The organism is Halomonas sp. CH40, from assembly GCA_041875495.1.
GTDB lineage: Bacteria > Pseudomonadota > Gammaproteobacteria > Pseudomonadales > Halomonadaceae > Vreelandella.
In genome coordinates, this window is the sequence record CP112982.1 from 3,512,592 (window position 1) to 3,627,934 (window position 115,343).

General features: G+C 55.6%; 106 protein-coding genes (2 of these 106 cut by a window edge). 34 read left to right on the plus strand and 72 right to left on the minus strand.

The window, feature by feature from the left end; all coding sequences use genetic code 11:
* On the plus strand, nt 1-222 hold the final stretch of the coding sequence (locus OR573_15990) for a PIN domain-containing protein (protein ID XGA79953.1). 258 nt of this gene lie to the left of the window's left edge; only the last 222 of its 480 coding nucleotides appear in the window; its start codon lies beyond the left edge, outside the window; the stop codon is at nt 220-222.
* Nucleotides 223-454: 232 nt separating this feature from the next.
* Here OR573_15990 and OR573_15995 read toward each other — a convergent pair whose 3' ends face one another.
* Nucleotides 455-1,381, minus strand: coding sequence for an AEC family transporter (locus OR573_15995; GenBank protein ID XGA79954.1), 927 nt, complete (start codon nt 1,379-1,381; stop codon nt 455-457).
* Between the two features lie 157 nt (nt 1,382-1,538).
* On the opposite strand from OR573_15995, the gene OR573_16000 reads away from it, so the two are divergent.
* Both OR573_16000 and OR573_16005 read left to right on the plus strand, forming a co-directional pair.
* The gene (locus OR573_16000) at nt 1,539-2,039 is read left to right on the plus strand and encodes a hypothetical protein (protein ID XGA79955.1); all 501 of its coding nucleotides are present in this window, start codon (nt 1,539-1,541) and stop codon (nt 2,037-2,039) included.
* 4 nt (nt 2,040-2,043) lie between these two features.
* Nucleotides 2,044-2,664, plus strand: a complete 621-nt coding sequence (locus OR573_16005; GenBank protein ID XGA79956.1) for an SCO family protein — start codon at nt 2,044-2,046, stop codon at nt 2,662-2,664.
* Between the two features lies 1 nt (nt 2,665).
* Here OR573_16005 and OR573_16010 read toward each other — a convergent pair whose 3' ends face one another.
* From OR573_16010 to OR573_16040, 7 genes are all read right to left on the minus strand, one after another.
* Entirely contained in the window at nt 2,666-3,754 is a 1,089-nt protein-coding gene (locus OR573_16010) for an alpha/beta hydrolase-fold protein (protein XGA79957.1), read from the minus strand.
* 6 nt (nt 3,755-3,760) lie between these two features.
* Complete coding sequence (locus OR573_16015) at nt 3,761-4,438, minus strand: FKBP-type peptidyl-prolyl cis-trans isomerase (GenBank protein XGA79958.1); 678 nt, start codon at nt 4,436-4,438, stop codon at nt 3,761-3,763.
* A gap of 222 nt (nt 4,439-4,660) precedes the next feature.
* Complete coding sequence (locus tag OR573_16020) at nt 4,661-5,104, minus strand: universal stress protein (protein XGA79959.1); 444 nt, start codon at nt 5,102-5,104, stop codon at nt 4,661-4,663.
* Between the two features lie 30 nt (nt 5,105-5,134).
* Nucleotides 5,135-6,418 (minus strand): TRAP transporter large permease, encoded by a 1,284-nt coding sequence (locus OR573_16025; GenBank protein ID XGA79960.1) that lies wholly within the window; start codon nt 6,416-6,418, stop codon nt 5,135-5,137.
* A 29-nt stretch (nt 6,419-6,447) separates the two neighbouring features.
* Entirely contained in the window at nt 6,448-7,026 is a 579-nt protein-coding gene (locus OR573_16030; GenBank protein XGA79961.1) for a TRAP transporter small permease, read from the minus strand.
* A gap of 171 nt (nt 7,027-7,197) precedes the next feature.
* A complete protein-coding gene (gene dctP, locus OR573_16035; protein XGA79962.1) occupies nt 7,198-8,265 on the minus strand; it encodes a TRAP transporter substrate-binding protein DctP in 1,068 nt (355 codons plus the stop codon).
* 209 nt (nt 8,266-8,474) lie between these two features.
* Nucleotides 8,475-9,056 (minus strand): TIGR02444 family protein, encoded by a 582-nt coding sequence (locus tag OR573_16040; protein XGA79963.1) that lies wholly within the window; start codon nt 9,054-9,056, stop codon nt 8,475-8,477.
* A gap of 29 nt (nt 9,057-9,085) precedes the next feature.
* On the opposite strand from OR573_16040, the gene OR573_16045 reads away from it, so the two are divergent.
* Nucleotides 9,086-11,044, plus strand: a complete 1,959-nt coding sequence (locus OR573_16045; GenBank protein XGA79964.1) for an ATP-binding cassette domain-containing protein — start codon at nt 9,086-9,088, stop codon at nt 11,042-11,044.
* Between the two features lie 8 nt (nt 11,045-11,052).
* On the opposite strand, the gene dtd is transcribed toward OR573_16045, so the two are convergent.
* From dtd to OR573_16095, 10 genes are all read right to left on the minus strand, one after another.
* Nucleotides 11,053-11,490 carry a D-aminoacyl-tRNA deacylase gene (dtd, locus tag OR573_16050; GenBank protein ID XGA79965.1) on the minus strand — a complete coding sequence of 146 codons (438 nt, stop codon included), beginning with the start codon at nt 11,488-11,490 and terminating at the stop codon, nt 11,053-11,055.
* A 32-nt stretch (nt 11,491-11,522) separates the two neighbouring features.
* A complete protein-coding gene (locus OR573_16055) occupies nt 11,523-12,095 on the minus strand; it encodes a chalcone isomerase family protein (protein XGA79966.1) in 573 nt (190 codons plus the stop codon).
* Between the two features lie 195 nt (nt 12,096-12,290).
* Complete coding sequence (locus OR573_16060; protein ID XGA79967.1) at nt 12,291-13,547, minus strand: ISL3 family transposase; 1,257 nt, start codon at nt 13,545-13,547, stop codon at nt 12,291-12,293.
* Between the two features lie 344 nt (nt 13,548-13,891).
* A complete protein-coding gene (gene thiD, locus OR573_16065) occupies nt 13,892-14,731 on the minus strand; it encodes a bifunctional hydroxymethylpyrimidine kinase/phosphomethylpyrimidine kinase (protein ID XGA79968.1) in 840 nt (279 codons plus the stop codon).
* Nucleotides 14,732-14,878: 147 nt separating this feature from the next.
* Entirely contained in the window at nt 14,879-15,988 is a 1,110-nt protein-coding gene (locus tag OR573_16070; protein XGA79969.1) for a TRAP transporter substrate-binding protein, read from the minus strand.
* A gap of 239 nt (nt 15,989-16,227) precedes the next feature.
* Nucleotides 16,228-17,634, minus strand: coding sequence for a TRAP transporter large permease subunit (locus tag OR573_16075; GenBank protein ID XGA79970.1), 1,407 nt, complete (start codon nt 17,632-17,634; stop codon nt 16,228-16,230).
* Nucleotides 17,634-18,194, minus strand: a complete 561-nt coding sequence (locus tag OR573_16080) for a TRAP transporter small permease subunit (protein XGA79971.1) — start codon at nt 18,192-18,194, stop codon at nt 17,634-17,636. The genes OR573_16075 and OR573_16080 overlap by 1 nt, the downstream gene beginning before the upstream one ends.
* Nucleotides 18,195-18,315: 121 nt before the next feature.
* Nucleotides 18,316-19,134, minus strand: coding sequence for an endonuclease/exonuclease/phosphatase family protein (locus OR573_16085; protein ID XGA79972.1), 819 nt, complete (start codon nt 19,132-19,134; stop codon nt 18,316-18,318).
* Between the two features lie 53 nt (nt 19,135-19,187).
* Nucleotides 19,188-19,820, minus strand: a complete 633-nt coding sequence (locus tag OR573_16090; protein XGA81774.1) for a thiol:disulfide interchange protein DsbA/DsbL — start codon at nt 19,818-19,820, stop codon at nt 19,188-19,190.
* A gap of 143 nt (nt 19,821-19,963) precedes the next feature.
* Nucleotides 19,964-20,593, minus strand: coding sequence for a c-type cytochrome (locus OR573_16095; protein XGA79973.1), 630 nt, complete (start codon nt 20,591-20,593; stop codon nt 19,964-19,966).
* A 298-nt stretch (nt 20,594-20,891) separates the two neighbouring features.
* Between OR573_16095 and yihA the strand changes: the two genes are divergently transcribed.
* Nucleotides 20,892-21,539, plus strand: coding sequence for a ribosome biogenesis GTP-binding protein YihA/YsxC (gene yihA, locus OR573_16100; GenBank protein ID XGA79974.1), 648 nt, complete (start codon nt 20,892-20,894; stop codon nt 21,537-21,539).
* A gap of 8 nt (nt 21,540-21,547) precedes the next feature.
* Here the strand turns inward: yihA and OR573_16105 are convergent, their stop codons facing one another.
* From OR573_16105 to argH, 7 genes are read right to left on the minus strand one after another with little or no spacing between them, the layout of a single operon-like run.
* Entirely contained in the window at nt 21,548-22,285 is a 738-nt protein-coding gene (locus OR573_16105; GenBank protein ID XGA81775.1) for an HAD family hydrolase, read from the minus strand.
* Complete coding sequence (locus tag OR573_16110) at nt 22,282-23,190, minus strand: tyrosine recombinase XerC (GenBank protein ID XGA81776.1); 909 nt, start codon at nt 23,188-23,190, stop codon at nt 22,282-22,284. Before OR573_16110 ends, OR573_16105 begins: the two co-directional genes overlap by 4 nt.
* A 32-nt stretch (nt 23,191-23,222) precedes the next feature.
* Complete coding sequence (locus OR573_16115) at nt 23,223-23,936, minus strand: DUF484 family protein (GenBank protein XGA79975.1); 714 nt, start codon at nt 23,934-23,936, stop codon at nt 23,223-23,225.
* A 50-nt stretch (nt 23,937-23,986) separates the two neighbouring features.
* Nucleotides 23,987-24,820, minus strand: coding sequence for a diaminopimelate epimerase (gene dapF / locus OR573_16120; protein XGA79976.1), 834 nt, complete (start codon nt 24,818-24,820; stop codon nt 23,987-23,989).
* Entirely contained in the window at nt 24,820-26,097 is a 1,278-nt protein-coding gene (gene lysA / locus OR573_16125; GenBank protein XGA79977.1) for a diaminopimelate decarboxylase, read from the minus strand. The genes dapF and lysA overlap by 1 nt, the downstream gene beginning before the upstream one ends.
* Complete coding sequence (locus tag OR573_16130; GenBank protein ID XGA79978.1) at nt 26,097-26,249, minus strand: lipoprotein; 153 nt, start codon at nt 26,247-26,249, stop codon at nt 26,097-26,099. The genes lysA and OR573_16130 overlap by 1 nt, the downstream gene beginning before the upstream one ends.
* Nucleotides 26,246-27,649, minus strand: a complete 1,404-nt coding sequence (gene argH, locus OR573_16135; protein XGA79979.1) for an argininosuccinate lyase — start codon at nt 27,647-27,649, stop codon at nt 26,246-26,248. Before argH ends, OR573_16130 begins: the two co-directional genes overlap by 4 nt.
* Before the next feature lie 169 nt (nt 27,650-27,818).
* Here argH and hemC point away from each other — a divergent pair, with 169 nt between their 5' ends.
* Genes hemC through OR573_16155 form a run of 4 tightly spaced genes read left to right on the plus strand, consistent with a single transcriptional unit; the run spans nt 27,819 to nt 32,287 of the window.
* Nucleotides 27,819-28,760 (plus strand): hydroxymethylbilane synthase, encoded by a 942-nt coding sequence (gene hemC, locus OR573_16140; protein ID XGA79980.1) that lies wholly within the window; start codon nt 27,819-27,821, stop codon nt 28,758-28,760.
* Nucleotides 28,757-29,536, plus strand: a complete 780-nt coding sequence (locus OR573_16145) for a uroporphyrinogen-III synthase (protein XGA79981.1) — start codon at nt 28,757-28,759, stop codon at nt 29,534-29,536. Before hemC ends, OR573_16145 begins: the two co-directional genes overlap by 4 nt.
* 16 nt (nt 29,537-29,552) lie before the next feature.
* Entirely contained in the window at nt 29,553-31,013 is a 1,461-nt protein-coding gene (locus tag OR573_16150; GenBank protein XGA79982.1) for a uroporphyrinogen-III C-methyltransferase, read from the plus strand.
* On the plus strand, nt 31,010-32,287 hold the full coding sequence (locus tag OR573_16155; protein ID XGA79983.1) for a tetratricopeptide repeat protein: 1,278 nt from the start codon (nt 31,010-31,012) through the stop codon (nt 32,285-32,287). The genes OR573_16150 and OR573_16155 overlap by 4 nt, the downstream gene beginning before the upstream one ends.
* Before the next feature lie 48 nt (nt 32,288-32,335).
* Here the strand turns inward: OR573_16155 and OR573_16160 are convergent, their stop codons facing one another.
* Together OR573_16160 and OR573_16165 are read right to left on the minus strand one after the other, a co-directional pair.
* Entirely contained in the window at nt 32,336-32,707 is a 372-nt protein-coding gene (locus OR573_16160) for a CrcB family protein (protein XGA79984.1), read from the minus strand.
* Nucleotides 32,704-33,084 (minus strand): CrcB family protein, encoded by a 381-nt coding sequence (locus tag OR573_16165; GenBank protein XGA81777.1) that lies wholly within the window; start codon nt 33,082-33,084, stop codon nt 32,704-32,706. Before OR573_16165 ends, OR573_16160 begins: the two co-directional genes overlap by 4 nt.
* 53 nt (nt 33,085-33,137) lie before the next feature.
* Here OR573_16165 and OR573_16170 point away from each other — a divergent pair, with 53 nt between their 5' ends.
* Both OR573_16170 and OR573_16175 read left to right on the plus strand, forming a co-directional pair.
* On the plus strand, nt 33,138-33,992 hold the full coding sequence (locus tag OR573_16170; GenBank protein XGA79985.1) for a DUF72 domain-containing protein: 855 nt from the start codon (nt 33,138-33,140) through the stop codon (nt 33,990-33,992).
* Nucleotides 33,993-34,208: 216 nt separating this feature from the next.
* The gene (locus tag OR573_16175; protein ID XGA79986.1) at nt 34,209-35,552 is read left to right on the plus strand and encodes a sodium-dependent transporter; all 1,344 of its coding nucleotides are present in this window, start codon (nt 34,209-34,211) and stop codon (nt 35,550-35,552) included.
* A gap of 119 nt (nt 35,553-35,671) precedes the next feature.
* On the opposite strand, the gene OR573_16180 is transcribed toward OR573_16175, so the two are convergent.
* Nucleotides 35,672-35,872: a hypothetical protein gene (locus OR573_16180; GenBank protein XGA79987.1), complete on the minus strand. Its 201-nt coding sequence runs from the start codon at nt 35,870-35,872 to the stop codon at nt 35,672-35,674.
* Nucleotides 35,873-36,195: 323 nt separating this feature from the next.
* Here OR573_16180 and hexR point away from each other — a divergent pair, with 323 nt between their 5' ends.
* Both hexR and uvrD read left to right on the plus strand, forming a co-directional pair.
* Nucleotides 36,196-37,050, plus strand: a complete 855-nt coding sequence (hexR, locus tag OR573_16185) for a transcriptional regulator HexR (protein XGA79988.1) — start codon at nt 36,196-36,198, stop codon at nt 37,048-37,050.
* A gap of 48 nt (nt 37,051-37,098) precedes the next feature.
* Nucleotides 37,099-39,297, plus strand: coding sequence for a DNA helicase II (uvrD, locus tag OR573_16190; protein ID XGA79989.1), 2,199 nt, complete (start codon nt 37,099-37,101; stop codon nt 39,295-39,297).
* A gap of 82 nt (nt 39,298-39,379) precedes the next feature.
* Here uvrD and OR573_16195 read toward each other — a convergent pair whose 3' ends face one another.
* The 10 genes from OR573_16195 to OR573_16240 form a co-directional block, all read right to left on the minus strand.
* Nucleotides 39,380-39,955 carry a TerD family protein gene (locus OR573_16195; protein ID XGA79990.1) on the minus strand — a complete coding sequence of 192 codons (576 nt, stop codon included), beginning with the start codon at nt 39,953-39,955 and terminating at the stop codon, nt 39,380-39,382.
* A 77-nt stretch (nt 39,956-40,032) separates the two neighbouring features.
* On the minus strand, nt 40,033-40,614 hold the full coding sequence (locus tag OR573_16200; protein ID XGA79991.1) for a TerD family protein: 582 nt from the start codon (nt 40,612-40,614) through the stop codon (nt 40,033-40,035).
* A gap of 91 nt (nt 40,615-40,705) precedes the next feature.
* Nucleotides 40,706-41,683: a calcium/sodium antiporter gene (locus tag OR573_16205; GenBank protein ID XGA79992.1), complete on the minus strand. Its 978-nt coding sequence runs from the start codon at nt 41,681-41,683 to the stop codon at nt 40,706-40,708.
* A gap of 58 nt (nt 41,684-41,741) precedes the next feature.
* The gene (locus OR573_16210; GenBank protein ID XGA79993.1) at nt 41,742-42,194 is read right to left on the minus strand and encodes a TerB family tellurite resistance protein; all 453 of its coding nucleotides are present in this window, start codon (nt 42,192-42,194) and stop codon (nt 41,742-41,744) included.
* A 48-nt stretch (nt 42,195-42,242) separates the two neighbouring features.
* Complete coding sequence (locus tag OR573_16215) at nt 42,243-42,839, minus strand: tellurium resistance TerZ family protein (protein XGA79994.1); 597 nt, start codon at nt 42,837-42,839, stop codon at nt 42,243-42,245.
* A 182-nt stretch (nt 42,840-43,021) separates the two neighbouring features.
* A complete protein-coding gene (locus OR573_16220; GenBank protein XGA79995.1) occupies nt 43,022-44,005 on the minus strand; it encodes an HpcH/HpaI aldolase/citrate lyase family protein in 984 nt (327 codons plus the stop codon).
* A 1-nt stretch (nt 44,006) separates the two neighbouring features.
* Entirely contained in the window at nt 44,007-45,107 is a 1,101-nt protein-coding gene (locus OR573_16225; GenBank protein XGA79996.1) for a tellurite-like stress resistance cysteine protease StiP, read from the minus strand.
* Nucleotides 45,108-45,109: 2 nt separating this feature from the next.
* Complete coding sequence (locus tag OR573_16230; protein ID XGA79997.1) at nt 45,110-45,880, minus strand: hypothetical protein; 771 nt, start codon at nt 45,878-45,880, stop codon at nt 45,110-45,112.
* Nucleotides 45,877-47,079 (minus strand): phosphoribosyltransferase domain-containing protein, encoded by a 1,203-nt coding sequence (locus OR573_16235; GenBank protein XGA79998.1) that lies wholly within the window; start codon nt 47,077-47,079, stop codon nt 45,877-45,879. Before OR573_16235 ends, OR573_16230 begins: the two co-directional genes overlap by 4 nt.
* Nucleotides 47,076-47,705, minus strand: a complete 630-nt coding sequence (locus OR573_16240; protein ID XGA79999.1) for a DUF1523 family protein — start codon at nt 47,703-47,705, stop codon at nt 47,076-47,078. Before OR573_16240 ends, OR573_16235 begins: the two co-directional genes overlap by 4 nt.
* Nucleotides 47,706-47,837: 132 nt before the next feature.
* On the opposite strand from OR573_16240, the gene OR573_16245 reads away from it, so the two are divergent.
* The 3 genes from OR573_16245 to OR573_16255 all read left to right on the plus strand — a co-directional run bounded on the left by OR573_16245 (nt 47,838) and on the right by OR573_16255 (nt 51,988).
* Nucleotides 47,838-49,025, plus strand: a complete 1,188-nt coding sequence (locus tag OR573_16245) for a TerD family protein (GenBank protein XGA80000.1) — start codon at nt 47,838-47,840, stop codon at nt 49,023-49,025.
* 187 nt (nt 49,026-49,212) lie between these two features.
* Nucleotides 49,213-50,781, plus strand: a complete 1,569-nt coding sequence (locus tag OR573_16250) for an ATP-binding protein (GenBank protein ID XGA80001.1) — start codon at nt 49,213-49,215, stop codon at nt 50,779-50,781.
* A 118-nt stretch (nt 50,782-50,899) separates the two neighbouring features.
* Nucleotides 50,900-51,988 carry a TRAP transporter substrate-binding protein gene (locus tag OR573_16255; GenBank protein ID XGA80002.1) on the plus strand — a complete coding sequence of 363 codons (1,089 nt, stop codon included), beginning with the start codon at nt 50,900-50,902 and terminating at the stop codon, nt 51,986-51,988.
* A gap of 72 nt (nt 51,989-52,060) precedes the next feature.
* On the opposite strand, the gene OR573_16260 is transcribed toward OR573_16255, so the two are convergent.
* Nucleotides 52,061-52,492, minus strand: coding sequence for an acyl-CoA thioesterase (locus OR573_16260; protein ID XGA80003.1), 432 nt, complete (start codon nt 52,490-52,492; stop codon nt 52,061-52,063).
* Between the two features lie 180 nt (nt 52,493-52,672).
* On the opposite strand from OR573_16260, the gene OR573_16265 reads away from it, so the two are divergent.
* From OR573_16265 to cysZ, 6 genes are all read left to right on the plus strand, one after another.
* Complete coding sequence (locus OR573_16265; GenBank protein ID XGA80004.1) at nt 52,673-53,605, plus strand: PstS family phosphate ABC transporter substrate-binding protein; 933 nt, start codon at nt 52,673-52,675, stop codon at nt 53,603-53,605.
* A 129-nt stretch (nt 53,606-53,734) separates the two neighbouring features.
* The gene (locus OR573_16270; GenBank protein ID XGA81778.1) at nt 53,735-54,889 is read left to right on the plus strand and encodes an ABC transporter permease subunit; all 1,155 of its coding nucleotides are present in this window, start codon (nt 53,735-53,737) and stop codon (nt 54,887-54,889) included.
* Nucleotides 54,886-56,259 carry a phosphate ABC transporter permease PstA gene (pstA, locus tag OR573_16275; protein ID XGA80005.1) on the plus strand — a complete coding sequence of 458 codons (1,374 nt, stop codon included), beginning with the start codon at nt 54,886-54,888 and terminating at the stop codon, nt 56,257-56,259. Before OR573_16270 ends, pstA begins: the two co-directional genes overlap by 4 nt.
* Nucleotides 56,253-57,050, plus strand: a complete 798-nt coding sequence (gene pstB / locus OR573_16280; GenBank protein ID XGA80006.1) for a phosphate ABC transporter ATP-binding protein PstB — start codon at nt 56,253-56,255, stop codon at nt 57,048-57,050. Before pstA ends, pstB begins: the two co-directional genes overlap by 7 nt.
* 77 nt (nt 57,051-57,127) lie before the next feature.
* The gene (gene phoU, locus OR573_16285; GenBank protein ID XGA80007.1) at nt 57,128-57,856 is read left to right on the plus strand and encodes a phosphate signaling complex protein PhoU; all 729 of its coding nucleotides are present in this window, start codon (nt 57,128-57,130) and stop codon (nt 57,854-57,856) included.
* Nucleotides 57,857-58,002: 146 nt separating this feature from the next.
* Entirely contained in the window at nt 58,003-58,728 is a 726-nt protein-coding gene (cysZ, locus tag OR573_16290) for a sulfate transporter CysZ (protein XGA80008.1), read from the plus strand.
* Nucleotides 58,729-58,747: 19 nt separating this feature from the next.
* On the opposite strand, the gene phoR is transcribed toward cysZ, so the two are convergent.
* The 4 genes from phoR to OR573_16310 form a co-directional block, all read right to left on the minus strand.
* Nucleotides 58,748-60,043 (minus strand): phosphate regulon sensor histidine kinase PhoR, encoded by a 1,296-nt coding sequence (phoR, locus tag OR573_16295; protein ID XGA80009.1) that lies wholly within the window; start codon nt 60,041-60,043, stop codon nt 58,748-58,750.
* Nucleotides 60,044-60,045: 2 nt separating this feature from the next.
* The gene (gene phoB / locus OR573_16300; GenBank protein XGA80010.1) at nt 60,046-60,732 is read right to left on the minus strand and encodes a phosphate regulon transcriptional regulator PhoB; all 687 of its coding nucleotides are present in this window, start codon (nt 60,730-60,732) and stop codon (nt 60,046-60,048) included.
* Nucleotides 60,733-60,825: 93 nt separating this feature from the next.
* Nucleotides 60,826-61,716, minus strand: a complete 891-nt coding sequence (gene ubiA / locus OR573_16305) for a 4-hydroxybenzoate octaprenyltransferase (protein XGA80011.1) — start codon at nt 61,714-61,716, stop codon at nt 60,826-60,828.
* Nucleotides 61,717-61,796: 80 nt separating this feature from the next.
* Nucleotides 61,797-62,342: a chorismate lyase gene (locus tag OR573_16310; protein ID XGA80012.1), complete on the minus strand. Its 546-nt coding sequence runs from the start codon at nt 62,340-62,342 to the stop codon at nt 61,797-61,799.
* Nucleotides 62,343-62,527: 185 nt separating this feature from the next.
* On the opposite strand from OR573_16310, the gene OR573_16315 reads away from it, so the two are divergent.
* The 4 genes from OR573_16315 (at nt 62,528) to yccS (ending at nt 66,867) form a co-directional block, all read left to right on the plus strand.
* Entirely contained in the window at nt 62,528-63,748 is a 1,221-nt protein-coding gene (locus OR573_16315) for an FAD-dependent oxidoreductase (GenBank protein ID XGA80013.1), read from the plus strand.
* A gap of 118 nt (nt 63,749-63,866) precedes the next feature.
* Nucleotides 63,867-64,139, plus strand: a complete 273-nt coding sequence (locus tag OR573_16320; protein XGA80014.1) for an HU family DNA-binding protein — start codon at nt 63,867-63,869, stop codon at nt 64,137-64,139.
* Nucleotides 64,139-64,495, plus strand: coding sequence for a hypothetical protein (locus OR573_16325; GenBank protein ID XGA80015.1), 357 nt, complete (start codon nt 64,139-64,141; stop codon nt 64,493-64,495). The genes OR573_16320 and OR573_16325 overlap by 1 nt, the downstream gene beginning before the upstream one ends.
* A gap of 182 nt (nt 64,496-64,677) precedes the next feature.
* Nucleotides 64,678-66,867: a YccS family putative transporter gene (gene yccS, locus OR573_16330; protein XGA80016.1), complete on the plus strand. Its 2,190-nt coding sequence runs from the start codon at nt 64,678-64,680 to the stop codon at nt 66,865-66,867.
* Nucleotides 66,868-66,873: 6 nt separating this feature from the next.
* On the opposite strand, the gene recG is transcribed toward yccS, so the two are convergent.
* Together recG and OR573_16340 are read right to left on the minus strand one after the other, a co-directional pair.
* Nucleotides 66,874-68,952 (minus strand): ATP-dependent DNA helicase RecG, encoded by a 2,079-nt coding sequence (gene recG, locus OR573_16335; protein ID XGA80017.1) that lies wholly within the window; start codon nt 68,950-68,952, stop codon nt 66,874-66,876.
* A complete protein-coding gene (locus OR573_16340; protein ID XGA80018.1) occupies nt 68,949-69,878 on the minus strand; it encodes a hydrogen peroxide-inducible genes activator in 930 nt (309 codons plus the stop codon). The genes recG and OR573_16340 overlap by 4 nt, the downstream gene beginning before the upstream one ends.
* Before the next feature lie 161 nt (nt 69,879-70,039).
* Here OR573_16340 and OR573_16345 point away from each other — a divergent pair, with 161 nt between their 5' ends.
* Entirely contained in the window at nt 70,040-70,927 is an 888-nt protein-coding gene (locus tag OR573_16345; GenBank protein ID XGA80019.1) for an SDR family oxidoreductase, read from the plus strand.
* 9 nt (nt 70,928-70,936) lie between these two features.
* Here OR573_16345 and OR573_16350 read toward each other — a convergent pair whose 3' ends face one another.
* The 4 genes from OR573_16350 to gmk form a co-directional block, all read right to left on the minus strand.
* Nucleotides 70,937-71,326 carry a RidA family protein gene (locus OR573_16350; protein ID XGA80020.1) on the minus strand — a complete coding sequence of 130 codons (390 nt, stop codon included), beginning with the start codon at nt 71,324-71,326 and terminating at the stop codon, nt 70,937-70,939.
* Nucleotides 71,327-71,367: 41 nt separating this feature from the next.
* The gene (locus OR573_16355) at nt 71,368-73,494 is read right to left on the minus strand and encodes a bifunctional (p)ppGpp synthetase/guanosine-3',5'-bis(diphosphate) 3'-pyrophosphohydrolase (GenBank protein XGA80021.1); all 2,127 of its coding nucleotides are present in this window, start codon (nt 73,492-73,494) and stop codon (nt 71,368-71,370) included.
* 21 nt (nt 73,495-73,515) lie between these two features.
* Complete coding sequence (gene rpoZ, locus OR573_16360) at nt 73,516-73,773, minus strand: DNA-directed RNA polymerase subunit omega (GenBank protein XGA80022.1); 258 nt, start codon at nt 73,771-73,773, stop codon at nt 73,516-73,518.
* A 110-nt stretch (nt 73,774-73,883) separates the two neighbouring features.
* A complete protein-coding gene (gmk, locus tag OR573_16365; protein ID XGA80023.1) occupies nt 73,884-74,516 on the minus strand; it encodes a guanylate kinase in 633 nt (210 codons plus the stop codon).
* 163 nt (nt 74,517-74,679) lie between these two features.
* Here gmk and OR573_16370 point away from each other — a divergent pair, with 163 nt between their 5' ends.
* On the plus strand, nt 74,680-75,279 hold the full coding sequence (locus OR573_16370) for a DNA-3-methyladenine glycosylase 2 family protein (GenBank protein XGA81779.1): 600 nt from the start codon (nt 74,680-74,682) through the stop codon (nt 75,277-75,279).
* A 3-nt stretch (nt 75,280-75,282) separates the two neighbouring features.
* Here OR573_16370 and OR573_16375 read toward each other — a convergent pair whose 3' ends face one another.
* The 13 genes from OR573_16375 to OR573_16435 form a co-directional block, all read right to left on the minus strand.
* Entirely contained in the window at nt 75,283-75,861 is a 579-nt protein-coding gene (locus OR573_16375; protein XGA80024.1) for a histidine phosphatase family protein, read from the minus strand.
* Between the two features lie 237 nt (nt 75,862-76,098).
* Nucleotides 76,099-78,018 carry a DUF4214 domain-containing protein gene (locus tag OR573_16380; protein ID XGA80025.1) on the minus strand — a complete coding sequence of 640 codons (1,920 nt, stop codon included), beginning with the start codon at nt 78,016-78,018 and terminating at the stop codon, nt 76,099-76,101.
* 106 nt (nt 78,019-78,124) lie between these two features.
* Complete coding sequence (locus OR573_16385) at nt 78,125-80,029, minus strand: DUF4214 domain-containing protein (protein ID XGA80026.1); 1,905 nt, start codon at nt 80,027-80,029, stop codon at nt 78,125-78,127.
* Between the two features lie 155 nt (nt 80,030-80,184).
* On the minus strand, nt 80,185-80,997 hold the full coding sequence (locus OR573_16390; GenBank protein ID XGA80027.1) for a SapC family protein: 813 nt from the start codon (nt 80,995-80,997) through the stop codon (nt 80,185-80,187).
* Nucleotides 80,998-81,171: 174 nt separating this feature from the next.
* The gene (locus OR573_16395) at nt 81,172-83,805 is read right to left on the minus strand and encodes a DUF4214 domain-containing protein (protein XGA80028.1); all 2,634 of its coding nucleotides are present in this window, start codon (nt 83,803-83,805) and stop codon (nt 81,172-81,174) included.
* A gap of 688 nt (nt 83,806-84,493) precedes the next feature.
* Entirely contained in the window at nt 84,494-85,516 is a 1,023-nt protein-coding gene (locus OR573_16400; protein ID XGA80029.1) for a glycosyltransferase family 4 protein, read from the minus strand.
* Nucleotides 85,513-86,253, minus strand: coding sequence for a DUF4214 domain-containing protein (locus OR573_16405; protein ID XGA80030.1), 741 nt, complete (start codon nt 86,251-86,253; stop codon nt 85,513-85,515). Before OR573_16405 ends, OR573_16400 begins: the two co-directional genes overlap by 4 nt.
* Nucleotides 86,254-86,270: 17 nt before the next feature.
* Nucleotides 86,271-87,464, minus strand: coding sequence for an ABC transporter ATP-binding protein (locus OR573_16410; GenBank protein XGA80031.1), 1,194 nt, complete (start codon nt 87,462-87,464; stop codon nt 86,271-86,273).
* 102 nt (nt 87,465-87,566) lie between these two features.
* The gene (locus tag OR573_16415; protein ID XGA80032.1) at nt 87,567-88,415 is read right to left on the minus strand and encodes an ABC transporter permease; all 849 of its coding nucleotides are present in this window, start codon (nt 88,413-88,415) and stop codon (nt 87,567-87,569) included.
* Nucleotides 88,416-88,445: 30 nt separating this feature from the next.
* Nucleotides 88,446-91,346, minus strand: a complete 2,901-nt coding sequence (locus tag OR573_16420; GenBank protein XGA80033.1) for a glycosyltransferase — start codon at nt 91,344-91,346, stop codon at nt 88,446-88,448.
* 1 nt (nt 91,347) lies between these two features.
* A complete protein-coding gene (locus OR573_16425; protein XGA80034.1) occupies nt 91,348-91,590 on the minus strand; it encodes a hypothetical protein in 243 nt (80 codons plus the stop codon).
* Between the two features lie 39 nt (nt 91,591-91,629).
* Nucleotides 91,630-92,829: a glycosyltransferase gene (locus OR573_16430; GenBank protein XGA80035.1), complete on the minus strand. Its 1,200-nt coding sequence runs from the start codon at nt 92,827-92,829 to the stop codon at nt 91,630-91,632.
* A 159-nt stretch (nt 92,830-92,988) separates the two neighbouring features.
* Complete coding sequence (locus OR573_16435) at nt 92,989-95,328, minus strand: 5'-nucleotidase C-terminal domain-containing protein (GenBank protein ID XGA80036.1); 2,340 nt, start codon at nt 95,326-95,328, stop codon at nt 92,989-92,991.
* Between the two features lie 212 nt (nt 95,329-95,540).
* Between OR573_16435 and OR573_16440 the strand changes: the two genes are divergently transcribed.
* Nucleotides 95,541-96,974, plus strand: a complete 1,434-nt coding sequence (locus OR573_16440) for a mannose-1-phosphate guanylyltransferase/mannose-6-phosphate isomerase (protein XGA80037.1) — start codon at nt 95,541-95,543, stop codon at nt 96,972-96,974.
* Nucleotides 96,975-96,982: 8 nt separating this feature from the next.
* Here the strand turns inward: OR573_16440 and OR573_16445 are convergent, their stop codons facing one another.
* From OR573_16445 to OR573_16465, 5 genes are all read right to left on the minus strand, one after another.
* Nucleotides 96,983-98,362, minus strand: coding sequence for an undecaprenyl-phosphate glucose phosphotransferase (locus OR573_16445; protein ID XGA80038.1), 1,380 nt, complete (start codon nt 98,360-98,362; stop codon nt 96,983-96,985).
* 6 nt (nt 98,363-98,368) lie between these two features.
* On the minus strand, nt 98,369-99,844 hold the full coding sequence (locus tag OR573_16450; GenBank protein XGA80039.1) for a TolC family outer membrane protein: 1,476 nt from the start codon (nt 99,842-99,844) through the stop codon (nt 98,369-98,371).
* Nucleotides 99,844-101,220: an HlyD family type I secretion periplasmic adaptor subunit gene (locus OR573_16455; protein ID XGA80040.1), complete on the minus strand. Its 1,377-nt coding sequence runs from the start codon at nt 101,218-101,220 to the stop codon at nt 99,844-99,846. The genes OR573_16450 and OR573_16455 overlap by 1 nt, the downstream gene beginning before the upstream one ends.
* The gene (locus OR573_16460; GenBank protein ID XGA80041.1) at nt 101,221-102,969 is read right to left on the minus strand and encodes a type I secretion system permease/ATPase; all 1,749 of its coding nucleotides are present in this window, start codon (nt 102,967-102,969) and stop codon (nt 101,221-101,223) included.
* 228 nt (nt 102,970-103,197) lie between these two features.
* Nucleotides 103,198-103,944 (minus strand): Crp/Fnr family transcriptional regulator, encoded by a 747-nt coding sequence (locus OR573_16465; protein XGA80042.1) that lies wholly within the window; start codon nt 103,942-103,944, stop codon nt 103,198-103,200.
* Between the two features lie 275 nt (nt 103,945-104,219).
* Between OR573_16465 and thpD the strand changes: the two genes are divergently transcribed.
* Nucleotides 104,220-105,197: an ectoine hydroxylase gene (gene thpD, locus OR573_16470; protein XGA80043.1), complete on the plus strand. Its 978-nt coding sequence runs from the start codon at nt 104,220-104,222 to the stop codon at nt 105,195-105,197.
* 123 nt (nt 105,198-105,320) lie between these two features.
* Here thpD and OR573_16475 read toward each other — a convergent pair whose 3' ends face one another.
* A complete protein-coding gene (locus OR573_16475) occupies nt 105,321-106,196 on the minus strand; it encodes a YicC family protein (GenBank protein ID XGA80044.1) in 876 nt (291 codons plus the stop codon).
* A 126-nt stretch (nt 106,197-106,322) separates the two neighbouring features.
* Between OR573_16475 and rph the strand changes: the two genes are divergently transcribed.
* Entirely contained in the window at nt 106,323-107,060 is a 738-nt protein-coding gene (rph, locus tag OR573_16480) for a ribonuclease PH (protein XGA80045.1), read from the plus strand.
* A gap of 143 nt (nt 107,061-107,203) precedes the next feature.
* On the opposite strand, the gene OR573_16485 is transcribed toward rph, so the two are convergent.
* The gene (locus OR573_16485; protein XGA80046.1) at nt 107,204-107,971 is read right to left on the minus strand and encodes an exodeoxyribonuclease III; all 768 of its coding nucleotides are present in this window, start codon (nt 107,969-107,971) and stop codon (nt 107,204-107,206) included.
* Between the two features lie 86 nt (nt 107,972-108,057).
* Here OR573_16485 and pyrE point away from each other — a divergent pair, with 86 nt between their 5' ends.
* A complete protein-coding gene (pyrE, locus tag OR573_16490; protein ID XGA80047.1) occupies nt 108,058-108,720 on the plus strand; it encodes an orotate phosphoribosyltransferase in 663 nt (220 codons plus the stop codon).
* A gap of 4 nt (nt 108,721-108,724) precedes the next feature.
* On the opposite strand, the gene OR573_16495 is transcribed toward pyrE, so the two are convergent.
* Nucleotides 108,725-109,198: a tRNA (cytidine(34)-2'-O)-methyltransferase gene (locus OR573_16495; protein ID XGA81780.1), complete on the minus strand. Its 474-nt coding sequence runs from the start codon at nt 109,196-109,198 to the stop codon at nt 108,725-108,727.
* 52 nt (nt 109,199-109,250) lie between these two features.
* Between OR573_16495 and rep the strand changes: the two genes are divergently transcribed.
* Entirely contained in the window at nt 109,251-111,308 is a 2,058-nt protein-coding gene (rep, locus tag OR573_16500; protein ID XGA80048.1) for a DNA helicase Rep, read from the plus strand.
* 82 nt (nt 111,309-111,390) lie between these two features.
* Here the strand turns inward: rep and OR573_16505 are convergent, their stop codons facing one another.
* Nucleotides 111,391-112,260 carry a c-type cytochrome gene (locus OR573_16505; protein XGA80049.1) on the minus strand — a complete coding sequence of 290 codons (870 nt, stop codon included), beginning with the start codon at nt 112,258-112,260 and terminating at the stop codon, nt 111,391-111,393.
* Nucleotides 112,261-112,546: 286 nt separating this feature from the next.
* The gene (locus tag OR573_16510; GenBank protein ID XGA80050.1) at nt 112,547-113,650 is read right to left on the minus strand and encodes a helix-turn-helix domain-containing protein; all 1,104 of its coding nucleotides are present in this window, start codon (nt 113,648-113,650) and stop codon (nt 112,547-112,549) included.
* Between the two features lie 287 nt (nt 113,651-113,937).
* Between OR573_16510 and OR573_16515 the strand changes: the two genes are divergently transcribed.
* A protein-coding gene (locus OR573_16515; protein XGA80051.1) for a DUF1302 family protein crosses the window boundary here: on the plus strand, nt 113,938-115,343 show its 5' portion. 454 nt of this gene lie beyond the right edge of the window; the window shows 1,406 of its 1,860 coding nt (coding positions 1-1,406); its start codon is at nt 113,938-113,940; its stop codon lies beyond the right edge, outside the window.

The following is a 115,343-nucleotide window of genomic DNA, read 5'->3' on the forward strand; positions in this document are numbered from 1 at the left end:
GCCAAGCAGGAAGGATGCCCACTACTTACCGGTGATGGAGATCTGCGCAAGGCAGCCAGGAAAGAGGCAGTTATTGTTAAAGGTACAATATGGCTTGTAGAACAGATGGTAGAACAAGACCTGATCCGTAAGGATATTGCCAAAAAGGCTTATCAAGCCATGCGGGATGCAGGTAGCCGCCTGCCTTGGAAAGATGCTTTCATGCGCTTGGAGAGTTTATAAAACATGCTCGCGACGAGGATGTAAGACGCCAGCACAATGCTAAGGATGTATAAAATCTTTAAAATTCATTATTGATTCAACCGAATGAGATAATTTTTGCTGTGTGCTGTTATCCCCTTTGCCGGGCGTTCATTGCCGATCTTTGAGTCGCTGCAGGCGAGCCTGAGAGAAGAAACCCATGATCAGGCATTATGCGACGCATAGCGCTAAACTCGTGGAGATTCGTCAGCCCTTAGCCCATTAACAGCTGGAGCCATAGTGGCAACGTCAGCATTGCCAGTAGCGTCTGCCCGGTAATGATGGCTGCCATCAGTTCACCATCTCCTCCCAGCTGGCGCGCCAGAATATAGGCAGATGTGGCCGTGGGCAGTGCCGCGAAAAGTAAGGCAACATCACGAGTAACGTGATCCAGCCCAAGCAGCCAGGCCATGGCAAGCACCAGTGCCGGTAACAGCAACAGCTTGACACTATTGCTGACCACTACGCCTCTATCCAGGCGCAACAATGCTGCTGGGCGCAGCGCCACACCGACGGCCACCAGGCCCAGGGGCAGAGCTGCTCGCCCCAAGAGCGTCACCGTGTCCTGGCTCCAGCCAGGCAGGCCGATGCCGCTGAGATTCAACCCGATTCCCACCAGGCAAGCCAGGATCAAAGGGTTTTGTGCCAGGGCAGCAATACTCTTGCGCATGCTGGCCTTGCCCAGCGTGCCTGCCGCTACAAAGCTGGCCACGCACATGACGTTGATCACCGGCACCATCAAGGCGACTGCCACCGCTGCCGTGGTCGCACCGGCACTGCCGTGCAGGGCCGCAGCCCCCGCCACCCCCACATAGGTGTTGAAGCGCAGGGCACCTTGAAATACCGAGGTAAATGCCGCTGCATCCAGGTGTAACCAACCGCGCATGGCCCACAGCAGTAGCGCCAACACGCTCAAGGTGCCTAGCAGGGTGAGTGCCAAGCGGCCAATCGGTACTGAGGCCACATCAGCAGTAGCCAGGGTGCTAACCAGCATGGCAGGAAACAGGACGAAGTAGATCACCTTTTCCAACTGTGGCCAGAAGTCAACGCCTGGCCAGCGCCGGTAGCCAAACAAGGCACCCAGCAAGATGAGAAGAAACAGGGGCCCCAGTGCCCCGACAATACTTCCACCCTCTTCCATGACTCTCTCCTAACCTGCGACATCCCAGCACAGTGATATCGTGCCGATTGCTGTTACTATCTTTATTCAAGACAACCCTTTTCGTGATGGCTGTGCATTGTGTGCCATTTATGCAGGCCAACCACTTGTTTCCGGCTTACATCACCATGGTTCTGTCATGAACACTTCCACCCAAGCTCGTGCTGGACGCTTTCCAGTGCTCCAGGTGCTTATCCTGGTCACCGGTATCGCCTTGGCGGCCCTCAGCTGGTACGGTTTTTCTTACTGGTTACGCAGCGATGGCGACGTTACCTGGTATCCGCCCTCCGACACCTGCGATCTGCACACCGAGACCTGCTCAGCCAAACTGGGAGACAAGGGCTCGCTCACGCTGACGGTAGATGCCGACGGACGCATCGAGTCACTGGAAATTCTGCCTTTGACCGTTACTACTCAGGGGATAGACGTTAGCGCTGCTGAAGTCGATTTTATCGGCCGTAACATGGACATGGGTATTAACCGCTTTCCATTATCTGCCACCCAGAATGGCGACTTTCACGGCCAGGGGCAATTGAGTGTGTGTACATTATCTGTCATGCCGTGGCGTGCCCGCGTGATTGTCGATACCCCTGATGGCCGACTCGGCACCTGGTTCGATTTTGATGTTATCCGGAGCTGATCCTATGCCATCCCTTGTTTCTCGCCGCTTCACACTTCTAGTCACTCTTGGCCTGCTCGCACTTCTTGTCACTGCTGCCGGTGCCTTCGCACTCAACCACTACTTTTCCAGCCAGAATCAGCAGCCGACCAGCGGGCTACCCGGCGGCCCCATTGAACTGGCGTCTACCCGTGGCGATTTTTCCCTGACCCAGCTGGACGACAATCAGGTTGCCATTGTTAGCTTTGGCTACACCTATTGTCCGGATGTGTGCCCGATGAACCAGGCCGTCAAAAAACAGGCTCTGGCTGAGCTGACCCCACAGCAGCGCGATCGTATTGTACCGCTGATGATCTCTGTCGACCCGGAGCGCGACAGCCTGGAGCGGCTGGCGGAGTACACTGGCTTTTTCGGTGAACGCTTTATCGGCGCCACCGGCACACAGCAACAGCTTGAAGAACTGGCCAGCCGCTATGGTGTGATCTGGCGGCGGGTTGAAGCCGAAAACTCGGCGATGGGCTACACCATCGACCACAGCTCATCGCTTTATGTGGTCGACCGTGAAGGCAACATCCTTGAGCGCGTACTGTATTCATCCAGCCCGGAAGGGCTGGTAACCGCGTTAAGAACCGCGCTTGATAGTTAAGTCATTCATTGTCATCAGCACCACTGGATGACTGCAGACGGGTCAGCATTGCCATCAAAGCGCTGACCTGAGTCCCCTGGCGGGTATCATGCAGAGGGTTAAGCTGCCAACTGCTTTCCGCAAAGCCCCACCAGTCCCAGCAGCCCTGCGGATTCGCCAGGGTGCTTTCGGCCTGTGGGTAGAGAACAATCCGGCGGTGCTGGTCAGCCCATTCATTCAGGCCGGTTCCCTGCACAAAGGTTTCGCCGATCTGCTCGGCATTCATCTGGCAGCCATGCAGGGCAATGGTGACTTCACAGCTCCCATCGTCACAGCCTTCCGGCTGGTAGACATAGCCGTTATCTGCCAGCCCTTTGGCATCGAAATCGCTCTGGTCAAAGCGGATCAACTCACCCTCAGCAGAAGACGTTGCAGCGGGCGCTGAGTCGGGATGCAGCCAGTCGAGCATATCGGCGGCAATATCTTCATCACAGGCCAGCAAATGGCTGCCACCACCTGACTGACAATTACCCAGCGGCTGAGAGAGCTGCGTGTTGCCCGCCAAGGATACCGGCCAGCCGTGCCCGGTCTGGGCGCTGCGCGCCACCTTCAGCTGATCATCGCTGGCCAGCCACTGTTGCAGCTGCTCGGCCAGCAGATCACCTAATACCGGTTCCACTACCGCATCATTTTCACCATGCCAGACATAAGCCCGTAGAGCACTGCGGGCGCTTTCGCTACCGACCTGATCCTGCTCGCGGTAATTGGCCCAACGGGTGTTCAGCGCCTCAATTGATGGCGCCCCTCGGCGCGTCATCATGCACTGGTTAAGCGCCAGGCTGAGCGAACCCTGGGAACAGCTCCAGGGCCCCGCGGCCAATACGCCCACCCCGGCAAACCGCTCGGGCCAGGCCACCGCCAGCTGCAGTGCCATATAACCACCAGACGACACGCCAACCACGCTAGCACCCGTTTCAGCAGCACCCAGCGACGGCAATGTGCCCGGCGGAGCATCCTCTTCTTGAGCAATGGCAGGCAAGGCGTATACGAGTACAGCGCCCAACAGCAGCCGTGCTCCTGCGGAGTGACGATGACCGGTGGTCTTCAACATGCAGGGTTACTCGACATCAAGAAGTTCGACACGGAAAGTCAGAACGGCATTCGGGCCAATCGGGCCCTGACCACGCTCACCATAGGCAAGATCAGCAGGAATGTAGAGCATCCAGGTATCGCCCACACTCATCAGCTGCAGCGCTTCCTGCCAGCCTTCAATCACCTGATTGGCAGCAAAACTGACCGGCTCGCCACGCTCGAAGGAGCTGTCAAACACAGTGCCATCCAGCAGCATGCCTTCGTAATGCACCTCAACCGTGTCCTCTGCACCCGGTGAAGCGCCATCGCCTGATTCAAGCACTTCATACTGCAGGCCGGAATCCGTCACCGTCACTTCCTCGCGTTCGGCATTCTCGGCCAGAAAGGCTTCACCTTCCTCCAGGTTTTCTGCTGCCATGGCGCCAGCCTGCGCTTCGCGTTCGGCCATTGCCTGTTCCTGGAAACTGGCCAGCGCCTGAGCCATTTCCTCTTCGCTTAACGCCAGCTCATTGCCTTCAAACACATCACGAATGCCGTCTGTCAGGCTATCCACATCCAATTCGGCAATATCGGCCTGCATGCTTTCACCCAAAGTAACACCCAGGCTATAGGCCAGGCGCTCTTCATCGGTTTCCGGTGCGGCAGCGGCAAAAGGTGCCACCAGCAAGGTGCTCAGCAGGGCAGTCGAAAAAAACGTTTTCATGATATTCCTTACATCAGTGGTAAAAGGTCGTTGATCAAACATCTTTACAGAAAATCTTTAAAGCACGTCTTTGCAGATGGCCTTTGAGATAGTCTTTAAGATGGTCTTTAAGACAAATTTTAAAAACAGTTATTAAAGCGTAACACCCGCCGCCTCAGGGTGCATCTTCCTGAAACGACGGGTGTTCACTACGACAACAATCAATGCTGAAAGTTGGGGCCTCTAGACGACCAGGGTCGGGCAATGTGCCGCACCGGCAACCCGCTGGGAAACGCTCCCCAACAGCAGATTCTTCTCACCATTGGTGCCTTGGGCGCCAATCACGATCAGATCACACTCCCGTTTGCGGGCAAAGCGTACAATCGTCCGCGAAGGGCGACCGCCCTTGACAAAAGCACGCACCAGACTGCTATCCACACCCAGCTCTATGGCATGGGATTTGGCATGCACGGCAATTTCTGTGGCGTATTCCTTCAAGGCATCATCCGGAATATCCAGCTTGTTGGGGCGTACCATGGAAAGTGACGCTTCCAACAGGCTGTGATGCTTGAAAACACACAGAAAATACAGTTCGGCACCGGTCAGCCTGTGTAGACCCACCGCTTTTTCCAAGGCCTTTAAGGCACCTTTTGAGCCGTCTACCGGGATGAGTATACGGTTGAACATCAAGCTGTCTCCTTGTGGCGGTTTAACAACCTAGCGGAAGGCAATATCACGCAGGAACAGCGCAATCTGCGGGAACATGATCAGCAGCGCCGCTGCCAGGATCAGCATGAAAATAAACGGAGGTGTGCCCTTTATGACTTCAAGGTATGGCCGTTTGAAAATCGCAATCGCAGTAAAGATGTCACACCCGAAGGGCGGTGTCGCCGAGCCTATCGCCACCTGCAGCGTGATCAGAATCCCCACCAGTACCGGATCAAGGCCAGTAGCCGCGATGGCTGGCGTAAATACAGGTGTCAGTACCAAAATCACCACGATAGGGTCAACAAACATGCAGGCCACAAAGAAGGCAATACAGATAGCAATTAATACGCCGGTAGGCCCTGCTTCATTGATACCCACAGCCTCAAGAATGGCTTGAGGGATCTGGGCAAACGAAATAATCCAGGAGAAGCCGTTGCCGACCGCCACCAGAATAAACACCACTGCCGTAATCAAACCGGTTGATTTGGCAATCGCATAGATGTCGTTCATCTTCAACGAACGGAACACCACAAACTCCAGCAATACCGCATAGAGCACACAGGCTGCGGCCGCCTCAGTTGGGCTGAAGATACCGCCATAGATACCACCGATGATGATCACCGGGAAACCCAGAGGCCATAAGGCCAGACGTACCGCCGAGAAACGCTCTCCCCAACTGGTCTTGGGTTCAGTGGGCACACCGCGGACACTGGCATAGACAACAGCGTAAACCGTAAACATGGCCAAAATCATTAGGCCAGGGCCAATGCCGGCAATAAACAATTCACCGATAGAAGTACCAGACACAATCCCATAAATAATCATGCCGATACTTGGCGGAATCAAAAAGGCGATATCACTGGAGTTAATGATTAGTGCCAGAGTAAAAGAATCTGAATAGCCAGCTTTGAGCATCCGAGGACGCAATGGAGAACCTACCGCAACCACAGTGGCCTGGGTAGAGCCAGAAACAGCACCGAACAAGGTACAGGACACTGCCGTGCTTACCGCCAGCCCCCCTTTGATATGACCGATAAAGGCCATCACCATGTTGATCAGCCGATTAGCTGACTGTCCTCGGGTCATGATATCCGCCGCCAGAATAAACATCGGCACGGCAATCAGCGAGGCGGGCCGAATTCCGGCCATCAACTGCTGAATCAATGTTTCCATCTGACCCAGCCCACCAAACATCATGTAAAAGCCGATGATTGACGCAGCAGCCAGCGGAATCATCATGGGAAAGCCCAGCAAGAGTAGGGCAATCATGGTGGTAATCATTATTGTCGTCATTTTTTATTCCCCCGGGCAATTTGGTTGCATCAGACTTCCGTTTCTGTGTCCTTGTAACCGTCGACGACCGAGGTCGACAAATAGACATCATGCGATCTGAGGTTTTTGATGGCTGTAAACAAGTACTGTAGGCCAGTGACAAAAAAGCCTAGGGGCACCCAGATATAGATAATATAAATTGGAAAGCCAAGTGCGGGTAAGATGCGTCCTCTGTCATATAGGGTGAGAATATAATGAACAGAGTAATAAGCCAGGAAAAACATCACCAGAGAGGTGAAAAGCGCGATTATCACCATCAAGACACGGCGTCCTCCCACTGGAAGAGAATCATAGATGGCAGACATACGTATGTGGCGCCCATGACGCGCTGCATACCCAATACCCGCAAAGGTAATCATGATGATCAGGATACGATTGACCTCACCGGTGAAAAACAAGCTTTCCCCGAGCAGAAAGCGTCCGATGACATTGGCGACGGTATTGGTGGCCATTAATAATACGCCGACAGCGAGAATTATCGCTTCAAACTTACTTATCAGCGTGTCAATGCTACCCAGAATACCGGGCAGGCCAGAGGAATAATGCTTTTCAGCTTCTTCGTCGGTCATGGCCGCGCTCCCTTCAGCAGACATGGTTAAAATCAAATAGCCTTCTCAATATCGTATTCGCTGCTACGTCTTGATAACTAATGCTGGATAGGTACCAGCACTAACCAAGAAGGCTGGAAACAAAACGGGGGCAGCCTAGCTGCCCCCAGATGGTGCGGGTGAAACGTCCAATCAATTTCCCTGGTTTGTCTCGACTTCCTCAGAAGCCTCATCTTGCTGAACCGCCTTGAGATCAGCCTTGAACTGATTCAGCAGCTCCTCACCTTGCTCGCCGGTCATTTCAATGAATTCTTCTTCAACCTGGGGGGCGCGCTGCTTGAAAGCTTCAATCTGTTCGTCATTCAGGCGGGTGACAGTAACTTCATCTGAAGCTGCCTGGATTTTTTCAAGCGACTCTTCGGAAAGACCTTGAATGTGCTCAATGGTGTGCTCATAGGCCGCATCAGAAGCCGCTTGCACCAGTTGCTGATCTTCTTCGGACAAGCCTTCGTAAAAATCCTGATTGGCCATCATGGCAGTTGTGAACCAACCATGGCTGGTAAACGTCAGGTGAGGAGACACTTCATACAGACCACCGGATTCAATCCAGAAAATCGGATTTTCCTGACCATCGATAATGCCCGTCTGCAGGCCACCATAGACTTCACCCCAGGGCAACGGTGTCGGCGTAGCACCAAAAGCACTGTAAGTTTCGGCCAACAACGGGTTGGTCATGGTGCGAATTTTCTTGTTATCAAAGTCTTCGGGCGACGTGATTGGCTCATCAGCCGTGACGACCATTTCACCTTCAGGATACATCTGAAGCAGCTCTAGCCCATGTTCGGCGTAGAGCTCGGGGAACATTTCATTGATTGCCTTACTCTCGTCAAAGAATTCAAGCACCGTGTCCATATCCGTAGGCATCAGATAAGGAATAAAAAAGATCTGTGCTTCCGGGATCAAGGCACCGGTAAAACCGGGCGACTGATTAACAAATTGCAGAATACCACTTTGTGTCTGTGACATGATGTCATCAGACTCGCCCAGCTCGCCAAAACGATAGACTTGAACGCTATGCTCGGAATTTTCTTCAATATATTCTTTGAACGCATAGGCAAATACATCCTGTACGTCGCCTTCATATTCTTCATGGGCGTAACGCCAGTTTTCCGCAGAGGCAGCAGATGAAAGACCCAGCAATAAAGCGCTTACGCTTGCCGTAGTAAGTAGCTTGGTAGTAACAGACTTATTCGACTTCATGCGTTATTCCCCGTTCCAATGGTGTGCAGTGATTACTTGCAATAACGGTTCGCAATGACTCACTTCACATTAATCTGTTTTGATCCTGAAGCAAACAGCAACAGTGTTAAATGTTATAAAGCAATCCTACTAATATTTAATATTCAACAATATACGTTGGACTGCGCCAGTTCATTCTCAGCATCAAACAAAACTAACTAATTTTCAGGCTAGCGCGCCCTTATCAAGGGGTCAAGCCGCGACGCGATGATTGACCAGGCATTATCGGCAACAGATGAAGAATTAATTGATGAATTACTAATATTATCTAAATGTGACGAAAAAGCATGCAATTTCAACCATTCTGCAAGCTCTTGCGTTGATCGTGATTCGCTAGACAGGCTCTTCATTGCCTGTTCATGGCATTGCCCCCACTCCTGCCAGCGTTGAAGGTTTTCACGCTCGGCCAACAACTCTGCCTTTTTAATGGTGTTGCGCAGTTCCGCCACGCTGGAATCCGCTCCAGCCCTTACGGCATCATGCTTTAACGCTTGACGAAGCTGACGCAACACGGCGGTGATATCCGTTTGCCAGCGGCTTCTTTCACGCCGCTCAATGGCTAGCGCTTGAGGATTCGCTTCAAAGCCATAAATAAATAGCCAGCTATGAAATAATACTTCACACACATCCACACCCTCTTCATCCTGCAGGCACAGAAAAGCGGCCTCGACATCCGGCAAGGCATAAAAACGCAGAGCAAAGGCCCACAGGGAATCCTGCTGAAGCGCTGTCAATCGGGTAGAATTGTCCATCAATCGCTAACCTCTTTTCGGGAGAACGCATGATCGCACTGCGCCAGGTCGCGCTACAACGCGGCACACAACGGCTACTCGATAACGCTGACCTTACTCTCAACGATGGCGTTAAAGCCGGCATTATCGGCGCCAATGGCGCGGGCAAATCCAGCCTGTTCAAGCTCTTGCTGGGCGAACTGGGCGTGGATCAGGGCGAGATTGAAATGAGCGGCAATCAGCGCATTGCCCACATGGCCCAGGAAGTGGATGCCCTTGACCGCGCCATTATCGATTATGTGTTGGACGGTGACATCGCCTTGCGCCGGGCACAAGCCGACCTGGCGGAGGCCCAGGTCTCAGGGGCCGCCCACCGCGAAGCGGAGCTGCATGGCCTGATTGAAACCCTGGACGGCTACCGCGCAGAATCACGCGCCGCTCAGCTACTGGTCGGCCTGGGGTTTGTACAGGCGGATCTGCAGCGTCCGCTGTCCGATTTTTCCGGCGGTTGGCGCATGCGCGTCAACCTGGCCCGCACCCTGTTCATGCCATCTGACCTTCTGCTACTCGATGAGCCTACCAACCACCTGGATCTTGATGCCCTGCTGTGGCTGGAACAGTGGCTGACCCGCTACCCGGGCACCTTGCTGCTGATTTCCCATGATCGTGATTTTCTCGACGCCGTCTGTGACCATATTGTGCATATGCACCAGCAAAGCGTAGAGCTCTACCGGGGCAACTACTCGCGCTTTGAACGCACCCGGGCTGAAAAACTCGCCTTGCAGCGCGCAGAAGCGGCCAAGCAGCAGGCTCGGCGCGAAGAGATCGAGCGATTTATCAACCGCTTCAAGGCCCAGGCCACCAAGGCCCGCCAGGCCCAAAGCCGGGTCAAGATGCTTGAGCGCATGGGCGATATTGCCATTGCCCATGTGGATTCGCCTTTCCACTTTCGCCTGCCTGCCGCCGATAAAACCTCGCACCCCTTATTAGTGCTGGATCAGGCCCAGCTGGGTTACCAAAGTAGAGAGGGTGATATCGTCCAGCTGGATAAGGTCAACGTCACGCTATTACCCGGCAGCCGGATCGGCCTGCTGGGCCCAAATGGGGCGGGTAAATCCACCCTGATCAAGAGCCTGATTGGCCAACTGCCCCTGCTGGCAGGCAAGCGCGTCCCCGGCGAGCACCTGAAGATTGGGTACTTTGCCCAACATCAGTTGGAAAGCCTGGATATCAACGCGACCCCTTTCATGCACGTTCAGCGCCTGTCGCCTACCGCCAGCGACCAGGACATCCGCAACTTTCTCGGCGGTTTTGGCTTTGCCGGAGACGATGCCTTTGGCGAGGTAGCCACTTTCTCCGGCGGCGAAAAAGCCCGCCTGGCACTGGCGCTGGTGGCCTGGCAGAAACCTAACCTGCTGCTGCTTGACGAGCCTACCAACCACCTTGACCTGGAAATGCGCGAAGCGCTGACCGAGGCGCTGGCCAGCTTCGAGGGCACCGTTATTCTGGTCTCCCACGACCGCCATCTGCTGCGCGCCAGCGTGGATGAATTCTGGCGCGTGGCCGACCACAGGGTTGAGCCCTTTGATGGCGACCTGGACGACTACCGCCAATGGCTGAAAGAGCGCCTTGAATCACAACGCCGCGATGCCCGCAGTGACAAGAGTGAGCGCCAGGATCAACAAGCCAGTGGAGACAGCCGCGAAGCGCGCAAGGCGGCGCGTAAAGCCGCTGCAGAGATGCGCGAAAAGCTCAGGCCGATCAAAAAGGTGCGTGATCAGGCCGAAAAAGCCATGGAAAAGGAACAAAATGCCCTGACGACACTGGAAGAACAGCTGGCTGACCCGGCGCTATACACCGATGCCAGCCGCAAAGCGGAGCTGACTAACGCACTGGCCAAACAGGCAGATATCAAAGCCCGCCTGGATGACGCCGAACAGCGCTGGCTAGCCGCCGAGGAAGAACTTGAAGCCGCTGAGGCGGACTTACTGGAAGCTGAAAAGGGTTAAGGCAGTCGTCAGCTTTCAAGCATAAAGGTAACGGGGCCATCGTTAACCAGCGCGACCTGCATATTGGCGCCGAACTCTCCGGTGGCCACCGGCACATCCCCTGATTGCGCCTGGGCCACCAGATAATTGAACAGCCGCTCGCCTTCCTCCGGCGGGGCGGCGCTGGAAAAACTCGGCCGCAGGCCTTTGCGGGTGCTGGCGGCCAGGGTGAACTGGGAAACCAGTAGCAAGCTACCGCCTGCCTGCTGAACATTGAGGTTCATCTTACCTTGTGCATCGCTGAACACGCGGTAGTTCAAAAGCTTATGCAGCAGGTTATCGGCACGGGCTTGGTCATCGCCTTTTTCCACTCCCACCAGCACCAGCAGCCCTTGGTCAATCTGGCCTACAGTCCTGCCCTCAACCTCAACGCTGGCCCGCGTCACTCGCTGTATCAATGCCTTCATATTGCCCCAAAGAGTTCATCTAAATAGCCGGACTATTGGCGTGCCAGCAGTTCATCACGAAAATCTTCGCCAAGTGGCGTTTCACCCAACCAGATGCCAAACATGGCGCTGGCCGCATCCGCATCGCCGCCTTCAAACAACACCTCACCGTTCAGGGCCAGCCGCAGCTGCTCGCCATCCCAGCTGAGTACATAGCGGTCACCCTCTTCCACACTGCGATAGCGGGCGTTCAGGGCTTCGATATCGTCTTTGACCTGATTGAATTCATACAACGTCAGGTTTTTCTGGATAGTTTCCAGCGTGGCTTCGGCGAAATCTTCGGCGTCAATATCATGAAAATACGCCAGCTCCAGGCGCCTTGGTACCTCGCTCAGCGGCTGAGGGTCTGTAACACCTTCACCCTGATAGTAGGCCCCGGCATAGGCCGTCCAGATCATATACTTGAACACACCGCTGCCTAACAGCTCATAGCGCTGGCCATTTTCTTCTACCGTGCGGCTGAAAGACTCGCCGTTCTCGGTGACGCTTTCCGCCTGTGCCATTGCGGTTGTGGCCAGAAGCAGCCCAGCTATCAGCCAAGCTGTAAGACGTTTATGAATCCACATAAAACCTCCACCGACGGTAATTAAAGACTCTTATACTTACCATTATTCAGCGTATAAGTTCCGCATAAGCACGATTCTCGATACTCCCCCACACCGTCATTCCCAAATTCCCACAAAACTGACATTCCCGACTTCCCCGCAAACTGTCATTCCCGACTTCCCCGCAGTACTGTCATTCCCGGGCTCTTCGTCATTTCATGTGGATTTGGCCTGATCAAGCAGGCGGCCCACCGGGCTACCAATCAGGTAAATCATAGCAATGAAATTAGCTTCATTTCGGTAGCCCCGTGCACGTGAACGAGCCGCCTGAAACAGGCCGTTCATTCCTTCTAGTCGCGCGTTTGTCAGCCCCGAGTGCCAGCGCCTGACTACCGCTTTAGCGTGTCGCTCAAGTGTCTCCAGCGCTTTCCCCATCGGCTTCAGTAGAGGCTTCTCAGAAACTGCTGCTTTCATGATTTTTAGGTAGTTCGTGATCCGCCAACGCGCTGCCCTGGGCGTTGACGCTTTCTGGATCCAGCTTAACTTTTCCTTGATCACCCAAGCATCGGCCGTGGCGCTCTGATCGGCAACCAGCTCCTGAAGTGCCGATATCTGTTTAGGTGTGTGGTTCTCATTTTCCAGGCTCTTCAACAGTGCCCAGCGCAGCGACTTGGGGTGTTTCTGCTCGCGGCGTTCTTTCTTGCGCACCTCGTCCAGTCGCTTGGTGAAGGTCTGCACGATATGGAACCAGTCGACCGTTACCTCCGCCTTGGGAAGAGACTCGGTGACGCCACTAAGGAAAGCAGGTGACATGTCACAGACAACCTCGACCACATTGTCCACATCGCCACCATGAGCCGCCAGGAAGGCACTGAACGCCTTGATGGTGTCCTTGCCGCAGCCTGGAACAGCGAAAATCACCGGTTCCTGCTTGCGCTGCATATCGAGGAACACGGTGACGTAACGATGCCCGCGTCGGGACGCGGTTTCGTCCACGCCAACCATGGTCACATTGGACAGATCCAGCTCTCCCAGCATGCGGTTCACGTAGTGGTGCACGATGCGCCATAGTCGTTTGTCGGAAATCTCCAACTGCCGGGAGACAGCCAGCACTGGCATCTCCTTGACGAGCGACATGGCCGCCTGCTCGAACAACAGGGTAAAGTCACTGCCGGGCCGCGCCCAGGGCACCTTTATGCGTTTGACGCCATGTTCAGGACACTTTGTACGAGGGACGCGAGCATGCAAGTAACAATGGTGCTGAAAGAAGTTCAGATGTCGCCAGGTTTTGTCAGCAAAGTCGTGGGCTTGGCAGGCCTTACCGCACTCTGGACAGGGATAGAGGCTGCCACGCTCCGCCTCGACATACAGCTCCAGGCGGTGAGGCGACGCAGCGGTATCCAGGTGCTGATCCTTGAGAATCCAGGGCGCTTCCAGGCCAAGGCCGAGTGTTAAAATCTGGGTGCCGTCCATGTCGTACCTCCTGCTAATATGGAGGCAATATTCTGGCTCAGCTCAGGGGGCGAATTCCACACCCAACGACGAAGAGCCCATTCCCGAGGGGGTAATCGGGAATCCACCTTGACCTTTGTCAATGCAGCCCCAAAACCAAGGTCAAGATGGATTCCCGCTAAAAGCATGCGGGAATGACGGGGTGGTGGCGGCGCGCCGGAATGACGGGGTGGCGGCGGCACGCCGGAATGACGGAATTGGGGCGGCTCACTATTCACGACGCGGCTGGGGTGGCCCACTATTCACTATTCACGCCTCACGCCTCACGCCTCACGCCTCACTATTCACAACTCCATTCCTACCAACTACCACCATTCATGAAAATGATGCACGGGGCCGCGGCCCTTGCCAACGTTAAGCCGTGTGCTGGCTTCCAACGCAGCATGCAGCCACTGTTTGGCAACGCGAATGGCGTCTTCCACCGGCGCCTCGCTGGGCTGTCTGGCCAGGCAGGCGGTGATGGCGGACGACAGCGAGCACCCTGTCCCGTGAAGATTATCGGTTGCCAGTCGAGGCGCCGGTAGCCAGGTAGTACCCTGCGGGGTCGCTAACAGGTCTGAGCAGTCAGCGCCCTGCAAATGGCCACCTTTGAGCATCACATAAGGCGCGCCCAGACGACGCAGCGCGGGCATGACAGCCTCCATTTCAGCGGTTGATCCCGGCGTGTCACCGCCCAGCAATACTGCGGCTTCTGGCAGGTTGGGGGTAATTACATCAGCCAGCGGTATCAGGATGTCGCGTACCGCCCGGATGCCCGCATCATCCACCAGCACATCGCCGCTTTTCGCTACCATGACCGGGTCCAACACCACCCAGCGCGGGCGCTGACGCCCTATACAGTCGGCAATCACTTCCGCCACCTCACGGCTGGCGACCATACCGATTTTCACCGCATCCAGTGCCACGTCATCCAGCAGGGTTTCAAGCTGTTCAGCGATAAACGATGCAGGCACAGGAAAGACACCGCGCACACCCTGGGTATTTTGCGCCGTCAGCGCGGTAATCACACTGGTACCGTAGGTGCCCAAAGCCGAAAAGGTTTTCAGATCCGCCTGGATGCCGGCTCCACCGGAAGGGTCAGAGCCTGCAATGGTCAAGACATTGTTGATTGATGACGCACCTGAAGATGCCGGTTGAGTTGCCATAAGAGATCCTTGTTCACCTTCCATTTGACAGGCCCGCCTACACAAGCCGGCGGCAGGTTATACACAGATATAAAAAGTAGCCATACAAAAGCGCCAGATAAAAAAACGGCCACCCTCAGGCAGCCGTCCTCATTACCGCCGAAAAATTTACTCGGTGGTATCGCCTTCCGGGTTGCGGGCGTTGTAATACGCCTGCTCGGAAATGGCGTGGTAGTTGACAACCTTATCCTGGAAGGTGCTGTAGGACTCATAAATGCGTGTAGCCAGATCGCTGGATTCTGCCAGCTCAGCAATCACATCGTCTGAATACTCTCGTGCTTGGGCCAGTACATCATCAGGAATACGCCGCAATTCAACCTCATGTTCGTTGACCAGGGTTTCCAGCGCATCGTTGTTACGTGCGGTATATTCATCCAGCACGTTGGCGTTGATATCACGCACCGCTGTGGTCAGGATCGCCTGCAGGTCGCTGGGCAGTTCGGCCAGCGCCTCTTCGTTGACGATGGTTTCAAACATCACGGTCGGCTCGTGCCAACCCGGATAGTAGTAATAATCAGCCGCCTGATGGAGGCCAAACGCCAGGTCGTTGTAGGGGCCAATCCACTCGGTAGCATCAATGGCACCGGATTGCAGCGAGGTGAAAATCTCCCCGCCCGGCATGTTAACGATAGCCACGCCCATACGGCTCATGACTTCGCCGCCCAGGCCTGGCATACGCATTTTCAGGCCATCAAGGTCGTCAAGGGAATTGATTTCCTTGTTGTACCAGCCACCCATCTGCACGCCGGAGGCACCCGCCACCATGACATCAACACCGAAGGGCTCATAGACTTCGTTCCAAAGCTCCATGCCGCCGCCGAAGTGCAACCAGGCGTTCATTTCCTGGGCGTTCATGCCAAACGGCACTGCGGCAAAGAACTGGGCTTCAGGGGCCTTGCCTTTCCAGTAGTAGGACGCGGAATGGCCCAGCTCTGCGGTGCCATCGGAGACGGCATCAAACACTTCAAAGCCCGGCACCAGCTGGCCAGCCCCAAAGACTTCGATGGTCAGACGGCCATCTGACATTTCATCAACCAATTCTGCCAGGCGCTCTGGCCCTTGGCCCACGCCCGGAAAGTTTTTCGGCCACGAGGTTACCATCTTCCAGCTGAAGGTTTCCTGGGCCTGAGCCTGATTATCCAGGCTGGATACTACCAGCAGGCCTGCGGACATGGCGGTGGTCATGGCCACGGCGGCGGTCAGTGTTTTAACTTGCATGTAAACCCCTTGTTATGAGTGTTTTTCGGGTAATGTGTACGCTATCAGATAGCCGCGTACACCTGGCGCTTGATCATCAGCGCCTGCTGCATGACAGTGCAGCAGGCGGCTAAATAAAATTAAAATGCACCACATTGAAACCAGTCAAGCTTGCCATGAGACAGCGTTGATAGCAGCCTCCACTTTCAACTCAACCTTATGGTTTCTCGTTGAGCGTTTTAACCTGAATCTAAGGCGATTTAGCCAAACTGGCTGGGCAACCAGGTCGCCAGCCCAGGGTAAAGCGCCAGCATCAACAGCATGCCTAACTGAATCAGGATGAAAGGAATCACGCCACGGTAGATCGCCGATGTGGGCACTGATGGCGGCGCAACGCCGCGCAGGTAAAACAGCGCAAAGCCAAACGGCGGTGTCAAAAACGAGGTTTGCAGGTTGATCGCAATCATGATGCCCAGCCAGATCGGATCCAGCCCCATGGCCAGCAGAATAGGCCCGACAATTGGCACCACTACAAAAGTGATCTCAATAAAATCAAGGATAAAGCCCAGCAGGAAGATCACCAGCATCACGATGATGGTTGCCCCGACTACACCGCCCGGCATACCTTCAAACAGCTCAGTGACCATGTGTTCGCCGCCATAGGCACGAAAGACCAGCGAAAACAGCGCCGCACCAATCAGGATCATGAACACCATGGTGGTGACGTGGGTCGTGGAGCGCAGGACGTCTTTCAGCGTAGCAAGATCAAGCTGACGGTAGGCCAGGGCCAGCACCAGGGCACCAAAGGCGCCCACCGCAGAAGCTTCTGTCGGGGTGGCAAAACCGCTCAGGATGGAACCCAACACAGCAACAATCAGCACCACAGGCGGCACCAGGCCCTTGAGCAGCAGCCAGCCGATGCCGGAGGTGTGGCCAAGTTCCTCCATCAACTCCTGACGATCCGCAGGCGGTGCCATATGCGGGCGTAGCCAAGCGGTCGCCGCGATATAGAGCATATACAGCACCACCAGAATCAGGCCAGGCACCAGGGCGCCCATGAACAGATCACCCACTGAAACGGTCTTGGGGCTGAAGATCCCCATATCCAGCTGGGCTTGTTGATAAGCGGAAGACAGGACATCACCCAGTAGCACCAAGGCAATGGATGGCGGAATAATCTGGCCAAGGGTTCCCGTGGCACAGATGGTGCCCGTGGCCAGCGACATGGAGTAATTGCGCTTGAGCATGGTCGGCAGCGACATCAACCCCATGGTCACCACGGTCGCGCCGACAATGCCGGTTGATGCGGCCATCAGCATGCCGACCAGAGTAACCGAGATACCCAGGCCGCCGCGCAGGGAACCAAACAGCAGCGCCATGGCATCCAGTAGGGTTTCCGCCACCTTGGATTTTTCCAGCAGCACCCCCATCAGCACGAACAGCGGCACTGCCAGCAGGGTGGTATTGGTCATGATGCCGTATAGCCGGTTTGGCAGGGCGGCCAGATAACCACCATCAAAGTTGGCATCCACGCCCATGGCTTCAAGCCCCAGCCCCAGGCCTGCAAAGGCCAGTGCCGTACCCGACAGCGAGAAGGCAACCGGGAAGCCGAACATCAATACGATACAGATGACGGCAAACAGAATAAGCGGCATGAATTCCAGCATCAGACACGCTCCTCTAGATGTTCAGCATCTGCCGATGGCGGCACAATCCGGCCCGTCAGGATATAGGCATTGCGCACCAGTTCAATGGCGCCTTGTATGATCATGAAAAGTGCAAATAGTGGAATCAGGGTCTTAAGCAAAAACACCGCAGGAATGCCCCCGTAATCTGGCGAGCTTTCAAGTATTCGCCATGAATTGCTGACATACCCCAAACTGGAGGCAATAATGAATACCATGATCGGCATCAGCAGGAAAACGATGCCGCACAGGTTGATCAACGCCTGTCGACGGGGCGCCATCTTGCGATAGAAGATGTCAACACGCACATGCCCGTCATGGCGAAGCGTGTATGCAGCGGCGAGCATGAAGACAGCCGCGTGCATATACATGACCAATTCCTGCATGAAGACACTATTGACCGAAAAAACGTAGCGTAGCAGCACAATGGCAAACTGAATCAGCATCATCAGAATGATCAGCCAGGCCAGGGTGCGGCCGAACCACTCTGAAGCGCTATCCAGCGCGCGCACCAGAGGGGGGAGTTGTGAAGTCTGGGACATGGGAAGCGTCTCGTATCCAGCGTCTAGGAAAATCCGCGCCTGAGACAATACCTCATCTGTTTCCAGAATGCAGTGTTAACAATTCACGCAGCGTTCGCGTGGTCAACGCAGCGTCGTCTGCCTATACCCTGGCAGGGCAGCTTGTTTTCAGAGTTTCCAGGCATTCTGTTGGCAGAGGAAGGTCTACTGCCAACGGCAGATGGTCAGAAAACAGATGATCCAGCACCTGCACCTCCGCCGCTTCCAGGCTACGCGAAAGCAGGATGTGATCCAGCGCTCGGCGCGGTTGCCAGGAAGGATAGCTAAGCAGCGGTTTTACTGGATGCAGCGGCAGGGACTCGCTGAAACGTGCATGGGCATGAATCTGTTCCGGTGTGCAGTTCAGATCACCCATGACTACCACATGGCGCAGCGGGGTAATCAGATCGCTCAGGTAATTGAGCTGGCGGGTACGCCCGCGATGGCTCAGAGCAAGATGGGCAACAAAGATATGTAACGCATCAGGCCCCTCTCCGAAGCGGGCATGAATGGCGCCACGCCCCGGCAGGGTACCGGGTAGACGATGTTCTTCAATGCGAGTCGGTTTGAGGCGCGACAGCAGGCCGTTGCTGTGCTGGGCGATCTTCCCGAGATTGCGATTGAGCTGCTGAAAGTGGTTAGGGAAGCCCGCCCGTTCTGCCAGGTAGCGCACCTGATTGACACGACCAGAGCGAAAGCTGCCGCCATCCACTTCCTGCAGGCCCACAATATCAAAGCGCCCCAGCACTTCGCTGATCAACTCAAGACGTTGATTGCGCTCACGCTGGGGAAGTAGATGCTGCCAGCTACGGGTCAGATAATGATGATAGGCAGACGTCTGAATGCCCACCTGCAGATTGAACGTCAGCAGACGCAGGTGGCCATCAGCAAGCGATGGTAACCGGGCATCCAGTTGGCTCATGTGGGCAGGCACTCCGTTAACAACGTCTTCCTTGCTCGATCATTCAGACGCTATCACTCAGCGCGCTCTTCACGAATACGGGCAATCAGCGTCTCGGCAATCTGGGGCATGTTATCCAGGCTACCCGCACTGCTGGGTGATACCAGGTACTGGCCATCAATAATCAGCGCTGGCACTCCCATCAGCTGCATGTCACGCATACGGCTATGAGCGCGGCTGACGTCACTGCGTACACCAAAGGAGGTCAGAGCGTCACGCGCTTCCTCTTCACTGACGCCATAGTTGGCGAAGAAGGCAGCCAGGTCATCGGTATCGTTCAAGGACTGGCCGTCTTCGTGGATGGCTGTGAAGAAATCAGCATGCAGGTCATCTTCAATGCCAAGCTGCTCAGCCGCGTAAAACGCGGTGGCATGCGTGTTCCAGTCACCGCCCATGGTGGCCGGCATCTTGACCACGCTTACATCATCCTCAAGGGTTTCATACCACTCGGTGACGGATGACTGCAGGCGATAGCAATGCGGGCAGCCGAACCAGAAGGCTTCGGTGACCTCGATCTGCCCCTCTTCCACGACGGTTTCCACCGGCGTTTCCAGGCGCTCATAGTGCTGGCCTTCCACCAGCTCCTGAGCACCTGCCACCGTTGAAAAGACCAGTCCCGTCGCCGCTACCATCAGCGCTTTTAGCATCATCAAATTTCTCCACTCAGCAAATGACCGATAAACCTGCAAAAACAACAAACCATAAGACCGCTTCGGCCGTCTTATGGTTCACTTCTGATCGCCCGTATTCTTGAAGAGCGCGCCGGTTAACCTGCTATTGCGTAGAATCGTTAATGCAGACCCAACACATAGTTAGCCACAGCTTCCATGTCGCGGTCGCTCATCTTGGAGGCGATATCGCGCATGATGGCATTCGGGTCATTGTGGCGGATACCAGCCGCGAAGTCCTGTAGGGTCGATACCGTGTATTCAGCGTGCTGGCCGGAAAGCGCCGGATAAACAGCGGTACCAAGGCCTTGACCCGTTGGCGAGTGACACGCCGTACATGCTGGGATGCCTTTGCCTATATCGCCTGCACGATAAAGATTCTCGCCACGCTCCAGCAGCTCGGCGTCATCTACAGCCTGGCCAACGTTGGGATCCATATTGGCGAAGTAAGCGGCGACATCCCAGGCATCCTGATCAGAAAAGTCATCGACCTGACCTGCCATCTGGGCGACTTCACGACGACCATCGCGAATATCCATAATCTGCTTGGCCAGATAAGACATTTGTTGGCCCGCCTGGTTAGGGAAGGCACCTACCATACTGATACCTTGCTGGCCGTGACATGCCGCACAGCTTGCGGCCATTTCACGGCCGGCGTTCGGGTCAGCGTTAACCTGTAAATCCTGTGATTGGGCTTGGACGGTGCCAACGGCACCCATGGTAATTGCTAGGCCTGCCAGTAACTTTCTCATTGCTATTCCACTATGCCGTTAGTTGGTGACTGGTACGCACCCCGGGCGCTGCCCGGGTTCAGCACACTACCAGGGTCAGCTCTGTCTGCCGCGACAATCAGGTGATAAGACACCGGCTGAATTGTCGCTGGCGGTTAGAGCGCAATGGTACACTAGCGCCCTAGGTCGCAGATATAAACAAACCGTATTATAACGAATCACCCCAGCGGCGGGAATGCAAGTCCTGACCTGCTTTAGGGGTAATTTTCGTGCTCATGTTATGCTTCATGGCGCTTTTTAGCGCTTTGTTTTCGCCAGGATGTCACCGATGACTGAATCACCCGCTTCTTTTCCGGCTCTTAACTATACCACTGCGCGCTTTTTAACCAGTGCCCCGACCCTGGCCCAATGCCCTGAAGACAGTGGCACTGAGGTTGCTTTTGCAGGCCGGTCGAATGCCGGAAAATCAAGTGCAATCAACGCACTTACCCAGCAAAAAGCGCTGGCCAGAACCTCTCGGACGCCCGGCCGCACCCAGCTGATCAACTACTTCGGCCTGATGAACGGGACTTCCCAGCGGCTGGTCGACCTACCCGGTTATGGATACGCCAAGGTACCTGAGGCCGTCAAGCTGGAATGGCAGCACCACCTGGCTGATTATTTACGCGGGCGTAACACCCTGCGCGGCCTGGTTCTCTTAATGGATGTCCGTCATCCATTAACCGAATTCGACCAGATGATGCTGGGGTTTGCCGATAAACGGGACATGCCGGTACATATTCTACTGACTAAAGCCGATAAGCTGAAGAAAGGCCCCGCCAATGCGTCACTGCAAAAAGTTCGCTCGCAGCTGCGCGAATGGGAAGATCTGGTGTCTGTGCAGCTTTTTTCAGCGCTGAAAAAAGACGGCATAACAACGCTTTCTCAGCGTCTGGATCAGTGGCTGGCTCTCCCCAAAGACGTATAAACCTGTTGTCAGCGACGTTTTTCAAGCCAGGCCAAAAGCTCCGCCAACTCTCTTACGTGAGCAATACGCTCGACTCGCTCTGGCAGCGCCTGATCGCCACTTTCACTGACCCAAACGGCCTGCATCCCCAGCCGCTGGGCGGGCAGCACATCCTCCTCCCAGGAATCGCCAACATGCAGCGCCTGCTCAGGGGCTACGCCAAGCCGCTCGAGCGCCGTCAAAAAAGGCTTTGGGTCAGGCTTGGGGGCCAGCAACTCACCGGCAGCAATGGCAATGGGGAAATACTCCGCCAGCGGCTGGCGTTGTAAATGGATATTACCATTAGTGATGGCGGCCAGCCGATAACGCTGACGCAGAGTGCTTAGCAAGGGGGCGACCTCCGGGTGCGGGGACACCTGAACCCGCAAACGGTGGAATTCGTTCATTGCCGCTGCCGCCCACATCAGGGCAGTACTGCGTGCAAGCCCACTGGCCTCCAGCTGGGCTTCCAGAGCACGCAGGCGCAGCCAGGTAAAATCACCGCGCCGCTCTGGCACCTCGACCACCAATTGCTGACGACGGGCCAGATAATCCGCCAACCCTTCTGCGTAGTTTAACCCCAATGGCGCTGTCTGGCGCGCGGCCAGCCAGGTTTCCAGAGTCTCCAGCAGCCAGCGGTAGTGTCCCTCTTCGGTACGCGCCATGACGCCGTGGTTGTCCCACAAGGTGTCATCCAGATCAAAGGTGATTGCTTGCAACATGCTTATGCCTCAGGGGGAGTATCAGGGGGCGTGGAATGACGACGGGCACGCGGGTGCGCGGCGTCATAGCTGGCGGCCAGGTGCTGCCAATCCAGCCGGGTGTACACCTGGGTGGTGGACAGGTTGGCGTGGCCGAGCAGTTCCTGCACAGCGCGCAGATCCTGACTGGATTCGAGCAGATGGCTGGCGAAGGAATGGCGCAACCGGTGCGGATGCAGGTGCTCAGGCAAGCCACGCGTGACGGCCAACTGCGCCAGACGCTTCTGAATCGCCCTGTGCCCCAACCGCTGCCCGCGCTGGCCGACAAAAAGGGCCGTTTCATCGGCGTTGGCCAGCAAGGAGCGGTGCGGCTGCCAAGCGGCCAGTGCCGTCTGGGCGCGCCGCCCTACCGGCACCTGGCGCGGCTTGGCCCCTTTACCCATCACCCGTACGCGTTGAGTTTCCAGATCATCCAGATCAAGTGCGGCCAGCTCCGCCAGGCGCAGGCCGCTGGAATAGAGCAACTCCAGCATTGCCTGATCACGATAGGCCAACGGCGATTGATCATGGGGCGTATCCAGAAAGCGAGCCAGCACATCAACATCCAGCGGGCGCGGCAGGTGGCTGGGCGTCTTGGGAGTACGCAGCAAGGTCACCGGGTTATCGGCCAGAATACCCCGCATCACACAGTCCTCAGCAAAGCGTGATAGCGCCGCGCGCCGCCGGGCCAGGCTGCGCGCGGCCAGGCCGCGGCTGCGTTCGCTGGACAGAAAGGCGCGCAGGTTGGCCATAGTCAATTGCGCGGCGTCATCAATGCCCTGCGCTTGGGCAAACGCCTCTAGCGCTGCCAGATCGCGGCGATAGGCATCCAGCGTCGCCGGGCTGGCATGCTGGGCCAGTGATGTCAGAAAGGCGGCCACCTGGGCGTTCAATGCCGTCACATCATCTCCTGTGAGTAAGCGCTTCAGTTGCCTGGTCCCAGGCGCACCAGCAGCCGTGCGGTGATATCCCCAAGATACTCGGTAAACAGAGTGTCCATACTGGCGCGATACTGTTCCGGGTCGGGGCTTGCCAGCAGCAGATAGCCAAGCGGCTCGCCCGCACTCAACCGGGTAACCGCGCAGGAGCCGGCCTTGTTAGGCGCGGCCACATGCGGTAGCAGGCACTTCCAATCGCTGACGCCCAGCTTGGCGCAACGACTGGTGCGGCCATCAAGCAACGCCGCCAGGCGTGTACTGGCATGTTGATCCAGTACGTGGCGAGGTGGCTGCGGCGGGCTGGGCTCCATATCGCTGAGCGTCGCCGGGCACCACAGCGCCAGCGCCGGTGTCGCAAAGCGCTCGCTCATCTGGGTCGCCAGCGCCTGGGCGAGCATGTCGCGATCCTGGGCATCCACCAGCGCCAGCAGGGTTTCACGCAGGCGGCGGTACTGGGTTTCTGTATGCCGGGCGGTGTCCAGCAGCTGCTCCAGCCGCCCTTCGGCGGATTCGGCGCGATGGCGCAGGTCCACTACCAGACGTTCCAACAGCGACACCGCCGCCCCGTTGATATTGGGGTGAGGCACCTTGAGCTGCTGCAACAGGCCTTCCCGGCCCACAAAAAAGTCGGGATGGCGGGCCAACCAGAACGCTACCTGTTCAGGATCGAGCGTCTTGCGCGGTTCAGGGGCTTGAGACATCACCGTTCTCCATTCCAATCCATTTTCATTATATAGCAGCAGCGCTGGGCTCAGTTAAGCACAACACGCCCATCAAATACCCGGGTAGCTGGCCCGACCATAATCAAGGCAGCTTCGGGGTCGGGCCATTCAATCGACAGCTCACCGCCGGGCAGCTCAACTGTCACCGGGCTTTTCAATAACCCCTGGCGAATGCCGCTGGCAACCGCCGCGCAGGCGCCCGTACCGCAGGCCAGGGTCTCACCGCTACCGCGTTCGAACACTCGCAGACGAATCCGGCTGGGTGAGACAACCTGCATAAAGCCAGCATTCACCTTACGGGGAAAACGTGGATGCGCCTCAATCGCTGGGCCAAGGCGCTCAACCGGCGCTGACTCCACATCGTCGACCTGTAGTACCGCATGGGGGTTGCCCATGGACACCACACTGATCGACAGGGTTTCCTCGCCAACTTGTAAGGGATGCAACGGTTGGTCTCCCGCTGCCTCAAAAGGCACGACTGCGGGCGAGAAGCGTGGGCGCCCCATATCAACGCGCACCATGCCGTCATGCTGCACCTTGAGGGTCAGCGGTCCGCCGGCGGTTTCGACGTGAATATCGCGCTTGTGAGTCAGCCGCTGATCACGTACGAAGCGCGCAAAGCAGCGCGCACCGTTGCCACAGTTTTCCACTTCGCTGCCATCGGCATTAAAAATACGATAGCGGAAATCCATTGTTGGATCCCGAGGGGGTTCAACGATCAGTAACTGATCAAAGCCGATACCAAAGCGCCGGTCTGCCAGCTGGCAGATATGGGCAGGCGTGATACGCGCCCGCTGGGTCACTAGATCCACCATGACAAAATCATTGCCCAGGCCGTGCATTTTCGTAAAGTGTAACAGCATCAGGCTTCTCCAATACCGCCTGGCAGCAGCGACTCGCCCTCCCACAGGCTTTCCAGCCGCTCGCGGGCGCGCACCACGTGGCAAGCATCGCCATCCACCATTAGTTCGGCAGGCCGCGGACGGCTGTTATAGTTGGAGGCCATCACAAAGCCGTAGGCACCGGCGGAGCGCACCGCCAGCAGATCGCCCTCGGCAATCGCCAGCTCACGCTCCTTGCCCAGAAAATCACTGGTTTCACAGACCGGCCCCACCACATCATAAAGTGCGCTTTCGCGGGCTTCCCGGGTATCCACCGGGATAATTGCCTGCCAGGCTTGGTAGAGCGCCGGGCGAATCAGATCATTCATTGCCGCATCGACAATAGCAAAGTTCTTGGTTTCACCCGGTTTAAGGAATTCAACCCGAGTCAACATTACACCAGCGTTGGCCGCAATCGAACGGCCAGGCTCAAACAGCAGCGTGAGTTTTTCGCCACCTTCCCAGCGGGAAAGACGTGACAGCAGCTGGCTGGCGTAATCAAACGGCTGGGGCGGTTTTTCATCCCGATACGGAACGCCCAGGCCGCCGCCCAGATCCAGGTGATCAAGCTCGATACCACGCTCACGCAGCCTGTCCATCAGCACCAGCAGGCGCTCCAGGGCATCCATGAAGGGGGCGGTTTCGGTCAGCTGCGAGCCGATGTGGCAGTCCATGCCCACCACATCAAGGTGTGGCAGGCTGGCTGCCAGCTCATAGACCTCCAGCGCCTCATCAACCGGAATGCCGAACTTGTTGTCTTTCAGGCCGGTGGAAATATACGGGTGCGTGCCCGCGTCCACATCCGGGTTGACCCGCAGGGATACCGGCGCCCGCTTGCCCAGCTCGCCCGCCACAGCGTTCAGGCGCTCAAGCTCGGGGCGGGATTCAACATTGAAGCACTTAATGCCCACTTCCAAGGCACGCGCCATCTCGCCAGCCTGCTTGGCAACGCCTGAGAACACCACCTTGGCAGGGTCACCACCGGCTTTCAGCACACGTTCCAGCTCGCCTATAGAGACAATATCAAACCCTGCCCCTAGTCGCGCCAGCAGACCCAGTACGGCCAGGTTGGAGTTGGCCTTGACGGCATAACAGATCAGATGGGAGTGGCTGCCCAGGGCCTCGGTATAGGCGCGAAAATGACGCGCCAACGTCGCCTTGGAGTAGACATAACACGGTGTACCGTGTTCAGCGGCAATCCGCGATAACGGTACGTCTTCGGCGTAGAGTACGCCATCGCGATAGTTAAAATGATCCATTATTCCTCCTGCTCGGCGGCGGGCGCTTCGGTTGAATCCGCTTCAGGCAAATGCAGTGGCCCTTTCTGGCCACATCCGGCAATTAACAGGCTGGCCAGAAGCCCAGCCAAGGCGACGCCGATCAGGCGCGGCGCTATACGACGTCTTTTCACAGCTGATCCTTAAGCGTATGCAGCACTTCCCGCGCCCGCTGCGCGGCAGCGCGAACCTGATCCGGTGCAGTACCGCCAATATGGTTACGCGCCGCCACCGAGCCCTCCAGGGTCAGCACTTCAAAAACATCGGCGTCGATGCTGTCAGAAAACTGTTGCAGCTCTTCCAGGCTCATTTCCGACAGGTCTTTTTCCTCTTTGAGGCCATAAGCGACCGACTGCCCGACAATTTCATGGGCATCGCGGAAGGCCACGCCATTGCGCACCAGATAATCGGCCAGATCTGTTGCCGTGGAGAAGCCCTTGCGTGCCGCCTCAAACATGTTGGCTTTTTTAGGCTCAATGGCCGGGATCATGTCAGCAAAGGCTTTCAGGCAGTCGCGCACCGTATCCACCGCATCAAACAGCGGCTCCTTGTCTTCCTGATTATCCTTGTTGTAGGCCAGCGGCTGGGACTTCATCAGGGTCAACAGGCTAATCAGGTGGCCGTAGACACGCCCAGTCTTGCCACGCACCAGCTCCGGCACATCCGGATTTTTCTTCTGCGGCATGATGGAAGAACCGGTGCAGAAGCGATCCGGCAGGTCGATAAAATCAAACTGAGCGCTGGTCCATAGCACCAGCTCTTCGCTCATCCGCGACAGGTGCATCAGCAGCAGGCTGGCAACGCTGGTAAACTCAATTGCAAAATCGCGATCCGACACCGCATCCAGGGAATTTTCAGCAGGCCGCGTGAAACCCAACAGCTCAGCGGTCATATGGCGATCAATCGGGTAGGTGGTGCCGGCCAGGGCGGCAGCTCCCAGCGGCAACACATTGATGCGTTTACGACAATCCAGCAGGCGCTCATGATCACGCGCCAGCATTTCCTGCCAGGCCAGCAGATGGTGGCCAAAGGTAACCGGCTGCGCGGTTTGCAGATGGGTAAAGCCGGGCATGATGGTGTCGGCTTCGCGATCGGCCAGCTCCACCAGCCCTTCACGCAGGCGGATCAGCTCACCTTCAATCACATCGACGGCATCACGCATGAACAGGCGAATATCCGTCGCCACCTGATCATTACGTGAACGGCCGGTATGCAGCTTTTTGCCGATAATGCCGATTTTCTGGGTCAGCCGCGCTTCAATGTTCATATGCACATCTTCAAGCGGCACCGACCATTCAAACTCACCGTTATCGATTTCGCTGCGGATCTCAGTCAGCCCCTGAACAATCGCCTCGCGCTCGTCGTCGGTTAACACCCCGATGCGGGCCAGCATGGTGGCATGCGCGATAGACCCTTGAATATCCTGATGTGCCAGGCGTTGATCAAAGGTTACCGAAGCGGTGAAGCGCGCAACAAAGGCATCGGTAGGTTCACTGAAGCGACCGCCCCAGGATTGATTGGTGGTTTGACTCATGACAACAGTATCCTGCTTGAACATTGAAATAATCGTTGGCGGAAAGTGTACCAGAGTCGCCCTGATCAGCGGCATGTCTGCAAGCGGGATTTTTCCTTGGCTGTCGAGTGCTTTATGATTAGGGCTATTATCGTTTTTATACGCCATCATGGCGACAAGGGAGAATAACGTGCAATCCATCACCAAGCTGCGTATTGCCACGCGTAAGAGCCAGTTGGCCATGTGGCAGGCTGAGCATGTACGTGACCGCCTGATAGCGTTCCACCCCGGCCTTGAAGTCGAGCTGGTCGCACTCTCCACCAAGGGCGATAAGATAATCGATACCCCGCTTTCCAAAATTGGCGGCAAGGGCCTGTTCGTCAAAGAACTCGAAGAAGCCATGCTGGATGGGCGCGCCGATATTGCCGTGCATTCCATGAAAGATGTGCCGATGCATTTTCCTGAAGGCCTGGGGCTATCGGTGATTCTGGAAGGCGCTGACCCCACCGATGCCTTTGTCTCCAATCACTACCACAACGTCGATGAGCTACCAGAAGGCGCGCGTATCGGCACCGCCAGCCTGCGCCGTGGCCTGCAGCTGCGTGAACGCCGCCCGGATCTTGAAATCCTTAACCTGCGCGGCAACGTCCAGACCCGTCTGGGCAAGCTGGATGACGGTGAATTTGATGCCATTATCCTCGCCACCTCAGGGCTCAAGCGCCTGGGCCTGGAAGCACGGATTGCCCAGGCATTGCCGCCGGAAATCTGCTTGCCTGCCTGTGGCCAGGGCGCCCTGGGTATCGAATGCCGGTTGCATGACCCTGAGCTTATTGCGCTGCTGGCACCGCTGGATGACCCGGACACGGCTACCCGGGTGCGCGCCGAACGCGCCATGAACACCCGCCTGGAAGGTGGTTGCCAGGTACCCATCGGCGGCCACGCCGTGCTCGACAAAGACGCCGAAACCCTGTGGCTGCGCGGCCTGGTCGGCAACCCGGAAGGCACTGAAGTGCTGCGCGCTGACAGTAAAGGCTCCATGCACGAACCGGAGGCACTTGGCATCAGAGTTGCCGAAGAGCTGCTGGAACAGGGTGCGGGCGATATTCTTGCCGAGGTCTACGGCGCCCAGTGATGGCTCCCGTGCTGATCTTACGCCCCGGCGAGCGTGGCGAGATACTGGCTGAAGCCCTGCAGCAGCAGGGGTTCAGCGTGGAGCGCCTGAACACGCTGACGTTGGAGCCACTGCCTGAAGAGGCTGAATTACGCTCTCTCTGGCTGGACTTTGATCAGTTCTGTAAAGTTATCGTGATCAGCCCGTTTGCGGCCCACTGCCTGGAGCAGGCGCTGGATCGTTACTGGCCACAGCTGCCGATAGGCATTGATTATTATTGCGTTGGGCGGGGCACCGCTGACATATTGCATCAACAGCTGGGCGTACGGGTACGCGTACCCGAAGCAAAACGCAATGAGGATACCAGTGAGGCCTTACTCGCGTTACCATCATTGCAGCGCGTTGAACAGCAGAAGGTATTGATCGTCGCAGGTGAGGGCGGTCGTGATCTATTGGCTGATACCTTGCGCGCGCGCGGCGCCCGCGTGACCCGCGCCAGCGTGTATCAGCGACGTTACCAGCCGCCGGATCCCAGCGGCATTGCACGGCTTGAATCAGGAAATTTTCAGGCGTTGATTGTTACCAGCGGCGAACAGCTGCAACATCTGGCAAAATGGTGCAATCAGGCAGCCTTGAACCAACCGCTAATCGTTTCCAGTCGCCGTTTAGCTACACTAGCGGCAGAATTGGGGTTTCGTGCCCCAACGGTGGCAACGGGAGCAACTCCGGCTGCACTGACGGCTGCGTTGACTCGCACCTGCAACCCACCGGGTGCCGATGTCGATCAAGGAACTTAACAAGGGCTAGCGACAGATGAGCAAACAAACAAACGATCAGGACGACGCACAGAAGACGTCTGCCGAGGCTTCGCGTAACGACGCAGCATCGTCAACGTCTGCGTCTTCAGCAAAAACGGCTGACAGCAGCAAGCATGCCAGCACGTCTGCGACGAGCACGTCCACTAGCAATACCCCTAACAGCAACACCTCCAGTAAAACGACTAATCAGCAGCAGCGCCGTGGTAAAGGCAACGCTAACGCTTCTACCAAGGCAGGCGGCCAGCAGGATTCAGGCAAGAGCAGCCAAAGCACTGCGCAATCGGCCAATACCGAGCCGACCAAAACGGATGGCGTTGCCAAAGATAGCGCCACCGCCAAGGATAACGCCCCTGCCAGCCCGGCAGCTGCGCCCTCCGGCGCTGCTGGCACCCCACCCCCCTCAGCCCCCCAACAAGGCAGTGGCGGTGGCAGCAAAAGCGGCATATTCGCCATCTTGCTGGTGGTTGTCCTGGCGGTTGCCCTGGCCTTTCTTGCCTGGGAAGGTTGGCAGCGCCTGGAGAACCAGCAGCAACGTCTTGATGAGCTTGCTCAAAAAGCCGATAACAGCGCCACACAGGCAGACCTTGCCGATCTGAATGAGCGTCTGGAAAGTGGCGAAGCCGAGCGTAACCAGGCGCTGGAAAGCACCACCAATGCGATGCAGCAAGCCTTCTCCGAGTATCGTTCTGAGGTCAACAACACGCTTGACCGTGTGCTGGCCCAACTGTCTCAGGATCAGGATGCCGATGAGCGCGAATGGCTGCATGCCGAAGCCGCCTACCTGCTACGCCTGGCCAATCAGCGCCTGCAGCTGGAACGCGACGTGGAAGGCGCTGCTGCTCTGCTGCGCACGGCTGACAGCGTGCTTAACAGCGCGGACAACCCGGCGCTGACACCTGTCCGGCGCGAGATTGCCAGTGAACTGGCCGCCCTGGATGCTGTTCCACGGGTTGATCGCACCGGTATCTACCTGGCGCTCAATGCCCAGCAGGAACGCATTGCCACCCTGCGACTTGCTCAGGAAGTTGAAGAACAGCCCGTATCTTCCAGCATTGAAGAACCGCCCACTGGTACTTTCCAGCGTCAACTGGCGCGCTTTGGTGAAGAGCTGAAGGATCTGGTAGTTGTCCGTGGTCATGACGAAGCCATGGAAGTGCTGATCACGCCCGAACAGGAATCCTACCTGCGTCAGAGCCTGCGCCTGATTCTTGAGCAATCCCAGCTGGCGGTACTCAAGGAAGAGCAGGAGCTGTTTGAAGCCAGCATCGACAAGGCGCTTGACCTGCTCAATCGCTACTACGACACCTCGCGCAGTGAAACCCAGGGCGTCATCTCCCGTCTGGAAGAAATCAAGCAGACCAATGTGACGCCTGAGCTGCCCGACATCAGCCGTTCACAGCAGGCCCTGGCCGAGTTCATCGAGAACCGCTATGAATCGCGTGGAGGTGAGTCATGAGAAAACTCGTTCTCCTCATCATCGCCGGCCTGGCCGTTGGTGCCTTTTTCGGCCACCTGATGATGTCGGTTCCTGGCTATTGGCTGGTACGCGTCGGTGACACTTCGGTGCAAACCTCCTTCTGGTTTGGCCTGGTGCTGCTGCTTGGCGCCTTCATCGCCTTACACTTTGCGCTGCGCCTGCTGACCGGCATTATTCGCCCGATGGGGCGGTTTCGCAGCTGGAACAGCCGGGCCCGCAATCGTCGCGCCATGAAACGTACCGTACGTGGCCTGGTAGCATTGACCGATGGGCGGTGGAAAAAGGCTGAGAAAACCCTGGTAGGTGCTGCAGATGACTCAAGCACGCCGCTGGTCAACTACCTGTCCGCCGCCCTTGCTGCCCACTACCAGGGCAACTACGACAAGTCACAGCAACACCTGAATAAGGCTCAGCTCACTACCGATGGCGCCGATACGGCCATTGGCCTGATGCAGGCCCAACTGCTGATTGACCGTCAGCAGCCTGAAGATGCTCTGGCGATTCTGAATCGTCTTGACAGCAAGATGGCCAACCACCCGCAGGTGCTCAAGCTGCTCAAGCAGGTTCACCTCAGCGTCAATGACTGGGACGGTTTGCGTCGCCTGATTCCCCGTCTGGCAGCTCAGAAGCTGATTTCCCAGACGGAGCGCGAGCAACTGGAATATCGCGCCTATCGCGAGATGATTCTCTTTGAGGCCAAGAATCCTGATGATATCGAACGGATTCGCAGCCTGTGGGCGGATATGCCGGATTATCTGCGTGGCAACACCGAGCTGATCGTTCTGTACGCCGAAGCTCTGGTACAGGCTGATGAAGATGCCATTGCCGAGCGGCTACTCAACCATTCGCTGGACCACCACTGGGATGCGCGCCTGGTAACCCGCTATGGCTTGCTGAACGTGGATGCTGATCGTCAGCTGGTCAAGGCTGAAAAATGGCTGCAGGAAAGGCCCAATGACCCTGAACTGCTATTGACCTGTGGTCGCCTGTCGCTGCGTACCGGCAAGTGGGAAAAGGCTCAGGAATACTTTGAGGCCAGCCAGCGCCAGCGCCCCAGCGGTGTGGTATGTGCTGAACTGGCACGCTTGTATGCAAGCCTTGGCGAACATAACAAGAGCCAGCTTTACTACCGCCAGAGCGTGGAAATGCTGGCCAAGTCGCTGCCATCCCTGCCACAGCCCAAGCAGCCGGAAGGAACGACCTCATCCGCTGGCGAGGTTGTGGAAGCCGAGGACAGCGCCAAATCAGCCTGAAAGTAACTTTCTCTGCAAAACTCTGTCGTTTTTATATTTCGGGTGCCTTTATCGGCACCCGTTTTTTTTCATCATGCGATACTGCACCCAGCCAGCCGCCATTAACCAGCCTGCCACGCTGACAGCAAGATAAAGCGCTGCCAACCAGGGTTGCTCCCTTTGCCAGAGATCCCATACTTCCAGACTGAACAGCGAAAACGTTGTAAAGCCGCCACAAAACCCGGTTACCCAAAAAGCCTGCCAGCGCGCCTGAGAAAACCCGACAATCAGCGCTGACCCCAGCACGTTAACTGCCAGGGTCGCCCATGGAAACCCAGGCCCGAAAAATCCCAAGGCATTCATTGAAATCCAGTAGCGCAAACCTGCCCCCAGTGCGCTTCCCGCCCCGACGGCAAGATACGTTGTCACCCTGTTGATCATGCCATCACCATCGCAATCGACAGGTGACCACTGACGACCATGGCCAGGCCCCCAGCAAGGCTGGCCACAAGATACGCCACCGCCACCACAGGGCGTTGCTGCCAGAGTGTCAGCACCTGCAGACTCAGTGTGGACACGGTGGAATAACCACCCAACAGGCCCGCCGCAATCACGGCCCAGCCAAGCGTTCCCAGCTCTTCTCCCGATACTTGCCAGACCGCAAAAGCAGCGCCCATCATCAAGGCTGCCGTCAGATTGACGGTTAGGGTGCCCCATGGAAAATAGCCACTTGTATAGCGGCTAACGCTGTTGCCGACCCATAAGCGCAGCATGCCACCCAAGGCGCCGCCCAGCATGACGCCTATCATTGTTATCATACTCACAGATGACTCCCCGTCTTTATGCATCCTTAATCGGCGTTTAACACACCATGACACTACCTTTGTATCTGGGTTTACCCATGTGGGCCAACCAGGACTGGTGCGGCAGCCTTTATCCTCAGCATGCCAAATCCAACCTGCTCGGCGACTATGCGGCTGTTTTTTCCAGCGTTGAGGGCAACACTACGTTTTATAGCGGAGCGCCTTCAGCTGCAACGCTGAACGCCTGGGCAAGCCAGGCACCCAAGGGTTTTCGCTTCTGCTTCAAGTTGCCTGCGGCGGTTACCCACGAACAGCGTCTGGCTGACCCGCAGGCTGCGCTGGATTTTCTGGATGCGTTGTCACCGCTGCATCACCAGCTTGGGCCCACCATGATTCAACTGCCGGGCGATTTTGGCCCACGGGAGCTGCCTCGCCTTGAAGCGTTATTGAACGTCTGGCCACGCCATTTACCCTGTGCAGTGGAAGTGCGTCACCCTGAGTTTTTCCACAAAGGGGCTTCCGAGCAAGCGTTGAACCGATTGTTGATAACTTTTTCAGCTAACCGCGTCATGCTTGATGTCCGCCCGGTTTTTTCCACCTCAGCCGAAGGTAGCCCGGGGCTTGCCCACGCACAGCAGGAAAAACCCAAACTCCCGTTACACGTGCTTTCCACGGCTAATCAGCCGGTCATACGCTTTATTGGCCATCTTGACAAGCAAATAAACTCAGATTATTTCAGCGCCTGGAAAAAACAGCTCTCCCTGTGGATAAGTCAGGGGAAAACCCCTTTCTTATTTGTGCATACTGCTGATAACCGCCATGCGCCCGCCATGGCGCGCCTGCTCTATCAACAACTCGCAGCCCACGCCGGGTTAGCCCCTTTAGGTGATTTTCCAGGGGAAAAGCAAGCCGCCCTTTTCTAGCTATCTTTTTCAGATGAGATCACTGGCAAGCCTGCCTTTGATCAGATAAATTGTCCGCCATGCTTGGAAAGTAGTGATTATTCGACGGCTACTGTCGACTTTTTCCGGCCTGCTGTTCAGCATGCGCAATGTTAAGCATCCATGATGCAACACATCTGCCGCTGCTTTAATCCAAGCAACACATCAAAACGAACACAACTATTAAACAGGTGATGTATGGCGAAACATTCACATGCACAATGGTCATCGCGGATGACCTTTGTGCTGGCGGCCGCAGGTTCTGCGGTGGGTCTTGGCAATATCTGGCGCTTTTCCTACCTGGTAGGTGAAAGCGGTGGAGCTGCCTTTGTACTGGTCTATCTGGCGTGTGTCGCCCTGGTCGGCGTGCCCATTCTGCTCTCCGAGTGGATGATCGGACGGCGCGGCCAGCAAAACCCTATCGACAGTATGGTGAAGCTGGCCAAGCAAAGTGGCGTCAGTAAGTCCTGGGCGCTGGTCGGGTTCAGCGGCGTACTGGCAGGGTTTCTGATCCTGTCTTTCTACAGCGTGATCGGCGGCTGGTCGCTGAACTACACTCTGAACGCGGTGACCGGCACCTTCACGGGTCAGGATGCTGACAGTATCGGCGCCATTTTCAGTGGCATGCTGGCCAGCCCCGGCACGCTGTTGCTGTGGCACACCGCCTTCATGCTGCTGGTAGTGGGCATTGTCGCCCGTGGCGTTACCCAGGGTATCGAAAGCGCTGTGCGCTCCATGATGCCGGCACTGGTAATTCTGATGCTGATTCTGGTGGGTTATGGCATGACCACCGGCCACTTCGGTGAAGCCCTGGGCTTTATGTTCAGCCCGGATTGGGGCGCGCTGGATGGCGGCGTCGTGCTGGCGGCCATGGGGCAGGCATTTTTCACCCTATCACTGGGCATGGGCATCATGATGGCCTATGGTTCCTATCTGGGTGAAGACGTTAACCTGTTGAGCACAGCACGCACGGTAATCATTATTGATACGTCGATTGCCCTGCTGGCGGGCCTGGCCATCTTCCCGATCGTGTTTGCTAACGGCATGAGCGCTGGTGAAGGCCCCGGGCTGATCTTTGTCACCCTGCCGATTGCCTTTGGCAATATGACCGGCGGCGTTGTGCTGGGGCTGATGTTCTTCCTGCTGTTGACCTTTGCAGCCCTGACCTCAGCGATTTCACTGCTGGAACCCACCGTTGAAATGCTTGAAGAACGCACGCGGCTACCGCGGCTGACGGCCACCATCATCAGTGGTCTTGCTGTCTGGTTACTGGGGGTTGCGGCGCTGCTGTCATTCAACCTGTGGTCGGAGGTGCTTTTCCTGGGGCTGAATATCTTTGACCTGCTCGACACCTTTACTGCCAAGATCCTGCTGCCGCTCACCGGCCTGGGTGCCATCGTCTTTGTCGCCTGGTGCCTTAAGCGCCAAAGCGTGGAAGGAGAGCTGGGGCTGTCGTCAACAGGCATCAAGGTGTGGAATATTATCGGCCGCTATATTGCGCCGATAGGCGTGATTGCCGTCTTTATTGCTGGCTTTATCTAAAGCCAGAGAGCGTGAAAACCTCTCTGCGCCCTGTCATGGTTCACCCATGGCAGGGCGTTTTTCATACGTGCGGGCCACCGGCTGAAACGGGCAGATGGCCTTGGAAAGGAGTCGGAAAATCAATGCAGCTCGGGTTCCGGCAAGTCTGCAATCTCCTGGGTAAGCTTTTGAAACTCGCGGTGCAGTTCGATACCGCGCCTAGCGCGCAGGCTGCGTTGGGCAGAGACACGCTGGCGTTCAGCATGTTCATTGACCTGCATGCTCATGAAGATATCGAGCAGCTCGCTTTTGACTGAGGTGACTCGTTCGATGTTACGCATAATCGACGTTCCTCCAGGTGAATATGCCTTCGTCCACCTGCACCTGCCACGCCTGTTGCAATCCATGACGCCTACAGCATGATGCAGTGCGGCACTTCAATTATTACTATAACCTAGTTGACAAAATGATGAACCTTTACGAAAAAAATGGTTAACGCTGTTTAAACGCCAATATCCAGACGGATATCCAAACGAACGACAACATCGCCATTTTTGCTCAGGAATCAGGCATACTGACGCCTGGCGGCCTCTTATTGCCCTTACCCCAAAGGCGAGACAGACAGGGGCGAAGACAAGATTGTTATTTATGAAAGGAGCTGAATGTGAGTCGCGCCCTGTTCGATGAAATGAGACGCCGTATGGAGCACTTCCGTCGCTCCGAACAGAAAGTGGCGCGCTTTGTGCTGCGCAATCCTGACGAAGTCATCCATATGCGGATCGTTGATCTGGCCACTGAAGCCAAGGTCAGCGAGCCGACAGTGGTGCGCTTTTGCCGGGCATTGGGCTGCAACGGCTTCCAGGATTTCAAGCTGCAGCTGGCCCAGATGCTGGCTACTGGCAGCCAGTTTGCCCAGTTTTCGATGAATGATAGCGACTCGGTGGCAGAGTTTTCCTACAGCATTTTTGATTCGACTGTGGGCACTCTGCTGTCAGTCCGCGACCGTCTGGATAATGATGCGCTAGGCCGTGCGGTCAATGCCCTGGCCATGGCGAATCGGGTCGAGTTCTACGGTTTTGGGGCTTCCGGGGCGGTCGCCTTTGATGCCCAGCACAAGTTCTTTCGTCTGCAGATTTCCACCTCCGCCTACGCAGACCCCCATATGCAGAACATGTCGGCTGTCACGCTCAACGAAGGCGATGTAGTGGTGGCAATTTCCCAGACGGGGCGTACCAAGGCGCTGGTAGCCAGTGTACGTCTGGCCCGCGAGGCCGGGGCTACGGTGATCGGCCTGTGCCCAAGCGATTCACCGCTTTCCCAGGAAGTCACCCTGCCGCTGTATATCGATGTGCATGAGGACACCGAAATTTACACGCCAATGAGTTCGCGTATTGCCCACCTGGTACTGATTGATGTGCTAGCGGTCGGGGTTGCCAAGACCCGAGGCCCAAAGCTCGCCGAACAGCTCAAGGCGGTTAAAAAGAGCCTGAACACCTTGCGCTTTCCGGAAGACAACTGATCCTGTGGTAGAATCCCTGTTCATTTTTCGACCTGTGCAATGGCTTCTATGGATGACGTGACGGCGATTCTCGATCAGCTTAATGCCGATCAACGCGAGGCAGTCAGCGCCCCGCAAGGTAATTCACTGGTACTGGCGGGCGCTGGCTCCGGCAAGACCCGAGTGCTGGTGCATCGCATCGCCTGGCTGATGCAGGCAGAAGGGCTTTCGCCCTATGCGCTGCTGGCAGTGACCTTCACCAACAAGGCCGCCCGTGAAATGCGTACCCGCCTGGAGGCGCTGCTGGGCATTTCCCTGCGTCACGTCTGGGTCGGCACCTTTCACTCCATTGCCCATCGCCTGCTACGTACCCACTGGCAGGATGCGCGCCTGCCCCAACACTTCCAGATCATTGATTCCGACGATCAATTGCGCCTGGTTAAACGTCTGCTGAAAGATTACTCGATTGACGACGAACGTTTTCCGCCCCGCCAGGTGCAGGGCTTTATTTCAGGCTGCAAGGAAGAGGGGCTGCGCGCCCATCAGGTCGATGTGGCAGGTGATGCCTACATGGGCCAGATGGTTGAACTCTACGAGCGCTACCAGCTGACCTGTGAACGCGGTGGCCTGGTCGATTTTGGCGAACTGCTGCTCAGAAGCCTGGAGCTTTTGCGCGACAACCCTGCCCTGCTGGCCCATTACCGCGAGCGTTTCGGCCATGTGCTGGTCGATGAGTTCCAGGATACCAACACCCTGCAGTATGCCTGGCTAAAGCTGATTACCGGCATGCAGATCCCGATGACCATCGTTGGCGATGATGACCAGTCAATCTACGGCTGGCGCGGCGCCAAGGTCGAAAATATCCGCCGTTTCGAGCAGGAATTCCCCCAGGTTAAAACCGTACGCCTGGAGCAGAACTACCGCTCAACCAGCGCCATTCTGGAAGCCGCCAACTTCTTGATCAGCCATAACAGCGACCGCCTGGGCAAGAACCTGTGGACAGAAGGCGCTGAAGGCGAGCCAATTTCAATTTACGCGGGTTTCAACGATCTGGAAGAAGCGCGTTTTATTGTTGATACCCTCAAGGAGCAGGTCGATAAGGGCATCAGGCGCAGTGATGTGGCGATTCTTTATCGCTCCAATGCCCAGTCACGCTTGCTGGAAGAAACCCTGATTCGCCAGGGCGTGCCTTATCGTATCTATGGTGGCCACCGCTTCTACGAGCGGCTGGAAATCAAGAATGCGTTAGCCTATCTGCGCCTGCTGCTGAACCGCGATGACGATGCCTCTCTGGAGCGGGTCATCAACGTGCCCACCCGAGGTATCGGTACCCGCACGGTAGAAATTATTCGCCAACGCGCCCGCGAACAGGGCATCTCGCTGTGGCAGGCGCTTCACGACAGCCTTCAGGATGCTACTCTCAGGGGCCGTGCTGGTAACGCCGTACAAGCCTTTGCCAACCTGATCGAGCAACTCGACAACGATGCCTCAGGTCTTGTCCTGCATGAAATCATGGATCACGTTATTGCCCATACCGGCCTGATCGAGCATCACAAGAGCGAGCGCGGTGAAAAGGGCCAGGCGCGGGTGGAAAACCTCGAAGAGCTGGTCACCGCTGCACGGGCCTTCACCCATGGCGATGCCTTTGAAACCCCCGAAGCTGGTGAAGGCATGGCCGCACTGGAAGCGTTTCTGTCCGAAGCGGCGCTTAATGCCGGTGACCACGAAGCGGAAGAGTTTGAAGACAGTGTCCAGCTGATGACCTTGCATTCCGCCAAGGGGCTGGAGTTTCCGGTGGTATTTATTGCCGGAGTGGAAGAAGGCCTCTTTCCTCACAAGATGTCGCTGGAAGAACCCGGCCGGCTGGAAGAAGAGCGCAGGCTTTGCTATGTCGGGGTCACCCGCGCCATGCACAAGCTCTACATGACCCATGCCGAAACCCGCCGCCTGCACGGCAAGGAAGTCTTCCCGCGGCCATCGCGATTTCTCCGCGAGCTGCCACCCCATCTGCTGGAAGAGGTGCGCATGCGCGGCCAGGTATCGCGCCCGGTGACCGCTACACGCAGCTCCCTCAGCCAGCAAAGCATTGAAAGCAGTGGCGATATCCCCAGCCTGCATGTCGGGCAAGGGGTTGAGCACCCAGTGTTTGGCGAAGGTATTATCCTCAATGCAGAGGGCGAAGGCCCCCGCGCCCGGGTGCAGGTCAGCTTTGAAGGCGAAGGGGTGAAATGGCTGGTACTCGGGTTTGCCAAGCTGACGCCGCTATAAAGCCTTATAGATATCCATGCGTAAAAACGGGGCCTGCATGGCAGGCCCCGTTGTCTAATTCAGATTGCTTGGCGGTAATAGGTTAAACGTTCACACCAAAAGAGCTGGCCAGCGGATGCAGGCCGCCGCCAAAACCTTGGCCAATCGCCTTGAATTTCCACTCATCACCGTGGCGATAGACTTCACCAAAGATCATCGCGGTTTCTACGCTGTAGTCTTCGCTAAGGTCATAGCGGGCCAGTTCCTTGCCGTCCTCGCCGTTGACAACACGCATAAACGCATTGGAGACCATGCCAAAGTTCTGTTTGCGGCTTTCGGCGTCATGGATAGTCACCGCAAAGGCCAGCTTCTTGACATCAGCGGGAACGCTTGAAAGATCAATTTTGACCTGTTCATCGTCGCCTTCACCTTCGCCGGTCTTGTTGTCGCCCTGGTGCTCAACCGCACCATCGCCACCGACCTTGTTGTTGTAGAACACAAAATCCGTGTCGCTACGCACCTTGCCATCTTCGCCACACAAAAAGACTGAGGCGTCCAGGTCGAACTCCTGACCGTCGGTAACCCGCGGATCCCAGCCCAGGCCAACGACCACGTGCTTAAGCCCAGGGGCTTCTTTGCTAAGGGATACGTTACCGCCTTTGGAAAGAGAAACTGCCATATCTGGCTCCTTTGTTCATATTGGATCGTTCAAGTTGAATCGTAAACGCCTGGGTGATTCAGCCGCCAGGCGTTGGGTTACGCTGTGGCATTGATACCATAACGCTGGCACATGGCCAGCAAGCCGCCGGCATAGCCTTGGCCAACGGCGCGGAATTTCCACTCGCCGTTGTGCCGGTAGACCTCGCCGAACTCCAGGGCAGTTTCAGTGGAGTAGTCTTCGCTTAAATCGTAGCGCACCACCTCATTGCCAGTATCGTTATTGACGACCCGGATAAAGGCGTTCTGCACCATGCCAAAATTCTGTTTACGGTTATCAGCTTCATGGATGGTCACCGTCACCACCAACCGCTGAATGTCAGCAGGCACCCCGTCGAGATTGACTTCAATCGCCTCGTCGTCGCCTTCGCCTTCACCGGTGCGGTTATCGCCCGTATGCACGACTGAACCATCGGCTGACTTAAGCTGGCCATAGAAGATGAAGTCTGCGTCGCTGCGCACCTTGCCTTCGCTATTGACCATAAAGACCGAAGCGTCCAGATCGAAATCATTGCCAGAAGTGGCACGCTCGTCCCAGCCAAGCCCGATCAGGATATTCTTGAGCCCTGGGTCGGTCTTGGACAGCGAGATGTTGCCACCCTTGGAAAGCGATAGTGCCATATGCGTGTCTCCTTTCGTTTGCTGTGACGTTTGCGTGCGTACTTTCTACGTATGAACCTTTTTATGTATGAAGCTTAAAATCAAGTGTGGATCAGGGGGCGATGACGACAAGACTGTCCGCCACCGTGTACTGGGCCACGATAAAGGCAACATAGCATACCGCCATCACTGCACCGGCGATGCGCCCGATCCTGCCCACAAAGAGCAGAAAAGCAGCAAAGATCAGCGTCACCGCCACCACAGCGACCAGATCCAGAGACGCAAAGCGTGGATCAATCAACAGCGGCCGTGCGATGGCAGAAATGGCCATGACTGAAAAGATATTGAATATGTTACTGCCGATGATGCCACCGACAATCATATCGTTCTGGCCTTTGCGCGCCGCCGCGACGCAGGCGGTCAGTTCAGGCAGCGAGGTACCGAAAGCAATCATCGTCATGCCAATGACCGCTTCAGGAACATCAAGGGCAAGCCCACCTGCCACGGCCCCCTGAACCAGAATCTCGGAACCCACCAGCAGGGTCAGAATACCCACCAGCAGCATCAGCCCCGGAAAGCGACCGCCCGCATCATGCTCCTCAACTTCATCCACATCGAGCTTACTCGCCTTGTACTGGTAGAAAACGTAACCCACCAGCGCTGCCAGCATTACCAGACCACCCCAGAGAGGCAGAATGCCAGCGAGTATCGCGGCCACCATGCCGGCAGTCGCCACCAGCATCACTATCGTATCCAGCCTTACATCGGAACGACTAAAGACGACCGGTGCAATCATCGCCGCCACGGCAATCACCATAAAGACGTTGGCAATGTTGGAACCGATGACATTACCTACCGAGATGCCAGGAAACCCTGACAGGTTGGCGTTAATTGAGGTAAAAAGCTCGGGCGCCGAAGTTCCAAAGGCCACCACGGTGGCGGCAATAAACAGCTTGGATAGCCCCAAGCGCCCTGCCACTGTGACTGCATTATCAACCGTCCAGTCCCCTCCCTTGATCAGCAGCCAGACGCCAAATGCTATAGCGCCAAGTGCAATGAGGGAAAGCTGGTAGGTACTGAGTTCGTGCATGTTGATTCCTGAAAAAATGCAGCAATAAGAAGAGGGTCAGTCAGGGTAAACAAAGCGCTTAAAGATCGAACTCTTCAGGTTTGAGGCCAAGCTCCTGGGCAATTTCGCGTACGACGGCCTTCTCGTCATCATCAAAATCACCGTCGGCGGCACCAATGGCACACACGACACGAACCACCATTCTGGCCTGGTCGTCCTTATCACGTACCTTGGCAATGGTTTTCAGCGCGTTGGCCTTGCCGATCGCCTGATCAAACTCGAAATCGCCAACCGTCTTGTTGAATACCTCAATCACCTGGCGGATATCGAAATGCTTCATTTCTTCGGAGCGTTCCAGAAAGGCGGTCATCTTCTGTTTTTCGGAAGCATCCACCGTACCGTCAGCGGCTGCTACCAGCGCGCAGCCTGCGACCACGGCTTCCATAAACGTACGGTTCTTGAATTTCGCGACTTCAGCGGTGAGGTTTTCGCGTGCTTTAGTGATGTTTTCTTTCAGCCAGTTCATAGCCATCTTGTTTCTCCTTTCAAGTGATGCGTTATATAGCCTCAGAGTCTGTGATCAGACAACGGATACAGCATCCTGAGCAAGATCATTGACGGTGCGTCCTGAGCATGGTTTTCCGTGAGCCGTCATCGTCCAGCCCTCAGCGGTTCTGGTCATCGAGGCCATGATGACGCCGGTATGGCCGCCTTGATCGGTCAGGGTGTAGCGGCAAAGCTCTTCATTTTTCGCTTCATCGACGAGACGGCAGAAGGCGTTTTCAACCTCATTGAACGTCTGACCACGGAAGCTGTTGACGGTAAAAACAAGGTGCATGACGTTCGACGGCAGATCGGTCAAGTTGACATAGATAACTTCATCGTCGCCTTCACCTGCACCTGTCAGGTTATCGCCGCCATGACGAATCGCGCCATCCTTGGAGACCAGTTGGCCAAAGCTGACGGTATCGACAGGCGTCTTGGCCGAATCCAGCAGGATAACGCTGGCATCCAGGTCAATGTCACCGCCACCACCGCCGCCGAACAGGGAGGACAGAAAGCCACCGCTTTTTTTCTGAACTGGGTCCCATCCCAAGCCCATAAAGACCTTACTCAAGCCTGAATCGTTGTTCTTGGCCAGGGAAATGGTCTGGCCCTTGCTGAGTGAAATTGCCATGCTGATGGCGCTCCTGATGATGGTTCAATGGATTCAATGACAAGGTGGTGTGCATTGAATTTATAATCACTTAGTAAAGATAATGGGGGTAGAGTTCAGCTTTTTAAAGCCATCCTGTCTGCTCATTGAATGCTTATTAGTTCAGCGTACCGTCCAGAAAGTCAATCGATTGGCCCAGTTATTCAACTGAGAGAGGTATAGGATGCATCAGGCATCGGGTGACGTTGATCAGGTGATGGCGTTTGCATGGCCGTGACGGTGTTGGTTCTGGCAGCCTCACCGACAACCCCGAACACCTCCTGACGTGCCATTGTGCGCCTTGCCCAGGCGCGATGGGTCGCAGGTTCGCACATCATTCCACCCATCTTGAAGACTGCCTGTGCCTCACTATCCAAAGCGGCCCGGGCATGTTCAACGTCTGCTCTCAACACTTGAAAGGCGCGGTTGATAACCGGCGTTTGAGCCGGATGAATCACGGTTTTCGAGATAAAGCCGGCCGCCACGTCGCGAAGCGTTTCGCGTCGCAATGTTTCAAGGTCATCAATCACATCATAGACAGGGGCAGCCACCGGGTAGCCCGCTGCAATCAGAATACTGCTGGCCATGGAGAGAACCCAGCCAAGCGGGCCTTCCCAGGAGGTGATTCCCCGCTCACGCCGCAGGGCCAGGGTTGAGAGCAGATCATTGCCGCCCAGGCGGATGGCCGCGAGCCGGGAGGCATCCTCCGGGTGATCATCCAGGATGTCACGTAGGGCGCATATTTTGCCAGGATCAAAGAAGCAGGCGCTTTCAAGCGTCGGCATGACGGCAAGCCCGGCGTCTCGCGTCAGCGCGAGCCAATCAGGGAGTGTTTCTGGAACAACCTTGGGCGCGACCAGCCCTTCAATCGCCGTTCCCGCTGCCCGAACGCTCAGCGCATACGCCATTTCCCTGTTCCGGGGGCGCAAGAAGGTACGCACCGGCAAGCGTTCAGGCAGGTCACTCATCAGCTGATCAAGGCAGCGGAGGCCATCGTCAACATCCTGGGCGGCCAGCGCATCCTCAAGGCACAGAACGATTGATGCGGCAGGTGGTGGCAGGCGACCGTGGAGAATATCAGCGACCCGAGGATGTAAAACCGGCATGTAAAGGGTGGCCCCCAGCGAGTAAGCGTCAAAACGGTGCATATCAGGACACCTTCTCAATCAGGGTAATCGCCCGGAAGGGACCGGTAAGATCAGGATTCACTTCTGTTTCAATACCATCCTGCTGGCACAGGTGAACCAGCGCCGCCAGATCCGGGTCATCGGCGTCGCGCAGGTAAACCTTACGCGGCCGGCGGCGCAAGACCGCCCGCGTGGCTTCAGCGATACCCGGCTTGATCCGGTTGAGGTTATCAACGTCATGGCGCGCGGCAATGGCCTGCACACACGCAGCCGCTTGCTTCTGATGGCGCCCGCGCAGCGCCGGGTCGCGCTCAACGGGGGTTGCCTGGGTCAGCGCAGCGTCAAATACCGCCATGACCCGATCCACAAACCCACGCGAACAGTCGATATCAGCAAGGTGATCCACCGTCATGGCAGCGTGAAAATCGCCTGGGGCAACCAGGTCAGGGCGCAGGATTGAACGACTGATCAGGCCGGACACATTGGCCCCCAGGATGCCACTGGGAATTAGCCAGTCGTCGTGGGAACCCGACAGCCAGGCGTGGCCCGAAGGGTCCGCCAGCACCACAAGACGTGGCGGCTGGCCCGAGAGCGCCTGCCAGGCGCGGGCTAGTTCGCCTGAAATCGCCCCCTTGCCGGTCCAGCCATCCACAAACAGGATATCGGCATCGGGGCGCTCGGCGCGTACGTGGGCCATCGCCGCTGCATCCAGCCCACGGTCACGGATGATCGAGACGGCGTAATGCACAACATCAACGCCCAAATAGGTCAGGGCGCGCCTTAGTAGCACCCCATAGGGAATGCCCGCGCGCACTAAGGAACACAACGACAGCGCTGGAGATAACTCACCATCGGCAATGTCCTGGCGGATGCGCAGGGCAATTCGGGCAATATCGGCGGCAATCCGCTCCAGATGGCGTTCCAGCGCCTGTTCGTAGATCGCCAGGTAACGGGCGTCCGGGCGGCGCTCTTCCGAGATCATTTCAGAATAGTGTGCTTGCCCGGCCTGGATCAGGCGCTCCTTTTCGGCAATATCAGTCGGCGCCATGCGAATCGGGGTAAGCAATAAAGTAACGTCTTCAGGGGCATAGCTGTGCTGAAGAGGCTTGCGGGGTTCGGGCATGCTTACTCCTTGCCAATCGCGCTGGCGACCTGGGACGCTGGCGGTATCATCATCATATTGGCCAACTGCATAAACGGCAGATCCGTCAGGCTATCACCCATGGCCAGAATGATACCGTGCCGAATTTCCGGGCGTATGTCGATAAGGTGAGCCACAGCGGCGCGCTTTGAAATGCCTTGGGGCGTAAAGCTCAGGTTATTACCATTGCGATGATAGACAAAATGCTCACCCGCCAGGATGCGTAGAAACCCTTCGAGATCATCAAGCCAGACTTCCTCGCCGTTGGACTTGACGCAGAAATAGATCGGGCGCCCCTCTTCACGCACAATCCAGTGGCGAAAACGCCCGACGGCATTGTGCTTGGCTGTCTCGGCGTTCAGGGCCTCAAGGCCCGCTTCAGCCGCGTTTGAAAGGCGGCTGATGTGGTACGACCAGTCCTGCTCGACCTTGCCATCAGGGTCGAGAATCACCGCACCGTTAGACGCAATCTTCCAGCTATCAAACGCAATGCGACAGCGCGAGAGCGCTTCTGTCGAGCGTGCCGTTACCGGCACCAGGCAGGTGGCCTTGAGTAACCAGGCGGTCATTGCGGCCTGAGAAACGGTCATATAGGAATGATGGCCATTGGTGGCCTCTGCCGCAAGGCGCGATGCGCAGACGGGTTCAGCCATCTTGCGCGCCGTCTGGAAGAGGGTATCGTCAAGGTCAGTAAACAGCATAGGGCGCTGGCCACTTTCAGGCAGCCCGGGTAGCGAAGAATCAGCGGATATCATGAGATAGCGCCTTCCCTGACCAGGTTTACCTGCTGGTTTCCATCCACCACCCAACAGCGGCCCAGAGCCGATGTCAGCCCGTTGGGAACGCCGGAGAGCCCGGTTTCCGTAAACACTATCATCTCGTCCCATTCCTCGGGGTCGACGTTATTGAGATACATGGTGATGCCGATGCCGTAATGGTCGGGAAACGTGATCTGCTGGCGGATCACCGAGCCTGGCAGCACGGGTGAGCGAGTAGTGGAAATAAAACTTGCCGCATGGCCGTGGCGTTCCAGCTGTTCAGCCGCCAGAAACGGGTGCCAGACGTGTTCGCCGGTGCCAATCACCAACACCCGCGACTGCGGGGCGAGCAAGGGGCGCAGGTGGCGGTCGATATAGGCGGCCCAAGCGAGCCTGTCGGCAGCCATGGCAGCTGCACTCAGCCCACTTCGCGGCACCCCGAAGGCAGCGCGGAGGTCCGGTGCCCAGGGCGGACAACCCGCCGAGCATGCTGGCGGAAGGCTGCGCGCCTGGCTACCAGGAGCAGGAGACCAGGCATAGCGCCCCGAGAGCAGCGCTAACGCACTGACGGAAACGCCAGGCAGTGCTTGCTTTATGGTTTCTATACAGCCGCCATCCGACCAGTCCGTCAATGTGACCAAAACGATTTTCGACACAGCGACTCCAGCTTGATGAAGCGCCTCGACAAGCCCTTTAAAGGTGTTGCCAGTGGTCGTCTCATCATCCACCAGCACCAGAGTGACGTCTTCCGTATCGGGAAGCACACCAGCCTGGGGCGGCAACACCATATGCTCAGCCGCGTGTGAGTGCTCTTCACGGGTATTCAGCCAGGGACTGACGCCTTCCGGGCACAGCCGTGTAGTGGGCAGATAGCCCACTGCAAGGTGCGGGCGCTTGCGACACAGGCCATCAAAGACGCCCAGCCCCAGGCCAACGGCTGTTTCCGCATAGCTCATCACCAGCACCGGCCCGCTTCCCAGCGGTTCCAGCAGCTTTTCGGCCAGCTGATCCAGGGCGGCGCGATGGCGGGCAGCGCTGACCGGTATATGGCGGCCCAGCACGGTCGAGACAAACAGAAAGGCGCGCTTGGGGTTCTGGCGCTCGGCGATCCGAAAAAGGGCCTCGCCCGTGCCGTCTCCTCCATCACCGTCGATTTCAAGGGTCAGGGTGCCGGTACCCAGCAGGTACTCAGTCATGATGAAGAATTATCATCAGACAGAAACTCATCCCGGGCGCGCTGGCTTTCATCGTTATCGCGGCGCGCCATGCGCTCACGTTCCGCCTGGGCTTCGCGCTCAACCCGGGCGGCCTCGTTCGCCTCACGGCGGGCAGATAGAACACGACGAACCCGCCATGCTAGATAGCCAATGCCTGCCACCAGCAGGGTCAGAAAGACGATGTTGAACAGCGGCAAGTGGCGATAGCCCGGTTCAACCTGCCAGACTTTGACAGCGTTCGGGAACATCGAAAAGATTGGCAGGCGCCAGCCGTAATGGCGAACGGCGACCAGGTTATCTTCATCCTGAGCAATCGACCGGGCGCGGGTATGCAGGTTGGAGCTATCAAACTTGCCGTAAATAATGGCATCTTCATTGCGGTAGTTACGCGGCTCCCCTTGCTCTGTTTCCGTCAGCACGAAGTACACATCCGTCGTGCTGACAGAGTTGCCGGATTCGTTATCCGTACCGCTTTCCTGGGTATCTACCCGCTTGACGTCAGTGCCGATCAGGCGCACCACGTCCACCTGTGGCAAGGCATAATGCAGGGCAGCGCCGATGGCGATGACAATCACTCCAATCAGAGCGTATCCAAAGCGTTTCATCTATGATCTCCTGTTAACTCAGTGCTGAAAGTAGCGGCATGTTAAGGTTTGAATATTACTCGCCATGATGCCAGTTTTCGCATAAACGTTCTTCTCTATCAGATATCAATCGACGAACTAAGGGATAACTCTATGGTTACTACGCTAATCGCAGGGCAAAACGCTAAACTTGATAACCAGAAATTCACCTTTCGCCTGATTGTCGGTAACGTGCAGAACGTGAGCCTCGATGCCTCAGCCATTCTGCTGGCCAACACGGGGAAGGTATCCAGTGATGATGATTTCATTTTCTTTAACCAGCCCACCCACCCCTCGGGTGCACTGATTCAACAGGAAGGCGCTACTTTTGCGGTTGATCTCAGCAAAGTCCCTGGCCACCTTGAACGTATCGCCTTTGTGCTGACCGCTGACCCTGGGCTGTCAGCGTTATCAGACGGTTACCGCTTTGAACTGACCGGGAGTACTGATCAGTTTGACTTTAGTGGCCAGGGTGCGGGGCGCCCCGAGAAATCCCTGATTGTCTGCGAGCTGTATCGTCGCAATGGTGACTGGAAGGTAAAAGCCGTTGATCAGGGCTTTGCAGGCGGCATGGCGCCTCTGGCTGAGCACTTTGGCGTTGAAGTCGAAGGGTCGCCCAATCAGTCACCACCCACTCCAGCAGCGGCTCCTACTCCACCCCCCAAACCTCAGGAAAAATCCTCCGTTAATCTCAGCAAAATCACCCTGGACAAGAAAGGCGATACCATTTCGCTGGAGAAAAAGTCCGCCTCCTTCGGCAAAATCCATATCAACCTCAACTGGAACCAGACCGCAGGCACGGCCAAGAAGGGGTTGTTGGGCTCGTTGATGGGCAAACAGGGCGGTATCGATCTTGATCTTGGCTGCATGTTTGAATTCAAGGATGGGTCCAAGGGGATTGTTCAGGCCTTGGGCAAGCACTTTGGCAGCCTGGAACAGCCACCCTACATTTTTCTGGATGGCGATGACCGCACGGGGTCTATCAACCAGGGTGAGAACCTTTACATCAATGGTAAACAGTGGAGCGATATCAAACGTGTCATGGTGTTTGCGTTCATTTATGAAGGTGTCGCCAACTGGGCTGAAACCAACGGCCGGGTCTCCATCAAGGCGCCTGACCAGCCGGAAATTGAAATCCAGATGGATGCCAGCGGACGGAACGAGAATTTCTGTGTGATCGCCATGCTGGAAAACAAAAATGGCGATTTGAGCATCTCCAAGGAAGTCAATTACTTCAGCAGCCATAAGCCAGCCGACGAGCATTACGGGTTTGGCTTCCAATGGAAAGCAGGCAGCAAATAACCAGCCAGATACCACTGCCTTTGGGAAGCGCTTGAACAAGTCTTGAAACAGTGCCGCTGTGTAGCGGCACTGGACTGCTTTGCTGCACTCGCCACCCTCCAGCAGAATGACTCCATCAAGATGCTAAACTCTACACTCATCGTCATAATGTACCCTCTGCTCTCACCCCTCATGCTGGGAGGCCTGTATGTCAAGGATGCACACTCGTAAGCTCCCGATTGGGATACAGACCTTCTCGGATATCCGCGAAGGCGGCTATTACTACGTCGACAAGACGCCTTTTATTGAAAAGCTGGCCAACCAGAACAAGTACTATTTTCTCTCACGCCCACGGCGATTTGGCAAAAGCCTGCTGCTGGATACCCTGCGGTGCCTGTTTGAAGGCCGTGAAGCGCTTTTTGAAGGGCTTTATATTCATGACAGGTGGGATTGGCAGTCCACCTACCCTGTGATTCGGTTGAGCTTTTCAGATGGCGTATTGCAAAGCCGCGAAGCGTTGGATCAACATATCCAGGAGATCATGGCGTCTGAAGCCCAGCGGCTGGGCGTCACGCTCAACAATAAAAGTATCGCCGGGCGCTTTCGAGAACTGATCCAGCAAACACGCCTGGTGTCTGGGCGGCCTGTCGTGGTGCTGATTGATGAGTATGACAAGCCGATACTGGATAATATTCTTGATGCAGAAAGCGCCCGCGAACTGCGTGAAGGGCTAAAAAACCTGTATAGCGTCCTCAAGGACGCCGACCCCTACCTGCATTTTGTGCTGCTCACCGGGGTGTCCAAGTTCAGCAAGGTAAGCCTGTTTTCGGGATTGAATAACCTCAATGACATCACTCTCGATGCACCTTATGCCGCCATCTGCGGCTATACCGACGAAGATATTGATAACGTTTTTGCGCCAGAGCTTCCGGGCCTTGACCGAGAAGAAATCCGCCGCTGGTATAACGGCTACCGCTGGGGAGGCCGCGCCGTTGAAACCGTTTACAATCCTTTTGATGTGCTGCTGTTATTGCAAAAACGTGAGTTTGGCGCCTACTGGTTTGAAAGTGCCACGCCGACTTTTCTGATCAATCTGCTGAAAGAACGCGGTGTGTTCACCCCACAACTGAGCACGCTTCAAGCCAAGGCCCAATTGCTGGGTCGGTTTGATATCGACGACATTGCCACTGAAGCACTGCTGTTTCAGACTGGCTACATCACCATCAAGGATGTCCAGGAACCGATGGTTGGCTACCGCCTCTACTCACTGGGCTTTCCCAACCGTGAAGTCGAAAGCAGCCTGAACGAATTTTTGCTACCCGTGCTGGGTATTCGCAATAGCGAGGCTCAAGCCTACCAGCTGGCGCTGTTCGATGTGCTTTATAAACATGACTTGGCTGGCCTGGAAACCCATTTGAAAGCCCTTTACGCTGGCCTGCCCCACGACTGGTATCGCAATAACCCGATTGCCCAGTACGAAGGGCATTATGCCAGCGTCTTCTACAGCCATTTTGCCGCCCTGGGCATGGGCGTGACGGTGGAAGATGCCAGCCGCAAAGGCCGGGTGGATATGAGCGTTGATTTTGGCGGCCACATTTATCTGTTTGAGTTCAAGGTGGTGGAGCAAGAACCACAAGGCAAGGCCCTGGAACAGATCAAAACCAAAGGCTACGCCGAGAAACACCTTGCCAGCGGCAAGCCCATCCACCTGATCGGCGTGGAGTTTTCCAGCCAAAAGCGCCAAATCGTGGCGTTTGAGGTAGAGACCTTAAGGTAAGGGTTTTCATACTTGCCCCCTCCGCTTGCCCTGCAAAACCTGCTTGGCGCATACTCATCTGTGGACACTGCGCTTATGGCGCTTGATAAAAAAACCTAGATGTGGAGTTCTGCTCATTATGCAACGCCGTCACTTTCTTAAAACCGCTGGCTTTGGCGCTGCGGGTATCGCCGCCGCGCCTTTTGTTTCAACTGCTAATGCCCAGGAAACAATCACCTGGGACATGGTGACCTCATGGCCGAAAAATTTCCCCGCCCTGGGGACTGGCGCCAATGAGTTTGCCGAACGCGTTGAGGCACTTTCCGGCGGGCGAATGCGTATCCGCGTTCACGGGGCGGGTGAGCTGGTCCCAGCGCTGGAAGTGTTTGATGCGGTGTCTGCGGGCACGGCTGAAATGGGCCATTCCGCTTCTTACTATTGGCGTGGCAAAGTCGCTGCTTCCCAGTTCTTTACGGCGGTGCCGTTTGGCATGAACACTCAGGAGACCAATGCCTGGCTGTATTACGGCGGTGGTCAGGAACTTTGGGACGAGTTATACGCCAAGCACAACCTCAAGCCGTTTGCGGTCGGTAACACCACAACTCAACCGGGCGGCTGGTTCAAGAAAGAGATTAACTCACTGGAAGACTTGCAGGGCGTTAAGCTGCGCCTGCCGGGGCTTGCCGGTGAAGCCATGAACCGCATTGGCGTGACGACAGTGACGATTGCCGGCGGCGAGATCTTTACCGCCATGCAGACCGGCGCCCTGGATGCCGCCGACTGGGTAAGCCCTTACAATGACCTGGCATTTGGCCTGCATCAGGTTGCCGATTACTACTACACCTCTGCCTGGAACGAGCCCAGTGCGGTGTTGGAAGGCACGGTTAACCTGGACGCCTGGAACGCCCTGCCGGATGACCTCAAGGCCGTGGTTGAGGAGGCTGCGCGCGCTTCCAACCTGTCAATGATCAGTGAGTTCACTTACCGCAACGCCCAGGCACTCGATACCCTGGTCAATGAGCATGACGTCAAGCTACGCGCCTTCCCGGAAGACGTGATGCAAGCGCTTTATGATGCCTCTCAGGACGTTATCCGCGAACAGACTGAAAACGATGCAGATTCCAAGAAGGTCTATGATTCCTACCGCGCCTTCCAGGAACTGGTGCGTCCTGTCACTGACAGCGGCGAATTTACCTACCTGAAAAACCGTGAACGCGTCGGCGGCTAATGGCGCTTGGTTCTATCGATATCCACGCCACCGCTAAGTGCGGTGGCGTTTTATTGTTACCGGCGAAAACAGTCAGATCGTATCGTGTACCGAGCGGATTCGGCCGTTGTCATCCAGCGCCACCATCACAAAACGCGCTTCAGTGACCTTCTGGCGCTCATCCAATCGCTGTCCATAGGGCGGGCGAACCCACACCTCGACATCTATTTTAAGAGAGCTGTGGCCGATTTCTCGCACTTGGGTAAAGACACTCACCATTGAGCCCACCCGCACCGGGCTTAGAAAATCCATGGCCTCAATGGCCACAGTCGCTGTGCGGCCACCCGCCTCACGGCCCGCCGCAAGCTCGGCGGCCTGATCCATCTGGTTGACCAGCCAGCCTCCCGGAATATCACCATAGAAGTTGGTATCCTGGCGAGAAGCCAGTAGTTTCAAGGTAAGCTGGCCGGTGGGGGCCGGTGCGTCATCCACGTCGTTATTTACCTGGTTATCCAAAAGAGTCATATAAACGTCGCTTTTTAGGGTTATTGTTTTCGCGCAGGGCATAAGAGGTCATGTTACTTTTACTACTCAAATCAATACTCAGATCAGCAGGCAAACAGCCAACTATTTGTTGCATCGCAATAATATAGCAGCAGTTAACCATATGAGGGCCTTTGTTTGAACAGCTGCGCGACATCTTTCGTGTTTCTCCGCCGCTCAGGGTGCGCCGCCTTACTGTGGGTGCTACTGCTATCAGGGTTAGCCTCAGCCAATACAGTGGCAGCGCCGGTTAGCGGCACCTTGAGCGCCGTTGGTTCAGATACCATGGCAGGCCTGATTCTGCGCTGGGGCGAGGCCTTGAGCCAACGCCACCCAGACATCAACATCCAGTTTCAGGCCAGCGGCTCGGCCAATGCTCCTTCAGCACTGATAGCGGGCACCACGCGGCTAGGGCCGATGTCGCGCCAGATGACGGACACCGAGCACCAGGCCTTCACGCAGCGTTATGGTTACCCGCCACTGGAACTCAAGGTCGCCCGCGATGCCCTGGTGGTCATTGTGCATCGTCATAACCCGCTTGCCGAGCTAACTCGCCAGCAGGTGGATGCGCTGTTTTCAACCACCCGCGAGTGCGGTGCCAACGCCGCCATTAGCCGCTGGCAGGAACTGCCCGCCACCCAGGATTGGCCATTTGGCGCGATTGCCTTGCACGGGCGCAACAGCGCCTCCGGTACTTACGGCCTGTTTCAACAAAGAGCCCTGTGCGGCGGCGAGTTTCGCCCCACGCTTAGCCAGCACCCTGGGGCTTCCGCCGTGGTCGCCGCGGTGGGCGAATCGCCCGGTAGCATCGGTTACGCAGGCTACCATCACCTGACGCCCAACGTTAAAGCCGTCAGCCTGATCAATACCGAAGGCCAAGCCATCGCACTCAGTGAAAACAGCGTGCAAAGCGGTGACTATCCACTCTCGCGCTATCTTTATCTGTATGTCAATGCGCCGCCTGAACAACCCTTGCCTGCGGCGGAAAAAGCCCTGCTAGGCTTGATTTTTTCACCCGAGGGTCAAAAGATTGCTCGTTCAGCGGGCTTTGTACCGCTAAGCGAAACTCTCCGTCAACAGCAAGCCCTCTGGTAACAGTTCTTGATTGACAGCCCGGCAAAATGTCATCTAAATGTCATAAAAAAGTCTTACGCTGTGTGCTAGGCCATGACAAGCGTCTTACCAACCACCTTCTGCGACCTCAGTCTGCACCATGCTATCACCATGACTCAGCCACCACGGCTTTCATCCTCAGCTCCTCGGACACTGCCTCAAGGTCCGCGCTGCCAGCGCCCTCATCGTCAACGCCTGGATCGCTTTGCGACGACGGTGATTACTGCGGGTGCCTTTGCCGTGCTGGCTGCCATCCTGGCAATTGGAGTCTTCTTGCTATGGGAAAGCTTCCCCCTGCTGGCGATGAACGATATGGCGCTGATCAGCTCGCTTTCGCCATTGGCATGGGGAACATTAAAGGCCGCGTTAGCCGCCATGGTGTTTGCCCTGCCGATTGCGCTGGGTGCAGCTGTTTACACCGCCATGTATATGCCCGCTCGCCAGCGCACCCGCATCAAGCCGCTGTTGGAAATGATGGAAGCCATTCCTGGCGTGGTGATCGGTTTTATTGCCGGGCTGATACTCGCCCCCTGGGTGGAGCGGCACCTGACGTCCACACTGGTGCTGCTGGTCTGGCTACCTGCTAGCGCCCTGTTGGCGGGCATGCTGTGGCATGCCTTGCATAAGCGTTGGCGCCAGCGTCTTCCTTTCAGCAGCGCCGCCCTTTGGCTGATCCCCTGGTTTGCGCTGATGGTCATTCTCGCGCTCTGGGCAGCGCCGCTGGCTGAACAGTACCTGCTAGGCGAAGATTTACGCCGCTTTCTTGATTTGCAGCTGGGCATTGATTATGCCACGCGCAACGCCATGATAGTCGGCGCAGCGATGGGCTTTGCCGTGATTCCCAGCGTCTATGCCCTGGCGGAAGACGCCCTTTCGGATGTGCCACCTGCCCTGCTGGAAGGTGCCCAGGCGTTGGGGGCTGACCGCTGGCAGGCACTCTGGAAAGTCGCCCTGCCGGCTGCCGGGCCAGGGATATTTTCTGCGGTGATGATCGGCGCCGGACGTGCCGTAGGTGAAACCATGATTGTATTGATGGCCAGCGGCAACACCGCCTTGTTGAGCGCCAGCCCCTTTGAAGGCATGCGCTCCATGGCCGCCGCCATCGCCATAGAGATGCCGGAAGCAGCGCCTGGCAGCAGCACTTACCATATGCTGATCTTTGCCGCCTTGCTGCTGTTTGGCTTCACCTTTCTGGTCAATACCCTGGCTGAAACGGTTCGACTGCGCTTGCGTACCCGCCTGAAACGCATGGGGGGGAGTGCATGAAACGCGTCTGGCCATGGCTGTGCGCTGCCAGTGTAGCGCTCTCGCTATGTATGTTGGGGCTCTTGCTGGCCCTGTTACTGACCCGTGGTTTAGGTCATTTCTGGCCATCCACCCTGGAGGTGGCCACCCTGGATTCCGGCGAGGTGATTGCCGGGGAAGCCGTGCGTGAAACAGCGCTGCCCCAGCGTGACGGCAAAGAGCGGCTCTACTTTACCGCCAACCGGGATATCGACGGCGCCCGCTGGCGCTGGGTAGCAATAGACAGCATAGCCTCACGCCAGACACCCTCGACGCTGTTGCGCCTGCAGCGCAGCCCGTGGGGGGATTTTATCGGCTACCTCTCTGCCTACGAATACGGCCAGCAACGCCTGGAAGGCGAAGCCGCCTGGCAGGCATTGGAGACTGCCCTGGCAGCCCCTGCCAATGCCCGCCCCCAGGCGACCCTGGTACTGGAAACGGCAGACGGTCAGACCATTCGCCAGGCGCTGGCGGATATTCACCGTGCCCAGCGGCCCAACACCATGCACATTGGCGAAAAGCTGCGCTACTGGGCGCACGGTGTCTGGCAGTTTCTGAGTGAAGGACCGCGAGCCGCTAATACCGGCGGGGGCGTCTGGCCAGCGATTTTTGGCACCGTGCTGATGGTGATTGTGATGTCGGTGATTGTCATGCCCTTTGGCGTGCTGGCCGCGATTTATCTGAACGAGATTGCCCATCAAGGCCGCCTGACCCGGCTGGTACGGATTGGCGTACGCAACCTGGCGGGTGTGCCTTCGATTGTTTACGGCGTATTCGGTCTGGGGGTATTTGTTTACGGTATTGGCAGCTCGGTGGATCAATGGTTTTTTGAGGATACCCTGCCATCTCCGACCTTTGGCACCGGCGGCCTGTTATGGGCATCCCTGACCCTGGCATTACTCACCTTGCCCGTGGTGATTGTCGCCACCGAAGAAGGTCTGGCACGCATTCCCGATAGCCAGCGCGAAGGCGCCGTTGCCCTGGGCGCGACCCGTCTGGAAACCTTGACCCGCATCGTACTGCCTATGGCCATGCCCGCCATGCTGACGGCAGTCATTCTGGCGGTGGCTCGCGCAGCAGGTGAAGTCGCCCCCCTGATGCTGGTCGGCGTTGCCAAACTGGCCCCGCAGATGCCGCTGGATGGCGACTTCCCCTATCTACACCTGGAACGCAAGTTCATGCATCTGGGCTATCATCTGTTTGATACTGCCTTTCACGGCGACGATGTTCAGGCGGCCATTCCGTTGGTCTACGCAACGGCGCTCTTACTGGTTACGATTGTGCTGGTGCTTAACCTAACTGCCATATTCTTGCGCCATTATCTAAGACGTCAGCGAGGTCAGCCATGTTAGCGTCCAATGAAAGCCTCAATGGCATGTCTCGCCAAGGCCAAAGCTGCCTGAGCATTGATGCCTTCAGCCTGGCCTACGCAGGTAAGCAGGCGCTGCGCGAGCTGACGCTGGAGATACCTCGCCACCGGGTGACCGCCTTTATCGGCCCTTCAGGGTGTGGCAAATCAACTTTACTCAGGGCCATCAACCGTCTGCATGACCTCAACGATGAAGCCTCGCATAAAGGTCGTATCATGGTGGAGGGCATCGACATTCATTCACCCGACATCGACGTGTCCGAATTGCGGCGGCGAATTGGCATGGTCTTTCAGACCCCGAACCCTTTTCCCATGTCGATTTATGAAAACGTGGCCTTCGGCTTGCGTTTACAGGGCCGCATGACCAAGCGCAAGCGGGATGACATTATTGAATGGGCGCTCACCTCGGCGGCACTGTGGGACGAGGTCAAGGATCGTCTGCATCAGTCGGCCTGGCAGCTGTCCGGTGGGCAGCAGCAACGCCTGGTCATTGCCCGTACCTTGGCCGTACAGCCCGAGATATTGCTGCTTGATGAACCCGCGTCAGCGCTTGATCCAGTGTCGACGCTAAAAATCGAGGAGCTGATCTGCAACCTGAAATCGCAGCTGACCCTGGTATTGGTCACCCATAACATGCAGCAGGCCGCTCGGGTATCCGATTTCACTGCCTTTTTAAGTCACGGTGAACTCATCGAATACGGCCCGACAGACCAGTTATTCACCAACCCACGCTTGCGCCATACTGAAAACTACATCACTGGGCGCATCAACTGACAGGAAGGTCGGTGACCCGATCCGGCACCTACTAACAATGTATTTCATCACCCCGCAACCGCCATCAGGAGCACATTATGGAAATCAACAGCGAAAGCCATAGCCAACATATCTCACGTCAGTTCAACCAGGAGCTGGAGGAGCTGAAAACCCACTTGATGGCCATGGGTGGCCTGGTGGAAAAACAGGTTCAGGATGCCATTACGGCCCTGCTGGAAAATGACAGCAAGCTGGCTGGCAAGGTGCGCGACAATGACCGTGAAGTGAACGATCTGCACCTGCAGATTGACGAAGAATGTACCCGCATACTGGCGCGCCGCCAGCCTGCGGCCTCGGATCTGCGTCTGGTACTTGCCGTCATTCGCGCCTCATCTGATCTGGAGCGTATCGGCGATGAAGCCAGCAAGATTGCCCGCAACGCCATCTCGCTAAGCGAAAACAACAATGTCGTACGCGGGCTGGTGGAAGTTCGTCATATCAGCGAGCACGTGCGCAAGATGCTGCGCGATGCGCTAACGTCTTTTGCCCGCTTTGACCTTGAGCTGGCCGTTGAGGTGGTGCGCGAAGACGAACTGGTGGACGACGAATACAGCAGCGCCATGCGCTCGCTGATTACCTTTATGGCCGAGGATGCCCGTTCGATTTCCTCAGTGCTGAGTGTCATGTGGATTCTGCGCGCCCTCGAGCGGGTTGGCGACCATGCCGACAACCTGGCTGAACACGTCGTTTATCTGGTCAAGGGTCTGGATATCCGTCACAGCGACCCGGACACCCTGGAAGCGACCGTGCTTGATCGCAAGTCCTGAGCACTTGATACTGGAGGGCCAGCGCCTGCTGGCCAGCACAGGTTAGCAATGTAGAAGTTGATAAAGTACGGGCTGACATAGAACCCTACGGGCCGCATCCAGCATGCGGCCCGTTCGTGTCGCGACCCTTGATAAGGAAACTTTGAATGATCAATGCGTTAACCGCCATCACCCGGGGAACCCGCTGGGTCTATCAACCCGGCCTGCGGCGTTATATCTTCTTCCCGATTGTGGTCAACTTCATTGTTTACGCCGGGCTGATCAGCTTTGTATGGCAGCGCTTTAACGGCTGGCTGGCCTACTGGATGAGCCTGGTGCCCGGCTGGCTGGAATGGCTTTCCTGGCTGATCTGGCCGCTGTTTCTGATCAGCCTGATCGCGGTGGTGTTCTTTTCCTTTACCGTGGTCACCCACCTGATTGCCGCGCCTTTTTATGGCTTTCTGGCTGCCAAGGTTGAAACCCGAGCCACCGGCAAGGCGCCTATTGACGACCGTGGCCTGGCCCGCACAGCAATCGATACGCTCAAGCGTGAAATGCTCAAGCTGGGGTATATTCTGCCCCGCATGCTGGTGTTGTTCGTCATCAGCTGGATACCCGTACTCAATCTGCTGGCCCCGTTTTTATGGGCGCTGTTTTCAGCCTGGGTGCTGGCGATTACCTACCTGGATTACCCGATGGACAACAACAAGGTGAGCTTTGCTGATATGCGCTTGCGGCTCTCGGCCCGCTGGTGGCACAGCCTGAGCTATGGGGGGCTGGTGATGCTGCTGACCTTAATACCGCTGGCCAACCTGTTTTTGCTACCCGGCGCCGTCGCCGGAGCGGTGTTGATGTGGGATGGCCACTACCGCCAACCCGCACCCTCTCGCTAACAACTCAACCATTCACAACTCACGATTCACCACTCACCAGCCTCGTCACAGGGAAGTGACAGCAAAAACGTGCTCCTTCCCCCGGGTGAGAATCAATCTCAAGCTGAGCATCGTGGCGCAGCAGCACGTGCTTGACGATTGCCAGACCCAGCCCTGTTCCACCGGTCGCCGTGCTGCGGCCCTTATCAACGCGATAGAAGCGCTCGGTCAAACGCGGAATGTGTACCGGATCAATGCCGTCGCCATCGTCTTCCACCACTATGTAAGCACCCTGGGCGTCGCAGACCCAGTGCAGGGTGATCTGGCTGCCTTCTGGCGTGTAGCGCACGGCGTTGAAGGCCAGGTTGGAAATTGCGCTGCGCAACTCCTGCTCGCTGCCCATCAGCTGCGCATTACTGCCAAGTACCAGATGGATATCATGCTGCTCTTTGGCCAGCGCCCGCGCATCGTCAGCGACTTTATGCAGCAGGGCATCAATATCAATCGGTGCGTGATCGTCGCCTCCCTGATCAATTTCCAGGCGCGACAGCAGCAGAAGGTCATCGACCAGATTCTGCATCCGGGTGGTCTGGGCCTGCATCTGACCAATACTGCGGCCCAGGCGTGGCGGCAGCTGCTCGGCCAGGTCGGAATAGGTTTCCAGATACCCAGCCAGTACGGTGAGCGGCGTGCGCAGCTCGTGGGAGACGTTGGCAACAAAATCGCGACGCATCTGTTCAAGGCGGTGCAAGCGGGTAATATCGCGGGCCATCACCAGACGTTCATCGTCACCATAGAGGGTAATCTGGTATTGCAGGATGCGCCGCTCGTCGATGGGCGATGCCAGCGTCAGCGGTTCGCCATATTCCCGAGCATTGAAGTAGCCCACAAAGCGCGGATCACGCAGCAGGTTGGTAATATGCTGGCCACGGTCCTGGGCGGTCTTCAGACCCAGCATCTTGGCGGCGGCGCTGTTCCACCACTCAAGGTCGCCGTGGCTATCGAGCATCACCACGCTGTCACGCATGGCTTCTGAGGATTCCTGGATGCGCCCCAGGGTAGCGCGCAAGCGGTTCTGGGTGATCCGCTGGCCTTTCTGGTAGCGATACAGCCGATCAAACAGCTCGCCCCAAAGGCCTACGGCAGCGGGCGGTTCATCATGGGGATGCAGGGTCAGCCATCGGTGCAGGGCACGCAACTGGTAAAGATGGTAGCCAAGGCAAGCCGCCAGGCCAAGCGCCAGCCCGAAGCCTGCGCTGCCGACAATCGCCCCCAGCACACAGCCCAGGGCGCTTAACCAGAGTAAACGCCATATTTCACGGCTCCACAGACGCACCCTTACCCCCGTGCAGAGAAACGATAGCCGGTTCCACGCACCGTCTGAATCAGGTGATGGTGATCAATTAACGCCTTGCGCAAGCGGCGAATGTGTACATCCACGGTGCGCTCTTCTACGTACACATTGCCTCCCCAGACCTGATCCAGCAGCTGGCTACGGGTGTAGGCACGCTCCTGATGGGTCATGAAGAACTGTAGCAGACGATATTCGGTAGGGCCCATATCTACCGCTTTGCCATAGGCGCTGACGCGATGGCTGACCGGGTCAAGCAGCAAGCCTTCAATTTCGATCGGGTCTTCCACGCCACGCGGTGTGGTACGCCGCAAAACGGCTTTTAGCCGGGCGACCAGCTCACGCGGTGAGAAAGGCTTGGTGATGTAATCGTCAGCACCGGCTTCAAGGCCCTGGATCTTATTGTCTTCCTCGCCTTTGGCCGTCAGCATGATGATCGGCATTTCAGCGGTGGTTTCCTCACGCTTGAGCCGTCGTGCCAGCTCGATCCCGCTGGTGCCCGGCATCATCCAGTCAAGCAAGAGCAGATCAGGCTGATGGTCGACCACCATGGCGTGGGCATCCTGGGCGTTGTCCGCTTCAAGCACACGATAGTCAGCCATTTCCAGCGCCACCGCGATCATTTCACGGATGGGCGCTTCATCATCGACAATCAAAACGGTCTTGGCGGTCATTCCAAAGCCTCAAGGTGTTAAACAAGACATTTCCATGACGATCACACCATGACTTGATGACATTTAGATGACAAAGGGGCTATTCGCGCAGGTTTAAACCACCGTCGGCCATAAACTTAGCGCGATACCGGCAAATACCAGCAGCCCCGACCAGTGGTTATTGAGAAAGGCCTGAAAGCAGCGTTCACGCTCGCGCCCACGAATCAAAACCTGCTGGTGTGCAAAGGTCGCCGCCATGGCAGTCAGCCCCAGCCAGAAAAACCCACCCAACCCCAGCCGCCAGCCAACCGTTGCCAGAAGGCCCAGCGTTGCCAGTTGCAGAAGGCCAATGATCAAGCGGTCAGCCTGGCCAAACAGTACCGCCGTGGACTTGATGCCGATTTTAAGATCATCGTCACGATCCACCATGGCATATTCGGTGTCATAGGCCACCGTCCACAGCAGGTTGGCGCAAAACAGCAGCCAGCCTTCCAGGGGGACATAGCCCAGCACAGCGCCGCAGGCCATGGGGATCGCCCAGGAAAACGCTGCTCCCAGCACCACCTGCGGGAAATGGGTATAACGCTTCATGAAGGGGTAGATAAACGCCAGCACCACACCGCCAATCGATAGCAGAATTGTAAACAGATTGGTAAATAACACCAGCACAAAGGCCACCGCTACCAGCCCCACAAACAGCAGCTGGGCTTCACGCTCACTGATGCGCCCATTCGCCAGCGGGCGGTTTTGGGTGCGTTTGACATGGCCGTCGAAATGCCGGTCGGCGTAGTCATTCACCACACAGCCCGCTGCGCGCATGGCATAGACACCGCCAGTAAAAATCAACAGTAGCCCGCGTTCAGGCACGCCCTCAGCCGCCAGCCACAGAGCCCATAGGGTTGGCCACATCAACAACCAGGTGCCAATTGGACGATCAAGCCGGGTAAGCTGCAGAAAATCCGGTAGGCGGGCAAGCCCACCAGGGCGCAGAAGCGAACGATCCATGCTGACTCCATTAATAAAGTGTGCGTGCGGAACCCGGGTACTCAAACGCCAGGGCAGTCAAAAATGTGAACCCTGATAGCCTAGCGTGAAGGGCCTTCCAGTGCATCAGCCATGGCGGTCAGAAAATGCTCTTGTACCAGCAGGGACATACCGGCGTGGTAAAAACATGACCGCCGCCCCCACAGGCCGCTGGCCGCCACAAAGCGCGGCGCATGACAGCTAACCTCGATCGGTCCGCGACGCAGATCCGCCTGCTGAAATAGCCAGCTGCCCAGCGAGCGCTCCCCCAGCCTTTCCAGGCGCTGGCCATGAAGTTGGCTAAGCGGGGCCACCGAGCGCGCCACCACCCAAGGCGTATCGTCCAGGCACAGGGCCACTTCGCGCAGCCAGACATAACGCCTCAGGGGCAGCCCCAGCGCTGTGGCCTCATCCACACTGGGATAACCCACCCCCTGGCGCAGCACCCGAACACGAAAGCGCCGCCCCTTGCCTGCGCTCACCAGACGCGCCGTCAAGGAATCCGTCGACGCCACCCAATGCCACCAGAAGGCCGACATGGCCGGACGCGCAGCCGCTGCAGGCACCCAGCGAACGGGCAGTTGCAGCGCATGTGATTGCAGTGTCATGGCATGTCTTGGAAGCGTTGCGTTCAAAATCTGGCTCTTTAAGATCAATGGTTAGCGGTGTCGGTTATCCAACACGATCAATCGCCTTGATAGACCCCGCCATGAGAGCGCTAGTGTACCATGATGAGACGTTCTGCCATGGGGCACGATGACGCTCTGATAACGCCACTTCAACAGGGAACAGCATGTCTACTGACGCCGATTTAGTGATTGTGGGTACGGGCATGGCAGGTATTGGCCTGGCCCGAGCATTACGCCGTGCAGGGGATACCCGTTCGATTACCCTGATCAGCAGCGACAGCGGTGATGATTACAGCAAACCGCTGCTTTCGACCGGCTTTGCCAAAAACCTGCCGCCTGCCCGTCTTGCCCAGCGCGGTGCCGAGGCACTGGCCGAAGAACTCGACGCCAGGGTACTGGCAACCACCCAGGTCACGGCCATTGACCCCGAGGCCCACCAGTTAACACTCCAGCCAGGCCATGACACCACAAGCGGCCAGCCAGCGCCGCTGAATTACACTTACCGTACTCTGGTGCTGGCCACAGGTGCCGCGCCGCGTATGCCGTTTCAGCTGCCGGATACCTGTGCGTCACGCTGCTTCACCATCAATGATCTTGACGATTACCGCCACTTCCACGCAGCCCTTGGCGACGCCCCTGCGCGGGTAGCGATTATCGGCGCCGGGCTTGTCGGCTGCGAGTTTGCCAATGACCTTCATGCCGGTGGACATCAGGTCACTCTGATAGCGCCGGAGCGCGCGCCCTTGCCGCGCCTGCTGCCGGAACGCCTGGGTGACGCCCTGGCCGAGGCCTTCAGCACAGCGGGGATCAGCTTGGCGCTTGAGCACACCCTGAGCGACATTACCTGCCGCGACGCCGATACGCTTCACCTTACGCTGGCGCCCGCCAACTCTGGCAGCAATAACGACAATACCCACGTCGAGGCTGATATTGTGTTGATGGCCACCGGCCTTGCGCCACGTAGCGCCCTGGCCGAGGCCGCCGGGCTGGACGTTTCAGCACGGGGCATTACGGTTGACCGCACCCTGCAAACCAGCCACCCAGATATCTATGCACTAGGCGATGTGGCCTGCATTGACGGGGTCAACGCCATGTATGTGCAACCGCTGCAGGCCAGCGCTCAAGCGCTTGCCACCACGCTGGGCGGCACGCCCACGCCGGTTCATTTCGGCGCCTGGCCGGTACTGGTCAAAACCCCGCTACTGCCAGTGGTTGCCTATCCGCCCCAGACGACGCCCGTCCACTGGAAAATCGACGCCGACGGTCACAACATGACCGCACTGGCGGAAGATAACAGCGGCAATCTGGTTGGCTTTGCGTTGACAGGCCACTGCGTACGTCAGAAGGTGGCCCTTTCCAGAGCGGCTCCCGCACTGCTAGGCTAACCCTGATAAGGCATAGGATTTTAGCGAAACACTATATGACACTTGAACGCTGTTTTTTGCGGTCAAATTCAACTACCGTTTGAACTGTCTATTTTGACCACTTTAATGGAGACTGATAATGCGCAAACCTGAACTTGCGGCCGCGATTGCCCAAAATGCTGATATGTCCAAGGAAAAGGCCGGCCAGGTACTGAATGTGGTACTTGATGAGATTACCAACAGCGTTGCCAAGGGTGAAGACGTTGCCCTGATCGGCTTTGGTACCTTTACGGTACGCGAGCGCGCTGCACGCACTGGCAAAAACCCTCAGACAGGCGCCCCACTGCAGATTCCGGCCAGCAAAAATGTTGCCTTCAAGCCGGGCAAGGCCCTCAAGGATGCTGTTTCCTGATGAAACTCAAGCTGGTGCTATGGCTATTGGGCCTGCTGCTTAAACGTGCCTTGCGTCGCAAGCCGCGTTTTCGCGAAAAGCTTGAGCGCATGCGCCGGTTAGACTGGGGAGTGGCCACCGAAGATCTCAGTATCTGCCGCTACTACCGGATGTCGCCGGAAGGCATCACCTCCGCCAAAGGCCTGCCAGTTGATCTTGATCTGGAGCTGCGCTTTGCAGATGCTGACACCGCGCTTGAGATTTTAAAGAAGCCAACCCAGCAGGCCTTCCTCGATGGCATGATGGCAGACAAGGTCAGGGTAGTCGGTGATTCCGCCGACATGACCAAGTTACAGTCCTTGCTTAAGCACCTTTAACCTCGCGCATTGGCAGTCACAGGCGATGACCGGTAGTCGTGAGTGCCCCGACCACGCCGCTTACCCATAGCGGCGTGGCGATTAGCCAGCTTTCTCTCCTATACTGTACTCTCTGGTTGACGGCAATCATCTCTTAAAGCCCTATGTCATCACCCTGACTGTGGAGTTCAGCTGATCACCTCATGCCCATTACCCTGTCGCTACGTCGCCTTTGGACACTGGATAAATTTGCCTACAGCCTGCGGGTATTTGTGGCCTTCAGTGGTGCCCTGGCGCTGATATCGGTATGGGGCGATATTGGCTTTGTCATCCCGCTGTTTCTGGGCATTATTGCCAGCGCCCTGGCCGAAACCGATGACAGCTGGCAAGGGCGGCTACAGGCGCTGATCGTCACGCTCGTCTGCTTTGCGCTGATTTCCTGGATCATCCGCTGGATTTTCCCCTGGCCGTGGCTGATGGCGTTATGGCTGGCGGGTGCCACCTTTGGCCTGATCATGCTCGGCGCCATTGGCCAGCGCTACGCCACCATCGCTTCCGCCACCCTGATTCTCTCGATCTACTCCATGATCAATATCGAGCAGCACGGCGGCGTGGATGATGATGTCACCCTGCGCCAGCTATTACTGTGGCTGGGCGCTGCCTGGTACGGGCTGATTTCAGTGGTCTGGTGCGCGCTGTTTTCCCGTCAGCCGGTCAAGCTCAGCATGGCGCGCCTGTATAAAGCCTTGGGTAAATACCTGATGCTCAAGGCAGAACTGTTTGAGCCGGTGCGCGGCGTGGATATCGAAGCGCGCCGGATGGCGCTGGCGCGCCAGAATGGCGTGGTCGTGGAAGCCTTGAATCAGGCCAAGGAAATGCTGCTACGACGCATGGAAGGCCAGCGCGGCAGCCGCAAGCTGAACCGTTATCTGCAGGTTTACTTCATCGCCCAGGATATTCACGAACGGGCCAGCTCCACCCATTACCCCTACAGCGCCCTGACCGAGACCTTTTTTCACCATGATGTGCTGTTTCGCTGCCAGCGGCTGCTGGATCAGCAAGGGCTAGCCTGCCGTCGCCTGGCCAAGTCGCTGTTACTCAACCGCACCTTTGACCATCGCCAGAGCGAAGAGGCGCTGGCCGATCTACGCGCCTCGATTGCCAACCTGCGCGACCAGGACAAGCCCGAATGGCGCCCTTTGATGCAACCGCTGAATGCCCTGGCGGATAACCTGACCACGCTGGAAAAACAGATCGCCAGCGCCCACAACCCGGCCGCCAGCCAGCCGCGTCAGGACACCGCCCTGTTCGACCGCTCGCCGGGCAACCTCAAGGAAGCCTGGCAGCGTGTCCGCCTTAACCTGACTTTGGGTTCACCTACCTTTCGACATGCCATACGGCTATCAATTGCCCTGGTCGCGGGCTTTTTACTGCTGCAGTGGCTGGACCCGGAACAGGGCTTCTGGATACTGCTGACCATACTGTTCGTCTGCCGACCCAATTTCGCGACCACCAAGCGCTTCTTGTTCAAACGCATCATTGGCACTGTGCTCGGGCTGATTGTCGGCTGGGCGCTGATCAGCCTGTTTCCCCAACCGGCTATCCAAAGCATGGTGGCGGTTGCCGCCGGGGTGGCGTTTTTTGCCACCCGCGAAAAACACTATCTGGTGGCCACGGCGTCCATCACTCTCTTGGTGCTGTGCGGGTTCAATCAGGTAGGCGACGGTTTTGATCTGATCTGGCCGCGGCTGTTCGATACCCTGATTGGCGCTTTTATTGCCGCATTAGCAATCTTCTTTATCTTCCCCGACTGGCAGGGGCGCAAACTCTACCGCACCGCTGCCAGGGTGATGACCAGCCATCGCCACTATCTGGATGAAATCATTCAGCAATATGCCACCGGCAAGCAGGATGATCTCAGCTACCGGCTGGCGCGGCGCAATGCCCACAACAGCGACGCAGCCTTTTCCAGCCAGGTAAACAACATGCTCCATGAACCGGGCCACTACCGCCGCCAGGATGCGGACAGCGGGCTGCGCTTTCTGCTGCTGTCGAACATACTGCTCAGTCACCTCTCCGCTCTCGGCGCGCACCGCCACCGCATGGCGGACGATGAGGATGACGCCCAGTCAATTCCTGTGGCCAAACGCATCAGCGCTCTGATGGATTATATTGCCGGGCAGCTGGCATCCGGCGAGCCATGCGGCGCCATTGATAAGGATGTGGAACGCCTGCTTGAACATCTCGAAGACCATCCAGCCGCGAATGGCGAGGGAGCCGAGCTTTATCGCCCAGTGCAAAGCCAGCTGCGCCTGATTGCCACCCAGCTGCCCCCTATTGTGGATGTGGCCAACCGGTTGACAGGCAGCGCCTCCCCCAGCCATCGCCACTGAAAACTTTCATACCTGGCCGTAGCGCCCGGCGGCTTCGCCCAGCCAGCGGCGCACCAACACAGCACTCACATGCGGTTCGCCCTGCAGCTCTCGGGCCAGGGCGCTCACTCTGTCAAGCAGGTCGCCATCGCGTTCCAGATCAGCGATTTTCATCTGGGCCAGGCCGGTCTGGCGGGTGCCCAGCACTTCACCTGGCCCGCGAATCTGCAAATCCTTTTCAGCAATCTGAAAGCCGTCATTGGTATCGCGCATCACGCCCAGCCGTTCGCGGGCGCTTTTGGATAGCGGTGAATGATAAAGCAGGACGCAGAAACTCTCGGTACTGCCTCGCCCCACCCGGCCGCGCAGCTGGTGCAGCTGGGAAAGCCCCAGCCGTTCAGGGTTCTCAATGATCATCAGGCTGGCGTTGGGTACATCCACCCCCACTTCAATGACGGTGGTGGCCACCAGCAGATCCAGCTCGCCCGCCTTGAAGGCTGCCATCACCTCGGCTTTTTCAGCGGCCTTCATGCGCCCATGCACCAGGCCAATCGCCAGCTCCGGCAAGGCTTCCGTCAGCTCGTCACGGGTGACTTCAGCCGCCTGGCATTGCAGCGCCTCAGACTCCTCAATCAGGGTACATACCCAGTAAGCCTGACGGCCATCGCCGCAGGCAGTACGAATGCGGGTAACCACTTCCGGGCGACGTTCGTCAGAAACGACCACCGTCTTGACCGGCGTGCGCCCTGGCGGCAACTCGTCAATGATTGAAACATCCAGATCCGCATAGGCGCTCATCGCTAGGGTGCGCGGAATCGGCGTGGCGGTCATGATCAGCTGATGGGGCGTCAGGCCACCGTCGGCGCCTTTCTCACGTAGCGCCAAGCGCTGGTGAACCCCAAAGCGGTGCTGCTCATCGATAATCGCCAGCCCTAGGCGCTGGAAGATCACGTCTTCCTGAAACAGGGCGTGGGTACCCACTACCATCCGCGCGCGTCCATCTGCAATGGCGGCCTTGGTATCCAGCCGTGCCTTGCCCTTGAGCTTGCCAGCCAGCCAGGCAACGTCAATTCCCAGCGGTTCAAACCAGCTCTTGAAAGCCTGGTAATGCTGCTCTGCAAGCAGTTCAGTGGGCGCCATCATCGCTGCCTGACAGCCACCGGAAAGTGCTGACAGGGCCGCCATGGCGGCCACCACCGTCTTGCCGGAGCCCACATCGCCCTGCACCAGGCGCAGCATCGGCGCGGCACGGGCCAGGTCCAGGCCAATTTCTTCAATCACCCGCCCCTGGGCGCCGGTCAGGGCAAAGGGCAGCTGGGCCAGAAAACGCATCTGCAGATTGCGCCCTGTGGGCAGCGCGGGGGCGCCGTCTGACTGGATGCGTAGACGCACCTCGCGCAGGCTGAGCTGGTGGGCCAGCAGCTCCTCAAGCGCCAGCCGCCGGGTGGCAGGATGCTGACCCTGGGCCAGCTGCTCCAGATCCATCTCCGGCGGCGGCTGGTGAAGAAGATGCAAACTGGCATGCAGGCCGGGCAGGTTGAAGCGCGCCAATAACGCTGCGGGAATCACATCCGGCAGAGCCTCAGGGTGGGCATCCAGCTGGGCGAGCGCCTGTTGGGTCAGCGCCCGCAAGCGGGCCTGATTGAGCCCTTCGGTCGTCGGGTAGATAGGGGTAAAGTACTCTTCTACCGGGGCTGCGCCAGCGCTGGTCAAACGGTATTCAGGATGATAGATCTCCAACCCCGTTGCACCCGCCCGAGCTTCTCCAAAGGCACGCACTCGCACGCCAGGGCGCAATTGCTGCTGTTGGGCGGGCGCAAAATGAAAGAACCGCAGGCTCAAAATGCCGCTGCCATCACTCAGCCGGATGAGCAGGCTGCGCCGCCGCCCTTTCACCACATCGCTGGCCGTTACCTCGCCCTCGATCACCGCTTCCTGACCGGCATGCAGGCTGCCGATCGGCGTCAGCCGGGTGCGATCCTGATAACGCAGCGGGAGATGAAACAGCAGGTCACTGATCTTCTCTATGCCCAGCCGTCCAAGCTTCAGCGCCAGGGCTTCACCGACGCCTTTAAGTGCCGTGACGGGCGCTTCCAGGCTACTCATGACGGCAGGCCAGTCTCGCAAAGGGGTTTACGGCACTGGGCAATGGCCTGAATCAAGGCATCAATCGCCTTGGGCCGTGGAAAGCTGGCTCGCCAGGCAATCGCGACCGTTCGGGTGGGGGCCGGCGGCGCAAAGGGGCGGCTGACCAGCAGGGTATTTTCGTAGCTCTCCGTACCGAGCGCCGACTGGGGCAAGACGGTAATGCCCAGCCGTGACGCCACCATATGACGAATGGTTTCCAGTGAGCCCCCTTCGGCAATCAGGGTGTTATTGGGGCTGTTGAGCTTATGGGTGATGGCCGGGCAGGCTTCAAGAATCTGGTCGCGGAAACAGTGGCCCTCGCCAAGGAGTAGCAGCCGTTCCTTGAGCAGGTCTTCCTTGTAAATCGTGGCACGCTCCACCCAAGGGTGGTTAGAGGGCATCAGGACTTCGAAATGCTCTTCGTAGATAGGCCGGGTGACAACATCGGTCTCATTGAACGGCAAGGCGACAATAATCACATCCAGCTCACCGCTACGCAGTTTGGCGCGCAGGGTACCGGTCAGCCCTTCTTCGATGTACAGCGGCATCTGCGGGGCGGCAGCGGCTAAAGCCGGCACCAGATGGGGGAAAAGATAAGGCCCGATAGTATAGATGGCACCAATGCGCAAGGGGTTGGCAAGCTGGTCTTTACCGGCGCAGGCCATCGAAAAGATCTGGCTGCTTTGTTCCAGCACCCGCTGCGCCTGGGCAATGATCTTTTCCCCCAGCGGAGTCACCTGTACATTCGACTTGGAGCGCTCAAAGAGCGCCACATCAAGCTCTTCTTCCAGCTTTTTGACCGCCACCGACAGCGTCGGCTGAGAAACGTGGCAACGCTCTGCGGCACGTCCGAAATGACGTTCCTGGGCAAGGGTTACGATATAACGCAGTTCTGTTAAAGTCATAAAGCGCAGTGGCATCCTCTCGTGGCAGTCACTGGTGTCGTCGTCACCCGCGCGACAACGTCCATTGCTGGCCGACCGGCCAACGCCCGCCAACCCTTATAGCATTCTAATAGAGGGAAGCAGGCGCTAATAGGGATACTTTATCGCAGGAGTAAAACCAGATGGGATTCAGCGTATTGATCATTGGCTGTGGCGACATCGGCACAGCCCTTGGGCGCGAGCTGATTGATGAAGGCCATAGCGTCATCGGCGTTCGCCGCCATGTTGAGGCGCTGGAAGGCAGCGGTATCAAGCCTCTGGCGCTTGACCTTGACCACCTTGATGAAGGCGATGCCAAGGCATTGCCCCAGGCAGATTATGTTATCTATACCGTCAGTGCGGACCACTTCGAGGAAGGCGCTTATCAAAGTGCCTACCCTCAGGGCCTGAAGCGCGTACTGAGCGTCCTTGAACGCCAGGAAACACCGCCTAAGCGGGTCTTTTTTGTATCATCAACCAGCGTTTATGGTCAGCAGGAAGGCGAAACCGTCAATGAGCAGAGTCCGACCGACGCGTCGGGCTTTTCGGGTGTATTGATGTGTCAGGCCGAACAGGCGTTGATCAACCATCGGTTACCCGGCAGTGTGGTGCGCTTTTCCGGCATTTATGGGCCGGGGCGCGACCGCCTTATTCGCCAGGTGGCTGAAGGGCGCGTCGCGGCGGTTACGCCCGTGATGTATTCCAACCGTATTCATCGTGATGATTGCGCAGGGATTCTCAAACACCTGATGTACTGCGACCAGCAGGGCCAGGCCCTGGAAGACATCTATCTGGGCAGCGATTGCGAACCCGCCGCCCTGCATGACGTGATGACCTGGATTGCGAAACAGCTCAAGGTAGAAGCAACAGAAACCGTGCAATCGCCGCTGCGCCGTCGGGCCAGCAAGCGCTGCGATAGTTCCCGTGTGGTCAACAGTGGCTATACCTTTCGCTACCCGAGCTTCCGGGAAGGCTATCAGCAGGTATTGAAGGAAGGCGGCTTTCTTGACGCCTCTCCGTCAACATCCTGAAGAACCCGATCAGTCGCCGACGATCATCACCGCTTCGGCTTCTACCTGGGCATCCTTGGGCAGCGCCTTGACGCCTACCGCTGCCCGCGCTGGGTAAGGCGCGGTGAAGAATTCTTCCATCACCTTGTTGACGATGGCAAAGTTGCCCAGATCAACCAGATAGAGGTTCAGCTTGACGATATCCTGCAGCGAGCCTGCTGCTTCTTCACAGACGGCCTGCAGGTTGCTGAATACCTGACGGGCCTGGGCTTCAAAGTCGTCCGAGACAATTTCCATGGTTTCCGGGTTCAGCGGAATCTGGCCAGACATATAGACAGTATTACCTGCCTTGATTGCCTGAGAGTAAGGGCCGATCGCTGCCGGTGCCTTTTCAGTATTGATAACGGCTTTATTGCTCATCTTGAGCACTCCTTAAGAGGTTGGACAGTAGGAAAAAAGACTTACTTGCCCAAGCGGGTAATTTTGCCCACATTGGGGAGATTGCGCAGACGCTTGATAATCCGGGCCAGATGGACGCGCCCTTTGACGGCCAGCGTCAGGTTGACGGTGGAAAGGCGTTCATCGCGCTCTTCAATACTGATACGTTCTATGTTGGCGTCGGCATCAGTCACCAGGGCAGCAAGTTCCGCGACCAGGCCACGACGGCTTTCAATTTCCAGACGCAGCGCAACCGGGAAGTCATCATCGATACTTGCCGACCATTCCAGAGTATATAGCTTGTCCGGATCGTGCTTATCGATAATGTTTCTGCATTCGGCACGATGCACCACCAAGCCTTTGCCCATGGAAAGATAGCCGACAATGGCATCCCCAGGCAGTGGATGACAGCAGCGGGCAAAGCTTGTCACCATGCCCTCACTTCCGCTGATCACCACAGGTTCACCGTTATTGACCTGATGAGCGTGGGCGCCTTCGCCTTCCGCCATGTCCACGCAACGCCGCGCGACGACATGAGCTACTCGCTCACCCAGGCCGATGGATTCAAGCAGCGAATTCAGATCATCTACATCAAGCTCTTTCAGTACGCGCTCGATGACGCCTTCCTCCAACTCTTCCAGGCTAAGTTCAAACGCCGCCAGCGATTTGTTCAGCAAACGCCGCCCCAGCTGAAGGGCTTCCGCCTGCTGTTGGTGCTTGAGGGCATGGCGAATGGCGGAGCGTGCCTTGGCGGTGCTGACAAAATTAAGCCAGGCAACGTTAGGGCGCGCCGCCGGCGCCGTAATGATTTCAAGCGTCTGGCCGCTTTCCAGGCGGGTTGAAAGAGGCGCCAGCTTGCGGTCAATTCGGCAGGCAATGCATTTGTTGCCGATATCGGTGTGCACAAAGTAGGCAAAATCAATCACGGTGGCGCCTTGGGGCAGCTCCATGATGTCGCCTTTGGGGGTGAAAACGTATATATCGTCGGGGAAAAGATCGTTTTTGACATGTTCGATAAATTCCAGCGAGTCACCTGCATGGCGCTGCATTTCGAGCAGACCCTTGACCCAGGCCCGAGCGCGGGCGCGGCTGCCTTCAGCAATCGGATGTGCTGTTTGCCCCGCCTTGTAGAGCCAGTGGGCCGCGATGCCGTTATTCGCCATGGCTTCCATTTCACGGGTACGGATCTGCACTTCAATCGGCATGCCCCGCGAGCCAAAAAGCGTGGTGTGCAGGCTTTGGTAACCGTTAGCCTTGGGAATCGCAATGTAATCTTTAAAGCGCCCCGGCACAGGTTTGAAGAGATTATGCACAACCCCCAGAATGCGATAGCAGTTGGCAACATCATCCGTCACGATCCGAAAGCCAAACACATCCATGATTTCCGCAAAGGGTTTACGCTGGTCGCGCATTTTGCGGTAAATCGACAGCAGATGCTTCTGCCGCCCCATAACGGTACTGTTCAACCCTTCATTATCCAGGCTTTGCTGCAGGGTAGCCTGGATCTCACGCATGGCGCTGCGCCGATGGCCACGCGCACTGGACACCGCCCGCTTGATACGTTCGGCACGCATCGGATAAATGGCCTGGAAGGAAAGGTCTTCCAACTCAACGCGGATGGTATTGATCCCCAGACGACCGGCAATGCGGGCGTAGATTTCCAGGGTTTCGCGGGCGATACGGCGCTTTTTATCCGGGCGCAGCGCACCCAGCGTGCGCATGTTATGCAGACGGTCTGCCAGTTTGACGATAATCACGCGAATATCCCGCGACATCGCCAGTACCATTTTCTGGAAGTTTTCCGCCTGGGCAACCGCCTTGTCTTCAAAGGTGATCTGGGTCAGTTTGGAAACCCCGTCAACCAGCTCAGCGACCGGTGTGCCGAACTGTGCTTCCAGGGCAGGCTTGTCGACACCGGTATCTTCAATCACATCATGCAGCATGGCGGCCATCAGGCTTTGATGATCCATGTGCATGTTAGCCAGGATATTGGCGACTGCCAGCGGATGCGTTACATAAGCTTCACCCGAGCGGCGGCGCTGACCGTCGTGAGCCTGTTCTGCATAGTAAAAGGCGCGCTTAACCTGCTGAATCTCATCTGCGGGCAGGTAACCCCCAAGACGATCGGCCAGGTCATCAATCGTAAACATGCAACGCGCCTCACATAGCTATCAATCGTCGGTGGAAACAGTCGCATCAGCTGCCGGACGTCGCGGCGCAGCCTCGACAGGCTCATCCAATACGCTATGATTAACCAGACCGGCGGCAATTTCGCGCAGCGCCATCACGGTGGGCTTGTCGTTTTCCCAGGGCAGCTGGGCTTCCCGGGAGCCGCGCGCCAGCTGGCGGGCTCGCTGGGTGGAAATCATCACCAGCTTGAAACGGTTTTCAACATGATCCAGGCAATCTTCAACGGTAACTCGTGCCATAAATAAAGCGCCTTCCTGTAATAACGGCGGCAAGCCAGCCAGCGCAATCACCTAAGGGTATCAGCGCGGGCCAACTCGATAGACTAAAAAGATATCCAGAACCCGATAGATTACTCGACGCTGGCCTGCTGTGACAAGAGTGCAGCCAATAATGGTGCATGCCGATCACGCATTGAGGCCAAGGTCAGACGCTGACTGATCACCAGCGACCTGAGCTCTTCCAGCGCCGTGGTGAAATCATCATTGACGACCAGGTAGTCATACTCATCGTAATGAGACATCTCACTGACGGCATCGCGCATGCGCCGGGCTATCACAGCATGCTCATCGGTGCCGCGGCTGGCCAGGCGATTCTCGAGTTCATGCAGCGATGGCGGCATGATAAAAATCGAGACAGCATGCTTGACCTGCTCACGCACCTGCCGCGCACCCTGCCAGTCAATTTCCAGAATCACGTCCTGGCCTGCATCCAGGAGTACCTGAACGGCCTGACGGGAGGTGCCATAATAGTGGTCAAATACCTGGGCGTATTCAAAAAAACCGCCCTGTTGAATCATGGCTTCAAAACCGGCCACATCGGTAAAGTGATAGTTAACGCCGTTGACTTCACCTTCGCGCCGCGCACGGGTGGTATGCGAGACTGACACCTGAAGGCCATCAAGGCTTTCGATCAGTTCACGCACCAGGCTGGTTTTACCGGCGCCCGATGGGGCAGAAACAACAAAAAGCGTACCTTGGGACATGCAGCGCTTCCCTATTGGCTAAGGAACTTAAAGGTAACCAGTGCAATCAGCCCTGGCGACACCTCCAGATCAAGTAGGTTGTATTGCACTATAAAGCAGCATTATCGCACAACCATGCGCCCGACTGTAGCACAGGGCAAGGAGAGACCGCGTGACACCCACCATGATCCACCAGGGCATGCAGGCGCTCGCCAAAGCGGACCCAGACGTTGCCAAAGCGACTTCTTGGGTAGGCACGCCGCCAGCACGTGAACGGGAAAAAGGCTTTGAGGCGTTTTTCGCCACCATTGTCAGTCAGCAGATATCAACGGCGGCAGCCAGCGCTATTCTCCAGCGCCTTCGTGATCAGTTACCTGAACTGAACGCTGAGGCCGTCATGGCCATTGATGCCCAACGCCTGCGCGATGCAGGGCTTTCCTGGCGCAAGGTGGATTATGCCAAAGGGCTGGCGGCGGCAACGCTGGACGGCGATTTTGACGCCCAGGCCCTGGAAAGCATGGATGACGCCACCGCGATTCAGGCCATCACGGCACTGCGCGGATTCGGCCGCTGGAGCGCTGAAATTTACCTGATGTTTTCCCTCAAGCGCGCTGATATCTTTCCCGCCGATGACCTGGCACTACGCGTCGCCCTGGGGCGACTCAAGGGGCTGGAGAAACGCCCGACACCCGGCCAGGCACGCGCACTGGTTGAGCATTGGGCGCCGTGGCGCAGCGTTGGCGCGCTGTTTCTGTGGCATTATTATCGCGGCGCGCCAGCATAGCACTTAGCGCACATCCGTAAGCCGCCCGATCACCGTGAGCTCACCGTCTTCAGGCTGCACAACCACCATATCCCCAGAGGCGACGCCGCCGCCCACCAGGGCGGTTATATTCACCTGATGAGTGACCAGCAATAGGTTGCCGGAGCCCTGCCAATCCAGTATCTGCTGGCGAGCTTCCCGGGTTCGCTGTTCGCGGGCATAACGTTCACTGGCAATAAAGAAAGAGTCCAGCCAGTCCACCGTCTGCACATCCCCCAGCGCCATTAACTCAGCGGTCTCCAGCACACGGCACCAGTGCGAGGAATAGATGGCATCAACAGGGATACTGCGTTGCCGAAAAGCATCACCAATGGCCGCAGCCTGAGCGCGCCCCTGGTCTGAAAGATTGCGCTGGGTGGCGCAGTCATCGCGGTTGAAGTTATCAGGATCGCCCACGCCAGGGGCCAGTGCATGGCGCATAAGAATGACTTGCCCACCTTCCTGTAACGCTTGCCAGGCAGAGGTATTCGCCATACTGGTGGAAGAACCCAACAGGGCGATTGACAGCAGTAAAAGGCCAACAAACCCACGCAGCACACCCATGGCTACCCCCCCTAACGGCTACAGCATCAAAAGGCCCACTTGGTGCTGCTTAGATGAGCGGTACGAAAGGCACATTGATACACCCGGTCAAAGCAAGAGACGCCGCCAAAATCAGTAAAAAACGCATGGTGATCCTTAAATATGATTGTGAATTGAAGTTGCGTCTGATGACGCCTAACGGGCAAATGATACCATCCATGGTACCCGAAGAACCTCTGCCAATAGTGTAAAAAACCCCTAACCCAGCAGGTAAGTATCCAGGTCGGTTCCTACGCCTATAATACCGTCATCTAGGTTACGCAGAAGATAGTCATCCACGTCATCCTGACTGGCTTGCTGGAATTCTTCAGACTCTGTGAACGCTAGCACCAGATCGCCTAGCGTTACGTTATCTGCCTGCAACTGGTTTTGCCAGTATTGCTCACCTTCAGGGTCCGGGGCACGTTCCAGCACCTGACGGTATAAGGTATCCAGCACTCTATCAGCGGTAAGTTCGCTGGCATCCCCAAGAAACTCTTCACTATCAAGGAAGTTTTCTGCCAGTGTTACCAGGCCTTCTTCCTCCTGCCCCTCTTCCAGCCAGTACTCAAAACCGTCGCGATCCGGTACGCGATCAAGCACCCCGCTATACAGGCGTACAATAGACTCTGCCAGTCGGTGTTCCTGGGCCGATATATTGCTATCAAAGCCCAGTTCAGCAGGGTTCATACTTTCTAGATTAACGCCCCAAGTCAGCAGCTTGGTGCCCTGCACCAAGGGGTAACTTGACGTTATGTATTCTTCAGAATCCGTAAACGACAGTGCAATATCAGCTTTATCAGCGTCATCACTCAACATAGTATTGAGCCAGTACACCCGCCCTTCGCCGTCCGCGTTGCGTCCCAGCACATTCTGATAAAGCGCGTCGATAAAGCCTGCATTGCCGCCTCCCAGCCGATCAACAAGAGAGGTAAATTCTGCTGATGTCACAAAGCTTTGCGAAAGCTCGTACAGGCTGTTGCCGGTATTCAGCTGGGTAACCCAGTACTCCAGGCCTTCTTTATCTGCTGTACGCCCCAACATGCCGGTATAAAGCCGAATCACTGGGTCAAGCGTTTCATTCAGCTCAGGAAAACGCCGGTAGGCGTCAGTATTAGCCAATTCTGCAGACAGTGCTTCAGGCCAGCTCCAGCCGCGATCTTCCAGAAGTGCTGTAAAGGTATTGATAGTCGCCTGTCTGGGATCAATGCTAGGGTCGGGGTCGGGGTCGGGTTCTGGCTCTGGCTCTGGCTCTGGCTCGGGCTCGGGCTCGGGCTCAGGATCAGGCTCAGGTTCTGGCTCTGGGGCAGGCTCCGGTTCTGGCTCCGGTTCTGGCTCTGGCTCCGGTTCTGGCTCTGGCTCCGGTTCTGGCTCTGGCTCTGGTTCGGGCTCTGGCTCTGGTTCTGGTTCGGGCTCTGGCTCTGGTTCTGGCTCTGGCTCGGGTTCTGGCTCTGGCTCGGGTTCTTCAAGCGAATCGATAAGACTATCGTTCCCCGCAATCCACGACTGCAATGTTGCGTACTGCCCCTCAACCAGGGTTGCCCAACTCTGAGTTGATACCACACCCATCACTTGCGGTGAACTGCCTGACATCGTCCATACCGGGCTTCCACTGCTGCCCGCATTGATCTCAAAATTATCCAGCAGCGCGACATCATAAATCGAGTCTCGATCCACCTGACCACTGCCTTCCATCATGCGGGGCTGGCCATTTTCACGGTAGTTACCGGGGTAGCCGGTTACCTGATAGGTTTCGTCGGGTTCAAAATCAGCCAGTTCTAGCCAGCCAAGTGTGTCACCCAATGCATCACCAAGACCAATAACCGCTAGATCCGACTGACTTTCTGACTTTGACAAGAAACCAGCATTACGTGGATCAAGCTCAAAGTAGTCGAGGGTTTCTCCACTCACTGTTCCAAAGGGGCGGGCACTAGCGTCGCGGCCCAATGTAATATCCACACTTGTTGCCTGCCCCCCCATCGCCGGGTCATATACCAGGTGAGCTGATGTTAGAATATCATTGCGGCCCACCAAGGAGCCTGAGCCATACACCCGCGTGCCGTCTGGAAAGCTCGCCTCGATATAGGCCATCGCAGAGTACGGGAACTCACTATTTTCATCACCAATATAACGCGGCATAGAACGTTTTTTACCCAGAAGGTTAAAAAACATTAATAGTAACAGCAGAGTTCCCGCATTATTGGCCGATCAACGGCAGTATCTTCAGGTATTTTGAGCGCTTATGTTATCCCAACAAATAAGATTCCAGGTCGGTCTCTACACCTATCAACTCCGTCTGAAGGTGTTCATTCAGATAATCGTCCACCTCTGATTGGCTACTTTGCTGAAATTCCTGGGATTCAGTAAACGCTAACACCATCTCCCCCATACCAAGATCTTGCTTTTCAAGCTGGTTCATCCAGTAACGCTCACCCGCTGGGTCAGCTTCACGTTCGAGCACCTGGCGATACAGTCTCTCCAACACTTGCGCTGTGGATAACTCATCAGCCCCATTCAAAAATTCTTCGCTGTACAGAAAATCCTCTGCCAACGCCACCAAACCACTTTCCTGCTGACCGGCTTCAAGCCAATGACCAAATCCTTCAGCGTCAGGCGCGCGCCCCAGGACCCCGCTGTAAAGGCGCACAATAGCCTCACCAAGCTGCATCTCCTGAGCGGAAATATCGCTGCCAAACCCCAAGCTGGCAGGGTTCATCTCTGTGAGGTTTACGCCCCAGGTAAGCAGCTTGGTGGCCTGCACCAACGGAAAACTCTCTGTTATATATTCGTCTGAGTCTGTGAAGGAGAGCGCAATCTGGGCTTTTTTATCGTCACCTGCTTCGCCTAACAGCTGGTTTAACCAGTAGACGCGCCCCTGGCTATCCGGCGCGCGTTCCAGCACATTATGGTAAAGCGCATCAATAAAGCCTTCATCACCGCCGCCATGTTGGCTGACCAAAGATGAGAACTCTGTAGAGGTAACAAACGCCTTGGCCAATTCATCTAGGCCATTACCGCTATTCAACTGTTTAACCCAGTATTCAAGCCCCTCTCTGTCTGCCAGCCGTCCCAGCATTCCTGTATAGAGGCGCACCACAGGATCAACACTTTCCTGCAACCCAGGAAAACGCATTAATGTGTCGGTTGATTTCAATTCATGCCCTAGCACTTCACTCCAGCCCCAGCCTTTAGCTTCAAGGAGATCAGCAAGCATGTCGATGGCATCTGGGTCTGGTTCAGCTTGTGGTTCAGGCGCTGCTTTGGGTTCAGGTGCTGCTTTGGGTTCAGGTACTGACCTAGTTTGTGCCTGAGTTTCAGAATCTGATGAAGGTGAGAGTGGCACGGGTTTGGGGTTGGGCTCAGCTGGTTCTGTTTTTTCTGGCTCCAACTCAGCGTCATTAGCATTTTGCCCAGAAGAGGATGTTTCCTCTTCAGTCGCTTGTTCAACCACTTCGCGTGATATCTCTTTACTTGCTGGTATTGGTGAAATGAACGCATCGTTACCATTGATCCAAGACTGAAGCGTCTCGTAGCTGGCTTCCACCAAGGCGGCCCAGCTCAGGGTAGACACGACGCCAGCCAGTTCGATGGTGCTGCCGTTTTGTAACCAGACTGGACTGCCACTGTTACCAGGGCTGGTCGCAAAGCCCTCCAGCGCAATCAGGTCGTAATAATGATGCTTACTTGCTGTGCCTCCAGCTTCTACCATCCTGGCTCCCTGGGCATCAAAATGTTTGCCTGGATATCCAGTGATCTTATAGTCAACCTCCTGCGAAAAAGGCGTAAGTTCAAACCAGCCCAGCTCATCACCTACCGCATGCTCAAGCCCGATAACAGCTAGGTCTTTCTGGCTTTCTGATTGACGAATCGAATTGGGTTCGTCCAGAGCCAGGTTATAGTAATCAAGGCTAACGCCCTGAAATGAATCAAACGGATAGCGATTACCGTCCTTGCCAGGCGCCACCGTTACGTCAATTGCCTGCCCGCCACGCTGGGGGTCATAAATAATATGTGCTGCCGTCAGCACATCGTTAACCCCTACCAAAGCGCCTGAACCGTAGATGGTCGACCCATCGGGAAAGGTTGCCTCAATATACGTCACCGCGGCATAAGGAAACTCATCACTCTCCGCACCAATATAGCGTTCCATGGTCATTTCTCCCTTCCATCAAAATTTTTGTCTACATTAGTTAATGTAGATTATTGATGAAGGGCATGCACGACCTTTTATAAAAAACTTTGCCGCTTGAGTATGAGCTTCACTCCGTTGATGGACCACAATGTAAAAATTAATTCAACTGATCATCAGCTATCAAAATCGAAATGAAAGCTATCATCGCTGTTTAGTAGATCGTTTACATCCTGCTGGTTGATTGCCTCAGCGGCTCTGCTATGCAGGTCTCTTAGCTTGGCAAGATTTTTTAACTGAGGCATGCTCAACAATTGCGAATAAGCCATTTTAAGCGCACCTATTTGCTGAAGGTGCTGTAGCGTATCATCCGGCAATGCATTCATAGCTGTCTCATTAATGCGATAAATCCCTTTAATTGCGACAGTTTTTTCTTCCTGCTTAAAGCTCATTGGCCATTCCTGGATCAAGTCAACTGCTTCCAATGCCTCTACGGCTTTCTGGGTTTTCTGACGCCCTTGTGCAGCAGCCTCAAGAAAACGCATGGTGTCATTTAGTTCTTGACTAGGAGACCCTTGTTGATCAAAAAACAACACATCGTCGTCTGTGGGATGCTCGCGTAATAGACCACTATCCAGATTAAAGCACAACACCCGTTTCTCTCGGGCCGAATTTACTCCCAACACAAAAGGATAGCTACGATAATAAGCTGGAGTATAACGACTCATCCATTGCAACGTCTGAGGGTTCAAGTAAAGATTCTGATTGCCTTCCAAGGCTTGCAAAGCTACCAAACGAAAACCATCCAGCTCGCCCTTAGAGGAAGACCTATCACGGATCAAACACACCGGCATCGTGGTTATAACCTGTGACAACTCATCTAATAACACAGGGACAAAACGATCTTGCTGGGCGTGTTCAAAATTTCGCGCACGCTGAAAACCGGCGTTTGCATGTACAGAATGCTGTAGAGGGATGATATTGGGCATTGGAAAATTTTTCCTTTTATAAAATAGCTTCAAAAAGTTATCAGTGCTTAATCTTTATTGTATAAAAAAACAACCAAAAAAAACCCCCGATACGTGACCGGGGGTTTCGTTGTCTCTCAATACAATTAGAGAGAATAGCTAAGCTGAATTACTCAAATAATATCTAAACTGAGATTAGGCAATATTATCAATGGTAAAGGTTTGTTCTTCACCGAAATTGACAGAGCCAATCAAAGAAGCCGAGTTAAACTCGCTGTTACCATTAGCATTGTCTGCTGTCACTTCATAAAGCTTAAACAAGCCATTGCCAGCGGGATTCTCAACCATCATGATTGAATTCTGCTCACCACCACTTAGGTCAGCGTCACGGCTAACAGAGTAGGTGCCATCGCCATTCAAAGCAGAAAGGACTTGACTATCAGTCATGTCACCAAAGCTCAGATTAACAGTGTTGGCAGTGTCCAAAGTTGCAAAATTGGTAAGCACAACACTGTTGGCAGTAAATACGCCATTCTCAACCAGCGTAGTTTCAAGACGATTGCTATCTAGGCTGTTACCGTCCATACCGTCCAACCAAGCGGTGAAATCCAGAATATCTGCACCGTTGGTACCATCGTCAGTAGTTGTGAAGTTCTGGATAGATTTACGGCCAGAATTGCCTTCGGCAAACACGATGGTAGAAGAAGTATCTTCTTCACTAAGAATGATAGTGTCACGACCGCTGCCAGTAGCAATGGTATAAGTACCAGTACCTGTGACGTTGATAGTGTCGTTTCCTGCACCCGTCGTAATGCTGTATGCACCTGCTTCGTTGGTCGGATCAACTGCAGCTTCAGATTCATGCCAGTAGGTAACATCGCCGCCGCCAGTGGCAGAAAAAGTATCTACATTATAGGCGCGGAATGCTTCAGCGGTTTCAGCGTTGTCAGTGTGAAAACCACCGACAGTCAGATCACCCAGGAAGCCGTCAGCATCGACGTTTGACATCTCGGTATGGGCACCTTCCTCATCAGTGCCGAAACCTTCCCGAATAGTCAGGCTAGCAAAGTTATTACCGCCCACGTAATCTTCATGAGTCACGATAGTAACTTCTTCCAGATCATCGTTAGTGGTGCCGATCCACCCAACATTGCTCGGCTTCTCGCTGCCACCCAGAACGTCGACATTGAATACTGGGATACCATCTGAGTTGACACTCTGAGACTTACCGCCAACTTTGACATCGCCACCTTCAGAACCACGACCAACTTTGTGCAGCTCAATGTTGGTAGAAATGATTTCATCGTTCGGGCCTTCCTGACGGTCAGCACGCTCAATACGGTTAGATGCGTATGAACTCGCAACATTTTCAGCTTGATCAATTGTCAGCCAAGCATCACGTGTTTCCAGTGTGTACTCATTGCTGGCGGTCAGAACAATTTCTTCACCTAGACGATTTTGATTGCCATCGTTCCAGACGTTACCGATAGTGAAGCTCAGTGAAGATAGAGCTTCAGCATTATCAGAGTTATCAGCAACTAAAGCTGGCAGGGCAGTTTCATTTAAGTACCCAACCAGTTCCCGCTCAGTTCGGAACTCATCGCCGTAACCCATCGGGTCTTCTTCAATGTACTGCGCTAGATCATAACGCTCACCATCCAGAGCAAACTCCATGCGACGAACGAAGACACCATCCAGACGTAATTCACCGCCGTTTTGATCGTAGCTATCCTGGTTCATCATTTTGAACACGACGCTAGACACACCAAATTCAGTGCGCGGCACTAAGTAATTTTCATCGAAATAAACTACCAGATCAGATGCCACACCACTAGAATTGGCGTTGGACGTATGATCCATACGGAATGTCAACTCAGATGTAGCACGCTTGTTACCCGCTGCATCCAGAGTAGTGATATCCTGAACTACAAGATGAGAATTGCTATTATAGGAACCAAGGTGCTCAACGTCTGTCATGCGAGAAGCATTAAAATAAACTTCTTTTTCATCAATTGTATCAAGAGCATTGATTTCTACATTTTCAATACTTTCGGTAGTCGGGCGAACTGCGCCAGCACCACCGGTTACGAACGCGTCATTGATCAGATCAGCTTTCAGCGTATCGACACCTTCACCACCGTCAAGCACATCACCTGTGTTTAAGGTGTTACCATTGGTAAAGTTAATGGTAGTGATCGGTGCAACAAAGGTGTCGTCCAGATCTGTACCATCAACAGTGTCAGCATTGGCAGTATGGCTGAAAATTTCACCAGATGTATCAATTTCACCGCCAACTTCAGGTTCACCACCTTCAGATGGAATACCTGCAACCCAGTCGCTGGGATCGATACCAGAAACATCTGTATCAGCGTTGACCCCAGCTAGAATGCCAGCAGCATATTCGTCAGCAGCAGTGCCTGAATGCGCTTCGCCAGCAGCAGCGGTGTATAGATCTGCAGCAACTACTTTGTTGGCCAGTGTCGTTGCGTCGGGCGCATCACTGTCAGAAGCACCTTCAACGATAGCCAGAGCGATGGTTGCCAGATCCAATTCGCCACTTTCGAGCTTGCCTGTCCAGAACTCAAGACCTTCCGCTTCAGCATCGCGACCAAACGCCTGCTGATAGATGCCGTTAACCAGCGCTTCGTTATCCAAACCACTGAAACGCTCTGTGTACTCAGCAGAGTTACCAAAAGCGCTAACAACTGATTCGATGCTATTGGCTTCGATTTCTTCTGCCCAGAACTGCAAACCAGCGGCGTCCGCAGGACGGCCGTAGTAAGCGACATAAAGTTGTTGAGCTAGATTCAAATTCTCTTGTGTTGCCATGGGACTATAGTCTCCTCACTGAAAAAAGATACCACCAAATTAAAAATTGATAGCACTTATCTACCTTGAGCGCTCAAGGTATTCGTCGGGTTCCTGATTGCAATACGGCCAACAACTGAATGTTAAATTTTATCAATTGCGTGACACGAATCACTTAAACCTTCTGGAACTCAGCTAATGTAATGTCACCAATAAAATTAAGTCAATGCCAATGAAAAAAACGTCGCCGACAGCACAGCATATTTAATTAAATTATACATTTAACAATTTTTAAATAAGTATAAGCAACTGATTATATTGCTTTATTTTTTCTATTACTGGCTAAACACAATTTTCATCAAAATTAATTTTTAGTGAAAAAAAATACAGCCTTGGCGCAGGAATAAGTAAACAATTATTAAATTTACCGGATCAATAAAAAGCCGTGAAATAACAAGGCCAAAATCAATAGTGATAAAATGAACAACTATTAAATTTTAAAATAGAAAACGATGTAATCAAGAACTATTACGTTCAATTTCGTTAATTATACAGCTCTCATGGAAAACAGGGCGGTAAAAGCTAAAGTCACAGGAAAACAAGAATATACTGGCAGTACATCAGGTCATTAACCGGCAACCCAGATAGCCAACTAAACACGACAACACCTAAACAACACCGTAGACGTCGTTGCGTCCTGTCTTATGCTTCAGGAAACGAGCTTGGCGACCACTCGCTGCCAGGATATGCCAGCCGCCTGGTAGGCTTCTCGTCCTTGTTCGCCCATCTGCTTTGTGCGGCTGCGGTTTACATAGGCGTCATCCAGCGCAGCGGCCAATGTATTGGGGTCTGGTTCACACTGCCAACCGGTCACACCATGCTCTACAAAAGCCGTTGGGCCGCCGCTATCAGTACAGGTAATCACCGCTTTGGATGACAACATGGCTTCCAGTGTGATGTAGCCGTAGTCTTCGTCAAAGGTAGGAAACGCAACGGCTAAGGCGTGCGCATAAAGGGTGCGTTTTTCCTGCTCGGAAATATGGCCCAGCATGCGAATGCGGTGACCTAACCCCAGCCGCTCAATCTGTGCTTCAAGTTGATACCGCTCGCTGCCCTCCCCAGTCAGCAGCAATGTGACAGGAGAACGCGTTAGCGCCATCGCCTCGATCAACAGTGACTGGCGTTTTAGCGGTTCAAGGCGGCTTGGATAAACCACATATCCCCAGTCGTTAGCAGAGTAAAAGTGTTCAGCCTGATAGGGCGGGTGGTAAAGCGGCTCAGCAGTCAAACCGTTATAATGCATCAAGCGTTCGGCAACACGCGGGGAGTTGGCAAACAAGCGTTTGGCGCTAACGAGATGGCGCTGATCAAAAGCCTCTACCTGCGGTTTCAAAGCAGATAACGCTGGGCTTGCCTGTTTTGCATCATAAAGTTCGTAGCAGACGCGATGCTGATGCATCAGCCAGATCACATGCTCAGGGTGCTGTACGCCATAGGTGGGAAATTGTAGGCTGATCACACGATCAACCGCTACATCGTTAGGTGCACTGAGGTCCAACTGTTCGGCAAATGCCATCTGGCGTTCGATTTCCACTTCACCATAATGAAAAGGCAAGCGCAGACATTCCACCTGATGCCCAAAATGTCGCAGCGCCGTCACCAGTCCTTCAACATGATAGTTAGCTCCCCCGGCAATAAAGGGGGTGTGATTAGCCGTCACCAGAATTTTCATGCTGTACCTTCTTCTCTGGCACCCAGCACCTGCTGGGCATGCTGCAAGATGTCTAACATAGCTTGAGCTTGTTCAGCAGTCAGCCAGCGCTGAAAGTCGCTCGACGTTCGTGCATCTTGTACTGTATTAAGCTGCGCTACGATGGCTTTCTGGACATCAGCCATTTCTGACAGGGTATTGGCAAGAGCTCGAAGCTCTTCCTGGCCCACGCCCCGGCGGGCAAGAAGAGCGTAATATTCAGCGTCTTCCCGCCAACGTCGTGCATAACGGCGCCACAGCATGCCGGTACCTACCCGCCAACTCCAAGCCCCCATACGACGCAACCCGGGTAAAGCCATTGATTGCCGCTGCCAACCACTCAACCAGCACAACAGACGGGGTAATTCCAGTTGTTGCTGCTTGATATAGGCTTGAGCTTCATAAGAATGCAAGAGGGTAACCAAAGCAGTGATGCGCCCCTCCTCTGCTACCAACTGACGATAATAATTGGCGCCTTGCGGGTCTGAAGAACGCCCGACCAGAAAGAGATAGGCACGTTCCACGAAGGCTGAATCGTTGAGATGGGCACTCAATAGTTCAGCCAGGCGCGGTGCCTTGGGCTCATAAAGCCTGCCTTGTGCGCTGAAGATCGGTATCAGGCGCGCTTGCCATAGTGTGAGCCAGCTTTCTATGGCTAACGAATCCTGAACGTCGGTTAATGCCGCTTTATCTTTCAGGCGTTTAACCAATCGATCCATGTCTGACTGGGCGTTCATCATGCGGGGTCTTCAAAATTAAAAGAACAGTCTAACCGGCAAAAACCAGAGAACTTACTATAACGGTAGCCTGCCACTTCAAAGGTATCCAGGCTGTCGTGCCACCAGTAGCAGTCATCCAGATGATGGTCGCTGGAATGCAAGGCAGCAGAAAGGGTGTACTTGCCTGGTGCGATGTCTGCCTTGATGCGTACGATGACCTCCCGCTCTTCTCCTTCACGCATCTTGAGCGCCTGGCGATGTTGATGAGTGTTCTGGCCAAATACATCCTGACCATAACGGTCACGCAATAGTACCCCCAGGGCAATATCCTCAAGAGTGGCATTAGCCTTCAGTTGCAGATGGATTTCCAGCACTTCACCGCTGGCAATCATCGGGCTTTCGCTGTCCTGCCCTTGAACATGGCAGTTGGTGACCACCACTTCTTGAGTTCCGAAAGCACCGGATTCGCCCTCTCGCAAATCATCGCCTTCGGCCTGCTCGGCCATGATACGGTTATAATGATTGACGGCCCCTTCCGGGTCACCGTCATGAATCAGGCGACCGCCTTCCAGCACGATGGCGCGATCGCACAGCACCTTGACGGCGTTCAGGTCGTGGGAGACAAACAGAATCGTACCGCCTTCCTGCTTGAACTGGCGGATACGCTGGATGCACTTCTGTTGAAAATAACCATCTCCCACGGAAAGCGCTTCATCCACCAGAAAGCAGGCTGGCTCGGCGTGAATAGCAATCGCAAAGCCAAGACGCATCACCATACCTGAAGAATAGGTGCGCAACGGCTCATGGATATAGTCACCCAGTTCGCAGAAATCAATGATGGCATCACGATGACGCTCGATATCTGCCTGGCTCATTCCCAGCATTAGCGCATTAATGCGAATATTATCAACACCGCTGAGCTCCGGGTTAAAACCTGTGCCCAGTTCCAGCAGCCCCGTCACTCGGCCATCGATCTGTAAAGTGCCGGCGTCAGGCATCAATACGCCAGTCAAAAGCTTTAAAAGGGTCGACTTTCCAGCGCCATTGCGTCCCAGTACGCCAAGTACTTCTCCTGGTGCAGCTTCAAAGCTTACGTCATTCAGCGCCGTATGCTGGGTATGATGACTTTTGCCCGTCAAGGCCTCTTTCAAGCGCTCTTTTGGGGAAGCAAACAGCTTGAAGGATTTACGCAAATTCTTAACAACGATCAATGTTATCTCCTGATGCGCCAAACGCTTGCAACGTGCTCTATTGGTTCATGAAAGCGTGTAGGCCCATGAAAACGAGTCTATTCATAAAAGCAAGCCGGATCATTAAAGCGAGTCACGCAGATCTCGTTCGGTACGTTTGAGCAACCAGAAAGCAGCGTAAAGTAGCCCCACGGTAACCACCAGCATGGTGGCCAGCCCAGCAATGCCTGGCAGGCGCTGATACAAAATCAATTCACGATAGGCATCAATAAACTGGAACATCGGGTTCAGGCTGATCAGGCCCATTGCCCAGCTGGGAATAATATCGTCAACATAGACAATCGGCGTCAACCAGAACCACACGGGTAACAGTACGGCTACCCCTTCACGAATATCCTTTAGATAAACGGCCAGGATTGCCAACGAAAAACCCAGCGCATAAGTAAACATCAGCTGCAGCAGCAACACAAAGGGAACAACCAGCCAGTGCCAGTCGATAGGAAAACCGATCATGATCAGAAACAGGGCGAAGAAGACCATACTGATCAGGTACACCACCACTTCAGCCAACAGTACGGAAAGTGGCAAAGCCGCCAGCGAGGTGTTGATCTTGGTAATCATGCCAGCCCGCTCGATAAAAATATTGGTTATGGCGCTCAGGCTCTTGGCAAAGGCCGTCCAGGCAAGAATGCCGCTGATCAGATAGATACTGTAGGTGAAACGTTCAACCTCAGCACCGAAACCTTCAAGCCGTGCTCCCATAATGGCCGAAAAGATCAGTACGAACACCAGAATATTGATCAACGGCGAAAGTAGCGTCCAGACCCGTCCCAGCACCGAGCCTTTGTGACGGTCAACCAGTTCCTGACGGGTCAGCAGGATAATCAACGGCAGATGCTGACGCCACCAACCCAGTGCATGACGCATCCATTGCGTCAGTTGCGAGCGTGGCTCGCTACCAGACAATGCCATGGGCACGGCTCCTTCAATAGGTGAATAGGATTAGAAGTGATCATGAAGCACGGCAGCCAGCCACTGCTCGCTACTCTGCTGCCAACTGAGGCATGGCATACCTTCAGATGAGACAAGATCGCCGGATGCCCAGTCACGCGTCCAGGCTTGCAGCGCGTGAGCCAGTGCCTTAGGCGTCTCTGCATCAAAATACGTGGCGTAATCGCCCGCCACTTCACGAAATACGGGAATATCCCGGGCAAGGATGGCGATGCCATGATGGGCCGCTTCAATCAGCGGTAGGCCAAACCCTTCCCCATAAGAGGCCGCCACCAAGACATCACTGCGTTGATAAAGGGTTTCCAGCAAGGTATCGCTGGCTCCTTCTGCCCAGTAAAGCTGGCGGTTGCGGCGTGGATGCTGTTTGATGCGCCGAATCAGGTCATCAACCTGCCACCCTTGCTTACCCACAATAACCAGGTTGATATCGACTTTTTCTGCCCAGCACTGCTCAAGCGCCTCCAGCACTTGGCGGTGCCCCTTGCGCGGTTCAAGCGTGCCAACCATTAACAGCACAGGCCCCTGACATTGATTCAGCGGCTGCAGCCAGTGTTTTTCAGTTTTGCTGAGCCGGGCATTAGCGTTAGCTACTGGCGACGTGAAATCAGCACCAAGATGAAAGTGTTTAACCCAGGGCCGATACTCCTCTGGCGGGTAGCGTTGATCCAACTCAGCTTCCACCACGTCGGCAACGTGACGAGAAACACAGGTAATGCCATCGGCCAGCTCACGGATCGAGCCAAACCATTCCTCCATGGTGGCAGGAATATGCTCAGGAAAGCACTCTGGCAGCGACAACGGTAACAGATCATGAACCGTAAAATAGAAACGCACTCCCTGGGCGCGCATACGGCGCATGACATGCCCCGCCTGTTTAAGCAGCGGCGGGGCCCATTCCAGCGTAACGTAGCGGTCTCCAGGGCGTGCTTCTATCGGTGTATCCGGCCCCGGTGGCACTATCCCTAGTTGTTGGCTGGCAAAGCCACGCGCCAGATAGAAATCATCACCTCCCCAGCAAATCAACTCGACCCGCCAGCCCGCCGGCGGATGTCGCAAAAGGTGATCGGCAATCCGCCGCGTGACGCGTTCGATACCGGTTTTCAGGTCTTCCCAGGCAATCGTGCTGACATCAAACAGCAAACGTGGAGCGCTTTCATCCGGCGTGGTATCCACCTCGCTCAACACCTGGGTTAATTGATGAGCCGTTTTTGGTGTTTGCAGCGCTTCTGTCAACGGCGCATGAGCCGCAAGTTGATCCAGAAAGTGCTCATAGCGGTAAATCGGCGCTATCAATGGCGCTTCAATAATCGCCTGATGATATTGCTCTGCAACACGCTCCGGTGCCAGATACGTCGCCACATATTCACGCCCTGCCTGCCCGAGTTGCTCGCGTTCATCATGCTGCGAACACAGTTGGCATAAGGCATCACGTAATGATGCTAACAGTTGCGCTTCAGGCATATCAGGCAACTGCCAGAGGCTTTGCTCGGGGAGTTCCGCATTGCTGCCATGGGCGTTGGCCACCACAGCAACACCATGGGCCATCGCATCAAAGATCGCGCCTGATGTTTCACCCCGCGAATGGGTTCTAAGTTGCACAGCAATATCAGCCGCTTGCAACCAGTGTTGGTAGACTTCACGGGATGCGTAGCCTGTCACTGTGACGTGATGACCGCACGGATGTTGTTTTAAACGGCGTACCAGCTCATCACCATAGCCGCCGCTATGTTGCGCGCCCACCAGCACCAGGCGTACAGATTGCCCCGTGGCGTTTGCGACCGCTGGTTGATGTGCGTCGCCCAGAAAAGCGTCTATCAGTAAATGAGTGAGTTTTTTCGGATTAATGCCGCCAAAGCTGGCAATCACTCGCTCATCAGTATCGATGCCCAACGCTTTACGCGCTGCCTGCTTGTCAAAGGGTTCCGCCAATTGGCGCAGGTGAGGAATCAGATAGGTGGGTGGCAAATGACCTTGCTGCCAGCGTTCGGCCAATGAACGAGCAAAAGCCGAGTGATAGATAAGACCACCCGCTTGGCGAGTGACCAAGCCATTGACCGGGTATTGCTCGGCCCCGCGGGCGTTTTGAGCGGCTTCAGCATGCGCCATCAGTGCTGGGTAGCCGTGATCCGTATAGAGTTGCTGGGTCAGTGCTTCCGGTTTCAGGCCACTTTCATTCAGCCACCAGACAGCGTCAAACAAAAAGTAATCATGCAGCACCACCATGCCAGGGTGTTGCTGCAACAAACCAAACTGATAGGCGTGATAAAGCGAATTACCTACCTGGTAAAGAATGTAATCAAATTCATTGGCCCGCTGACTGAAAGTACCTGCATCAATGCACTCAAAAGACTGGCTTAGCTCAGGATCCACTTCAGGCTGATCCACGACCAGCGTCAGCGTAAAATGCGAGGCAAGATAAGGCAGTAGTTCTGCACTGTAACTGGCAATGCCGGTCGCCTGAGGTGGCAGAGGCGACACAAACGCCAGGCTAGGTTTGTTGGCGCCTTCTGATGGCAGTGTTGGCCCTTGCCGTTCCAATGCTTCACCATTAGCCACATTGACGATGATGGAAGGCGCCAGTGCATTCACCATATGCTGTATGACAATATCCACCAAAGTGCCACTGACTGCTGACAGCGCTTGCTCTTGATCCGGTAGCAGTGCATGACAGCGCGCTGGGGCTATCCCTGCGTCAAACAGCTGTCGATGCAGAGCCATCAAGGCGTTTTGGTCAAAGCCAAGCAGTAACACATGGGCTGCGGCAACATCCGCCGCGTCTTCACGGGCAAAGGCGTCCAGTAATACGTCAAGCCAATCCTGATGGGTTAAATGCGAGATGTGGCGAGCATCAACTATATATAGGATAAAGTGATTCATGCTGAGGCTATTCATGTCACGACTGCTTCCTGCGATGTTCCAGTCCATTCATCAAACGCTGCTGTCGCTCGCCGTAACCTTCAATGCGGTTTGATGTAGCAAGCCCACTATACTGACCGGCCTGAACCAGACGGATCACCCAACCTTTTAAGCGCGGAAAAGGGGCCAAAAGGCGCTGACCCAATCGCCTGAACGGCGGGTAACCCATCAGCGTTTTTACAATAGGGCGCAGTCGTTGTTTGATGATAGCCTTGATCACACATCACTCCTTGTTAATTTAAGGTAGCCTCAGAGGCGCTCAATTCATATGAGTATTCGGAACCTGATCAGGTGGTGCCAGTCGCTCCCCGAGCTTTTTATTGACCAGTGCACATAATCGCTGAGAAAAAAGGATTTCACTGAACTTCTCGGCATGCAAGCGGCATGAGGAGGGTGAAAAGGTGTACGCTTCAAAGTCTTCAACTGCTTGATGCAGGCTCGCCACTGTCTGTTCAGAAAAATGGATACCCGTGGCATTCTCCTTGTGCTCCAGACCCTTGACGGTTTCCAGCGCACCGCCGTGGCCGTAAGCAATCACCGGTGTGCCACAGGCCTGGGCTTCCAGCGGTACAATGCCAAAGTCTTCATCCGCTGCAAACACAAAGGCTTTGGCACGCTGCATCAGGCGGTGCAGGTTTTCTCCCTGCAGATAGCCGAGCAGTTCAATATGCTCGTGGCCTTCTGCCAATTGCGCCAGACGTTTGAAGTCAGGGCCATCTCCTACCACCTTGAGCGGGCGCTTGTGAGGGTCCTGCACAAAGGCTTGCACAATCAGATCCATACGCTTGTAGGGCACAAGCCGGGATGCCGCTAGATAGTAAGGTTCTCGCTCTCCGGTATACAAAGCAAAGCTGTCAGTATCCACCGGTGGATAGAGCACGTCTGATTCACGCCGGTAGTATTTGGCAATACGCTGGGCAACATTGTGGGAATTCGCCAGAAAGGCATCGACCTGGGTGGCCGTAAAGTAATCCCATTGGCGCAGGCGCTTGAGGGTTTTGCGCACATAAGCATCCATCCCTGGCAAGCGAAAACCGGCATCGTCCAAATACGCCTCTTTCATATCCCAGGCGTAACGCATCGGGGTATGGCAGTAACAGATGTGTACCTGACCGGGGTGCGTCATCACACCTTTGGCCACCGCATGGTTGGAGGAAATCACCAGATCAAAACCACGCAGGTCGAATTGCTCTATGGCATAAGGCATTAAGGGCAGACAATGGCGATAGATACGCTTTATGCAAGGCAATCGCTGCAAGCCGCTGGTATGCACAGGATGCTGGTTTAGCCAGGGCAGCTCGCCATCAGTGAGGGTGTGCACCAGGGTGAAGATTTCCGCCTGAGGAAAGGCATCTACAAGCCCTTTGAGCACTTTTTCAGCACCGCCGTTCACCACCAGCCAGTCATGCACAATGGCGACACGCAGGTGCTTAAGATGCGTTTGAGGAGCTGCTTGCATGATGAACTGGTTTCCATGTCGAGCGGTGTAAAGCGCTATAGCTTAAAGCAAGCATGGCGCTGGCTCCAGCCAGCACAGCAGACACCTAGCGACAAAAAACCCGAGCATGTTGCCATACTCGGGTCAGATTTTGATCACCCAAGGGTGTTAAAATCTATATTACATCAGTGCCAGACTTTCCTCGGACTCAGTGAATCCAATCAGCACAGCGCCCTGGCTGTCGCCGCTTGCCAGCTGCTCTACCCAATAGGCCTTGCCCTCCACGTCGGCGCTACGCTCCAGCACATTGACATACATTAGGTCGATAAAGGCACTATCATCCAGGCCACCGTTAGTGGCCTGAAACTCTTCCGAACCAATAAAATATTCACCAATTTCGTTTAGGGTCAGCTCTTCCACTTTATCCAGCCAATAGTTAAGACCTTCACTATCGGCTATACGATCAAGCGCACCGTCATACAAGCGTAATAAAGGGTCAACGCCTTCATTCAACACCTTGTCATCACGGACATCAAGGTTCTGAATACGGGTATCTTCACTGGCCGGTGTTTCTGTTTCGGAGTAAGCAACTTCACTGAACATAGCCGCCATATACTCGGCCAGCGCATCCTGCTCAGTACCTGCTTGGGCAAAGTTGAACTGCCCTTCTTTGAGATCGCTTTCTACCAGGTCAGTACGCTCAAGAATGGACGTTTCGTCCAGAGGGTAGCCATCGCCACCGTTGGCCAGGAAACCCAGGGTAACCACCTTGATGGCTTCATCAGCGTTACCTATCAACTCGCCTCCAGCCACGAGGATGTCCTGCGTCGCACCGGCATCATCAACAATAGCGGCACTCTGGATTCTTTCACCTGCAGGCTGATCCCAGTCAAAGCTGTACTGAATCCCGCTGACCTGAGCAAACTGCCCTGGGGTTACATCCGGTGCCGATGCCGCAACCGCATGCTCCAGCAGCTCAACTAGCTTGGCGCGGGTTAGCGTCAGAATGGTCAGGTCATTATTGAAACGCAACGTTGATGCAGCATCCAACTGGGATACACCGCCTTCTGGCTTGCCGATGGCCTCATTACCTGCTGGCGCTTCAAAACGTGGCTCGCCATCGCTACCTTCTACCACCACCTGACCAACAGGCTCGCGGATACCGCCGCCATTTTTGAACGACACCATGACATCAGCATCTTGCTGACGGGCATACCAAAGGTTGGCATCGGCGGTCAGGTTACCCAGGTTGGTCTCTTCGGTGCGTACGGCTTCGCGTTCGCCCACCAGATACACATCGCTAAGGCCCAGGATATTGCCATCCTGCTCAGCGACGAATCCAGCGACAGAATCTACCAGGGTATCAGCGATAGCGCCCTTGGTACCTTCTGCAAAAGCGGCATCCTTACTGCCCCACAGTGCTTCAACCTGATCATCCGTCGATGCGTAAACGCCAGAGGTGTCCTCGTCCAGGGAGTCCACAAGCAGACGACCATTTTCATCAAACTCAACGACAAGCTGGCCCACGTAGCGCCAGCCCGCATCAGTGTTGATAATGGCTACATCATTACCAGCAGCGTCCTGGGTAATGATCGGATATGTATCGTATGGCTCGGGTGCGGCAGGGAACAGGCCACGCTCAGCGTCTTCAGCGTCTGCCAACAGAGTGTTAGAGCCACCGGCCATCACTATATCGACACCCTCCAATAGAGTTGCCAGCTCTTCTTCAAACTGGATCTGCTGAAGGTGAGACGCCAAGACAATTTTGTTGACACCCTGGTTTTCAAGATCATCAATAATCGGCTGAACCAGCTCCGCTAGCGCCTGCATATCGTTGCTGCCGCCGGCCAATACCTGGGTCTCGCCAGGGGATGAAATGCTTTCCAGAATCTGCGTGGTCAGGCCAATCACCCCCACTTTTTCATCGCCTACCTGCTGAATCATGGCAGGCGCAATCTTGGGCGGTGTTGCACCTGCCAACAATTCATCGGCGGTGGCCTGGAAGGCATCGGCTTCTAATACTTGATCAGTGGCCAACCCAGCCAGATTTTCATCCGCTGAGAAATCCAGGTTAGCAGAAAGATAAGGAAAGCTGGCCCCCAACCACTGGATTTCTTCCAGGGTCGGGTTTTCTCCCAGCATCGGCGCAAGCATATCGGCAATCAGCTCCGTGCCCTGGTCAAACTCATGATTACCAAAGGTGACCGCGTCAATACCTATCAGATCTGCCAGCAGGGTTTCAATCCGCCCGGATTCAGCACTGATACCGGAAAGCGAGCCTTCCGGCAGGTCATAAATCAGTTCAGCCGCCTGCTGCAGCGCGGGTTGAATACTGTCATCTCCCGCCGCGGCAAGGTAAGGCCCCGGCAGGATCAGATCCCCGGAACTCACAAACAGCGTATTGGCATACTGATCTTCAAGATAGTCGACAATTGACACGAAATTCGGCGCATTCAGAAGATCGCCACCGCCGCCTTCCATATCCGCCGCATGCAATAACTGAAGTTTGAAATTACTCATCGAAAATTACCTGATTTGATGGAATCGGTTCCTTAGGGAAATCCGAGGATAGCCAACAAAGCGTGACAAAGCGGTGACATTCAAAAGACAACCTGAAGAAGGCAGGGATAACTCCTCAACATCCACAAGATCGCGTATGATTCAGTTAATTAACGTCAAATAACAACGAAAACGTAAATAAAAGATACCGACAACCAGCTTTAGAGGGCAGCATGATCATACCGGTAATCCTATCCGGTGGTTCGGGTTCACGCTTGTGGCCTGTATCACGTGAAGAATATCCCAAGCAGTTTCTTAATCTGCACCGGGACGATCAAAGCCTGCTTCAAGAGGCCGCTTTACGGGTCAGGCTGCTCGACAATGCCCAGCCACCTTTAGTGGTCTGTAATGAAACCCACCGTTTTCTGGTCGCCGAGCAGCTGCACCAGATCGGTATTGATAACGCCCAGATTATTCTTGAACCCTGTGCCCGCAACACCGCGCCGGCGATTGCGCTGGCAGCCGCGGCCGCATTGCTGGCCGATACTGAGGCAGAAATACTGGTCATGCCAGCGGACCATGTCATCAAGGATGAAGACGCTTTTATTCAGGCAGTTGAAAAGGGCCGTTCCCTGGCAGCACAGGGGCAACTGGTGACCTTTGGTATTACCCCACAGCGGGCTCACACCGGCTACGGTTACATCCAGCGCGGTGATGCCAAAGGCCAAGGGTTTGAGGTCGCCGCCTTTGTTGAGAAGCCCAACGCCACTCGAGCGGCCGAGTACCTGGCCAGCGGGAAATATCTGTGGAACAGCGGTATCTTCTTATTCAAGGCCCGTGATTATCTGAACGCCCTGCGCCAGCATGCGCCTGAGATGCTTGACGCGACGGAACGTGCCTTTGCCTCGCGCAGCGAAGATATGGATTTTACCCGCGTCGATAAAACGGCCTTTGCCACCAGCCCAAGTGATTCCATCGATTACGCCATCATGGAAAAAGTACGCAATGTGGTTGTAGTTCCCATGAACCCGGGATGGAGCGATATCGGAGCCTGGGATGCTCTGCATGAGCTGAAGGCAACGTCTGATGACCAAAACACCACCCATGGCGATGTGATGTTGCACAACACCCATGGCAGCCTGATTCATAGCGAATCACGCCTGGTCACCGCCGTCGGCGTTGAAAACCTGATTATTGTTGAGACTGCAGATGCGGTACTGGTGGCTGATCGACATCAGGCGCAGGACACCAAGAAGATTGTCGAGGCCCTGAAAGCAGCCGGACGCACGGAATCGAAGAATCATCAGCAGGTATATCGCCCCTGGGGCTACTACCGCACCCTGGCGCTGACTGATAGCTTTCAGGTCAAGGAAATTGTCGTCAAGCCAGGCGCCAAGCTGTCTCTGCAGATGCATCATCACCGCGCTGAACATTGGGTGGTGGTAGAAGGTACCGCCCAGGTGATCCAGGGCAAGGGCCATGGCGACATCGAGTCGCTGCGCAGTTTCCTGCTTTCAGAGGATGAATCGACTTATATTCCCCTCGGCACGGTGCATCGGCTGGAAAATCCCGGCGTTATCCCCCTCAAACTGATCGAGGTGCAGACAGGGTCATACCTGGGTGAAGACGATATTGTGCGTTACAGCGACGATTATGGCCGCGAATAAGCGCTGCTTCAGGGCTGGTAATTAACAAAACCTCGAGTCAGCGTCATGGCCAGAATCTTGAGGTCAAAACTGAGCGACCAGTTCTCGATATAATACAAATCGTACTCAACACGTTTCTGCATCAGGGCTACATCGTCAGCAATCCCACGTAGCCCGTTCACTTGCGCCCACCCGGTCATGCCCGGCTTGACCCGGTGGCGCTGCATGTAGATATCAATATGATCTTTATAGTGATCATTATGATCCATGGCATGGGGGCGCGGCCCTACCAGAGACATACGCCCCTGCAATACGTTATAAAGCTGCGGTAATTCATCCAGGCTGGTGCGGCGCAAAAAGGCTCCCAGGGGCGTCACTCGCGGATCATTATAAGTGGCTTGTTGGGTATGCCTACTCTTATGCAGGGTCATGGTACGAAATTTGTAGATCTTGAAACGTTTGCCATCCAGGCCGTGGCGTTTCTGTTTGAACAGTACAGGCCCCCCCATCTTCCAGCGCACCGCCAAGGCAATCACCAGCATGACCGGCGTAAAAAAAACAAATAACACGAGGCCAAGCACACGGTCTTCCAGTACCTTAAGTACACGCGTTGGCCCGGTGAGCGGTGTATAGTTGAGTTCCAGCGAATAAAGCCCGGCCAACTGGGTAATACGGTGATTGAGCAGGCGAATATCCGGCTGCTCAGGGAAATAACGCACCGTGACCGGCACACCTGCCAGCAGTGCCATCAACTGGCGCACGCGTACGCCGTCTGCCAATGGATAACCCAGCCAGACCTCGTCAAAATCACGCTGAAAAATGCTCGCCTGAGCCAGCTGGCGAATTTCAACAAGAAAAGTTTTTTTTGAGCTGTCACTGTCTATATAGCGCTTGGCAACAATATACCCCGCGTGGGGCGTGTCGATCACCTGGCGCTCAAGTAATGACAGGTTGTCTGCATGGCCGATCAGCAAGACCCGTTTCTGATTGCGCCCGGCGGCACGCATATGGCGCAGGTAAAGATAAAGGCTGACACGCGTGACCATACCTATCAGTAACACCGCCAGGGCGGCAGTGCCCATCCATATTCTGGAGTAAAGATGTACGCTTTGCAGTGCAGTCAGCAGCAGGCTTAACAGGGTAATGGTAATCGCCCAGGTCAGAGTATAGACACCCAGCATGGTATAAAGACTGCGCCCTCGCCAGGGCTGATAGAGGCTTAATAACTCGCCAACCGCCGGGAACAGCAGACTGCCAATCAGAACAAGGAACAGGTAATCACTGCTGCCATCCGCCTGGGGCATTAACCACATGACAACACAGGCAGTAACCAACACAACGGTAGCATCCATGATATGCATGGCACGGCGTAGCCAATCACTATGTTGTGAATTTTTAGCAGCCACCATGGCAGTTTATTCCGTGGTTGGATGCACGTCGTCAGTAGTGATATTGGCCGTCATGGAAATCAGCAGGTCCATGCCTTCAACCAGATCTTCGCCATCAAGCTCACCGGTTGCCGAATAAAGCTTCAAACGGTCAAGGGCATAGTTGCCCAGGGTGTCGACAAACTTGATACGTTGATCGAAAAGGCTGGCGCGGGCATCAAGCACATCAACCAGATCTCTCAAGCCGAGCTGTTCACCACGCTCGGCCGCATTAAGAAAAAGCTCACTGGACTCAATTGCTTGTTGCAACGCTTCCAGGCGACGTACGCCACCATTCAGTGCCCGTAAGCGAGTACGTACTTCCTGAGTAGCCAGATTATGCTCATGCTCGACAGCTGCTCTACCAGCCTCGATACGCTTCTCACCCTGACGTACGCGGGCGCTGGTATAGCCGCCGCTAAATAACGGCACACTGACTTCCACATTAGCGGTGTAGTCTTCACTGGTACGCAACTCGTCATCGCTTTCGCGATCACTGTAGCTCAGGCTGAGATTGACTTCTGGGTAGTGTCCGGCACGTCGCGTATTGGTATCTGCCTCACTGACTTTCTGTTCTCTGGTCGCCAGCTGTACCGAAAGGTTCTGGTGTATCTTTTCCACCCAATCGTTTTCAGTACCCCAGTCGCGCACCAGAGACACAACTGTCAGGTCGCCGACTGCCAATCCGCGCATTGCCGGGCGTATGCCGGTCAGGCGCTGCAACTCACTCAGGGCATTATCCAATTCATTTTCTGCCTGTACGGCGTCGGCAATCGCCTGATCAAGCCGCGATTGGGCTTCAAGCAGGTCCACACGATTGCCAATGCCCAGATCAAAGGCGCGACTGGCCTGACGTAGCTGTAATTCCAACGAAGCCTGCTGCGACTCCAACAAACCCAACCGCTGGGAAGAAAGATACGCCTGCACATAAGCTTCGCTTACGCTCAGAGCCAGATCGCGTTCCACGACAGCAAGCTGCAGTTCGGCAGCACTGATCTGAGCATCGGCAACGTCCAGACCACGCCAGCGTTCAAGGCTGAATAGCGGCTGCTGCAACTGTAGACGCCAGTAGTGCTCATCAAATTCACCCGGGCGTGTGGCTGGCTGATCCAGGCCAAACCCATCAGGGTCTGTCTGCACGTTGGTGGAATCCTGCCATAAATAGCCGCCACTGGCGCTGATTTGCGGCAACAGCTGAGAGCGCGCCATCGGGCGCTCTTCCCGGGTGGCTTCCAACTCATAGCGCTGACGCGACAATTCAGCATCGTTATCGCGCGCGCGAGAAAATAGTGCCAATAACGATGGCAAGCCGCGCTGCTCTGCCAATGGGGTTTCATCCAGTGCTGATAGTTCATCAAGCGCCTTGTCACTGGCAGGGAATGATCCCGCATCCTGAGCGTGAAGCGGCGAAGTCATTGCCACAGCGAACGCCAAAGGCGTTAGCGTCATCCATAAACGCTTCATCAATCCTCCCGGATGGCGCGAGCCAGCATGTCGGTAATGGGCTTGGCAATATAGCTTGCGAAGGTACGTTCACCCGTACGAATCATGACTTCTGCCGGCATGCCAGACAGCAGTTGCATCTGCTCAGTCATGCTTTCACGTCCATCATCCGTCACCCGTACTCGGGCTCGATAATACTGCTGGCCGGTGGCTTCATCCTCGAAGGAATCCGCGCTGACATGAATCACCTCGCCATCGACGGAGTCCGTCAGGCGCTGATTGAAGGCGCTAAAACGGATTTCAGCAAACTGCCCAATATAGATATTATCGATATCCCGGGTTGGCACGCGGGCTTCTACGACAAAACCATCGTTGGAAGGCACAATATCCATGATCACATCGCCACTGCGAATCACCGCACCTTCGGTATGAATCTGGCGGCCCACTACAGTACCGGATACCGGTGCAATCACGCGTGTGCGTGCCACCTGATCCTGCAGCGAGATCATCTGTTCCTGAGCTTCAGCGATCTGTGTCTGAGCCTGACGCAGCTGCTCGCCTATTTCTTTATTGAATTCCTGCTGCTGCACTTCACGTTCCAGACGGTTTTCACTGATTTGGGAACGCAGCTGGGCAATATTCGAGCGATACTCGGAGTTGTTACCTTCATATTCCAGGATCTGGCGCTCAAGCTCACGGATGCGCTGATTATCGCCCAGCCCTTCACGGAACAGCGAACGGAAATCTTCTGCTTCAGAACGCAAGGAGGCAACCCGTTGCGTATTAACGCGAATACGTTCTTCCAGCCCTGAGATCTGCTCCCGCATCTGCACGATCTGTTCGTCCAAGGCTTCCAGCGTACTCTCAAGCGATTGGCGCCGGGCCACAAAGAGGCTCTGCTGAACGGCCAGGATCTGCTGTACACGAGGGTCATCAATATCCTGTAGGTCTTCTGGCACCGCCATGGTGTCAGCATTTTCCTGCTCAGCCAGCAGCCGCGCTTCCATGGCACGATTGATCAGGTACTGAGAACGGGCAATTTCCAACTGGGAGCCAACCTGGGTATCGCTTAACACCACCAAGGTATCGCCCGCTTCAACGCGGTCACCATCCTCGACAAGAATCTTATCAACAATCCCCCCTTCCAGATGCTGCACTGTACGCTTGAAGGACTCAATCGAGACATTGCCGGGCGCTACAACCGCAACAGCCAATGAGGCTGTAAAAGCCCACAGACCAAAGCCACCGAAAGCGATCAACAAGATAGCAAAACCTAAGCGCCGATAACCTTTGTCGCTGGTGGGTAGCACCTCACTGGCTTCACCTTCAAAGGTCGCCGGGCCTTTTGGTGTAACATCAATTTCGGACGTCGCCGGGACGTTACGCTGATGACTCATTTACTTCTCCTCGCCACGGCCGCCAGAAATGGCAGAAAGACGTGCAGCGTTCTGGCTCAACTGCCCACGAGATTTCTTGGCGAACTGCGCCAGCACTTCATCACGCGGGCCAAACATGCTGATCTGTCCTGCTTTCATCACCAGCAGCTTATCCATATTCTTGAGAATACTGGTGCGATGGCTGATGACAAACAGAGTGGTGCCTTCTTCCTTTAGCTGTTGGATTGCTTTTGCCAAGGCACGTTCACCGGCGTCATCCAGGTTGGCATTCGGCTCATCCAGCACTACCAGCACCGGATTGCCATACAGCGCACGAGCTAATCCCACGCGCTGGCGTTGGCCACCTGATAAGGCACCGCTGGTGGAAGAAATCACGGTGTCATAACCATTGGGTAACTCAAGAATCATCTCATGGACACCGGCTTTTCTGGCCGCTTCAACCACTTTCTGGGCATCGACCTCGCCAAAACGGGCAATATTTTCGCTCACGGTGCCGTCGAAAAGCTCAATATCCTGCGGTAGATAACCTATATGTGGCCCAACTTCATCGCGGTTGTACTGGGTAATGACACCGCCATCCAAGCGAACATCTCCCACCTGGGAAGGCCAGATGCCGAGCAGCACCCGTGCCAGAGTGGATTTACCCGCAGCACTGGGGCCAATAATACCGATATGTTCACCTTTATTAGCCGTAAAGTTGATACCGCGAATGGTTGCCATGCGTACACCCGGCGGGGCTGCCGCAACGCCTTCAACGCTGATATCACCACGTGGGGAAGGCAGAGACATACGTTTTTCTTCAGCGGGAATCTGGTTCAATAGGTCATTAAGGCGCTCGTAGGCACCTCGAGCGCTGACAAAGCCTTTCCAGCCACCAATCATCTGGTCAATCGGCGCGAGTGCACGGCCCATGATAATGGAACCGGCAATCATCATACCGGGGGTCATATCGCCCTGAAGCACCAGAAAGGCGCCTAGCCCAAGAATCATTGACTGGAACAACAGCCGCAACACTTTGGAAGTGTTGGTCAACACACCCGCCCGGTCGCTGGCCTGAGACTGTTTGGACAGATATTCATGATGACGCTTCGACCAGCGGCCCATGATGCCCGGCAGCATACCCATGGCATGCAGCACTTCTGCGTTACGCAGGTTGGAATTGGCCAGGTTCTGGGCCTGAATCTGTTCGCCGCTGGCTTCAGCCAACAGCTTTTTAGTAGCTTTCTCATTGGCAATCGCCAGAGTCAGCAAAATGATGCCAGCACAGGTGGCGAAAATGCCCAGCCAGGGGTGGAAGAGAAACAGAACGCCCAGATAAATAGGCACCCAAGGTGCGTCAAAAAATGCAAACAGGCCGTTACCGGTCAGAAACTGACGCAGGCTGGTAAGGTCATTCAGCGGTTGTGCGCTAGAGGTACCCTGAACCATCAGGCTGCGTCGGAACATGGCGCCATACAGACGCTCATTAATCGTCGTATCGAGGCGATTACCCACCCGCACCAACATTCGCGAACGTACCAGTTCGAGCCCGCCCATCACGGCAAAGAAAAACATTACCACCAGTGTCAGCATCACTAGGGTATCAACGCTCTGGGTGGTCAGGACGCGATCATACACCTGCAGCATATACATGGGGGGGACAAGCATCAGCAAGTTAACAAACATACTGAAGAAACCCACTGATACAAATGATCCTTTGCAGGCTTTTAAAGCGCGTTGCAGATCCGTTGCTTCCTGTTGCTTTGCCATGAAGGGGTCACCGTTGAATCGAAGAAACGTCTGGACGTCAAATTAGTGAAAACATTTGAAAAGCATAACAGAAATGCCTGTACACAGGGTAGAGCCACTTTACAAGACCACAGCATCAAATCTTGACAAACGCATGCATTTAGCAAAATTTTACACTGACTTTATGACATTTATGTCTATTCGATAAAAACATTGGCATAGACAGCTTTACACTTCCAGCCTTCCCGGCTACGGGGGCGCATCTTCAAACAGCGGACGCAGGTTCGCATTGAGATAGCGGTCATTAAAGTTGGCCTCTCGCGCCAACACCTCCAAGTCGGGAATGTTGATGGTGTGATGATTGCGAAAAATAACCTCCTCTTCGCTCATCGCCGAAAGTGTGCGACTAACATGCACCGATGTCATGCCGAGCAGATCGCCAAGTTGCTGCTGAGAAAGTGGGAGGCGAAAGCTCGACCCACCCTCGCACATGGTCTGGTGCAGCCGGGTATACATCTCGTAAAGAAAATGCGCCAGGCGCTGGCGAGCAGTGCGTCGTGCCAGGGTCACCAGGCGCTCACAAAGCAGCGCCTGCTGACGGCTGGAAATCGCGAACATCACCGTAGTCAAAGTCATTGAGTCACAGAACAGTTCCAACATGCAGCGATGAGGGAAGTAGCAGATGATGCCACCCTCAATCATTGTTACCCCGTCAAGGCGCTCATTGAAGGCAAATTCGCGCAGGCCAATAATGTCGCCGGGGAGAAATATCTCCATGATCTGGCGGGTGCCATTGTCGAGGTTGCGATATGAATATGCCCAGCCCGAACTCAGGATGCAGAATTCGCTGGCCTCCTTGCCCTCTTGCCACAGTGTCGTGCCGGCGCTGATAGGCGTGGGGTGATTCTCCAGGTTGGCAAGAACTTCCTTCTCTTCAGGGCTTAGGCGTCGGTAGTGCTCGAAATGGCGGATGATGCAACTTTCCTCAGGCACCATAGGCGTTATCCCCCTTTCATGTGATTCGCCTTCATAACCCAGGTTATGGCGATCCCTTGTATTTGCTTATAACGTAGCCTGAAATTAAACGTAGGCATATTAGCCTGACGGAGCAAGACGCACTTGGCCGAGGCAACTGCAAGTAAACGAATGTCCTTGCGCATATTGAAAAAACTGTAAGAGAACGCAAGACCTCTCGAAGGCATCAACACCGAGTGAGATAAGGTCAGAAAGATCAAAACCCAGTGACATTATTCACCTAGGAGATGATCAATATGGCACCCGTTAACCCTGCAAAGCCTCAATCCATTGTTCAGAAACAGTACACTGAAACATCCGAGCTTCCCGGCTCTTCGTATACCACCACGCGTGATCCTTACCCCACGCGCTTTTCTGAATCGCCCAAGGCGCTCTGGCTTAAGCGCCATGAGCCGGTCGTCAAGGGCCGGGATTTTTCTGGACCTCTGAGCGCAGCGCAGCTTGATGAATTCGAGAAAAAGGGCTTTCTGTTTCTTCCCAATTTCATCCACGGCGCAGAGCTTGAGGAATTACGCCAAGCAATACGCAAACTGATGAATCAAGAAGAGTACCTGAACCGCGACTTCAGCATTACCGAGCCGCAGGGCCATGAAATGCGTTCGCTGTTTGCTGTGCATTTTCTCTCCGATTACCTCAACCAACTCAGCGAAGACCCACGCCTTACCGGGGCAGTAAAGCAAATTCTTGGCGGCGAGACCTACATTCATCAGTCCCGTATCAACTATAAGCCCGGCTTTGCTGGCAAGGGATTTAACTGGCACTCCGACTTCGAGACATGGCACGCCGAGGATGGCATGCCGGCCATGCATGCTGTCAGCGCCTCTGTGATCATGACGGACAATCACGAGTTCAATGGCCCCTTGATGCTGGTGCCAGGCTCACAGAACGTGTTTGTTCCCTGTGTTGGTGAAACACCGGAGGATAACTACCGCAACTCGCTCAAGCGCCAAGAGGTCGGCGTTCCAGGCAAACAGGCGATAACCCACCTGGTTGAAGAGGGCGGCATCGAGTCGGTAACTGGTGAAGCCGGTGGGCTGATTCTCTTTGACTGCAATGTGTTGCACGCTTCCAATGCCAACATGTCACCCGACCCGCGCAGCAACGTTTTCTTTGTTTATAACCGCCGCGACAACCCCTGCAAGCAGCCCTTTGCCGCCCCCAAACCAAGGCCCGACTTCCTGGCTCATAACCCCAATGAAAACTGGTCGCCCTGAAAAGCCGAGTAGGCACATAAAAGCTTAGCGAATCAAAAAGCCCCGAGTTATCGGGGCTTGAGCGTGTTGATGAATGATTAGCTGCATCTCGCATAAACCCTCGCCCGACTGAGCCTCTAGGGCCTACTCAATATTCTGAATCTGCTCGCGCATCTGCTCAATCAACACCTTGAGTTCCACGGCGCAGCGGGTGGTTTCCGCGACCACGGATTTGGATGATAGCGTGTTGGCCTCGCGGTTGAGTTCCTGCATCAGGAAATCCAGGCGGCGGCCCTTGGGGCCTTTCTGGCCGAGCTGACGGCTGACTTCATCGACATGGGCGCTCAAGCGGTCCAGCTCTTCATCCACATCGGCTTTCTGAGCCACCAGTACCAGCTCTGCCTCCAGACGCTGGGGGTCAAGTTCCGTCCTAGCAGTATGCAGGCGCTCTAACAACTGGGCACGCTGGCGTTCCAGAATGTGCGGCAGCAGGCTGCGCACCGTGGCTACCTGCTCATTCACTGCTTCCAGGCGAGTGGTGATCATCTCAGCCAGCTTGGCGCCTTCACGGGCGCGCGTATCAATCAGCTCGTCCAGTGCCTGTTCGAAAAGCCGGGCGGCAGCCGCCTGAATGGTTTCCGGATCCAGGTGTTGAGTGGCCATCACGCCTGGCTGGTTGAGCAGGTCAAGCGTGGTGGGTGGCGCGGCATCAGGCACCTGCTGTTGAATGGCCGCCAGGGCATCCGCTATTTCCTTCAGGCGCTGTACATTAACGGCGGGGGCCTGGCTCGCTTCAGCCGCTTCAAAACGCAGGCTACATTCCACCTTGCCCCGGGTCAGCCGCTGGCGCAGTGACTCGCGAAATACCGGTTCCAGGGCTCGCAGGGTATCTGGTAGGCGAAAGTGAGGTTCCAGATAACGTTGGTTAACGGAGCGGATTTCCACTTGCAGGCTGCCAAAGGTGGCGACCTGCTCAACACGGGCGAAGGCCGTCATGCTATGAACCTGGGCAATGGCCATAAGGGTTCCTTTGTTGATGATGTTTTCATCCAGTCTACCTGATATCCCACGCCATTCGCTGACAGACGTGTAGAATACGGCCAACTGAGTTTGGCTATTTTTTTATTGATGACGATGAGAGGTGCTATGCGTCCTGATGTTGTTCGCCCCAGCGGCCGTGCCGCCGACCAACTGCGTGAAATCCGCCTGACCCGTGACTACACACGCCATGCGGAAGGTTCGGTACTGGTCGAGTTTGGCGATACCAAGGTGCTGTGTAATGCCAGCGTGGAAGCCGGCGTGCCGCGCTGGCTGCGCGGCAAGAACCAGGGCTGGATCACCGCTGAATACGGCATGTTGCCGCGAGCCACCCATTCACGCAGTGGCCGCGAAGCCACCCGTGGCAAACAGGGCGGCCGAACCTTGGAAATTCAGCGCCTGATTGGCCGCAGCCTGCGTGCCGCCGTAAATCTGAAGAAACTGGGCGAGTTCACCATTACCGTGGATTGCGATGTGATCCAGGCCGATGGCGGCACCCGCACCGCCTCCATTACCGGTGGCTGTGTCGCCCTGGTAGATGCCATTCGCCACCTGCAGCGCGAAAAAAAGATCAAGGGTGATCCCTTCAAGCAGATGGTCAGCGCCATTTCTGTGGGTATCTATAAAGGCGTCCCGGTACTCGATCTGGATTACCCGGAAGACAGCAAGGCCGACACCGACCTGAACGTGGTCATGACTGAAAAAGGCGAGATGATTGAAGTACAGGGCACCGCAGAAGCTGGCGCTTTCAATCGCGCTGAGCTGAACGCCATGCTCGACCTGGCAGAAAAAGCAGGCGATGAGCTGCGTATGCATCAGCGTGAAGCACTGGGAGTTTGTGAATAGGCGTGAGGCGTGAGGCGTGAGGCGTGAGGCGTGAGGCGTGAGGCGTGAGGCGTGAGCAGAGTAAGATAGATAAAACAAAAGGCCAGCATTCGCTGGCCTTTTGAATATTACTCGCATGCATGGCGATGCAGGGAAGTGAGTGCTTACAGTGCCAGGTCGTATTCGACAATCAGCGGTGCGAACTCTGAAAACGTTGCCTCATAGTCAATCCAGGCATCCACCACATGGCGGCGGAAATTGGGGCCGACCAACTGATAGTCAATCCGCCAGCCTTCCTGGCGCCCACGGGGCACCTCCTGGTCAAGCTTCGGCCACCAGGTATATTCACCCGCGTCGCGATTGATCTCGCGGAAGGTGTCGATAAACCCGGTGGGGCCAAGCACATGATCCATCCAGGCGCGCTCTTCCGGGCGGAAACCGGATGTCAGCTGGTTATCCGACCAGTTGGCCAGGTCAATCGTCTTGTGGGCGATATGCCAGGTGCCACAGATGATATATTCCCGGCGCTTACGGGCCATTTTGCTCAGGTATTCCTGATATTGCTCCATGAACGCCTGTTTGGCTTTCTGGTCGCTGCCATCCGGCATCAGGAAGGTGGCAATACTGAAGCGGTCGTAATCCGCCTGCAGGAAGCGCCCTTCATGGTCACACTGCGGAAACCCGAGGCCATACATGATCGCCTTGGGAATCTTGCGGCAATACAGTGCCACACCAGCAAAACCATCCTCCTCCGCATCCAGGAAGTAGCCTTCATAACCTTCCGGATAGAGAATATGGTCGCTTAATTCGAAACTTTTCGCCTTGATGTTCTGCACGCAGACCACGTCGGCATCCTGCTGAGCCAGCCAGTCCAGGAAGCCACGATCGACGGCATCACGAATACCATTGACATTGATGCTGGCAATTTTCATAGATCGTCCCTTTAGCGTCGCTGCTGTATGATACCCGACGTTTCGACGTTTGAGTAAATCCCCCACAAAAAATCGCGAGGATTATCGTGTCTGCCTCTCTACAATCGTATCAACGCGACTTCATTGCTTTCGCTATTGAGCAGGGCGTGCTCAAATTTGGCGAATTTACCCTGAAATCCGGTCGCGTAAGCCCATATTTTTTCAATGCTGGCCTGTTTCAGACCGGCGGCGCTCTGGCCAAGCTCGGGCGCTTCTACGCCCAGGCGATTGTCGATAGCGGCCTCAAGGCCGATGTTCTGTTTGGCCCCGCCTATAAAGGCATTCCCCTTGCAGCCGTCACCGCTGCTGCGCTGGCTGATCACCATGACCTTGATATGCCTTACGCCTTTAACCGTAAGGAAGCCAAGACCCACGGCGAAGGCGGCAATACTATCGGCGCACCACTGGCGGGTGATATCCTGATTATCGACGATGTCATTACCGCTGGCACGGCCATTCGTGAAGTCATGACCCTCATCGAACACAGCGGTGCCCGGGCGGGCGGCGTCATTATCGCGCTGGATCGTCAGGAACGTGGCCAGGGCGAGCAAAGCGCCATTCAGGAAGTTGAAGCCACCTTTGGCATGCCGGTCGTCAGTATCGTTACTCTGGCACAGGTATTGGCCTATCTGGAAGAGCAAGCGGGCCCCGAGATGCAGGTGCATGCTGAGGCCATTCGGGCATATCGCGCTGAGTACGGTAGTGAGTGATCGCTTAGCTGGAGGTTGCGGCGCCAGCAAAGCCTTGCTGTCGCCAGGCCTCGTAGCTAACCAGCGCCACGGCATTAGACAGGTTAAGACTACGATTATTAGGCTGCATGGGGATCAGCAACTTGTTTTCATCGGCGATCAAGGCATGTGCCTGCTCCGATAAGCCGCCTGTTTCAGAGCCAAACAGCAACACATCGCCCGCGCCAAAAGAGGCCTCGCTATAATAGCGAGTGCCACGGGTTGTCAGCGCCCACAGGGTTCGCCCCTGCATCGCTTCCAGAAAGGCCATGAAATTGGCATGACAGCGCACATTGGCCAGGTCGCGGTAATCAAGCCCGGCGCGACGCAGCTTTTTCTCTTCCAGATCAAACCCTAGCGGCTCAATCAGGTGGAGACGACAGCCATTGTTGGCCACCAGCCGCATGATATTGCCCGCATTCGGCGCCATTTTTGGCTCAAACAGCGCGATTTCAAACATTGGTTCTTCCAGACATTGGTTCGCCTTCCACATGTAAAGGATGCATTCTGCCATGAACCCCGCCATTGCCCAACGCTTGCGAAACCTCAACCCGCGCCAGCAGGAAGCGGTGCGCTATATTGATGGCCCCTGCTTGGTGCTGGCGGGGGCGGGATCTGGCAAAACCAGCGTGATCACCACCAAGATTGCCTATCTGGTACAGGAATGCGGCATGAGCGCGCGCCGAATTGCCGCCGTGACCTTTACCAATAAAGCCGCCCGGGAAATGAAAGAGCGGGTCGGAAAAATGCTCCAGGGCAAGGAAGGCCACGGGCTGACGGTCTCGACCTTTCACACTCTGGGGCTGAATATCATTCGCTCTGAGTTGAAAACCCTGGGCTACAAACCGGGCTTTTCACTGTTTGACCCGGAAGATGCCAAGGCGCTGCTGCGCGACCTGATGAACAAGGATGCCCAGGTCGATGCTGAACAGATCAATGCCGTTCAAGGCAAAATTTCCCAGTGGAAAAACGACCTGGTGTTGCCCAGCGATGCCCTATCGTTGGCAGCAGATGATGACGAACATTTTGCCGCACGCGTCTATGAAGCCTATGTGCGTCACCTGAAAGCCTATAACGCGGTAGATTTCGATGACCTGATTCTGCTGCCGGTGGTGCTGTTACAGCGTGACCCGGAAGCGCTGGCCCGCTGGCGGCGCAAGATTCATTACATGCTGGTGGATGAGTATCAGGACACCAACGTTTCCCAGTACCTGCTGGTAAAACTGCTGATGGCTGAAAGGGCGACCTTCACCGTGGTGGGCGATGATGATCAGTCCATCTATGCCTGGCGCGGCGCGCGACCGGAAAACCTGATCACCCTGGGCGAAGATTTTCCGCGTTTGAACGTCATCAAGCTGGAGCAGAACTACCGTTCCACAGGCACGATTCTGCGCGCCGCCAATACTCTGATCGCCAACAATCCCCACGTGTATGAAAAAACCCTGTGGTCAGATATGGGCGACGGTGCGGCCATTCGCGTTGTCGTCAATCGCCATGAGGAAGCCGAAGCCGAACGGGTGGCCAGCGAAATCCTCACCCGGCGCATCAAGGAAAAGTCCGAATGGCGGGACTTTGCAGTGCTCTATCGGGGTAATTTTCAGGCGCGCCTGTTGGAACTCAAGCTGCAGCACTATCAGATTCCCTACAAGCTTTCCGGCGGAACCTCGTTTTTCTCGCGCAACGAGATCAAGGACGCCATGGCCTATCTAAGGCTGTTGATCAACCCTGCCGACGATAATGCCTTTCTGCGTATTGTGAACGTGCCCCGCCGGGAAATTGGCCCGGGTACACTGGAAAAACTCGCCAACTACGCCACCGAACGTAGCATTTCGCTGTTTGCCGCCTGCCATGAACTGGGGCTGGAACAAACCCTGCCTACCCGCGCTGTAGAACGGCTATCGCGCTTTACCCACTTTATTGATGGCGTGCGCCAGCGCATGGATAAGGGCGACGCAATTGCCGCCATTCGCGACATGTTGCGCGATATGGACTACGAAGCCTGGCTTTACCAGAATGCCAGCGCCCCGACCATTGCCGAACGGCGCATGGCCAACGTGTGGATTCTGATCGACCAGCTGGAAAAATCGCTCAACCATGACCCGGAAGATGCCGATGATTCCACCACAACGGAAACCGACGGCGTAGAAGCCGCCATTTCCCGCCTGGTGCTGCGCGACATTCTCGAACAGCAGGCTGAAGAGGATGATTCCGACAGGGTGCAGCTTTTGACCATGCACGCGTCAAAAGGGCTGGAGTTTCCCCACGTCTACCTGATGGGACTGGAAGAAGATTTGCTGCCCCACCGCAACGCCATCGAAATGGGCACGGTGGAAGAAGAGCGCCGCCTGGCTTATGTGGGTATTACCCGCGCGCGTCGCACCCTGACACTTACCCTGGCGCGCCAGCGCAAGGCCTATGGCGAGCTGATGGATTGCCAACCCAGCCGTTTTCTCGACGAACTGCCCGCCGAAGATCTGGAATGGGAAGGCCGCGCGGATAAAGAAGACCCAGAGAAAAAACAGGCACGTGGCAAGGACGCCTTGGCAGGCATCCGCTCGCTGTTAGGCTGAAGCAACAAAGCCAGAGTCAAAAAATATCCACAGGAGGTTTAAGCAACCCGCCTGTGGATACATCGTTTAACAGCATCAACGATTACTGTACCTGGGATACCATGTAATCAACGACTGCCATGATTTCTTCATCAGAACCCTGGCTGGCACCGCGAGGCGGCATGGCTCCCTTACCATTGAAAACGCTCTGATACAGCGTATCTTTGCCCTGATCAATACGTGGCCCCCAAGCCTCTGCATCACCAATCAGGGGCGCACCGGCAACGCCGTTGGCGTGGCAGGCCACACAGCCCAGGCTGCTGTAGAGTGCTTCACCGTTCAGGTTGCTATCACTGTCAGTGGCGGCCTCTTCTTCAGAAGCAGTTGCCATTCCTTCTTCCGCTGCGCCTTCACTTGCTTCAGCAGAGGATGCCATCTCTTCCTCTGTACCTGACGCATCTTCTTCTGTGGCAGCTGTTTGTTCCTCGGTGGCGGCTGCTTCGTCATTGCTTGAAGCACTACCTACGTCAGAAACGTCCATCACCGGCTCAACCATATATTTAGTAGCCGCTTCCATTTCCTCGTCAGACAAGTTGGGATTGCCGCCGCGTGCAGGCATGGCACCAATACCGTTGATCGAATGATCCAACAGGGTTGCAAATCCTTGTTCAACGCGTGCGGCCCAGGCCTCCTCATCACCACGAATAGGGGCACCTGCGGCACCGGTTTCGTGACAGGCCGAACAGACATTGCTATAGATGTCACCGCCATCGATATCATCGCCACCACTTGAAGCGGCTGCAGGCGGAGCTGAGGCGGTACCACAGTCCTGACCCTGCAAACACAGTTGGCCAACCGGCGCCAGACGTTCCGCGATAGCATTACGCGCGGCCTCTTCCTGGGCGAAAGCACTGGATGTGCCTGCCATGACGCCAAAGGCCGCCAGCCCGCTCATGATCAGCTTAAGTTTCACTCTCACCACCTCTTGAGTTTTTCATCGAATGATTTCGTTACCTCTGTGTGCGGCGGTGCTGTCAGAACCCCTGCACTGCCGAGACGCCAGGATGTATAGGTAGACGTTCCAATGGAACTAGTATACCGACATCCTTGGGCACAGGAAAATGCTACTAAACGCGGCAATTCAACCTGACAAGGCGGTAAGTTTATCATCACCGCCAAAAAACCCCGCCTTTTACAACCAATTTTCTCAGAATGAGATAAACTTTTTTCAGAATCGCCTCGATGGAAATAATTGCAGGTCAATGCGTTAACCTATCAACAGGATCAATATCCAGATATTGAATCAGATCACCTTCACTTTCACCAGGCGAGAACTCGTCGGCTCGCCACCAACGGCGGGATATTCGCATCGTATATCGGCGGCGGTATTCAGACGGTGTCACGCCAGTGGCACGCCGAAACAGGCGCCGAAACGCACTAGCATCCTGATAACCGCAGTATTCCATGACTTCTGCCAAATTAATATTAGTCACTTCCAGAAGCTGCTTGGCTCGCTCAACTCGCAGACGGTGCAGGTAGTCAAGAGGCGTCATTCCTTCTACCTCTTTAAAGTGGCGCAGCAGAGTGCGTGGGCTCGCGGCTACCTCGCCGGCGACCCGCTCCAGACTGTAAGGCGCCTGAATATTCTTTAATAACCATTCCTTCGCCCGGAATACCACACTGTCCCGGGTTTTCATCGAAATACCGGAAGCATGCAAAGTGGAATGCTCAAAACGTAAGGGGTGATAAAGCAGCCCATTAGTAGCAATCTGCGCCAGCTCTTCCCCCGCAAAGTGACGAATCAATTCGACCATCAGATCAAACACCGCTGCTGGGGCACCCGCCGTATATATTAGGCCGTCGACGACAACCGGACCTTCCATCGTCAGCTGCACATCTGGAAAGTGAGACGCAAACCAGTTGGCAATCATCCAGGTCACCGTGGCGCGTCGACCATCCAGCACTCCGGCCCGCGCGAGCATCACCGCACCGTTGAAGCCAGCCGCGATCACACGTCCTTGGGAGTGATAACGCGCAATACAACTAACCTCGGCGCTACATTGATCAAGCACGCGATTCATGTCCGGCACGCTTTTCATCTGTACGCCCGGGACAAATAACGCGGTTTGCGAAGGGGGAAGCGTTTTACGTCCCCGAGTGGGTGACTGCATCGTCGACAGCCAATCCGGAATAGGTAACTCATTGCCCACTGCATCAATCAAGCGCCAGTGAAAAAACGCCCCCCGTTTATCCGGATGGCGTAACTGCCAGAGATTGTTAAACGAACGCAAAATATCAATGACGCTAAACAGCGTGCCGTCCAGATTATGTGGGCCGTGTAATAAATCAATGCGAACGCTCATGGGCTCTCCTGGCGATATTGGCTTTATTATTGGCGGCAAAAGCTTTTATCTAACATGCCACTTTTATACATTTCCTTCCAAGCGTGCCATATCAAAAGCGGCACAAAAACATCATGAATCCTATAAAAAGTAACAAAACAGCGTTTTTATTGGATGTTAAAGAATACAATGCACCCTTTTTTCTTGGCGATATCAGCTTTATTGCTGTCGATATTTACCTCATCAACATAACAACTTCAACGCTAGACTGAAATCACCTGAGATAAATATTAGAAAGGTGATTATCAGTGAAAACTAAAACAACTAACACATGGGAAGTAGTCAGCAAGCCGGTTGCCGTGGGATTAACCTACTCGTTACTCAACGCAGGCATGGCGGCACCGGTCATTGCCGGTGAGCCTGTTTTCGGCGATCTCGAGTCCGGGCTGGGTGAGGGCATCGAATGGCAGCAAGACGATACGCGCCTGAACGTGAAAGGCGCAGTATCCGTAGGCACCATCCGGCGTGCAGAAAACCCCAGTCACCGCCTGACAAGCCCGGAAAATGGCATGAGTATCGTCAGTGACGGTAACCTCAATTACCAACGCGGCGATGCGGTATCGACATCCGCAGAGGCTTATCTGCAAGCCGACCTAAGCCACGGCAACGTCGGTGTTCTGGTCAGCGCAAAAGGCTGGTACGACTACGCGCAAAAGCACAATGATGTTCCCCATGGCAGTGTCACGAATGGTTATCGCTCCGGTGAGCCACTTAGCGACGATGGGTTTGTCTCTCTGGGGCGGTTTTCCAATGCGGTTATCAATGATGCTTATGTCTACGGTGACTTCCAACCGGCAGGGCATGATCTTCATGTGCGCCTTGGTAATCAAGCCATTCCTTGGGTAACTCCCACCACCATCGCCGGTGGTCTGCATACCGTCAACGCCTTTGATATCGCCGCCGTACGTCGCTCCACATCCATTGCGGAAGCTCGCACCATCGCGATGCCATCGCTATATGCCAAATTAGCACTGACCGACAACCTGAAAGTTGATGCTTTCACTCAGTTTGATTTCCGCCCTGATGTCCTCCCAGGCTGTGGCACCTTTCTCTCAACCAGTGATTACGCGCAGCCCGGCTGCGATAAGTTAACGCTTAACGGGAGCGTATTAAGCGCGCTGGCAGGTCAGCGAATCCGTACCACTGACGGCCAGGCCATTAACAACCCCCTGGATCACGTCACCCGTGGCCCAGATCGTCACCCGGATGACCATCAGTTCGGTATCGGCCTGCATTATTTATGGGAAGACGTCGGACTATTCGGTCTGTATTACGCCAATTACACCAGTCGAAACCCACTTACTCACGTTGTTCGCACAGGACCTGGAGTGCTGACACCCGCCGCTGCCAACCTTGGGCAAGCTGTACCTACCGGAATAGCAGCCGTTTACGAGCGCGCCTTCCCGACCGACATTGATATGGTGGCCGTCAACTTCAAAACGCGGCTTCCGACGGGTACCGGTATTTATGCGGAATATAGCGTTCGACCGAACCAACCCATTGCCTGGAACGGGTCGGATTTTGTCACCGGCCTGCTCAGCGGCACGGGCCCGTTGGGCCACTTGGCCAGCACCCCAACCGGTTATGTGGCACCCGGTTACGATCGTTTCCGCGTCAGCCAGCTAAATCTCGGCGCCAGCCACCCATTGGGGAA

Excerpts from the sequence above, each read along its gene's own strand:
- OR573_16250 (XGA80001.1), top strand. The coding sequence starts at position 49,213 with ATGTCAAGGATGCACACTCGTAAGCTCCCGATTGGGATACAGACCTTC.
- OR573_16320 (XGA80014.1), top strand. The coding sequence starts at position 63,867 with ATGCGCAAACCTGAACTTGCGGCCGCGATTGCCCAAAATGCTGATATG.
- OR573_16260 (XGA80003.1), bottom strand. The coding sequence starts at position 52,492 with ATGACTCTTTTGGATAACCAGGTAAATAACGACGTGGATGACGCACCG.
- thiD (XGA79968.1), bottom strand. The coding sequence starts at position 14,731 with ATGGCAACTCAACCGGCATCTTCAGGTGCGTCATCAATCAACAATGTC.
- OR573_16020 (XGA79959.1), bottom strand. The coding sequence starts at position 5,104 with ATGTTCAACCGTATACTCATCCCGGTAGACGGCTCAAAAGGTGCCTTA.
- OR573_16015 (XGA79958.1), bottom strand. The coding sequence starts at position 4,438 with ATGAAAACGTTTTTTTCGACTGCCCTGCTGAGCACCTTGCTGGTGGCA.
- OR573_16315 (XGA80013.1), top strand. The coding sequence starts at position 62,528 with ATGTCTACTGACGCCGATTTAGTGATTGTGGGTACGGGCATGGCAGGT.
- yihA (XGA79974.1), top strand. The coding sequence starts at position 20,892 with ATGTCACCGATGACTGAATCACCCGCTTCTTTTCCGGCTCTTAACTAT.
- OR573_16085 (XGA79972.1), bottom strand. The coding sequence starts at position 19,134 with ATGAGCCAACTGGATGCCCGGTTACCATCGCTTGCTGATGGCCACCTG.
- OR573_16430 (XGA80035.1), bottom strand. The coding sequence starts at position 92,829 with ATGCAAGCAGCTCCTCAAACGCATCTTAAGCACCTGCGTGTCGCCATT.
- OR573_16160 (XGA79984.1), bottom strand. The coding sequence starts at position 32,707 with ATGATCAACAGGGTGACAACGTATCTTGCCGTCGGGGCGGGAAGCGCA.
- OR573_16420 (XGA80033.1), bottom strand. The coding sequence starts at position 91,346 with ATGAATAGCCTCAGCATGAATCACTTTATCCTATATATAGTTGATGCT.
- OR573_16255 (XGA80002.1), top strand. The coding sequence starts at position 50,900 with ATGCAACGCCGTCACTTTCTTAAAACCGCTGGCTTTGGCGCTGCGGGT.
- OR573_16350 (XGA80020.1), bottom strand. The coding sequence starts at position 71,326 with ATGAGCAATAAAGCCGTTATCAATACTGAAAAGGCACCGGCAGCGATC.
- OR573_16235 (XGA79998.1), bottom strand. The coding sequence starts at position 47,079 with ATGACTGAGTACCTGCTGGGTACCGGCACCCTGACCCTTGAAATCGAC.
- OR573_16000 (XGA79955.1), top strand. The coding sequence starts at position 1,539 with ATGAACACTTCCACCCAAGCTCGTGCTGGACGCTTTCCAGTGCTCCAG.
- OR573_16385 (XGA80026.1), bottom strand. The coding sequence starts at position 80,029 with ATGGAACGCTATATTGGTGCGGAGAGTGATGAGTTTCCTTATGCCGCG.
- OR573_16475 (XGA80044.1), bottom strand. The coding sequence starts at position 106,196 with ATGGCCATTGCCCAGGTTCATAGCATGACGGCCTTCGCCCGTGTTGAG.
- OR573_16355 (XGA80021.1), bottom strand. The coding sequence starts at position 73,494 with ATGTTTACGATTGATGACCTGGCCGATCGTCTTGGGGGTTACCTGCCC.
- pstA (XGA80005.1), top strand. The coding sequence starts at position 54,886 with ATGAAACGCGTCTGGCCATGGCTGTGCGCTGCCAGTGTAGCGCTCTCG.
- OR573_16465 (XGA80042.1), bottom strand. The coding sequence starts at position 103,944 with ATGGTGCCTGAGGAAAGTTGCATCATCCGCCATTTCGAGCACTACCGA.
- OR573_16150 (XGA79982.1), top strand. The coding sequence starts at position 29,553 with ATGAGCAAACAAACAAACGATCAGGACGACGCACAGAAGACGTCTGCC.
- phoB (XGA80010.1), bottom strand. The coding sequence starts at position 60,732 with ATGACCGCCAAGACCGTTTTGATTGTCGATGATGAAGCGCCCATCCGT.
- OR573_16080 (XGA79971.1), bottom strand. The coding sequence starts at position 18,194 with ATGTCCCAGACTTCACAACTCCCCCCTCTGGTGCGCGCGCTGGATAGC.
- argH (XGA79979.1), bottom strand. The coding sequence starts at position 27,649 with ATGAGTCAAACCACCAATCAATCCTGGGGCGGTCGCTTCAGTGAACCT.
- OR573_16055 (XGA79966.1), bottom strand. The coding sequence starts at position 12,095 with ATGTGGATTCATAAACGTCTTACAGCTTGGCTGATAGCTGGGCTGCTT.
- lysA (XGA79977.1), bottom strand. The coding sequence starts at position 26,097 with ATGGATCATTTTAACTATCGCGATGGCGTACTCTACGCCGAAGACGTA.
- OR573_16225 (XGA79996.1), bottom strand. The coding sequence starts at position 45,107 with ATGCCCGAACCCCGCAAGCCTCTTCAGCACAGCTATGCCCCTGAAGAC.
- OR573_16090 (XGA81774.1), bottom strand. The coding sequence starts at position 19,820 with ATGCTAAAAGCGCTGATGGTAGCGGCGACGGGACTGGTCTTTTCAACG.
- OR573_16210 (XGA79993.1), bottom strand. The coding sequence starts at position 42,194 with ATGGCTATGAACTGGCTGAAAGAAAACATCACTAAAGCACGCGAAAAC.
- OR573_16325 (XGA80015.1), top strand. The coding sequence starts at position 64,139 with ATGAAACTCAAGCTGGTGCTATGGCTATTGGGCCTGCTGCTTAAACGT.
- OR573_16040 (XGA79963.1), bottom strand. The coding sequence starts at position 9,056 with ATGGACAATTCTACCCGATTGACAGCGCTTCAGCAGGATTCCCTGTGG.
- OR573_16180 (XGA79987.1), bottom strand. The coding sequence starts at position 35,872 with ATGCGTAACATCGAACGAGTCACCTCAGTCAAAAGCGAGCTGCTCGAT.
- OR573_16380 (XGA80025.1), bottom strand. The coding sequence starts at position 78,018 with ATGCCGCGTTATATTGGTGATGAAAATAGTGAGTTCCCGTACTCTGCG.
- OR573_15995 (XGA79954.1), bottom strand. The coding sequence starts at position 1,381 with ATGGAAGAGGGTGGAAGTATTGTCGGGGCACTGGGGCCCCTGTTTCTT.
- OR573_16495 (XGA81780.1), bottom strand. The coding sequence starts at position 109,198 with ATGTTTGAAATCGCGCTGTTTGAGCCAAAAATGGCGCCGAATGCGGGC.
- OR573_16045 (XGA79964.1), top strand. The coding sequence starts at position 9,086 with ATGATCGCACTGCGCCAGGTCGCGCTACAACGCGGCACACAACGGCTA.
- OR573_16010 (XGA79957.1), bottom strand. The coding sequence starts at position 3,754 with ATGTTGAAGACCACCGGTCATCGTCACTCCGCAGGAGCACGGCTGCTG.
- OR573_16175 (XGA79986.1), top strand. The coding sequence starts at position 34,209 with ATGGCGAAACATTCACATGCACAATGGTCATCGCGGATGACCTTTGTG.
- OR573_16485 (XGA80046.1), bottom strand. The coding sequence starts at position 107,971 with ATGAAAATTGCCAGCATCAATGTCAATGGTATTCGTGATGCCGTCGAT.
- OR573_16220 (XGA79995.1), bottom strand. The coding sequence starts at position 44,005 with ATGCACCGTTTTGACGCTTACTCGCTGGGGGCCACCCTTTACATGCCG.
- OR573_16375 (XGA80024.1), bottom strand. The coding sequence starts at position 75,861 with ATGGGTGTGCTGCGTGGGTTTGTTGGCCTTTTACTGCTGTCAATCGCC.
- OR573_16205 (XGA79992.1), bottom strand. The coding sequence starts at position 41,683 with ATGCACGAACTCAGTACCTACCAGCTTTCCCTCATTGCACTTGGCGCT.
- OR573_16170 (XGA79985.1), top strand. The coding sequence starts at position 33,138 with ATGACACTACCTTTGTATCTGGGTTTACCCATGTGGGCCAACCAGGAC.
- OR573_16195 (XGA79990.1), bottom strand. The coding sequence starts at position 39,955 with ATGGCAGTTTCTCTTTCCAAAGGCGGTAACGTATCCCTTAGCAAAGAA.
- thpD (XGA80043.1), top strand. The coding sequence starts at position 104,220 with ATGGCACCCGTTAACCCTGCAAAGCCTCAATCCATTGTTCAGAAACAG.
- OR573_16395 (XGA80028.1), bottom strand. The coding sequence starts at position 83,805 with ATGGCAACACAAGAGAATTTGAATCTAGCTCAACAACTTTATGTCGCT.
- OR573_16075 (XGA79970.1), bottom strand. The coding sequence starts at position 17,634 with ATGCTGGAATTCATGCCGCTTATTCTGTTTGCCGTCATCTGTATCGTA.
- OR573_16370 (XGA81779.1), top strand. The coding sequence starts at position 74,680 with ATGATCCACCAGGGCATGCAGGCGCTCGCCAAAGCGGACCCAGACGTT.
- dapF (XGA79976.1), bottom strand. The coding sequence starts at position 24,820 with ATGCTGTTACACTTTACGAAAATGCACGGCCTGGGCAATGATTTTGTC.
- OR573_16025 (XGA79960.1), bottom strand. The coding sequence starts at position 6,418 with ATGACGACAATAATGATTACCACCATGATTGCCCTACTCTTGCTGGGC.
- phoU (XGA80007.1), top strand. The coding sequence starts at position 57,128 with ATGGAAATCAACAGCGAAAGCCATAGCCAACATATCTCACGTCAGTTC.
- OR573_16245 (XGA80000.1), top strand. The coding sequence starts at position 47,838 with ATGGTTACTACGCTAATCGCAGGGCAAAACGCTAAACTTGATAACCAG.
- OR573_16155 (XGA79983.1), top strand. The coding sequence starts at position 31,010 with ATGAGAAAACTCGTTCTCCTCATCATCGCCGGCCTGGCCGTTGGTGCC.
- OR573_16310 (XGA80012.1), bottom strand. The coding sequence starts at position 62,342 with ATGACACTGCAATCACATGCGCTGCAACTGCCCGTTCGCTGGGTGCCT.
- dctP (XGA79962.1), bottom strand. The coding sequence starts at position 8,265 with ATGAAGTCGAATAAGTCTGTTACTACCAAGCTACTTACTACGGCAAGC.
- OR573_16005 (XGA79956.1), top strand. The coding sequence starts at position 2,044 with ATGCCATCCCTTGTTTCTCGCCGCTTCACACTTCTAGTCACTCTTGGC.
- gmk (XGA80023.1), bottom strand. The coding sequence starts at position 74,516 with ATGTCCCAAGGTACGCTTTTTGTTGTTTCTGCCCCATCGGGCGCCGGT.
- rpoZ (XGA80022.1), bottom strand. The coding sequence starts at position 73,773 with ATGGCACGAGTTACCGTTGAAGATTGCCTGGATCATGTTGAAAACCGT.
- ubiA (XGA80011.1), bottom strand. The coding sequence starts at position 61,716 with ATGGATCGTTCGCTTCTGCGCCCTGGTGGGCTTGCCCGCCTACCGGAT.
- yccS (XGA80016.1), top strand. The coding sequence starts at position 64,678 with ATGCCCATTACCCTGTCGCTACGTCGCCTTTGGACACTGGATAAATTT.
- dtd (XGA79965.1), bottom strand. The coding sequence starts at position 11,490 with ATGAAGGCATTGATACAGCGAGTGACGCGGGCCAGCGTTGAGGTTGAG.
- OR573_16510 (XGA80050.1), bottom strand. The coding sequence starts at position 113,650 with ATGAGCGTTCGCATTGATTTATTACACGGCCCACATAATCTGGACGGC.
- OR573_16060 (XGA79967.1), bottom strand. The coding sequence starts at position 13,547 with ATGGACGGCACCCAGATTTTAACACTCGGCCTTGGCCTGGAAGCGCCC.
- OR573_16340 (XGA80018.1), bottom strand. The coding sequence starts at position 69,878 with ATGACTTTAACAGAACTGCGTTATATCGTAACCCTTGCCCAGGAACGT.
- OR573_16115 (XGA79975.1), bottom strand. The coding sequence starts at position 23,936 with ATGTCTCAAGCCCCTGAACCGCGCAAGACGCTCGATCCTGAACAGGTA.
- OR573_16460 (XGA80041.1), bottom strand. The coding sequence starts at position 102,969 with ATGGCAAAGCAACAGGAAGCAACGGATCTGCAACGCGCTTTAAAAGCC.
- OR573_16455 (XGA80040.1), bottom strand. The coding sequence starts at position 101,220 with ATGAGTCATCAGCGTAACGTCCCGGCGACGTCCGAAATTGATGTTACA.
- cysZ (XGA80008.1), top strand. The coding sequence starts at position 58,003 with ATGATCAATGCGTTAACCGCCATCACCCGGGGAACCCGCTGGGTCTAT.
- OR573_16345 (XGA80019.1), top strand. The coding sequence starts at position 70,040 with ATGGGATTCAGCGTATTGATCATTGGCTGTGGCGACATCGGCACAGCC.
- recG (XGA80017.1), bottom strand. The coding sequence starts at position 68,952 with ATGAGTAGCCTGGAAGCGCCCGTCACGGCACTTAAAGGCGTCGGTGAA.
- OR573_16435 (XGA80036.1), bottom strand. The coding sequence starts at position 95,328 with ATGAGTAATTTCAAACTTCAGTTATTGCATGCGGCGGATATGGAAGGC.
- OR573_16070 (XGA79969.1), bottom strand. The coding sequence starts at position 15,988 with ATGCAAGTTAAAACACTGACCGCCGCCGTGGCCATGACCACCGCCATG.
- OR573_16270 (XGA81778.1), top strand. The coding sequence starts at position 53,735 with ATGACTCAGCCACCACGGCTTTCATCCTCAGCTCCTCGGACACTGCCT.
- OR573_16415 (XGA80032.1), bottom strand. The coding sequence starts at position 88,415 with ATGGCATTGTCTGGTAGCGAGCCACGCTCGCAACTGACGCAATGGATG.
- OR573_16450 (XGA80039.1), bottom strand. The coding sequence starts at position 99,844 with ATGAAGCGTTTATGGATGACGCTAACGCCTTTGGCGTTCGCTGTGGCA.
- OR573_16445 (XGA80038.1), bottom strand. The coding sequence starts at position 98,362 with ATGGTGGCTGCTAAAAATTCACAACATAGTGATTGGCTACGCCGTGCC.
- OR573_16405 (XGA80030.1), bottom strand. The coding sequence starts at position 86,253 with ATGGATCGATTGGTTAAACGCCTGAAAGATAAAGCGGCATTAACCGAC.
- OR573_16440 (XGA80037.1), top strand. The coding sequence starts at position 95,541 with ATGATCATACCGGTAATCCTATCCGGTGGTTCGGGTTCACGCTTGTGG.
- OR573_16165 (XGA81777.1), bottom strand. The coding sequence starts at position 33,084 with ATGATAACAATGATAGGCGTCATGCTGGGCGGCGCCTTGGGTGGCATG.
- OR573_16030 (XGA79961.1), bottom strand. The coding sequence starts at position 7,026 with ATGACCGACGAAGAAGCTGAAAAGCATTATTCCTCTGGCCTGCCCGGT.
- OR573_16095 (XGA79973.1), bottom strand. The coding sequence starts at position 20,593 with ATGAGAAAGTTACTGGCAGGCCTAGCAATTACCATGGGTGCCGTTGGC.
- OR573_16390 (XGA80027.1), bottom strand. The coding sequence starts at position 80,997 with ATGCCCAATATCATCCCTCTACAGCATTCTGTACATGCAAACGCCGGT.
- rph (XGA80045.1), top strand. The coding sequence starts at position 106,323 with ATGCGTCCTGATGTTGTTCGCCCCAGCGGCCGTGCCGCCGACCAACTG.
- OR573_16230 (XGA79997.1), bottom strand. The coding sequence starts at position 45,880 with ATGATATCCGCTGATTCTTCGCTACCCGGGCTGCCTGAAAGTGGCCAG.
- OR573_16400 (XGA80029.1), bottom strand. The coding sequence starts at position 85,516 with ATGAAAATTCTGGTGACGGCTAATCACACCCCCTTTATTGCCGGGGGA.
- uvrD (XGA79989.1), top strand. The coding sequence starts at position 37,099 with ATGGATGACGTGACGGCGATTCTCGATCAGCTTAATGCCGATCAACGC.
- pstB (XGA80006.1), top strand. The coding sequence starts at position 56,253 with ATGTTAGCGTCCAATGAAAGCCTCAATGGCATGTCTCGCCAAGGCCAA.
- OR573_16240 (XGA79999.1), bottom strand. The coding sequence starts at position 47,705 with ATGAAACGCTTTGGATACGCTCTGATTGGAGTGATTGTCATCGCCATC.
- OR573_16200 (XGA79991.1), bottom strand. The coding sequence starts at position 40,614 with ATGGCACTATCGCTTTCCAAGGGTGGCAACATCTCGCTGTCCAAGACC.
- OR573_16215 (XGA79994.1), bottom strand. The coding sequence starts at position 42,839 with ATGGCAATTTCACTCAGCAAGGGCCAGACCATTTCCCTGGCCAAGAAC.
- rep (XGA80048.1), top strand. The coding sequence starts at position 109,251 with ATGAACCCCGCCATTGCCCAACGCTTGCGAAACCTCAACCCGCGCCAG.